At 71.0% G+C, this 115,343-nt stretch carries 63 protein-coding genes (1 of these 63 running past the window's edge); 28 read left to right on the forward strand and 35 right to left on the reverse strand.

Annotated elements, in window-relative coordinates; genetic code table 11:
* The 4 genes from ACZ63D_RS28660 to ACZ63D_RS28675 all read right to left on the reverse strand — a co-directional run.
* Positions 1-1,497, reverse strand: a 1,497-nt coding sequence (locus ACZ63D_RS28660; RefSeq protein ID WP_465357462.1) for a condensation domain-containing protein, incomplete at its 3' end; no start/stop codon positions are given.
* Positions 1,494-7,820, reverse strand: coding sequence for an amino acid adenylation domain-containing protein (locus ACZ63D_RS28665; protein WP_465357463.1), 6,327 nt, complete (start codon positions 7,818-7,820; stop codon positions 1,494-1,496). The genes ACZ63D_RS28660 and ACZ63D_RS28665, both read right to left, overlap by 4 nt.
* Before the next feature lie 493 nt (positions 7,821-8,313).
* Positions 8,314-10,743, reverse strand: coding sequence for a penicillin acylase family protein (locus ACZ63D_RS28670; protein ID WP_465357812.1), 2,430 nt, complete (start codon positions 10,741-10,743; stop codon positions 8,314-8,316).
* Positions 10,744-11,690: 947 nt separating this feature from the next.
* Positions 11,691-12,278, reverse strand: coding sequence for a hypothetical protein (locus ACZ63D_RS28675; protein ID WP_465357464.1), 588 nt, complete (start codon positions 12,276-12,278; stop codon positions 11,691-11,693).
* Between the two features lie 255 nt (positions 12,279-12,533).
* Here ACZ63D_RS28675 and ACZ63D_RS28680 point away from each other — a divergent pair, with 255 nt between their 5' ends.
* Positions 12,534-13,031, forward strand: coding sequence for a GNAT family N-acetyltransferase (locus ACZ63D_RS28680; RefSeq protein ID WP_465357465.1), 498 nt, complete (start codon positions 12,534-12,536; stop codon positions 13,029-13,031).
* A gap of 364 nt (positions 13,032-13,395) precedes the next feature.
* On the opposite strand, the gene ACZ63D_RS28685 is transcribed toward ACZ63D_RS28680, so the two are convergent.
* From ACZ63D_RS28685 to ACZ63D_RS28700, 4 genes are all read right to left on the reverse strand, one after another.
* Positions 13,396-14,781, reverse strand: a complete 1,386-nt coding sequence (locus ACZ63D_RS28685) for a flavin monoamine oxidase family protein (RefSeq protein ID WP_465357466.1) — start codon at positions 14,779-14,781, stop codon at positions 13,396-13,398.
* Positions 14,778-15,893 (reverse strand): alpha/beta hydrolase, encoded by a 1,116-nt coding sequence (locus ACZ63D_RS28690; protein ID WP_465357467.1) that lies wholly within the window; start codon positions 15,891-15,893, stop codon positions 14,778-14,780. Before ACZ63D_RS28690 ends, ACZ63D_RS28685 begins: the two co-directional genes overlap by 4 nt.
* Positions 15,890-17,404, reverse strand: coding sequence for a flavin-containing monooxygenase (locus ACZ63D_RS28695; protein ID WP_465357468.1), 1,515 nt, complete (start codon positions 17,402-17,404; stop codon positions 15,890-15,892). Before ACZ63D_RS28695 ends, ACZ63D_RS28690 begins: the two co-directional genes overlap by 4 nt.
* A gap of 396 nt (positions 17,405-17,800) precedes the next feature.
* Positions 17,801-18,409: a TetR/AcrR family transcriptional regulator gene (locus ACZ63D_RS28700; RefSeq protein ID WP_465357469.1), complete on the reverse strand. Its 609-nt coding sequence runs from the start codon at positions 18,407-18,409 to the stop codon at positions 17,801-17,803.
* A 211-nt stretch (positions 18,410-18,620) separates the two neighbouring features.
* On the opposite strand from ACZ63D_RS28700, the gene ACZ63D_RS28705 reads away from it, so the two are divergent.
* Genes ACZ63D_RS28705 through ACZ63D_RS28715 form a run of 3 tightly spaced genes read left to right on the forward strand, consistent with a single transcriptional unit; the run spans position 18,621 to position 22,184 of the window.
* Complete coding sequence (locus ACZ63D_RS28705; protein ID WP_465357470.1) at positions 18,621-20,075, forward strand: MFS transporter; 1,455 nt, start codon at positions 18,621-18,623, stop codon at positions 20,073-20,075.
* 52 nt (positions 20,076-20,127) lie between these two features.
* Positions 20,128-20,823, forward strand: a complete 696-nt coding sequence (locus ACZ63D_RS28710) for a transporter (protein ID WP_465357471.1) — start codon at positions 20,128-20,130, stop codon at positions 20,821-20,823.
* An 8-nt stretch (positions 20,824-20,831) separates the two neighbouring features.
* Complete coding sequence (locus ACZ63D_RS28715; RefSeq protein ID WP_465357472.1) at positions 20,832-22,184, forward strand: NAD(P)/FAD-dependent oxidoreductase; 1,353 nt, start codon at positions 20,832-20,834, stop codon at positions 22,182-22,184.
* A gap of 27 nt (positions 22,185-22,211) precedes the next feature.
* Here ACZ63D_RS28715 and ACZ63D_RS28720 read toward each other — a convergent pair whose 3' ends face one another.
* Complete coding sequence (locus ACZ63D_RS28720; RefSeq protein WP_465357473.1) at positions 22,212-22,922, reverse strand: TetR/AcrR family transcriptional regulator; 711 nt, start codon at positions 22,920-22,922, stop codon at positions 22,212-22,214.
* 211 nt (positions 22,923-23,133) lie between these two features.
* Between ACZ63D_RS28720 and ACZ63D_RS28725 the strand changes: the two genes are divergently transcribed.
* The 7 genes from ACZ63D_RS28725 to ACZ63D_RS28755 are packed head-to-tail and all read left to right on the forward strand — an operon-like array spanning position 23,134 to position 32,282.
* Positions 23,134-24,561 (forward strand): APC family permease, encoded by a 1,428-nt coding sequence (locus ACZ63D_RS28725; RefSeq protein WP_465357474.1) that lies wholly within the window; start codon positions 23,134-23,136, stop codon positions 24,559-24,561.
* Between the two features lie 55 nt (positions 24,562-24,616).
* Positions 24,617-25,264, forward strand: coding sequence for a hypothetical protein (locus ACZ63D_RS28730; RefSeq protein WP_465357475.1), 648 nt, complete (start codon positions 24,617-24,619; stop codon positions 25,262-25,264).
* The gene (locus ACZ63D_RS28735; protein WP_465357476.1) at positions 25,257-26,603 is read left to right on the forward strand and encodes a glutamine synthetase family protein; all 1,347 of its coding nucleotides are present in this window, start codon (positions 25,257-25,259) and stop codon (positions 26,601-26,603) included. The genes ACZ63D_RS28730 and ACZ63D_RS28735 overlap by 8 nt, the downstream gene beginning before the upstream one ends.
* Positions 26,600-27,388, forward strand: coding sequence for a gamma-glutamyl-gamma-aminobutyrate hydrolase family protein (locus ACZ63D_RS28740; RefSeq protein WP_465357477.1), 789 nt, complete (start codon positions 26,600-26,602; stop codon positions 27,386-27,388). Before ACZ63D_RS28735 ends, ACZ63D_RS28740 begins: the two co-directional genes overlap by 4 nt.
* Positions 27,385-29,685 carry an AMP-binding protein gene (locus tag ACZ63D_RS28745; RefSeq protein WP_465357478.1) on the forward strand — a complete coding sequence of 767 codons (2,301 nt, stop codon included), beginning with the start codon at positions 27,385-27,387 and terminating at the stop codon, positions 29,683-29,685. The genes ACZ63D_RS28740 and ACZ63D_RS28745 overlap by 4 nt, the downstream gene beginning before the upstream one ends.
* 24 nt (positions 29,686-29,709) lie before the next feature.
* Positions 29,710-30,813: a Zn-dependent alcohol dehydrogenase gene (locus tag ACZ63D_RS28750; protein ID WP_465357479.1), complete on the forward strand. Its 1,104-nt coding sequence runs from the start codon at positions 29,710-29,712 to the stop codon at positions 30,811-30,813.
* Positions 30,814-30,818: 5 nt separating this feature from the next.
* Positions 30,819-32,282, forward strand: a complete 1,464-nt coding sequence (locus ACZ63D_RS28755; RefSeq protein WP_465357480.1) for an aldehyde dehydrogenase family protein — start codon at positions 30,819-30,821, stop codon at positions 32,280-32,282.
* 247 nt (positions 32,283-32,529) lie between these two features.
* Here ACZ63D_RS28755 and ACZ63D_RS28760 read toward each other — a convergent pair whose 3' ends face one another.
* The 3 genes from ACZ63D_RS28760 to ACZ63D_RS28770 form a co-directional block, all read right to left on the reverse strand.
* The gene (locus tag ACZ63D_RS28760; protein ID WP_465357481.1) at positions 32,530-34,302 is read right to left on the reverse strand and encodes a serine/threonine-protein kinase; all 1,773 of its coding nucleotides are present in this window, start codon (positions 34,300-34,302) and stop codon (positions 32,530-32,532) included.
* 196 nt (positions 34,303-34,498) lie between these two features.
* On the reverse strand, positions 34,499-34,705 hold the full coding sequence (locus ACZ63D_RS28765; protein WP_465357482.1) for a hypothetical protein: 207 nt from the start codon (positions 34,703-34,705) through the stop codon (positions 34,499-34,501).
* A gap of 503 nt (positions 34,706-35,208) precedes the next feature.
* Positions 35,209-35,643, reverse strand: a complete 435-nt coding sequence (locus ACZ63D_RS28770) for a hypothetical protein (protein WP_465357483.1) — start codon at positions 35,641-35,643, stop codon at positions 35,209-35,211.
* A gap of 225 nt (positions 35,644-35,868) precedes the next feature.
* On the opposite strand from ACZ63D_RS28770, the gene ACZ63D_RS28775 reads away from it, so the two are divergent.
* Positions 35,869-38,850, forward strand: coding sequence for a CHAT domain-containing protein (locus ACZ63D_RS28775; protein ID WP_465357484.1), 2,982 nt, complete (start codon positions 35,869-35,871; stop codon positions 38,848-38,850).
* Between the two features lie 23 nt (positions 38,851-38,873).
* The gene (locus ACZ63D_RS28780; protein ID WP_465357485.1) at positions 38,874-39,572 is read left to right on the forward strand and encodes a hypothetical protein; all 699 of its coding nucleotides are present in this window, start codon (positions 38,874-38,876) and stop codon (positions 39,570-39,572) included.
* Positions 39,573-39,698: 126 nt separating this feature from the next.
* Here ACZ63D_RS28780 and ACZ63D_RS28785 read toward each other — a convergent pair whose 3' ends face one another.
* Positions 39,699-40,235 (reverse strand): ricin-type beta-trefoil lectin domain protein, encoded by a 537-nt coding sequence (locus ACZ63D_RS28785; protein ID WP_465357486.1) that lies wholly within the window; start codon positions 40,233-40,235, stop codon positions 39,699-39,701.
* A 158-nt stretch (positions 40,236-40,393) separates the two neighbouring features.
* Between ACZ63D_RS28785 and ACZ63D_RS28790 the strand changes: the two genes are divergently transcribed.
* From ACZ63D_RS28790 to ACZ63D_RS28800, 3 genes are read left to right on the forward strand one after another with little or no spacing between them, the layout of a single operon-like run.
* Positions 40,394-40,789, forward strand: a complete 396-nt coding sequence (locus tag ACZ63D_RS28790) for an XRE family transcriptional regulator (protein WP_465357487.1) — start codon at positions 40,394-40,396, stop codon at positions 40,787-40,789.
* A gap of 19 nt (positions 40,790-40,808) precedes the next feature.
* Positions 40,809-41,306 (forward strand): hypothetical protein, encoded by a 498-nt coding sequence (locus tag ACZ63D_RS28795; RefSeq protein ID WP_465357488.1) that lies wholly within the window; start codon positions 40,809-40,811, stop codon positions 41,304-41,306.
* Complete coding sequence (locus ACZ63D_RS28800; protein WP_465357489.1) at positions 41,303-42,415, forward strand: MAB_1171c family putative transporter; 1,113 nt, start codon at positions 41,303-41,305, stop codon at positions 42,413-42,415. Before ACZ63D_RS28795 ends, ACZ63D_RS28800 begins: the two co-directional genes overlap by 4 nt.
* Before the next feature lie 58 nt (positions 42,416-42,473).
* Here the strand turns inward: ACZ63D_RS28800 and ACZ63D_RS28805 are convergent, their stop codons facing one another.
* Genes ACZ63D_RS28805 through ACZ63D_RS28815 form a run of 3 tightly spaced genes read right to left on the reverse strand, consistent with a single transcriptional unit; the run spans position 42,474 to position 52,473 of the window.
* Positions 42,474-43,643, reverse strand: a complete 1,170-nt coding sequence (locus tag ACZ63D_RS28805) for a cytochrome P450 (RefSeq protein WP_465357490.1) — start codon at positions 43,641-43,643, stop codon at positions 42,474-42,476.
* Positions 43,640-47,983 (reverse strand): type I polyketide synthase, encoded by a 4,344-nt coding sequence (locus ACZ63D_RS28810; RefSeq protein WP_465357491.1) that lies wholly within the window; start codon positions 47,981-47,983, stop codon positions 43,640-43,642. Before ACZ63D_RS28810 ends, ACZ63D_RS28805 begins: the two co-directional genes overlap by 4 nt.
* Positions 47,980-52,473: an SDR family NAD(P)-dependent oxidoreductase gene (locus tag ACZ63D_RS28815; RefSeq protein WP_465357492.1), complete on the reverse strand. Its 4,494-nt coding sequence runs from the start codon at positions 52,471-52,473 to the stop codon at positions 47,980-47,982. The genes ACZ63D_RS28810 and ACZ63D_RS28815 overlap by 4 nt, the downstream gene beginning before the upstream one ends.
* A 200-nt stretch (positions 52,474-52,673) precedes the next feature.
* Here ACZ63D_RS28815 and ACZ63D_RS28820 point away from each other — a divergent pair, with 200 nt between their 5' ends.
* Together ACZ63D_RS28820 and ACZ63D_RS28825 are read left to right on the forward strand one after the other, a co-directional pair.
* Complete coding sequence (locus tag ACZ63D_RS28820) at positions 52,674-66,059, forward strand: amino acid adenylation domain-containing protein (protein WP_465357493.1); 13,386 nt, start codon at positions 52,674-52,676, stop codon at positions 66,057-66,059.
* Entirely contained in the window at positions 66,059-67,240 is a 1,182-nt protein-coding gene (locus ACZ63D_RS28825) for a macrolide family glycosyltransferase (RefSeq protein WP_465357494.1), read from the forward strand. The genes ACZ63D_RS28820 and ACZ63D_RS28825 overlap by 1 nt, the downstream gene beginning before the upstream one ends.
* A 20-nt stretch (positions 67,241-67,260) precedes the next feature.
* On the opposite strand, the gene ACZ63D_RS28830 is transcribed toward ACZ63D_RS28825, so the two are convergent.
* From ACZ63D_RS28830 to ACZ63D_RS28840, 3 genes are read right to left on the reverse strand one after another with little or no spacing between them, the layout of a single operon-like run.
* The gene (locus tag ACZ63D_RS28830; RefSeq protein ID WP_465357495.1) at positions 67,261-67,923 is read right to left on the reverse strand and encodes a response regulator transcription factor; all 663 of its coding nucleotides are present in this window, start codon (positions 67,921-67,923) and stop codon (positions 67,261-67,263) included.
* A gap of 10 nt (positions 67,924-67,933) precedes the next feature.
* Positions 67,934-69,580, reverse strand: a complete 1,647-nt coding sequence (locus ACZ63D_RS28835; RefSeq protein WP_465357496.1) for a right-handed parallel beta-helix repeat-containing protein — start codon at positions 69,578-69,580, stop codon at positions 67,934-67,936.
* Positions 69,580-70,980, reverse strand: a complete 1,401-nt coding sequence (locus ACZ63D_RS28840; protein WP_465357497.1) for a BTAD domain-containing putative transcriptional regulator — start codon at positions 70,978-70,980, stop codon at positions 69,580-69,582. The genes ACZ63D_RS28835 and ACZ63D_RS28840 overlap by 1 nt, the downstream gene beginning before the upstream one ends.
* 34 nt (positions 70,981-71,014) lie before the next feature.
* On the opposite strand from ACZ63D_RS28840, the gene ACZ63D_RS28845 reads away from it, so the two are divergent.
* Together ACZ63D_RS28845 and ACZ63D_RS28850 are read left to right on the forward strand one after the other, a co-directional pair.
* On the forward strand, positions 71,015-71,689 hold the full coding sequence (locus tag ACZ63D_RS28845) for a response regulator transcription factor (protein WP_465357498.1): 675 nt from the start codon (positions 71,015-71,017) through the stop codon (positions 71,687-71,689).
* A complete protein-coding gene (locus tag ACZ63D_RS28850) occupies positions 71,686-72,936 on the forward strand; it encodes a sensor histidine kinase (RefSeq protein WP_465357499.1) in 1,251 nt (416 codons plus the stop codon). The genes ACZ63D_RS28845 and ACZ63D_RS28850 overlap by 4 nt, the downstream gene beginning before the upstream one ends.
* Before the next feature lie 55 nt (positions 72,937-72,991).
* On the opposite strand, the gene ACZ63D_RS28855 is transcribed toward ACZ63D_RS28850, so the two are convergent.
* The 5 genes from ACZ63D_RS28855 to eccCa are packed head-to-tail and all read right to left on the reverse strand — an operon-like array spanning position 72,992 to position 80,491.
* Positions 72,992-74,200, reverse strand: a complete 1,209-nt coding sequence (locus ACZ63D_RS28855; protein ID WP_465357500.1) for a hypothetical protein — start codon at positions 74,198-74,200, stop codon at positions 72,992-72,994.
* Positions 74,201-74,214: 14 nt separating this feature from the next.
* Positions 74,215-74,673 carry a hypothetical protein gene (locus ACZ63D_RS28860; protein ID WP_465357501.1) on the reverse strand — a complete coding sequence of 153 codons (459 nt, stop codon included), beginning with the start codon at positions 74,671-74,673 and terminating at the stop codon, positions 74,215-74,217.
* 11 nt (positions 74,674-74,684) lie between these two features.
* Entirely contained in the window at positions 74,685-76,052 is a 1,368-nt protein-coding gene (locus ACZ63D_RS28865) for a hypothetical protein (RefSeq protein WP_465357502.1), read from the reverse strand.
* 16 nt (positions 76,053-76,068) lie between these two features.
* Positions 76,069-76,467, reverse strand: a complete 399-nt coding sequence (locus tag ACZ63D_RS28870; protein WP_465357503.1) for a hypothetical protein — start codon at positions 76,465-76,467, stop codon at positions 76,069-76,071.
* 58 nt (positions 76,468-76,525) lie between these two features.
* On the reverse strand, positions 76,526-80,491 hold the full coding sequence (gene eccCa, locus ACZ63D_RS28875) for a type VII secretion protein EccCa (protein WP_465357504.1): 3,966 nt from the start codon (positions 80,489-80,491) through the stop codon (positions 76,526-76,528).
* A gap of 153 nt (positions 80,492-80,644) precedes the next feature.
* Here eccCa and ACZ63D_RS28880 point away from each other — a divergent pair, with 153 nt between their 5' ends.
* The gene (locus ACZ63D_RS28880) at positions 80,645-80,998 is read left to right on the forward strand and encodes a WXG100 family type VII secretion target (protein ID WP_465357505.1); all 354 of its coding nucleotides are present in this window, start codon (positions 80,645-80,647) and stop codon (positions 80,996-80,998) included.
* 29 nt (positions 80,999-81,027) lie between these two features.
* Entirely contained in the window at positions 81,028-81,324 is a 297-nt protein-coding gene (locus tag ACZ63D_RS28885) for a hypothetical protein (protein WP_465357506.1), read from the forward strand.
* A gap of 79 nt (positions 81,325-81,403) precedes the next feature.
* Here the strand turns inward: ACZ63D_RS28885 and mycP are convergent, their stop codons facing one another.
* Positions 81,404-82,690, reverse strand: coding sequence for a type VII secretion-associated serine protease mycosin (mycP, locus tag ACZ63D_RS28890; RefSeq protein WP_465357507.1), 1,287 nt, complete (start codon positions 82,688-82,690; stop codon positions 81,404-81,406).
* Between the two features lie 118 nt (positions 82,691-82,808).
* Here mycP and ACZ63D_RS28895 point away from each other — a divergent pair, with 118 nt between their 5' ends.
* From ACZ63D_RS28895 to ACZ63D_RS28910, 4 genes are read left to right on the forward strand one after another with little or no spacing between them, the layout of a single operon-like run.
* Entirely contained in the window at positions 82,809-83,186 is a 378-nt protein-coding gene (locus tag ACZ63D_RS28895) for a YbaB/EbfC family nucleoid-associated protein (RefSeq protein WP_465357508.1), read from the forward strand.
* Entirely contained in the window at positions 83,186-83,560 is a 375-nt protein-coding gene (locus tag ACZ63D_RS28900; protein ID WP_465357509.1) for a hypothetical protein, read from the forward strand. Before ACZ63D_RS28895 ends, ACZ63D_RS28900 begins: the two co-directional genes overlap by 1 nt.
* Before the next feature lie 7 nt (positions 83,561-83,567).
* Complete coding sequence (locus tag ACZ63D_RS28905) at positions 83,568-96,320, forward strand: WXG100-like domain-containing protein (RefSeq protein ID WP_465357823.1); 12,753 nt, start codon at positions 83,568-83,570, stop codon at positions 96,318-96,320.
* Positions 96,317-98,461, forward strand: coding sequence for a YrhB domain-containing protein (locus tag ACZ63D_RS28910; RefSeq protein ID WP_465357510.1), 2,145 nt, complete (start codon positions 96,317-96,319; stop codon positions 98,459-98,461). Before ACZ63D_RS28905 ends, ACZ63D_RS28910 begins: the two co-directional genes overlap by 4 nt.
* A 249-nt stretch (positions 98,462-98,710) precedes the next feature.
* On the opposite strand, the gene eccB is transcribed toward ACZ63D_RS28910, so the two are convergent.
* From eccB to ACZ63D_RS28930, 4 genes are all read right to left on the reverse strand, one after another.
* Complete coding sequence (gene eccB, locus ACZ63D_RS28915) at positions 98,711-100,147, reverse strand: type VII secretion protein EccB (RefSeq protein WP_465357511.1); 1,437 nt, start codon at positions 100,145-100,147, stop codon at positions 98,711-98,713.
* A 5-nt stretch (positions 100,148-100,152) separates the two neighbouring features.
* Positions 100,153-101,526 carry a type VII secretion integral membrane protein EccD gene (gene eccD / locus ACZ63D_RS28920; RefSeq protein WP_465357512.1) on the reverse strand — a complete coding sequence of 458 codons (1,374 nt, stop codon included), beginning with the start codon at positions 101,524-101,526 and terminating at the stop codon, positions 100,153-100,155.
* A 159-nt stretch (positions 101,527-101,685) separates the two neighbouring features.
* Complete coding sequence (locus tag ACZ63D_RS28925; RefSeq protein ID WP_465357513.1) at positions 101,686-102,360, reverse strand: hypothetical protein; 675 nt, start codon at positions 102,358-102,360, stop codon at positions 101,686-101,688.
* Between the two features lie 28 nt (positions 102,361-102,388).
* A complete protein-coding gene (locus tag ACZ63D_RS28930; protein WP_465357514.1) occupies positions 102,389-102,733 on the reverse strand; it encodes a hypothetical protein in 345 nt (114 codons plus the stop codon).
* A gap of 163 nt (positions 102,734-102,896) precedes the next feature.
* Between ACZ63D_RS28930 and ACZ63D_RS28935 the strand changes: the two genes are divergently transcribed.
* Positions 102,897-104,903 (forward strand): serine/threonine-protein kinase, encoded by a 2,007-nt coding sequence (locus tag ACZ63D_RS28935; RefSeq protein WP_465357515.1) that lies wholly within the window; start codon positions 102,897-102,899, stop codon positions 104,901-104,903.
* Positions 104,904-104,913: 10 nt separating this feature from the next.
* Here ACZ63D_RS28935 and ACZ63D_RS28940 read toward each other — a convergent pair whose 3' ends face one another.
* From ACZ63D_RS28940 to ACZ63D_RS28955, 4 genes are read right to left on the reverse strand one after another with little or no spacing between them, the layout of a single operon-like run.
* Positions 104,914-107,031, reverse strand: a complete 2,118-nt coding sequence (locus ACZ63D_RS28940) for a transglutaminase TgpA family protein (protein WP_465357516.1) — start codon at positions 107,029-107,031, stop codon at positions 104,914-104,916.
* Positions 107,028-108,146, reverse strand: a complete 1,119-nt coding sequence (locus tag ACZ63D_RS28945) for a DUF58 domain-containing protein (RefSeq protein ID WP_465357517.1) — start codon at positions 108,144-108,146, stop codon at positions 107,028-107,030. Before ACZ63D_RS28945 ends, ACZ63D_RS28940 begins: the two co-directional genes overlap by 4 nt.
* 2 nt (positions 108,147-108,148) lie before the next feature.
* The gene (locus ACZ63D_RS28950) at positions 108,149-109,102 is read right to left on the reverse strand and encodes an AAA family ATPase (protein ID WP_465357518.1); all 954 of its coding nucleotides are present in this window, start codon (positions 109,100-109,102) and stop codon (positions 108,149-108,151) included.
* 11 nt (positions 109,103-109,113) lie between these two features.
* A complete protein-coding gene (locus ACZ63D_RS28955) occupies positions 109,114-111,135 on the reverse strand; it encodes a fibronectin type III domain-containing protein (RefSeq protein WP_465357519.1) in 2,022 nt (673 codons plus the stop codon).
* Positions 111,136-111,287: 152 nt separating this feature from the next.
* Here ACZ63D_RS28955 and ACZ63D_RS28960 point away from each other — a divergent pair, with 152 nt between their 5' ends.
* Positions 111,288-112,577 (forward strand): type VII secretion protein EccE, encoded by a 1,290-nt coding sequence (locus tag ACZ63D_RS28960; protein WP_465357520.1) that lies wholly within the window; start codon positions 111,288-111,290, stop codon positions 112,575-112,577.
* Between the two features lie 174 nt (positions 112,578-112,751).
* On the opposite strand, the gene ACZ63D_RS28965 is transcribed toward ACZ63D_RS28960, so the two are convergent.
* Both ACZ63D_RS28965 and ACZ63D_RS28970 read right to left on the reverse strand, forming a co-directional pair.
* Positions 112,752-114,485: an ABC transporter ATP-binding protein gene (locus ACZ63D_RS28965; protein WP_465357521.1), complete on the reverse strand. Its 1,734-nt coding sequence runs from the start codon at positions 114,483-114,485 to the stop codon at positions 112,752-112,754.
* Between the two features lie 490 nt (positions 114,486-114,975).
* Positions 114,976-115,343, reverse strand: the 3' end of a protein-coding gene (locus ACZ63D_RS28970; protein ID WP_465357522.1) for an ABC transporter transmembrane domain-containing protein. The gene runs 1,312 nt beyond the window's last position; 368 of the gene's 1,680 nt are visible here — the last part of the coding sequence; its start codon lies beyond the right edge, outside the window; it ends in the stop codon at positions 114,976-114,978.

Here is a 115,343-nt window from a genome sequence, read left to right on the forward strand (position 1 = left end):
GAAGTCCTGGCCGCACACCCCGGCCGCAATCTGCTCGGCCCAGCCGTCCAGCCGCCGGGAGCTAAACCGGGCAGAACCGTGCGCGACGGCCACCGCGTCGGGCTGCCGCGCGGCACCCGCTTCCACGAGACGGTGCACCAGTTCGCCTTCGCCGGGGTCGAGCGCGGCCGGGGCGCGCAGCGCCCGCCGTTGTTCGGGGGTGGTCAGGTCCAGCTGATCCACCGGCCGGTCCGGTTCGGCGAGCGCGGCGGCGAGCAGGATCCGGAACCGGCGGCAGCATTCGGCGAGGTCCGGCTGCGCGCAGGAACCGCCGTCCGCCTCGAAGATCAGCTCCAGCCCGTCGGCGGTGTCGGCCGCGGTGACCGTCAGTTCGTATTTCGCCGCCGCGGCCGGAAGATCGAGCAGCCGGGCCGCGATACCCGGCAGCTCCGGCGGTTCCGGCGGCCGCTGATAAGCGAAAAGCACCTGGAACAGCGGCGTGCTGTCCAGTTCGCGCGGCGGCTTCAGCTCGTCCACGATCCGTTCGAACGGCAGCCAGCGGTGCTCCAGCGCGTCGAGCAGCGCGTTCCTCGCCCGCCGGAGCACCTCGGCGAAGCCCGGCCCGCCGTCCAGCCGCAACCGCAACGGCAGCATGTTGATCAGCGGGCCCACCGTGCGCGCCGACTGCTCGCTCTCCCGCAGCGCGACCGGCGAGCCGAGCACGACGTCGCGGTGCCCGCTGTACCGGCCGACCCAGCAGCCGAGCGCGGCCAGCAAAGCCATGAACGTGGTGCTGCCGGTACGGCGGCACAGCCTGGCCAGTGCGTCGAGTTCGCCCCGGCCCAGCCGTTCGACCCGCCGGGACACCCGCGGCTGTCCACCGCCCCGGGCCCTGCCGAAGGGAGGACTGCGCGGCGGCGCGGCCGCCAGTCCGGCACGCCAGAAGGCTGCCGAGGCGGTGTCCTGCTCGCTGAGTTCCTCTTGCCGGGCAACGAGATCCCGGTAGTCCGCCGCGGGCGGCGGGAGGTGCGCCGGCACTCCGCCGAGCGCGGCGCGGTACAGCGTTTCCAGTTCCTCCCGGACGACAGCGAGCGAACCGGCGTCGAACACCAAGTGGTGCAAGGAAAGCACGAGGACATGCCGTCGCGGAGCCGTCCGCAGGAGCAGCCAGTCCACTGGCGGCCCGGCGTCGAGGCTGATCGGGCGGGCGGCGACGGCGGTCAGCAAGCGGCGCAGCCCCGGTTCGTCCGCGACGACGTCGACGAGCCGCAATCGCGGTGCTGCGTCGGCGATCCGTTGCCGCGGGCCGGCGCCGTCGTCGGAGAACACCGCGCGCAGCATCCCGTGCCGGCGGCCGATCCGGTCGATCGCACAGCGCAGCGCCGCCAGGCTGAGCGGGCCGGCGAGGTCGATCGCCGTGCAGATGGTGTACGCCGGGTTGTCCGGCGCCAGCCGCTGCAGGAACCACATCCGCTGCTGAGCGGCCGAAAGCGGTCCCGACGCCGTCGGAGGGGTCATGCGCGGCCGCCTCCGAGTCCGGCGCCGGACAGCTCGCCCTCGCTCCGCGCCCCGTCCACCGCGAGCGCGAACTCGGCGATGGTGGGCGCGTCGAACAGCGTCCGCACCGACAACGAGGTCCGGAAAAGCTTGTTCGTCGCCGCGATCATCTGCATCGCGCGCAGGGATTCGCCGCCGACGTCGAGGAAATGGTGGTGCACGCCGACCCGGTCGAGCTTGAGCACGGAGGACCAGATGTCGGCCAGCAGCTGCTCGGTCTCCGTCCGCGGCGCGGCGTAGGGCAGTTCCTCCGCCGGCCCGGGTTCGGGCAGCCGGGCCCGGTCCACCTTCCCGGTGCTGGTCAGCGGGACGGCGTCGAGCACGACGCAGGCGCTGGGCACCAGATACCGCGGCAGCCGGTCCCGCACGTACTGCTGCAGCTCCGCCTGCCGGGGCTGCGCGCCGTTCTCGGGCACCACGTACGCGACGAGCTGCTTGTCCCCCTGCTCGCCGCGGGCGACGACCACCGACCGCTGCACTCCGGGGTGGGCGTCCAGCACGCCCTCGACCTCGGCCGGTTCCACCCGGAAGCCCCGGATCTTGACCTGCTGGTCCGTCCGGCCGAGGAACTCGATGTCGCCGCTCGGCAGGAACCGGCCCAGGTCCCCGGTCGCGTAGCGCCGGGAGCCGGGAGCGGGGCTGTCGGGATCCGGCCGGAACACCGCCGCGGTGGCGGCCGGCTTCCCCAGGTAGCCGCGGGCCACGCCGGCTCCGCCGATGTGCAGTTCGCCCGCCACCGCGAGCGGCGCGACCCGGCCGTGGTGGTCCAGCACCCGGACTCGGGCTCCGGCCACCGGACGGCCGATCGGCAGCTGCGGCTGCCCGGCGTCCTCGGCGCCGCTCCAGACCGTGCTCCACACCGTCGCCTCGGTAGGTCCGTACTCATTGGACAGCAGGCATCCGGGCGCCTTGCCGCGGCACTCGCGCGCCAGCGCCGCCGGGGCCGCCTCCCCGGCGGTGATCAGCCGGACCAGCGAGGCGAGCTCGCCCGGGCCCGCCTGGTCCAGCAGCGGCATGAGCAGCGACGGGATGCCGAGGGTGTGGGTCGGCCGCGACCGGACGACCTCGGCGACCGTGGCCGGCGGGTCGAGCTGGGCGCCCTCCGGCGGCAGGATCAACGTGCCGCCGGTGGTCAGCGGCCAGAAGATCCCGGCGACCGAACTGTCGAAGGCGAACGACGACAGCAGCAGGAACCGGTCGGCGGGCTCCTCGTAGGCTTCGCGCCGGGCCTGGAGCGAGGCCAGCACGTTGCGGTGCTCGACGACGACGCCCTTCGGCTCGCCCGTCGACCCCGAGGTGTAGATGACATACGCGGCGTTCGCCGGGTCCGTGCCCGCGGCGGGTTCCCCGTCCGGCTCGTCGAGAGCCTGTCCGGGCACGAACGGTTCGACGGCCGCGGGAAGCCGGGTTTCGAGATGCCGCTGAGCGAGCACCACCTCGGTCCCGCTGGCCGCCAGCACCGCGGCGATGCGCTCGTCCGGTTGCGCCGGATCGAGCGGCAGGTACGCCGCACCGGCCTTGAGCACGCCTAGCAGGCACGCGATCTGCTCGGGCGAGCGTTCCGCGAAGACGCCCACGAGGTCTTCGCGGCCGATCCCCCTCCGCCGCAGCCCGTGCGCGATCCGGGCGGCCCAGCGGTCCAGCGCCCGGTAGCTCAGCGCCGTGCGGCCGGACTCCACCGCGATCCGGTCCGGGGTCGCCGCCGCTTGCGCCGCGAAGGCCTCGTGCAGGCCGCGCCGCGGCGCCGGCGCGGATCCGCCGTCGGCGAACCGGTCGAGCAGCGCGCGGTCCCGCTCGGGCAGATGGTCGAGCGCTTCGAATCGGCTCCCCGGATCCGCCGCGATCGCCTCCAGCACCCGCACGTAGCAGTCCCGGACGCTTTCCATCACCTCCGCGGAGAACTGGAGGCTGTCGTACTCGATCCGGACCTCCAGCGCGCCGGACTCCCGGTTGAGCCGGAAGATCCCGCAGAACGGGAAGGTCGACTCGCCGTACAGCTCGTTCGCCACGTGCGCGACCCCGCGCTGGATCCATCGGTCCAGCACGCCGAACACGTGGTAGTTGGTGAAGAAGAACAGGGTTTCGGCCAGCGGTTCGTTCCCCTGGTGGCGTTTCAGCTCGGCCATCGGCAGCCGCCGGTAGGGCATCGACTGCCGCTCGGACCGCAGGGTGTCCTCGATCAGCCGCTGCCAGCTGCCGCCGTCCATCCGGACCCGCAAGGCCAGGCTGTTGACGAACAATCCGATCGCGGTGCTGCCGTCGGCGACCTCGGGCCTGCCGTTGGTCACGGTGTAGGTCAACGTGTCGGCATTGCCTCCGTAGGCCGACATCACGGCGAGGTGCGCGGCCAGCAGCACGCTCTTCAGCGGCACCGCGAGCGCGGTCGCCACGCGCTTGAGGCCGTCGGACAGCTCGCCGGACACCGGCACGACGATCCGGACGATCTCGCGGGCGCCCTTGTCCGCTTTCGGCCCCGAACCGATCCGGGGCAGCCGCATCAGCGTGGCGTCGGCGAGGTAGGCGTTCCAGAAGTCGTAGTTCTCCTGCCGCGCCAGCGCTTCCAGCTCGAGCGCGACGGCGTCGCGCATCCCGGATTTCGGCGGCTTGATCGCGATCGGCTCGTCGAACACGAGCGAGAAGTAGTGGCTGAACAGCTCGGTGATCATCAAGGCCTCGCTCCAGCCGTCGACGATCTCGTGGTGGAAGCCGTAGGTGAACTGGAAGTCCCCGTCGCCGCGGAGGTGCACCATGAACCGGATCAGCGGATAGTCGTGCAGTTCGAAGCCGCGCAGCTTCTCCCTCTCGATCCACCCGGCGACCTTGTCCTCCTGCTCCGGTTCGGGCAGCCCGCGCAGGTCTTCGAAGAACAGCGGCGTCTCGAAATCGCTGTGCACGAGCTGCAGGGGCCGGCTGTAGGTGGTCATGTCGAACGACGTGCGCAGCATCGGATGCCGCTCGACCAGCTGTCGGACGACGGTGCGCAGGACGTCCAGGTCGAACGGGGCGCGCAGCCGGACCGACGCGATGGCGTGGTACACCGCCGATTTCGCGGCGAAATCCCGGTGGAAGATCATCCCTTCCTGCAGCAGGTTGAGCGGGAAGGCGTCCTCCACCTCGACGGGCAGCGCGTCCCGGTCCTCGGTGCCGATCAGCGCGAACGGGCTGGTGACCGGCGGATCCTCGACCGGCTGCCCGCGGTCCAGCTCGGCGGCGCAGTCCCCGATGACCGGGTTGTCGTGCAGGGCCGCGACCGTGACGTCGAGCCCGCTGGCCTGCGCCCGGCTGGCGACCATCACGCTGCGGATGGAATCGCCGCCGAGCACGAAGTAGTTGTCCGCCATGCCGACCCGGTCCACGCCGAGCACCGTGGCGACCGCCCCGGCGAGGATCTCCTCGGTCTCCGTGCGCGGGGCCACGTACTCGACGGCCGACCCGCTTTCCTTGGCGGGCTTGGGCAGCGCGGCCCGGTCGAGCTTGCCGTTCGCCGTCGTCGGGAGCGCGTCGAGCACCACGAAAGCGGCCGGCACCACCGGTTCGGGCAGCCGTTCGCGGCAGTGCCCGGCCAGCTCCGCCGCGGTCGGGGCCGCGCCGTTCTCCGAGCCGTTCTCCGCGCCGGGAACCACGTAGGCCACCAGGCGGAGTTCCCCCGCGAGCGGAGACGAGCCGCCGGGGTCCTCGTCCTGCCGGGCGAGCGCCACCGCCTGCGCGACCGCGGGATGCTCGCGGAGCACTGCCTCGATCTCCGCGAGTTCCACGCGCACGCCGCGGATCTTGACCTGGTCGTCCGCCCGGCCGAGGAACTCGAGGGCGCCGCTTTCGAGGCGGCGGGCCAGATCCCCGGTCCGGTACATCCGGTCGCCCGGCGTGCCGAAGGGATCCGCGACGAACCGCTCCCGGGTCAGCCGGGGCTGGGCGAGGTAGCCGTCGGCCACGTCCGTGCCGCCGATGGAGATCTCGCCGATCGCCCCGTCCGGAACCGGCTGCCGGCGCGGATCCAGGAGGTAGACCCGCGTGTTGGCGATCGGCGTCCCGATCGGCGCCATGCCGTGTCCCGGGGCCGGCGCGGCGATCCGGTGCGCGGTCGCGCCCACCACGGTTTCGGTCGGGCCGTACTCGTTGACGACCTCCGCGCCCGCGTCGAGGAACAATGCCGCGCTCTCCGCGCGAAGCGCCTCCCCGCCGACCACCACAGTCCTTACGCTCCCGGCGATCTCGCCGGAGGCGACCAGCTGGCCGAGCACGTCCAGATGGGTCGGCGTCAGCTTGACCATGGTGAGGTCCCGCCGGGTGCGCAGCGCCGCCGCGAGCCCGGTGATCCCGGCGTTTTCCGGCACGAGGACCACGCGCTGGCCGACGAGCAACGGGCCGAGCAGCCCGGTCAGCGTGAGGTCGAAACTGACCGACGTGTGCACCAGCGCGCCTTCGCCCTCGTCGAGCCGGTAGGCGCCCGCCGCCCAGGTCAGGTAGTTGACCAGGCCGCGATGCGGTACGACGACCCCGTTGGGCCTGCCGGTGGTGCCCGACGTGTAGAGCACGTACGCCGGGTCGCCGGGGGCGACCGGCGCGTCGACCGGCGTCTCCGGCCGCTCAGCCACCTCGGCGGACTCCTCGTCCAGTGCCAGCGTGAGCGCCGCGCAGCCGCCGAGCCGGTCGAGGACCGCCCTCTCGGCCAGCACGGCCTTCGGTTCCGTCTGCTCGATCGCGAAAGCCAGCCGGGCGCGGGGATAGCCGATGTCGACCGGGACGAACGCCGCCCCAGCCTTCAGCACCCCGAGCAGCGCGACGAGGAGTTCGGGAGACCTCCCGGCCGAGACGACGACCTTGTCCCCGCGAGCCGTTCCGGCCGCTCGCAGGCAATGCGCGAGCTGGTTGGCCCGGGCGTCGAGTTCGCCGTAGCTGAGTTCGGCGTCCTCGCAGGCGACCGCGACCCGGGCGGGATGCAGTGCCGCCCGCTCCGCGATGAGTTCGTGCACGGCCCGCTCCGGCACCGCCGCCACCGGGCCGCGTGCGGCGTCGAGCACGGATTCCCGTTGCGCCGCCGCGAGAATCTCGATGGCGCCGATGTGCGTGGTGCCGTCGGCCAGTGCCGCGCGAAGCACGGCCGCGAAGGCGTCGGCGAGAGCCCGCGCGGTGGCCGGGTCGAGCAGACCGGAGTCGTACCGCACCGCGGTCTGGAGAAACTCGCCGGACCGCACGCACGTCAGCGCCGGCCCGGCAGCGTCCGGCCGCTCCAGCCCGACCACTGTCCACTTTGGATAATCGGGACCTGGAAGCTCGCCCGTTTCGCGGAAGTCGAACCGGGGCAGCACCTCCGCGCGGGCCGGGTCCGCCAAGGCCGGGTCCAGGTGATCGACCCGTTGCTCCGCCGAGCGAAGCCATTCGGACGCCGCTCGCGCGACCGTCAGGAACTCCTGTTCCGCGGTGAACTCACAGCGGTACGGGACTTCGCGTTCGTAGGCGCCGACCGCGTCCTCGAGCCCGGGGTAGCTCCGGCCGGGGGTCGTCAGCAGGACGAGACGGCCGCTTTCGCCGCCCACGCGCCACACCGCTACCTCGAACGCGGCCGCCAGCACGGATTCCAGGCCGAGCCCGTGCTCGGCGGCGAACGCGGCCGCCGCGGCGGCCACCGGCTCCGGCTCCGACAGGTGCGTCCGCTGACGTCCGGGCCGCTCGCCGGCCCCGGTGCGCAGCGCGGCGCCGTCGTCGATTCCGCCGAGACACGCGGCCCAGGCGGCTCGTTCTGTCAGATTCTCGGCCGCGACGAGGAGATCGTTGTGCCAGGCGGAGAAATCCGCGTACTGAAGCACCTCTCCGGTTCGCGGGGGCTCCTCCCCTGACTGGTATCCGGCGGCCAGCTCCATCGCGACTTGGCACAGCGACCGCGGATCCGCGTTGAGCGGATGCGCGGTCAGCAAAAGCACCGTCCCACCGGGAGTTTCCGCCAGCACGGCACGGAATCCCTCGCCGGGTCCCGTGCCGATTTCGCTCCGCTCCGTCCTCGCGAGCTCGGCCGGGTCCCGGACTTCCGCCGTGCGCAGCTCGATCGCCGCGGGGTCGCCGACGACCTGCGCGGGCTCGGGCCAGCCGACCCTGGCGAGGAAACTCGTGCGCAGCGCCTCGTGCCTGCGGACCACCGCGCGCAGCACGGAAGCCAGCCTCGCCGGGTCGATTCCGCCGGGCAGCGAAATCCGGGCCTGCACGGAGTTTCCGGGCGCGGACGCGCGCGGCCACAATCCGCGTTGCAGGGGCGAAACCGCGAACTCCGAAATTTCCTGCGCTACCACCAGTCACCTCCGCTGTACGCGGCATCGACGGCGCGGCGGATCTCCGCCGGAAGGCGTCCCGTCGATGCTCCGGAGGTTTTCCGGAGCATCAACGACTCCGGCGTTCCCGCGAGCTCGTCGCGGGACGCCGGAGGAGGCCGCCGTCCGCCGGTAGCCGCCAGCGCCAGCATCTCGGCGCCGCGATTCCCCGGAATACCGCATGGAATATTCTGCGAACAACAACGAATTGCACAAGAATTCATTCGGGGTAATGTCGGACAACCGCTCGCCGACACTTCCCGAAAGCTGCCTTAGGCCGCGTAGATCTCCACCGTACCAGGCACCGCAAGCCTTTCGCGCACAATTGAGCGGGCTTCGCGAAAAAGCGGCCGTCTGAGTGAAGGACCGGCAGCGGCGCCACGTTCCGTCGACGGAATGCAGAAAGGGCGCGCCGCCAATGCACCCTGGCGGAACGCGTTCGGGCACATCGGCCGCGGCCGGTTCGGCACGGGCGCTACGCCCCGGAGACAACAGAGGTCCGCAGGTTCGGGTCGGCCAGAATCGCCGGCTGCGCGAACAGGCAGTCCCGGACCTCCCCGCGAGCGAACAGCGCCTGCTGGTCGGCGAAATGCGGGGAGGCCGGGTCGCTCGACTCGGAAAACGACAGCAGCCCCTTGGCGATCGGACCGCGTCCGGTGAACTGGACGGCGAGGAGCATGCTCGTGCCGGTGTTCACCGGATAACCGGCCTTGGTCAGGCCGCCGCCAGCGGCCGGCGGGACGACCGGCTCCGTCGTCGTTCCGGGTTCCGGGGTGTATTCGACCACGTCCAGCGCGCCCAGCGCGTCGGGCGCCCCGGGCATCGGAAAGGTCCGGCCGCCCTTCTCGCTGTGCTGCACCGCGCCGAGCGGGACATCGAGCGGGAACCCGGCTGTTTCCAGCGTCCGCCGCGCTTGGTCCAGTGCCTGCCCGAGCACTTCCGGGTCGGGTTCCGGCGCGCCCGGAGTATGCACGGGATCGCGCGGATCGAACGCGGACGTCAGCAACGGCCCGGGCGCGTCCAGCGCGTCCGGATCCGCGGCCAGCACCTGCGACATCGTTTCCCGCCACAGGACAGAACCCCTGCTGTGCACGGAGAACCCGCCGTCCCAGCCGTCCAGCACCGCGCACGCCTTGGCCGCGTCGCGCCAGCCGCCGGACGATCCGGCGTGCTCGCGGCACAGCCGGCGAACCGGCCCCAGCAGCAGCCGTGAACTCAGCGTTTCGTTGGAAAGAACCGCTGACACCAGGTCGCCGAGGCCGAATCGGCGATGCGGCCCGGGGTCGGCGAGCAGCATGGCGTTGAACCGGGCGCGCGCTGGCAGTGCCGCCCGTTCTTCGCCCAGTTGCGCGGGAAAACCTTCGATCGGCTGCTGCGGATTCGCGATCCACGGACTGTTGTTCGCGTTGAAGACGTAATCCGGCCGGGCGAGCCGGGGCCAGCGGGAGGCGGGCAGCAGGCCCGGCGCCGCCGCCCCTGGTTCGACGAGCCAGTCCTGGCGCGGATCGCTGCCGTCGAGCAGGCCGATCGGGCTCGCCAGCCACGCCTCGGTCGCCTGGGGCGTGAGATCCGGAGTGCTGGCGGCGTCGCCGTACCAGGTCGCGCCCGAGCGGTCCGCGGCCACGGTGTTCAGCCACGGGGTGCCGTATCTGGCGTTCTGGGCTGCGATGTCGGCGACGCTGCCGGATTTCGCGACAGCGAGCCAGAAGTCGAGCTGCCGGACGTTCCCGGCGTTCGCGTCGCGGTACTCGACGGCGCTGCCCGGGCTCCAGCCGTAAGCGGGATCCAGCGAGGACAGGTCCACGATCGGCCCATGCGAGCCTGACCACATCGTCCGGGTCAGCCCGACGATGCGTCCATCCGGCTCCTTGACCCGCACGGATATCGTTTTCGCGCGCATGTGCAGCACCCGGTTTCCAACGCGGTAGCTCGTGGCGTCTCCCGGCGTCAACGCGAGCTTGGCGAAGGTGTACCTGGCACCGGGGGCGACAGTGTGGGTCCAGGCCACTCGTTCGGTGAAGCCGATCTGAATCCCGGGCAGGCCGCCGACGCCCGCTCCGTAAACGTCCAGCACTCCGGGCACCGTGAGCTGGCTTTCCCAGAGCCGCAACTCGCCCTGCCAGGGAAAGTGCGGATTGGCAAGCAGCGCACCGCGACCGGCCGTCGACCGCTCGCCGCCGATCGCCCAGCCGTTGCTGCCCAAACCCGTGTTGACGCCTTTCGTCGTGACCAGTTTCCTGGCCGTATCCGCCACCACTCGCGGCGGCACCCGCAAGTCACCTGCGGCTCCAGCGCCCGGCGGCTGCGCCACAGCGATCGCGGGAAGCAGTTGGCGCCCGCTCGACATCAAAGCCAGATCCTGCTGGTAGGCAAGGAGATCCGTAGCCTGGACAGGACCGATCCACGGCGCTCCCGCGCACCACCCGCGGACCGCCGCTGGCCCGACGGTCATCAGGTAGCGGTTGTATCCGGCGGCGTAACCCGCGAGCATGGCGCGCGCGTCGGGCGACAGCTTGGGCAACTCCTGCCGGGCCCTGTCTGTCAGACCCAGAGTCCGGTACGCGATGTCCGACGACAAATACTGGTCGCCTGGACCACGCCCCAGCCATCGAGAGCGCTCTCCGCGCACCTTGACCACCTGATCGGCCAGATCGCAGAGCCGGTCCTCGGCATAGGCCCAGCCTTGCCCGAACGCCACGCTGCCCAGATCCGCGGCCAGAATGTGCGGCACGCCGTAACTCGTTCGGCGGATCTCCGCGTGGTAGCCGATTTCGGAAACAGCCGCAGACCGATTCAACGGAATTGCGGTAAGTGCAGCCGGTTCCGCTGCGAAAACCGCGGCCGAAGACGCAGAACCTTGCGCTCCGATCAACAACGACACGAGGGCGAGCGCGACGACTTTCATCTCTGGCAACACCTGGTCCTTTGCCCCGAACCGGAACGTCTTGCGCACAGGCGACGACCGCCCGTGCGCTTTACACGCACGCGATCGCCCGAGAAATCTTCAACAATGCGCGGTTTGCCGAGAACTGGTGTCCGCCGCAGCCGAACCGAAGGAGAAGTCCGACGACCCGCCAGTCGCACCCTAGAAGTGCCCGGCGTTCCGCAGCAAGGCTCAGCGCCACGACTCCGCCAGGTCAGCGCCATGGACGGTTACCCGCCGCGCTCACCAAGGGAAAAGCGCTCGCGTCCGCGAACGGCCAGCCTCCCGCGCCGCTCTTGTGCAGTAACGACCGGCCTGTTTCGCCCATCAAATCGTGACCGCTCACGCCCGCATTGCCGCCGATCGGGCTAATTCATCTCAAGAACAGTCTAAATTCCGGCGGCCGCACATCGCTGACGCCTCGTTCGGAAAGCGCCAAGAACCATTGCCGAAGAAGGCCGATTCGACCCCGGCCAGGCAGCTTGATCATCGAGACGCTGCTCTGCCGCGGATATCCAGAACCCATCACATGACTTCGGCTGTCCCGCGAGGTTTCGGGAGGACCGCTTCCACAACGGCCTCAGCGTCCCCTCCCAGAGCGATCATCCGCGCCTCAGTTCGATCCAGAGCAGGCTGCGGTCGCGAGCTTCGTCCGCCCGCCGTCCTGGCCCGTCGATCCCCGTCAGGCCATTCGCCGACATCCTTGGGAGGAAACCTCTTCGGTAGCTTTTATGGCCTCTTCTTCTCCATTTGAAGCCGCTTTGCGTAAATCTTTCACTTGCTTGCGCGATGGCTCAATGGCCGGGAGCCCACCTGCCACGCCCGCTATCGGTGATGGCCGGTCATCCACGTCCACAGAAGAGTCAGCACGCGCATCCGGGATGGGTTGGCCTGCGGCGATGATGGGCATCGTTGAGCGCTCGGGTTCTCTACCGGGCGTCCTGGGCAGGCTCGCGGGTTGTTGCCCGGTGGAGGCGGCGTCGGATGCCGCGGAGCCATATTCGGCGAATGACGCCGCTGCCTGCCCGAATGACGAGCCAGTAGGCGGCGAATATGCACCGTGTCCGGATGTCGGTGCAGCGGACGCGGGTCTCGGTGGCCAGTTCGCCGTTCGCGTAACGAAAGTCGAATGCCACCAGGAAATGGCCGGGCTCGGAGAAGCCGCGGAACTTCCGGGCCGGATCGTCTCCCAGGGCGGCGATCGGCCGCTTGCGGGACGTTCGTTCGATGCCGCCGATCACCAGCTGATGATCGGATCGGTGCAGTATCCGGAATCCGTTGCCCAGGAACATCGACAGCACCCGCGTGTCGTCCGGCAGCGGGACACGGTCCAGACTGGCGGCCACCATGACGCGGCGAAACGCGGGCACTTCGCCCCAGGTGAGTTCCTCAGCGGCGCGGATGACGGCCGCGGGCGGTGCCTGGACGGCGAGGCGGTGCCGTTCCCGGCGGTGCCACGTGGGCATGACGCTGTCCAGCGCCGTGGTCGTGCCGGGTGCTTGGCGGGCGTCCTCCATGACGTTTCCCCTGTTTCCGTGGTTCCCGATAGCTACTGGTGCCGGGTCAGTGCCTGGTCCGCCGCCCGCCGCGGGTCAGTGATCATGTCGACGGCTTCGCCCGCCACACCGGCAGAACGCCCATCGGAGCGAGCGCGATCGGATGCCGCACCCCGAACAGCCTCGTGAACGCCGTCGACAACCCCACCAACCCATCATCCACCCGGACACCGTCCAAACCCAGCCCGCACCGGCCGTGAAGGAGAATGCGTGGCCATGGCCGCTGCGACCCCCATGCACGTTCCCGGGCGAACCGACGTGATCATCCGCGACGCCACGACCTCGGACGCCGACGACGTCTATCGGTTGCTCAGCGGATTCGCGACGAGCTACCAACTCGATCGTGCGATCTTCGACGACAGCACGTTTCCCCGCGTCATCGAGACCGCCATGCGAGGCCGGGCCGAATTCCTCGTCGCCGAGCAGGACTCACACCTCCTCGGCTATGTCCTCGGACTGCGGCTGCCCACCCTGTTCGCCGGGGGAACGATCCTCGAACTCCTGGAACTCGCTGTCGACGCGCCCCAGCGCGGGCGCGGTACGGGATCGGCGCTGATCCACGCCGTTCAGGCCAGGTCCCGTGAGGCCAAGGACGTCGAGGTGACCGTGCCGACCCGCCGAGCGGCCGGCTTCTACCGCACTCTCGGGTTCCACGAGACCGCCACCTACCTCAAGTGGCCCACTAGCCACCCGATCCGCGCCCGCACACCCTGATGAGCCAGCTCTCGAAACACCTCAAGCAGCCGGTGGCCTCGTCTGCCTTCGCCCATGCTGCGTATTGGTCATGAAGACAGGGTTCTCGCGCGAATCAAGCGTCGCGGGCCAGGTGAAGGACACGATGTCGGCTGGCGGCTGCACGCGAACTTGCCGAAGACGACGACCTAGCCGAGATCTTCCGCAATCCCGACGGGTGACGGACGCTTGAACCGCTGTCCGAAGAGAAGCAGATCGACGACGTTCCCGCAGAGCGGAGGAAAGGGTTGCCGCACACCGTCGGGTGTCTCCGGTATCCGCGCTCGACGCACCGCCGTACCGCTCGCATCGACGACGGCCACGTCGTTCAGGTGCAGAAGTCCCATTACCCGAGCGACCCGGCCAAGACCTCCCCCACCGCTCGATCCGCCGCGCGGACCGCGCCCTCCATGTAGGACTCGAACTCCGCGGACGTCTCCGCTCCGGCCCAGTGGACGCGGCCCACCGACGCCGTCGTCGCGTCCTTGTAGTTCGTGATGACGCCCGGCGTCCGCAGCCCCGCCACGCCGCTGATCCACGGCTCGGCGATCCAGGACTTTTCCAAATACCGCTCGTAATCCCGCGCCTGGGGCCCGAAAAGCTCGACAACGTCCTTCACGAACGCCTCCCGGCGGGCGGTCTCGTCGTCGAGAATCGCGTCGTCCCAATGGAACTCGCCTGAAGCAGCGGTGCCGACGAACGCCAGGAGGATGCCCTTGCTGCCGTCGGGCGGAGAGTTGTCCACGACGAAATGCGCGATCGGGAGATCGGTGACGGCGGAGCCGTTCAAGCCCTGCTCGCGCCAGAACGGGCGCCGGTAGACCAGGCAGACCTTGCGTTCTCCGCCGTTGCGCCAGACGCGCTGCAGTTTCGCGCGGCGGGTCGGGAGCGGCGGGAGGAAGTCGATCCGGTCCGCGTCGGCCGGGGTCATCGCGACGATGGTCCGGCCGCATCGGACCTCAGCGCCGGGCGAGCGCACAAGCACGCCGTGGGCGTCTTGTTCGATCGAGGTCACCGGGGAGCCCAGCCGGATCCGGTCGCCGAGTTCGGCTGCGATGGCGTCGGTGATGGCTTGGGTGCCGCCGGCCACGCGCGTCTCTTGTGCGCCGTTCGCGGTGTTCATCATGAACTCGACGCCGCCTGAGGTGCCGATCTGGTGCAGGGCCTTGAGCAGGGAGACCTGGCTCGAGCTTTCGGCGAAGACCAGCGAGAGCCCGAGTTCGAACAGGTGCCGTGCCTCGGCGCTGCGGCAGTTCTTGCCGAGCCAGTGGCCGAGGGTCGTGCTGTCCCATTCGGCTGCTTTCCGGGCGCGCCAAGGAGCTTCGGCGGGAACGGTCGCCGCCATCCGTTCGAGGCGGAACTGCGTTTGGGCGAAGTCCACCAAGGCCAGCGGACCCAGTGGCGGGATGGTGCCGCCGAACGTCCGCCGTTTGCCGTGCCGGAGGTAGATCGTTTTGCCCTCGGTGTGCGTGGGGAAGGTTTTGAGTCCCAGTTCCCCGAGCAACTCGAACATCCGAGTGTGCAGCTTGCCGACCCACTGGCCGCCGCCTTCGCTGATCACGCCGTCGCCGGTGTCGAGGTTGTACAGGCGTCCGCCCGCGCGGTCGTCGGCCTCCAGTACGACCACCGAGTGTCCGCGTCGTACGAGCTGGCGGGCGGCGACGAGGCCGGAGAGCCCCGCGCCGACCACTGCCACGTCCGCGGTGAGCTGTGCTGGCATTGTTGTGGTCACCTGGTGCTCCGCTCCGCATTGGGCTGCCGGGGTTTCGCTTTTGCCGTCCGATCGACAAGGCGCAGTGGCCGCGCCTCGCGCTCTCGCAGAGCCGCGTTGACAGCCGCGACGAGCCGAGTCGTCGCCTCTTTGCTGCTGCGGCTGACCGCGGTGAAAGAGATATAGCCGTGCACAAGTCCTTCTTCGCGGATCAGGTCGACGCGCACTCCGCTCTCGAGCAACGCAGCCGCATAGGCGAGCGCGTCGTCGCGCAGTGGGTCGAACCCGGCGACCGCCACGATGGCGTCCGGAAGACCGCTCAGGTCGTCGGCCAGCAGGGGGCAGAGCAGCGGGTCGCGCTCGTCCGTTCCGGCGGGCACGTAGTGGCCCATGAACCAGTCGATCTGCTTGGCCGACAAGGCGGGAGAGCCGGCGAACTCGTCTTGAGAAGGCCGCCGCACCGAGATGTCGGTGGCCGGCTGGATGAGCACCTGGAGCAGCGGTTGCACCGACTGGCCGCGCACCTGCTGGCAGAGCACGGCGGCGATGTTGCCTCCGGCGCTTTCGCCCGCTACGACGATCCGGTTCGGGTCCAGGCCCCAGCTTTCCGCGTGCTCGACGGCGTACTGCCAGGCCGCGAGAGCGTCTTCGTGCGCCGCGGGGAAAGGATCCTCAGGCGCCAGCCGGTACTCGACCGACAGCACGTCGGCTCCCGTTCCGTGCGCGAACATCCGCGCCGGGGCGGCGTAGCTGGCCCGGCTTCCGAGAACGAAGCCGCCGCCGTGGAAGAAGAGAATCAAGCCCCGGCCAGGTTTTCCCGAACTGTACCGGGTCGCCAGCAGTCCACTGTGGATTTCAACTTCCTGTTCGACAGCACAGGGAGCGACCCGGTCGGCGAACGCGGCCGCGTCGGTCTCGATGACCTTCCGCGCCTCGGCGGCGGGCAGATCGCTGTAGTCGTTCCCGGCGGCGGTCAGTTTCATCAGCATGGCGACGTCCGGGGCCATGCGCTCCCCCGCGCGGTTGACCGGCGGGCGCGCGAGCACCCGCGCGATCGGTGCCGGAAGACCGCACAGGGCAACGACAAACGCCCGTTGCAGACGCTGGCTCAGCGTCAGGCGCGGCGCGGTCACGACCCGGCTCCGACGCTGGCGAGGGCGCTGGTCCGGGTCGAGAACCGGAGGTTCTCGTCGATCAGCTGCCCCTTGAACAGCCGGTTGTCCGGCACGAAGGTGGTACGCATCCGCCACGGCAGTTCGGTGCCCTGCTTCGGAAGTTCGTGCAGCGACCGCCGCATGTACCCGGCGCTGAGGTCGACGACGTCGTCCTTGTCCAGGTTTTCCGGCGCGACCGGCACCACGATGTCCTGTCCGGTCGCGTCCATCCGGCGGAGCACATCAGTGACCAGACGGCACACGTTGCTCAGGCGCAGCGTCCAGGACGCCTTCGTGTAGCCGAACATCATGGCCCAGTTCGGCACCCCGGAGATCAGGCAGCCGCGGTACAGCACGGTGTCCGGCAGCTTCGCCGGAACGCCGTCCACCGTCGGCTGGATGCCGCCCAGCAGTTGCAGGACCAGGCCGGTCGCCGTGACGACGAGGTCGGCCTCCAGCGTCTTGCCCGACTTCAGCAGGATGCCCTTCTCGGTGAAGCGGTCGATGTGATCGGTGACCACGTCGGCCTTCCCGTCGCGCAGCGCGTGGAAGAACTCGCCGTCCGGGGTGACGCAGAGCCGCTGGTCCCACGGGTCGTACGGCGGGTTGAAGTGGGTGTCCACGTCGAAACCGGGCGGCAGGTCCTTGAGCGCGAGCTTGCGGAGCAGTTTCCGGCCGAAATTCGGGAACTTGGACAGGACCGAGACGAGCAGGAAGTCCTGCCAAATGTTCTTTCGGCGGGTAGCCGCGTAGCCAGCCTTCGCCCCGAACACCTTGCTGAGAGCGAGCGCGATCTTGTCGACCCGGGGGGCCGAAGCGACGTAGCTCGGCGTGCGCTGCAGCATCGTCACGTGCGCCGCGGCGCCCTCGCCCATCAGCATGGCCGGCAGCATCGTCACCGCCGTCGCGCCGCTTCCGATGATCACGACGCGTTTGCCGCGGTAGTCGTAATTCTCCGGCCATTCCTGCGGATGCAGGATGTCGCCCCGGAAATCCTCGCGCCCCTCAAAGTGCGGCGTGTATCCCTTGTCGTAGCGGTAATAGCCAGTCGCGCTGAACACGAAGCCCGCCTTGACGGTCTTCTCGCTCTCCGCCCCGTCGGCGCCGGTCACCCGAACCCGCAGCGTCCATTGCGCTTCGGCGCTGGACCAGTCCGCCGCCGTCACCCGGTGTCCGAGCCGGAGGATCTTGTCCAGACCGAATTCGGACACCGTTTCGTCAAGGTATTCGCGGATCAGCGGGCCTTCGGCGATCGCCGAACGGTGCCGCCACGGCTTGAAATCGTAGGCGTAGGTGTGCAGGTCGGAATCGGAGCGGACGCCCGGGTAACGGAACAGATCCCACGTGCCGCCGATCGCCGCGCGCGATTCGAGGACGAGGATCTTCTTGTCCGGGAACTCGGCCGCCAGCTGCCGGCTCGCGCCGATGCCGGAGACTCCCGCGCCGATGACGACGATATCGGCGCGCTCCGTCGCGCTCCGTTCCTTCATGCTCCACACCTTTCCGATTGCGCTGCCGGTGCCGGGACACCGCGGGCCGCTGACCAGCGGCAACGACCAGGACCGAAGTTGGTCATTTGATAAAGTCGTTTGACAGAGTGTGTGGCACGAGCCATCGGACGTCAAGACCCGAAGTCCGGTCAGCGTGCTTCGGTCACCCGGACGAGCGGAGCCGGAACGGTTGCGAGCACGGCGTTTCGGGCACGGGAACACTGGGCGCGGCGGTCTTCGGGCAGCGCGATTTCCCGGCAGGGACCAAGATCAGGTCCGCCGTGGGCGAGACGACAGCGCGAAGCTCGCTGACCTCAGCGCAAAACGTTGGGAGACAACAGGAATCGGCTCGGCGGGATCAGGCCGTTCTCCCGCGGCGACCGCACTAGGGCCGGTTCAGCGCGCGGCCGCCTCTTGGTCGAGCCGGGTCGCGAGCCAGCTGTCCAGCACCGCCGTGACGAGCTCGAGCTTGTCTTCGGCGAGAGAATCGTCGCCGCGCGTCAGCCAATTCAAGGCGAAACCGTCGGCGAGGGACGAGATGACGTTGACGATGTCTTCGATGGCTTCGGAGCTGAGCTGATCCCCCGGCGCCGCTTTCCGCAGTATGCCGCGCATCGTCTCGGCCGCGCGCTCGTAGACGCCCATTCCGCGGTTCTCGGACTGCCGCTGGGCCCAGCTGAACAGCTCCAGCGTCGCCGCCGCGAACGTGTGCGACTCGAAGTAGCAGCTGATCACTCCGCGAAGGAGTTCGCGGGCGGTCTCCGCGAGGCCGCTGTGCGGATCGCTGCCGTCCAGGACCGCCTGGAACTGGGAACCGACGAATTCGTAGACGTCGGCGAACAGGTCTTCCTTGGAGTTGTAGCAATAGTGCAGCGTCGCCAGCGGAGCCTGCGCCTGTTCGGCGATCCGTCGCGTCGTCGCGCCGTCGATGCCGTGGGAGGCGATGACCTCCATCGCCGCGTTGACGAAGTCCTGCCGCCGTTCGGCAGCCGAGACGCGTGGCATGCGGCCCTCCCCCAGTGATCCCGGTACGACTAGGACATTTGACCCAGTCCAGCCCAGACTACCAGCGCGGCCGGGAAGCCGGTCGCCCCGCCGTCCGGAAAACTCTTGGTCAAACAACTTGATCGGACGACCAAGAAGGGTTAGCTTATGGGCCCTGACCACCGGGGATCGCTTTCCTCCAGCAGGCTCGCCCACGACATCGGAGTCGACCATGGCAGAACTGCACCGGCCTGACCTCGTCCGCCCCGCTCCGCCTCTCCGGGCGGCGCGAAGAGTCCCGCTCCTCAGCATCGGCGCGGTACTGGTCGTCTTGACCAACGCAGTCCTCTTCGTGGTGCCGCCGCTTCTGCCGGTCATCGCGACGCACTACCACCTCGTCACGCTCGCCCAGACCACCTGGGTCTACACCGCGCTCACCTTGGGGGGAGGAGCCGGATTCATCCTTCTCCCCCGGCTCGCCGACCTTTACGGGGATCGCAACGCCTCAGTGCTCGCTTCCGCTTTTCTTACGCTGGGTGCGCTCATTCCCGCAGTGGGCAACTCGTATCCAGCGCTGCTGGCTGGCTGTCTCGTAATGGGTTTCGGCGGTGCCGCGCAATTGCTGCCGCTCGGATTTCTCCGCCGGAACCTCGGCGAGCGCGGAATCACCGCGGGCGTGGCCGTTCTCGTGATCGCCACCGGGGTCGGCATCGTCGTCGGCATGATCGGCGGCGGCTTGATCGTGCAGAATCTGTCGCTGCGAAGTTTTTTCTTCGTGCTGACCGCGGCATTCGCCCTGACGACGGTCATGTCCTGGGCGACCATTCCGCACACTCCGCCCGCCGAGCCTTCCGGCCGGGTCGGCGTGCTCGGCACCGTCTGGATGATCGGCTGGGTGGCGGCGATCCTCCTGACGCTGACGCAGGGTTTGGTGTGGGGTGCCGGGGCGTTGATTCCGTTGACGCTCGGCGTCGCGGGCGGGATTCTCTGGCTGCGCGTCGAACGGAAATCGGCTTCCGCGGTCTTCGACGTCTCCTTCATGAAAACCCCGCTGGTGACCGCGGCGTGCGTGTGCATCGCCTTGTTCGCGGCGGTGAATTCGGCCTATCTGCTCCTGGTCAGCGATTACGCCCAGGTCGTCCCCGCGACGCTCCGCCCGGCCGACGCTTACGGGTTAGGGCTCAGCGCGCTGCAGACGGGCTGGCTCATGGTGCCGTTCGCGGCGACCTTCCTGCTCGGCGGCGCCATCGCGGACCGGCCGGCGGCGAACGGGCGCGGCGCGTCGATGTTCGCGGCCGGAGCGCTGGTCAGTGCCGCCGGTCTGGCCTGGCTCGCGCTGGCGCACGACCGGCAGTGGCAGTACCTCGTCGGCGCCGCCGTCATGGGCCTCGGCTGCAGCATCGGCTACGCGGCCGGGTTCGCGATCGCGCAACGAGCCGTGCCCGAAGAAAAGGCCGGCATGGCCGCTGGTGTCGCCGGGACTTTCATGGCCGTGGGCTTCGCCGTCGGCACCGCGCTGATCAGCGCCGACCTCAGCGTTTCGCTGACCCCGGTACGCGGCACCGGCGAAGAAGTCGCGACCGCGGATCTCTACGGCTCCGGCTACTGGATCGCTGCCGTCGTGGCCCTGCTCGTGCTGGCGACCTTGGCCGTCTCCCGCGCACGCGCCCGGCGCCGCGCCGCCTGACCATCGCTGCCTTCGCCGGAAGCGAAGGCCCGAACCCCAAGGAATACAGGAAATGAAAGAAGCCCTCTTCGCTCTGGCCGACGTCTGGATGATTTTCGCCGGGTTCACTTACGGCGTGAAGTTCATCCGGCACTATCGAAACTATTTGCTGGGCCTGGAATGGATCGTCGTCGCCACGTCCGGCACGAACTTCCTGCTCTGGTCCCTGCTCGGCGGCGACGAGCACAGCGCCATGTACTTCGTGGCGTATTTCCTCGACGCTTTCTCGCGCTCGGTGGGCATCACGCTGATCCTCGTACTGGGCCTCATGCGCGTGACGCACCTCTACAAGCCCTCGGTGGCAACCGATGTCGGCGCGTTCGCGCTGGCCGGGGTGGCCGGACTGTACTTCCAGCAGTTCCATTGGGAATTCCACGCTGGCTCGGCGATTTTCTACGTCGCGGTCAACGCGGTCACGGCGATCTTCCTCGCCTATTTCACCGTGCGGCTCTGGCGGGCGCGCGCCAAGGCTTCCGCCGTCGCCTCCGCTCTGGCCACCGCGGCGGGGCTGGCGATCGCGGTGATGTACGACTTCTTCCCGATTCCGGACGACCAGTACCGCACGACGTTCTACACGCTCGCCCTCGCCACCTGGGGCACCCAGATGTACGTGATTTTCCGGGCCTACCGCGCCCTGCACAACCACAACGTCGCGACCGGAATCGAGCCCGCGACCCGGTCCGGACGCACCAAGCTCGCGAGCGCCTAGGAGATCCCGTGGACACCGCCAACGTCGACTACCGCAGCTTCACCGGGTGGATCGACCCGCCGTCCGACATCCAGCCTCCGCTGGACGGCGACCTCAACTGTGCCGTCGCGGTCGTCGGCGGCGGGCTCGGCGGCATGTCGACCGCCCTGCGCCTCGCCGAGCGCGGACAGGACGTCGTGGTGCTGGAAGCCCAGTTCTGCGGCCATGGTTCCAGCTCCCGCAACGCTGGCCAGCTCGCGAGCGCGCCCGGCGGCGACATCCAGCTGCTGAATCTGTTCTTCCGCAAGAGAATGCCCGGCATGGCCCGGTTGACCGAGCACGCGGCGCTGCATGTCGAAGACCTGATCAAGCGGTTCGACATCGACTGCGACTACGAACCGACCGGCAACACTTTCGCCGCGGTGTCCCGAGGGCAGCTCGGACGGGTGCGGCGCGTGGCCAAGATCCTCCGCAAGGCGGGCACGAAGGTCGAGCTCGGCACGAGCGAGGAACTCGGGATCCCGCGCGGTTTCCTCGGCGGCATGCGCGAAGTAGCGGGCGGGATCATGAACCCCGGCAAGTTCACCCGCGGCGTGCGCCGGGAACTCCTGGCGTCGTCCGCGCGGGTCTTCGAGCAGACCAAGGTCACGGACGTCACCCGCGACGGCGCTCAGGTGGTGGTCTCAACGCCTCGCGGCATAGTGCGTGCGGACAAGGTCGTGCTCGCGACGAACGCCTTCTCCGGCGAATGGAAGATCACGCCCAAGCACCTTTCGGTGCCGCTGTGGGTGATCGAGGCGGAGACCGAGCCGATCGATCCCGCCCGCTTGAAGGCGCTGGGCTGGACCAGCCGTTCCGGGCTGATCACCCAGCACAACATCATGGAAAACTACCGGCTGACCCCGCGGGATACGATCGTCTTCGGGGTCCGCCGGATCGAGCGGGGCAGGCGTTTTCCGCTCCCGGCAGCGGAAAAGCGCCCAGACCCGGGACTGGTCCGGGAACTCGCGGACGCGTTCGCGACGCGGTTCCCGAGCCTGGCCGACGTGGCGGTGGAGCGGGCTTGGGGCGGCTGGATCGCCATCACCTCGTCCTGGCTTCCGGTCGCCGGGCAGCTCGGCGGCAACGTCTTCTATTCGATCGCCTGCAACGGCCACGGCCTCGCGCAAGCACCGTATGTCGGCTCGCTCCTCGCGGATCTCGTCGTCGACGGCGAACGGCCCGAAGACCTGGGTGTCCTGTGGGCCGAGAAACCCCGCTTCCCCCGTCCACTCATGATGAGCCCGCTCGGACTGCGCACGATCTGGGCGGTCGACCGCTTCAACGACCGGATCAACGGCAGCAGGCGGAACGCGCGGAAAGGGGCTCCGCCCGCTGCCTGAACACTCCCGCGAGTCCACATCGGACGGTCAAGCCGGACCGGCGGCCCCCTTGACCCTCGGCTCCCAGCTCACGCGCAAAACGCTGCCGGGATCGAACGGGGCGACGTCGTCCGGCCCGACCGCCGTCCCGTCCCGGCGCGCCCGCACCGCGGCCAAGCCGATTCCGACGAACTCCCGGCAGATCACCGGCAACGGCGTCGTGCCGGAGGGGTCGTACCAATCGCTCACGCCGGTGCACATGGACAACAGGGCGAGCCGGGTCAGCCGCTGGTCGGCGATCCGGAAGAGGCCTTCGTCGACGCCGTCTCGCAGCGCGGCGCTCCAGTGCGCTTCGTACGTGTCGCGCATGGCCACGATCTCCTGGTGCCCGTCGCTTCCGGGCGTCAGGGCCCGGATTTCCCCGTCGGTGACGCCGCTGCTCATCCGGTTCACCGCGTGCGCGCCGACGAGCCCGCTGATCAGGATGGCCAGTCGGTCTTCCGGCCGGGTGAGGGGCGCGAGCTGAGCCTCGGTGGCGGAGTTCAGCCGCTGCTGCATTTCCCGCATGATGTCGAGAAGCAGGCTCTCCTTGTTGGTCGCGAAGTGGTACACGCCCGCGTTGGAGAGGTTGGCCCGGCTCGCGATCTGGCGGATGCTGGTCGCCGCGTAGCCCTGGGTGGCGAACAGGAACACCGCGGCCGCCCTGAGCCGCGTGGCGGTGTCCGCGTTCGGATCGGCGTCGAGCACCTGGTCGTTCATCGCAGTCCTTCCGTGAGCCGCATTCGCCGAGCGTATCCAGGCCCGGCGCGCGGGGCGCAGGTCCTCCGCGCCGAACCGGCTGTTGACAGGTTACCGGACGTTCGGTAACCATAGCTCTCGTCGCTGGGCGCACCGCGCGAACCTTCGTCCGAGAAGCGCGAAACCTCCGATGCCCGCGGCCTTCCCCACTCGACTGTGATTCGAGGACCCCATGACCCGTGACCTCCCGCCGGACCGGCAGACCGAAGCACTGGCGCGCACGCTCGGCGTGCCGCAGATCGTGTTCATGGTCGTGGCCATGGCCGCCCCGCTCACCGTCGTCGCCGGGCTCATCCCGCTCATGATCGCGACCGGCAACGGGACCGGCGCACCGCTGAACTTCGTCGTCATGGGACTCGTGCTCGTCCTGTTCACCGTCGGGTTCTCCGCGATGACACCCGAGGTCGCCGATGCCGGAGCGTTCTACTCCTACGTGCAAAAAGGCTTGGGCAGAGTGGTCGGCCTCGGTGCCGCGACACTGGCGATCGCGACGTACGCGGTGCTTCTCGTGTCGGTCGCGGCCTACCTCGGCGCTGCCGTGCACAACGTGTTCGTGACCCTCGCCGGGGTTTCCGTCCCCTGGTGGTCGCTCTCGGCGGCGTGCCTGCTCGCCATCGCCGTTCTCGGCTACCGCAACATCGAAATGAGCGCGCGAGTCCTCGGCGCCCTGCTCGTCGCGGAGGTCTTGATCGTCGCTGTGCTGGACCTGGCGATCGTCGTGCACGGAGGCGACCGCGGCTTGTCCGGCGAACCGTTCACGTGGAGCGCGTTCAGCCAGGGAGCCGTCGGAACCGGCGTCATGTATGCGATCTTCGGGTTCGTCGGCTTCGAGGCGACCGCGGTATTCCGTTCGGAGGCAAAGGATCCGGACACCACCGTTCCGCGCGCCACCTATACCGCGGTGCTCGTCATCGCCGTGGTGTACGCGGTCTCCGCGTGGGCCGTCATCGTCGGTGCGGGAACCGGCAAGGTCGTGGACCTGGCGACCAGCCACCCGGAGGCCCTCACCGCCGACCTGGCCACGAGATACGTGTCGGCCTTCGCGCACGACGTGCTGCAATGCCTGCTCGCGACGAGCTTCTTCGCGTGCGTGCTGACCGTGCACAACGTCGTGTCCCGCTACACGTTCACGTTGGGCCGCAAGGGCGCACTCCCGGCGAGGTTCGGCGCGGCCCATCCGAAGCACCGTTCGCCGCACATCGCTTCCCTCGTCACGTCCGGTGTCGTCACGCTCGCGTTGGCAGTCATGGCCGTATGCCGCCTCGATCCCGTGACGCAGATCTACGCCTGGTTCGGCGGCGCGGGCACGCTCGGGCTGATCTTCCTGCTCGCGTTGACTTCCGTCGCCGTCGTCGTGCACTTTCGCCGAAACCCCGGCGGCGTATCGAAATGGAAGGGCGCCGTCGCGCCGGGGATCGCCTCGGCGAGCCTGCTCGGCGCCCTTTTCCTGGTGGTCAGCAACTTCGAGCTGCTGATCGGCTCGGCCGGCATCGCCCGCGCCTTCCTCGCTTTCCTGGTGCTCGCCTACGTCGCCGGACTGGTGTGGGCGCTGCGCCTGCGGGCGAAGAAGCCGACGGTCTACACAGCTCTGGTCAATTGACCAAGTCATATGACAAACTACAACTCCGCCGCGTTCAGGGCGAAAGGAACCCAGCATGACCGAGACGACGACGCTTCCCGCGCTACAGCACGCGACCGCCCTGGCGATCGAGCCGGACGCGACTCCGGTGGTCCGCTTGATCGCGCGCGCCTTGCGCGAATCTGTCCGAACAGGACACGAAGGCGACACCTTGGCCCGTATCCAGGGAACCGTCGCGCTCCGCTCCCATGACACCCCGCAAGCCGCCACCATCGTTGTGCAGCGCGGCGAAATCGCGGTCAGCAGCGGCGTTTTCACCGAACCTGACGCGACCGTCGTCGTCGATCTGCGGGCCCGGTTCTCCCCGACTCAGAAACCGGCCGGGAACACGGAACTGGCCGAGGCCGTGCTGCGCGCTTTGACACCGCCGCTTCCCCCTTGGCGGGAGGCGGCCCGGCGGTTCTGGGACCTCACCCGCGACCTCGCCGGCATGCCGGACGTCCTTGTCGTCGTGGCAGAAAGCGAGGACGGCCGGACCGAGGAAAGGTTCGGCGAAGGCTCTTCCGAGTATCTGCTCGCGGGCTCCCCCGACGTCCTGGCTGGAGTGCTCACCGGTGCCGACGATTTCCTGCTCGCCTTGTCGTCCGGCCTGCGCGTCAAAGGCACCTGGGCGCAGTTGTCCGTCCTGACCGGCGCTTCGTGGAAGGTGCGTTTCGATGTCTGATCTCCCGAAAACGGCGGGCAAGACCGTCCGCCTCGAAGCGACGAACCACGACGGCAGCTTCCTGGGCAAGACCGTCTCCGCAGCCAAGTTCGCTTCCGGCAAGGAAACCGGCTTCGCTTTCGCCGACGTGCTCTTCGCCATCGACCTCGGCGACGAATTCGTCCTCGGCGACGCTTACGCGGACTGGCGCGGCAACCTCTACGACATCCAGATGGTTCCCGATCTGTCCACTTTGGTCGAATGGAAGCCGGGACTGGACTCGGTGATCGGCGACTACCGCAAGAAAGACGGCACGCCGGTGCCGATCTGCCCGCGGAACCTGGCACGCGCCATGGTGGACCGGCTCGCCGCGTTGGGTCTCACCGCCACCGTCGCGGTGGAGATCGAGGCGACTCTCTTCGAGGAATCCGTCCAGGAAGCGCGCATCCGCGGATACCGCGACCTGACTCCGCTCGGCGGCAGCGCGGGTGCCACCTACCACCTGGCGCGGTCGAAGGACTGGGTCGACTACATGGAGGCGGTCGCGGCCCGGCTCGACGACCTGGGCATCGCCTGGGAAGCGTGGACCGACGAGGCCGCCGCGGGGCAGACCGAGCTGAATCTCGCGCCCACGGACCCCATCGCGCTCGCCGACGCCTGGGCCCGCACTCGCCAGGCCATGCGGGAAGTGGCATTCGAGCAAGGCCGCACGGTCACTTTCATGGCCAAGCCGACGGCCGGGTGGGGACAGGGCGCGCACATCAATCTCTCGCTGCAGCGCGAGGGCGTGAACCAGTTCTTCGCCAAAGACGGCCTGACCGACCTCATGCGCCACGCGATCGGCGGATTGATGGCGACGATGGCGGGCAACGCCGCGATCGTGCTTCCGCAAATCACCTCGTACCGGCGGCTGGAAGAATTCAGCGGACCGCCGACGACGATCAGCTGGGGAGTCAACAACAAGACGGCCGCCGTGCGCGCCATCACCGACCATCCGCGGTATTCGCGGCTCGAGTACCGGGTTCCCGGCTCCGACGTCAATCCGTACCTCGCGCTGGCCGGGGTGCTCGCCGGAGTGGCGGCCGGAATCGAGCGGGAGATCGAACCTCCGGACGAGGTCGCCGACATGGCTTGGTGCCTTCCCGAGGACTGCGGCGTGCCCCGGATTCCCGACACGATGTCGAAGGCGTTCGCCGCCCTGGACGCGGACCCGATCCTGCGCGAATACCTCGGCGACGAATTCGTCGACTTCTGGGTCGTGTCCCGCCGGTGGGAATGGATGGAATTCCACACCAAGGGCGGCGATCCGTACTCCCCGCTCTCGGAGTGGGAGTCCCGGCGCTACTTCGAGCTGCCGTGACCAAGCCGCTCATCGGCGTCACCGGCCGCCGCTTCCGCATGGGACTGGTCGACGGCTCGGACAGCCGCTACGCAGACATGCACACCGACAGCTACATGGCCGCCTTCGCGACCAGGATCGCGCGGGCCGGCGGCGTACCGGTCCATCTGCCCTACGACGCTCCCCCGGAAGACGCCGCGGAATGGCTGTCCGGCGTCGTCGTCACCGGAGGACAGGACGTGCACCCGGCCCGCTGGGGCGGAGACACCGCAGTGGTGCGCGAAATCGACCCGCGCGCCGACCCGGCGGTGCACGACGCCGAGCGCGACGCGTACGAGATCGCACTCGTGCATGCGGCGCTGAAACGGGAAATCCCCGTCCTCGGCGTGTGCCGGGGCATGCAGGTCCTCAATGTCGCGCTCGGCGGCACGCTCGTCGCCGACCTCTCCCCCGGCTCGGTGCGGCATCTCTCCCTCGAATCCGCGCCGACCGACGGCACGCCGGATCACGTCGTCGCCTTCGAGCCCGGCTCGATCGCCGCGGGGCTGTTCGGCGACCGCGCGGTCACCAACTCGTGGCATCACCAAGCGGTGGACCGGTGCGGCGCCGGGCTCGCCGTGACCGGCCGGACCGAGGACGGGGTGGCCGAGGCGATGGAACTCCCCGGCTCGCCCGTGCTGGCCGTGCAATGGCATCCGGAGTGGATGGCGAGCACGGATCCCGCGCTGGTGTGGATCGTCGAACAGTCGGCCCAGCGCCGGTGCGCCCCAGGACTATCGAACAACGCAGGAACGGTGAAAGCATGACAATCGCGGCTGACCGCCTCGGCGAGGATCCGCCGACCCCGACCTTGACCGCGCTGCTGGCGGAACGCGCGGTCCAATCGCCGGACAAGGAATTCCTCCGCTTCGGCGACCGTTCGTGGACCTTCGGCGAGATCGACGCCTGGACCTCTCGGCTGGCGCACCGCCTGATCGAGGCGGACGGCGTCCAACCCGGCGACCGGGTCGCGGTCATGCTGCCGAACGTCGTGCAGTGGCCGGTCGCCTGGCTCGCCGCGCTCAAAGCGGGTGCGGTGGCCGTGCCGATCAATGCGAAGTATCAGCAAGCAGACCTCGCGTTTGTGCTGAAGGATTCCGGCACCCGGCTGGTTTTCACCGACCACGACCACCTGCCGCTCGTGCACGACGTCGCGGGCACGGATGCGGTGCGGGTGGTAGACGACGGGTCTGCGCAGTTCTCAGCCAGCGCACCCGACGTCGCCGTCACCGCCGACACCTTGGCGAACCTCCAATACACCTCGGGAACCACCGGATTTCCCAAGGCCTGCATGCTGACGCACGACTACTGGGTCCGCAACGGCTGGCTGTGCGCGGCCGCGACCGGCTTGGGATCCGACGACGTTTTGCTTACCGCGCAACCCTTCTCGTACATGGATCCACAGTGGAACGTGGCGCTCGCGCTCACCATTGGGGCTCCGCTGGTCGTACTCCCGCGATTCTCCGCCTCCGGCTTCTTCGCGGACGTTCGCCGCCACGGCGCGACCTTCTTCTACGTCCTCGGGTCCATGCCGACCCTGCTGCTCAAACAGTCGCCGGATCCGCGCGACCGCGACAATTCCGTCCGGATGGTGCTGTGCTCCGGGATTCCCGCGGACCTGCACTCCGCGTTGGAGGAACGATGGGGCGCTCCGTGGCGTGAGGTCTACGGGATGACCGAGTCGGGGTTCGACCTGGTTTCGAGTTTCGCCGATCCCGCCGCGGTGGGCAGCGGAAGCCTCGGCCGTCCGGTGCCGACCAAGCAGGTGCGCGTGGTCGGCCCGGACGGCGCGGAGGTCCCGGACGGCGAACGCGGAGAACTCACCGTCAAGGGCAAGCCGATGATGGAGGGCTACTGGAACCGGCCCGAGGACACCGCGCGAATCCTGCGCGACGGCTGGCTTCACACGGGCGACATCGTCGTTCGCGGCGAGGACGGTGACATCAGGATTGTCGGACGCATCAAGGACATGGTCCGGCGAGGCGGCGAAAACATCGCGAGCGCCGAGGTGGAGGCGGTGCTCGAACGCGATCCCGCCGTGGTCGGCGCGGCGGTCGTGGCCGAGCCGGACGACCTGATGGGCGAAGAAGTCAAAGCCTTTGTCCAGCTTGCCGACGGCGTCGCGGCCGACCGTTCGACCGCGGAATCGATCGTCCAGCGAGCCGGGCATCAGCTCGCGCGCTTCAAGGTGCCTCGGTATGTCGAGTTCGTGGCCGATTTCCCGCGCACTCCGTCCGAGCGGGTGTCCAAGCCCGCGCTCAAGGAACGGGCCGCAGCCGATCCGGGCCTGGTCTACGACTTCAGCCCGGCCCGGCCCGATCTGCGCGTCGACATCACCCGGGACGTCGCGGTCCTCACCCTGTCCCGGCCCAAAAAGCTCAACGCGCTGACCGTCGCCACCCGTCGCCGCCTCGCGAGCGTCATCCGCGAGTTCGGCACCGGGCAGAAAGTGCGCGGCATCATCCTCACCGGCGAGGGCCGGGCGTTCTCCGCCGGCGAGGACCTCGCGGCCGCTCCCACCTGCTACGACGAGGTCAAGACCGCGTTCGAGACTTTTCACGACATCACCCGGGCCATCCTGGAGACCCGCATCCCGGTGGTCGCCGCGGTCAACGGCTTGGCAGTCGGCGGGGCGTCCGAAATCACGCTGTGCTGCGACACCCGGATCGGCACCCCGGCGACCGAGTACTACCAGCCGGAGAACCGGCGCGGCCTCACGATCTCCAACGCCACGAGCGTCCTGCTGCCCCGGCTGGTCCGCGGCCACGCGATCCGGATGGTGCTGGGCGCGCACCGGATGGACGCCGCGGAAGCCCTGCGGATCGGTCTCCTGGACGAAATCGTCGAACCGGACCAGCTCGTCGAGCGCGCGGTCGAAACCGTCCTCGACTGGACCCCGGCGGCCAATACGACGGCGATGCACCTTGCCCTTTTGCGACCGCAGCCGTCCGAAATCGAGGAAGCCTTCGCCCGGGAGGACGTCGCCGCTCGGGAAGCGTGGGAAAGCGGCGTGTACAGCGCGGGAATCCAGAGCTTCTGGACCGAAAAGGGCGCACGCGCGTGAACCCGACGACTGAGGAGAACTGACGTGATCACCACCCAGGCCGCCGTGCTGAGCGCCGTGAACGAACCGCTCGCCCTGACCGAGATCCAGGTTGACGACCCCGAACCGCACGAGGCCCGGATCGCGGTCTCGCACGTCGGGCTGTGCCACAGCGACCTGCACTACAAAACCGGGACCGTGCCGATCGGCCTGCCCGCCGTCCTCGGCCACGAAGTAGCGGGCGTGGTCGAATCGGTCGGCTCGGCGGTGACCGGTCTCCAGCCCGGGGACCGAGTGGTCGGCGCGCTGACACCGTCGTGCGGCCGCTGTCCCAACTGCGAAACCGGGCGTCCGACGCAGTGCCAGCGGGTCGCGGAGGTCCGCCGCCGTCTGAGGCCCGCGTTCCAGCACCTGGACAGCCGCCCGATCGAGCGGCTCGGCGATCTGGGTGCGTTCTCGCAGCACACGCTGATGCGGGAGAACGCGCTCGTCAAGCTTCCCGACGACGTCCCGTCGCACGTGGGTTGCCTGCTCTCGTGCTGCGTCATCACTGGAGTGGGCGCGGTTTTCCGCGGTGCCGAGGTCCGCCCGGGAAGCACCGTCGCGGTGGTCGGCTGCGGCGGGGTAGGCTCCGCCATCGTCCAAGGCGCTCGCCTCGCCGGAGCGTCAGCGATCATCGCCGTCGACCTCGATGACGCACGGCTGCGGGCCGCACGCAAGTACGGGGCCACGCACACCGTCAACGGCGGTAGCGAAGATGTCGTCGCCGCGATCCGCGAACACCTCGGCGACGGCGTCGACTACTCGTTCGAAGCCGTCGGTTCGGCACGCACCGCAGCGACCGCCCTGGCCGTCCTGCGCCCGGCCGGAACCGCCTGCCTGGTCGGCATCGCGCCGGATGGGACCGACTTGAGCCTTCCCGCGTCGGACTTCTTCTTCCAGGAGAAACGGCTCATCGGCTCCTACATGGGCTCCGGGCAGGCGCGCGAGGACATCCTCCAGCTCGCGCGCCTGTACCAGCAGGGCCGGCTGCTGCTCGACGAAATGGTCACCGCCGTGATCCCGTTCCGCGACATCGACGACGGGTTCGCCGCCATGCGATCCGGCGACGTGACCCGCATCGTCGTCGACCTCCACTCCCGAAGGTGAGCCCGATGTCCCCGAGCGACCGCACAGTGCCCGTCCCGCTGAACTACATCGCCGACGAATGGAGCGAATGCGAAACGCTCCCCGACGCCTGGAATCTCGACCCCAACACGCGCCAGCCCGTGCATCAGATGGCGACGACCGCCCCAAGCGACGTCGAACGCGCCTTGCAGCACGCCGAGCGGGTCTACGACATCGGCGCTTGGGACGACGACGCCCGGCGCGAGCGAGCCAGCATGCTCGAGCGAGTCGCGGCGAACCTGGCGGAACGCATCGAAGACATCGCCCGCGCGGACTCGCTGACGAGCGGCGTGCCGATCAGCGTCACGAGGACAGTCGCGTCATTCCTGCCCGCACGAGTCCGTTCGGCAGCAACGGATCTGGTCGCAATTCCCCGGATCACCGCACTCGAAGCGGGCGGCCGCGACGTCCGCCTCTACCGGCTGCCGTTGGGACCGGCCGCGATCCTCACGCCCTGGAACGGACCCAGCTTCATCCCGGCGGCGAAGGTCGTGAGCGCCGTGGCCGCCGGATGCCCGGTCATCCTGAAACCTTCGGAACACGCGCCGAGCAGCGCCCAGATCGTTGTGGAGTGCTTCGTCGCGGCCGGACTGCCCTCCGGTGCCCTGCAACTCGTCCACGGCACCGGAGCCGTCGGGGCCGCGCTGACCGCCGACCCGCGCGTCAAGGTGGTCTCTTTCACCGGCGGCCCGGGCGCGGGCCGCGCCATCGCCCGGTCCGCTGCGGAGGATTTCAAAGTCCTCCAATTGGAACTCGGCGGCAACAACCCGGTTCTCGTCCTTGAGGACGCGGACGTCGACGTCGCCGCGGACGGCATCGTCGAGGGGTTGACCAAGTTGAATGGGCAATGGTGCGAAGGCCCCGGCAAGGTCCTCGCGCCCCGGCGCATGACCGCCGCGCTGCTCGATGCCTTGAACCAGCGCATCTCCGCGCTCGAGATCGGCCACTCGCTCGACGAGAACGCCGACTTGGGCCCGATTTCCAATGCACCGCACTACGAAACCCTCGTGCGCCGGATCGCGGACCTGCGCGCTTCGGGAGCCGAAATCTCCCAGCCCGCACGGCTTCCCGCCCTCGACGGTTTCTTCCTCTCCCCCACGATCGCCTCCGGAGCCGACCCCGCGCAGGCGAACTCCGAACTCTTCGGCCCGGTCGTCTCCGTCCACGCGGTCGACTCCGACGAGGAGGCGCTGCGGATCGCCAACGCGAACCCCTCCGGGCTCGACGCGTATGTCTTCGGCACTGACACCGACCACGCGATGGAAATCGGCTCGCGCGTCGTCGCCGGGGAAGTGCGCATCAACGGCGCGAAACTCGCCGACCTTGCTGACGGTTCGGCCCAGACCTTCTGGGGGCCAGCGGGCATCGGCGGACACGGTCCCGCCGAGTCGGTCCGGGTGTTCTGCGGGGACCGGGTCGTGGGCGTGGACTCGGCCGATCTTCCGATTTGAGGGGCGCGTTCGGGGACGGGGTCGTGCGGAGCCGACCATGCTTGAGACCAGGACACGCTGGGACCGGCTTCGATTGACGGTCAGCGGCGCCCGCAGGGGAATCCATGAGCACCTAAGTCAGTGTCAACAGCATCCGCATGTTGCTCGAACCAGAGCCGCGTGCTGTGGTGGCGCGTCCGCTGTGCGGCCGAACGCAGCCGTAACGCACCTGACAGACCATCGCCCTGCGGATGCAGTTCGGGATTGTCTAGGTCGGCGGGAGGCCGGAAGCCGCAGGTCCGGCAATAGCGGCAACCAGCTGACATCGTTGCGCAGACGGTAAATCGCCGATAACTGCGACTACGACCGTTTCATAGCTTGATTTCGCCCCGAGTTCCTTGTCCTCGCGGTACACGATCCGGGCTACGCAAGACTGGGCGCCGTAACCGCCGGCTTTGAGGAAAGCTTCCCGGCCGCCAAAGCGGACGGGCTGCCCGTCCTCAGCAGTCAGCGGCGGGCGTCGCTCAAAGGTCACCAAAAGCTTCACCGGAATAGTGGTGCTGCGCCATCGGCACTCCCAGCCACCGAAACCCACCTCGGGCCGTAGCGCGTCAACGCCGGGAAATCGGCCGAGAGCAGTCGCGTCCAGCAGCGTGCAGGCGTTCACCCACGCCAGCGACGCCGCGGGCGCGGGCGCTGTGCGGCGAGGGACGACCCCTTGGGCCAGTACCTCCAGTGCCCCGGTCGTCGCCGCGTCAGCCAAGGTGCACAAGTCCGCCTTCTCCTGATGGGCGTCTCGCGCTCGGAGCACGACGTGCGTCCGGTCCGCGAGCAAGATCGTCCGGCTGCATTCGACGTTGGTGGGCCGATGACGGATGACCGTCAGCGGGCCGTGTTTCTCGTGTTCTCCGGGGAAATTGCGACTGGTGTCAGACGGATCCAACTGCACTATGACATCGACGTCGGCTCCTTCCCGGATGTGCAGGAGCACGCGACACTGATTGAAGTTTCCGTAGCCGGTGTCGAGTTCGGTCTCGCCGAAGCGGGTCAGCTCGTCCGGGCGGGCAAGCCCGCACGGATCAGCGGCACGAGGGTCTCCGACCGTGAACAACTCCTCTGCCGCAGCCTGTCGCCGAGGGGAGGTGGAGACGACGGGAACTGAACCTCCCAGGCTGCCCAGCACAACCGCGATGACCGCCCACGCTGCGGCCCGGAAGACCGACGTCCGATGGCTGACCCGCCGCGGGCGGCTGAGCGCATCCGCAAGCATCTGCACGGCTTGCGCCGCATCGGGTCGTCTCCGTGGTTTGCGGGACAGCAATGCGGACAGCACCGGCTCCAGCTCCCCGGCCCGACGCGAAACAGCGATCTCGCCGCGTGCCGCTCGGCGCACCAGAGCCAGCGGATTTCCCACGCCGACCGGGGACACTCCCTCGATCGCGGCGAACAATGTCGCACCCAGCGAAAAGACGTCCGAGGCCGAGGTAGCTTCCGCCCCGTCCGCGACTTCGGGTGCGAGATAGCCCGGTGTTCCGATGATCGCAAAACTCTGCGCCAACGTCGTGTCGCCGAAATTCACACGCGAGATGCCGAAATCGCTCAGCTTCGCCAAGCCGTCCCCGGTGACCAGCACATTGCTCGGCTTGACATCGCGATGCACCACGCCCGCGGCATGCACCGCCGCCAGCGCACTGGCCAGCTGCACGCCGATACGGCCGACCTCGCGCGGAGAACGCGGCGGCGTGTCCGCCAAGCTGCGGGCGGGCACGTATTCCATCACCAGCCACAAATCGCCGTCGTGCTCCACCAAATCGTACAAGGTCACCACGTTCGGATGATTCACCCGCGCGACGATTCTCGCTTCGCGCCGCACTTGCTCCGCACGCCCTGGATCCCGAACAGTGTCCGCGGGCAGTGCGCGCTTGAGAGCGACCACACGATCCAGCTTCTCGTCCGAAGCGCGCCAGACCATTCCCATCCCGCCCGAACCGATCCTGCGTTCCAGGCGATAACGACCATCGACCAGTTCGCCAGGGCGCATGCTCGACCCCCTCAGACGCTTCGCTCAGCTCAGGCGAGACACCGAGCTACCGTAGCCCTGGATACCTACTGTGAGGCTGTCCGGCGCGGCTGCCCAAGCACGCAAGCGACTTACGCGCACACGCTACGAACGCCAGAAGCCGACCGTCTGTTCGCCGACCGGATCGACGCGCAATCCGTGCGCTCCGCCCGTGCCGTCAGCTCCACGGCTGGCTGATGAACAGGTAGCCCCCTTGCTCACCGGCCTTCCGCTCCGGGCAGGCGTTCCCCCGCCCGGCCCGGCCGGGGATGTCCCGCCGAGCGCCCGGCTGAGCCTTGCGGCCGATGTCCTTCGAGTCCACGACCAGCCCCACCGCGAGCAGAACCACGACGATCCCACCCACGACGACGAATGCCTCCAGCATGACTGCCCCCTCGCGGTCAGCGGTTCATCTTTTTGTCTCGGTGCCTCACATTACGACGACACCGCGCCGACGACGGGAAACTTGACGAGCATTTAGGTTGCCCGCCGAGCTTTGGGAATATTCCTTCTCATTCGCAGGCAACCGGAGTGGCCACTGCACCGACGGGGCCTGGCTGCCAGCAGCAACGCGGGAACGGCTGCGGTTCGGCACGGAAAATTGCGCCTTCAACCGGCGGCCTACCGCATCCGGAAAGGGAATCGAACACGCCAACCCCTGTGGGGCATGCCCTTACCGACCACCTCGGCCTCCTACCAGCCGACCGGCCTTGACGCGGTGCGGTATAGCTCGATCAAGGCTGCACGATGGCGGCAAGCCGAGCGGGTTTCAGCGAGGGCGACAGTCCGCGCACGGGATGCCCGCCGTCGACGCTGTTGAGCACTCGCCAATCGCTACCGGCAAGCTGGTACGCGCCGAATTCATCCGGGCACCCCGCCCCCGGACCGTTATCCGCAGCGAAGTTCTCCCGCGAACTGAACGACGCCGACGCTGTGCTGGACCAAACCCGCGTCGCCAGGCGGGGTCCGCAGCCAGCCACGGCTGCGGAAGGTTCCGCGGCAGCCTTCGAACCGGCCCGTCGCCTCCACGACGGTGTACTCCACTTCCAGTGTCGACGGCTCGCCGGGAGCGCCTGGGCTCAGGGCGGCTCGATCGTTCGTGTAAAGCCTGGAACCATCATTGTCGAGGAACTGGTGGAACATGGTGTAGGTAAAACGTCCGTCACCGGCTTCCGCCAGTTCGCTCGTCTGCTCGCCGTACGCAGCACCGTCCACAGTGCCTGTCACGGCACCGATTCCGGTCGTCTTCGTCAGGGTGAAGAGCGTGGCCGAACCCGTCATGCTGAGGCGGTCGCCGACCACCGCGGCAGTCTGATCGGTCATGGCTTTCCTTCCGTTGTGTCGAGGTCGCCTGTCGATTCAGGATCGGTCTGTCTCCCGGGATCGAGCAAAGAACCTTGCCGAATTAGCAAATTTCGTTCCTTGTACCGGGCGAGCGCCTCGCAAACGACCCCCGGTGACCACGCCGACCACCATCACGGAGTGACTCGAGGTGAATCGCGCCGCCTCCGCCTCTAGTCTGGGCTTGGGGTTGCCGAGGGAGGGCCGATGGCGGATGCCACGACGGAAGTTCTCATCGCCGCATTGGTCCAGGACCGGAATCTCCGGTTGATCTCGGAAGCCGAAGCAGTCCGGAGAGTGCGCGAACTGCCGGGAATCAGCCACCAGGCCGCCGAGCGGCTCAGTGGCCTTCCGTTCCGCGAACCTCGGCAGTTCTCCCGGCTCGAGCATCGCCGCAATTTCTTCCTTCTCCTGCACGAGAACGTCCGGCCACGGGACAGGAACTCGCTCGGGCCGCGGTGGGCGGCGCTGCACGTCGTCAACGCGACCATCGACATTCTCGCCGAGCGGCACGATCCCCGGCTCATGGCGGACGCCATCCGTCTGGCCTCCGAGTTGCTGGCGGAACATCCGTTTCCGGAGTCGCTGATCGCCGCCGGGCGCGTGCGCTTCGAGCCGTTTTCGATCGGGGTCGGATTCCGGAGCATTGGCGAGTCTCTCGCGGTTCGCGAACTCTCCCAGGCGTGGACCGACGGATTCCCGATGCCGCTCTCCTGGGCACGTCAGGTTTCCTCACCCTCGTTCTCCGGGTTGGAAAGGTTTCCCGAGCTGGAGGATTCGCTCGATCAGGCCACCGCGCTGTTCCAGCGGGCCGCGGAAACCGGCGAAGGCCGGGATCGCGGCCGGGCGCTGGCCTACCTGGCTCTCGTCGGCCTGACGCGGAAGTCCATCGGCCAGCCTGCCGACCTGAGGCGCATCTCGGACCTGCTCGCGGAGGCCGGAACTTTGATGTCCGCCAAGGACGATCCGGTCGTGTGGGCGCGGATCTTCGAGTTCGCCGGAATCTTCGACGATTCCTCGGTGGTCCTGCGCTGGCCCCGCCTCTACCAAAGCAGCAAGCCTGGGCCGATGGTCGCCGAGTTCGGCCTGTACGGCGCCGCGTGGGCCTACACGTCCGGAATAGAGTGGGCGATCGCGACCGACGAGAACGGCGTCGCGGCACGGCTCGCCGGGGTTTTCCTGCCGTATCTGCCGTCGGCGGGCATGGAACAGGCCCGCATGCGCATCGTCCGGGCGGGAGCGCATTGCCTCCCTGGCGACCGGACGTCGTGCGAAGACCATTCGGGGGCCACTGCGCCCGGCGCGTTCCTGGCCCGGGGCGACATCGCGGCAGCAGTGCACAACGTCTACCACAACGACTGCGACCTGGATGTACTCCAGGAACTCCACAACGCTGTCGGCTCCGAGGGCCCGGTCGGGGCCGCACTCTCCCTTGCCGCCGCGCAGCGCGAATTCGACCTGCCTTCCGCCCTTCGCGACCCCAGCACGGGAGACGCGCTCTTGACCGCCGATGCGATCTCGCGCTATCTGGTCATGGGATACCCGCAGACGGCGACACTGGGCATTTTCGCACTCGCCGAGCAAATAGAACACTACCCAGCCACTTCGGCAGCCGATATCGCCTTGCTGCTGACGAGAGCGCACTTCATTTCTTCCGGATCCGGTCACTTCCTGGAATTTTCCGGGCGAGTGCTGTGGCAAAAGGTGCTGAGCACTCTCGCCATCGTCGCCGCGGACCGGAATTTTCCCGAAGTCGACCAAGTCTGGCTTCTCCTGCACCAGATCGCGAAAGGCACGACGCTGGCCGGGGCGATGCGCGCCGACCGCCACGAGCAGGACCGCCAGCTCACCTCCGGCCTGCTCGGGGCTTTGACCGGGCTTACGGTCGAATCGCTGGTCAGCGAGAAAGCACCGCAGCGTTGGCGGGTGACCGGCGACCTTTCCCCGCACTTCTCCGCGGCAGTCTCCACCCTGGAAACAAGCGCGGGGGCGACGCCCGAAGAGCGCGCCGCGAACGGGCGCCGCCGCTATCACGAAACACTGCAAACACACCTCAGCCGTTCCGCGCTGGCCGGGCCGCGGCCCCGCACTGTCGCGGACGTTCAGCGCGTTCTTTCCCCGGGCTCATGTCTGGTCTCTCTGCTCGTCGGCGACTTCCGCCGCGACCGCGGCATCGGAGTCATGGCCCAACTGGTGGCCAAGAGAACCACCCGTCCCCTCGCAGTCTGGAATACGGAGCAGTTCGCCGTCGGTATCCGCCTCGGCGACGCGGATACCGGTGTGCTGACCATGTCGACCGTCTTCGACGGCGCGTCTCTCTTGAATACTGTGCAAGACGACCCGCTCCACCGGGACGTCTCGCGCACCGCCGCTGCCCACCTCGCGAGCCAGGCAATGACGATCGAACCGATCCTGGCGCTGCTCGCGCGTGTGCGGCACACTGCCGCCATCACCGAACTGTGCCTCTGGGGGCACGAAGCCAGCCACGTCCTGCCGTTCTGGCTGCTCCCGTTCGAAGACGGGATAGTCGCCGACTACTTCTCCGTGTGCCTGCTCCCCTGTCTCGAGCCGCTCTTCTGGCGACCGGCTACGGCGTCCCGCGACGGAGTGTTTTCGATCGCCTCGGCCAGCGGCGGTGTCGAGCACGGCCTGCCCCGCGAGGAGTCGGTAGAGCGCAGCGCGGCCGAGATAGCCGCGGCATTCGGCTGCTCGCCGGTGCTCGGCGAGCGGGCCACTCCCCAGGAATTCCTCCGGCACGCCGGTGAGACCCCTTACCTCCACCTGGCCGCGCACGGCGCCCAGGATCCCGACGCGCCCATGTTCCACTGCCTTTTCCTGAACGGCGAAAACGGCCGCCTGTTCGCCCACCAGATCCTCCAGCGCGATCTGAGGGCAGTCCGGCTGGTGACGATCGAAGCGTGCGAATCACTGCTCGTCCGGTACGACTGCGACGACAACCTGACCGGTTTGCCTTCGCTTTTCCTGCGCGCCGGCGCAGGCGCGGTGATCGGCGCGTTGTGGCCCGTGCAACCAGCGGTGTCAGCGGTGTTCTTCCGCTGCCTGTATCAGAGCGTTCGCCGTTCCGGAACGGTTTCCGGCGCTTTTCGCTATGCTCAGCAACGGACCCGGCAAGAATTTCCGCAGTACCGGGATTGGGGCACGTTCTGCATGGTGGGCCACCCGGGATAGCACCGAACCGGACAGGGAGCAGCATGGACGAGCCGCCGTTCGCGATCACGATCCGGCCCGTACGGGAACACGACGTGGTGCTGCGCCCGCGCGACACCCTCGGCGGCGACCCGTGCGGCGCGGTCGCCAAGCGCATGTCCCTCGGCGAGCCGGTCCTCGCCCCCGTGACGCGACCGGAGGCGGACCGGGAGGCTCTGCGGGAGCACCTCGAACGCGAGCGCGAACGATTCGATTTCTTCGAACTCCACCTGGTGATGACACTGCGCCCGGACCTCGCCGAACCGTTCGTCGAAGCCGGGCTCGGAGTCAGGCTGACCACGCCGGACCGAACTGCCGCCCAGCCTGTCGCCTGGTCGTTGTACCCGCTGCAGGAGACGTCGCCGGTGAAGGTGACCAGCCAGATCGGGCTGAACGCCAACCTCGGCTTCCTCAAGTCCGCGGCCTCGCAGAACACCGAACGGAACCGGAACGAATGTTTCGCGCTCGGCCTGGGCGAACGGGAAAGCGATTTCGAGTGGCGCTTCCGCCGGACGGCGAATTGCGAGCTGGCCGGGGTTCTCCGGATGTTCGCGGTGCTCAAAGCGCCGAAAGAAGTGCCATTCGAAGCGCTGCTGACGGTGTCCGCGACAGTACGCCGCCCGAGGGGTGGCCAGGTGCGGTTTCGCGCTGAACTTCCGGAAGCAGTACGGCGGGCGACCAGCCACAGCGAGCTGCCTTCGTGAAGAGCGCGGCCGCTGCTCCGGACCGGCGGAACTTGCCTGGTCCGGGCGCGGCGGAGAACCGCGTTTCGGCGCCGTCGCCGAGCACCCGGGCGGAGCCCCTCCAGAGGCTCCGCCCGGGCGGTCCGGTCAGCTGTGCAGGTAGTGCGCGTCCCAGCCCTGCAGCGGGGCGAGGTTGTTGCACTGGGCGACGAACGTGTAGACGCCCTTCTTGTTGACCTGGTCCAAGCCGAACTGGATGCAGGTGCCCAGGAGGCGGTTGCGGATGGTGCCGTCGTCGTAGAAGACCCACTGCTGTTCGGCGCGGCCGTTGCAGCCCCAGCCCTCCAGGCGCGGGGCGGGGTCGCCGAGGCCGGTCGCGGAGGGAGACAGGCAGCGGCCGTCGTTGGTGCTGTGGATGGAGCCGTCGGGGGCGATCGCCCACTGCTGGTTGTAGCTGCCGTTGCAGTTGTAGGTCCAGACCTTGCGGCCGTCGCCTCTGCTGTCGTCGGAGTCCTCGTCGATGCACTTCGTGCCGTTGAAGTAGTACGACCCGAAGGCGTAGTAGCCGACCGGCTGCACCGGTTTGGGCGCGGCGGCGGGAGCCGCGACCGCGGGAGTCGCGGTGAACAGCGCGCCGGCGAGCGCGAGCGCGCTGGCCGACCAGGCGAGGAACTTCTTCTTCATGGCGTCTCTCCTTGATTTCGGGGTATCAGCTGACATGAGTTCGAGTTATCGACTCATTCATCTCAGCTCATGGACGATCGTGGATGACGCATCGGCCGCTGTCAACTAAGATGAATCCAGAAGCCGGAGATGTTCACCCCAGCAGAGGAAGACCCGCGATGGCCTCGCTCGCCGAGAAGATCGACAAGCTGTTCGACGTCGTGCGCAAGGCAGGCCGCGAGCAGTACTCCAACGAGGAGGTCGCGAGCGCCTGCCGGGAGGCGACGGGGGAAACCTTCTCGGCCACCTACCTGTGGCAGCTGCGCACCGGCCGCCGGGACAATCCCACCAAGCGGCATCTCGAGGCGCTGGCCGGGTTTTTCCAGGTCCCGCCCGCCTATTTCTTCGACGACGAGCAGAGCGGCAAGATCGCCGAGGAGCTGGAGCTGCTGGGCGCGCTGCGCGACGCGGGGGTGCGGGACGTGGCGCTGCGCGCGGTGACCCTGTCCCGGGCCGGGCTGGGGACCATCAGCGACATGATCGACGCGATCGCGCGAAGAGAAGCGGGCGAGTAAAGCGGGGACTGGGGGGTTCGTGGATCGCAAGCTGTGGCGAAGATGCCGGAAGCTGGCCGACGGCCTGGCGCTGCCGGAGCCCTTCGACCCGGACGAGTTCGTGCGGGCGGTGGCCGCCGGCCGGAACCGCCCGATCGAACTGCTGCCGGCCCGGGCGATCGTCGGGGGCCTGTGCGGGCTGGTGATGTCCACCGAGCGCACCGACTACATCCTGCTGCCCGCCAACACTTCCCCGCTGCACCGCCAGCACATCCTGCTGCACGAGATCGGGCACCTCGTGTGCGGGCACGCCGGGACCGGCGCCGTGGACGTCGGCGCGCTGCTGCCCACCCTCTCCCCCGGGCTGGTGCAGCGGGTGCTCGGCCGTTCGGTCTACACCGACGTGCAGGAGCAGGAGGCGGAATTGCTGGCCACCTTCGTCGCGCACCGCGCGGCCCGCGGCGGCGATCCGGCCCCGCCCGCCGGGGACGCTCGCGTCTCGCGCGGGCTGGCTCTGGTGGAGCGGTGGTTCGGGTGATCGAGGCGATCGGCTACTCCGGTTGTCTGGGCGCTTTGCTCGCCGTGGCCGCGAAGGTGGAGTCCCGCCGCCCGGCTCCCCCGCCCGGGATCAGGTATTTATGCCTGTTCATCGGCTGCCTGGCCGCCGGGATCACCCTGCTCGCCGTCCGGGGCGGCAACGCGGCGGGCTTCCTGGGAGACGAGCTGAAACTCGCCTCGCTCGCGTTTCTCGTCCTGTTCGCGCGCTCGCTGTCGCCGGGCCAGCCGACTCCGCGGCAGGTTCGTTGCGCCCTGCTCGCCACCGGCGAGGTGCTCGCGGTCAACGCCATCCTGTTCATCGTCGCCGACGCTGGCGAAGTCGACGGGCACACCGTGGTGAGCGGGACTGGCGTGCGGGCGCTGGTGGTCTACTACGTGGTCTACGCCTTGGCCGCCGGGGCGGCGCTGTCGCTGTTCATATTCCTGATCTGGCGGTACGCCAAGCGCTTGGCCCCGGGCTCGCTGCGGCGCGGGCTGCAGTTGGTCATCGCCGGGGCCTCGGCCGGTCTGCTGTGGACCGCGTGGGCGTTCGACGACGTGCGGAGCCTGCTGGCCGCCGGGCAGGTCAGTGCCGCCGAGGACACCCCTTCGGTGCTGCTCGGCGCGGTGGCCGTGACCCTCGCCGCCGCCGGCGCGACGCTTTCGGCTTGGGGGCCGCGGCTCGGCGCGCCCGTGCGGTGGCTGCGAGCCTATCTGGGCTACCGCCGGCTCGGTCCTTTGTGGACAGTGATGCGGGAGGCGGTGCCGGGCATCGTGCTGAACACCGGCGGTGGCGTGCACCTCGCTCTCTACCGCCGGATCATCGAGATCCGGGACGGGCACATGGCGCTGCGCGAGCACTTCGATCCCGCGGTGGCCGAACAGGCCGCGTATGCCGCCCGGCGCACCGGCATCGCTCCCGACCGGATACCCGCCGCGGTCGAAGCCGCCTCCATCGTGGCCGCGGTGGCCGCCCATCGCGCGGGCCGCCGGTTCAGCACCGCGGAGGACTGCCGCCCCACTGGGCTCGCCCCGACTATCGCGGCCGAAACCGCCTGGCTCACCGCGGTGTCCCGGGAACTCCGGCGGCCCCGGGCGGTCTCGCGCTGACATCGGAAGACCCGGCCGTTCGTCCGGAGGTCCCCGTCGCGATGTGCGATGACCCCGCTCAGTAAAGCTCGGCGGTGTCGGGGACGAACCGGACCGGCAGGGTGCTGCAGCCGGTCAGGAAGTTGGAGTGGATGCGCTTCGGTTCGCCGACGACCTCGAATCCGGTCGTGTAAGTGCGAAGCGCCGAGAGCAGTTCGGCGATCTCGATCCGCGCCAGCTGGGCGCCGACGCAGTAGTGCGGGCCGTAGCCGAAGGCCAGGTGTTTGTTCGGGGTTCGGCGGAGGTCGAAGCGGTCCGGATCGGGGAAGACCGTCTCGTCCCGGTTCGCTGAGCTGTGCCACAGGGTGACGATCTCGCCGGCGGCGATGGGGCGACCGGCGATTTCGGCGTCGGTCACCGCGGTGCGGCCGAAGTGCATCGCGGGGGTCGACCAGCGCAGGATCTCATCGGTGGCGGTGGGCAGGATGGCTTCTTCGGTGCGCAGCAGATGCCATTGCGCCGGGTGCGCGGCGAGGGCGCGGACGGCCTCGATCATGGACAGGCGGCTGGTTTCGTCACCGCCGATGAGGAGGCTGTAGCAGTTGAAGACGATTTCTTCGGCCGACAGGTCAGTGGCGGCGAGGGCGGTGAGGACGTCGTCGGCGGGGGTGGCGCGCCGGTGGGCCAGCAGGTCGGTGAAGTAGGCCAGGATTTCGTTGCGGGACAGGGAGGATTCCAGCTCGTCGAGGTCCTGGTCGTCGGAGCTGAGGGCGCGTTTCGTGTGGGTCAGCAGGAAATCGTGGTCGGTTTCGGGGACGCCCAGGAGGTAGCCGACCGTCGCGATCGGGATCCGGCTCGCCACGTCGGCGGCGAAATCGCAGTCGCCGCGGGTGACGGCGTCGATGACCAGGGTGCGGGTGTTGCGGCGGACTTGGCGCGCGAGACGGTCGAGTGCCGAAGCGGTGAAGGCGCGTTGCAAGATCTGGCGCAGTTCCCGGTGGCGCGGGCCGTCGGTGACGGCGAGCATGCGGCCAGCCGCGGAGTCTCCTCCGGCCAGCAAGGTGACCAGGACGTTGCCGCGTTCGGAGGTGTAGCGGGCGGCGTCGCGGTAGACCGCTAGGACGTCGGCGTGGCGTGACACTACCCAGAAGCCGTGCGGTTCGTGGCGGTAGACGGGGCGGTGCTCGCGGGTGGTGCGCCAGAACTCGGTGAGGTCGGCTTCGAAGGTGCGGGGGTCGGCCAGGTTCATCGCAGCGCGGCGAGTTCGTCGGCGAGGGCGCGGATGGTGGAGTGGTCGAAGAGCGTGGCGGCGGGCAGGTCGACGTCCAGGTGCTCGCGGAGCCGGGTGAGCAACTGGGTGGCCTGCAGCGAGTTGCCGCCGAGTTCGAAGAAATCGCTGTCGAGTTCCAGGCCGGGGACGCCGAGGGTCTCTTCCCACAGTTGCAGCAGGGTTCGCTGCAGGTCGGTCGCATCGTCCAGGTCCTCGCGGACCACGGGCGCGAGGTGCTGGGCGGGGGCCGGTGCGGGCGGGGTTTCCATCCGCTGGGCGGCTTCGCGGCCGACTTCGGCGAGGCCGCGCGGCGCGGCGATCACCTGCGGGCCGAGGCGGGCGGCGAGGATCCCCCAGAGCAGGTCCAGTCCTTCGCTGGTGCGGAGGTACTTGCTGTGCGGATCACCGGACGCGAGCATGCCGGTCTCGCTCCAGGCGTCCCAGTTGACCGACACGGTGTGCCGCGGGCCGGGCGGGCTGGCGTGGGCGAAGGCGTCGAGGTAGGCGTTGGCGGCGAGGTAATCGGCTTGGCCGTAGTAGGTGGGGACGAGTGCGGTGACCGACGAGAACAGCACAAGGAAGTCTGGGTCCTGGCCGAAGACGCGGTCCAGGACCTGGGTGCCGGTGATCTTCGGGGCGAGCACGGTTTCGACGTCCTCGCGGCGGCGGACCGCCATCATGCCGCCGCCGGGGCTGCCCGCGGCGTGGAAAATGCCGTCGATGCGGCCGCAGGTGTCGCGGATTTGGCGCATGGCGGTTTCGTCGGTGACGTCGGCGACCTGGACGAGGACGGAGCCGCCCAGGTCTTCGATCTCCTTGAAGCGCCGGATGGTTTGCTTGCGGATCGGGCACGGGCCTTCGGCGAGGTAAGTGTCCCAGTCGGGCCGGTCCGGGAAGCTGGAGCGGCCGACCAGGACGAGCCGGGCGCGGACCAGCCGGGCGAGGTCCTCGGCGAGGGCCAGGCCGATGCCGCCGAGGCCGCCGGTGATCAGGTAGGTGCCGCGTTCGCGTAGCAGCGCGGGCAGGGAGTGCGGCGGGGCGCTCGGCAAGGGGCGGATGTCGCGGACCCAGCGGCGGCGTCCGCGCAGGGCGACCTGGTCGTCGGTGGCGGCGAGTTCGGCGAGCAGCTGCCGTGCGTCCGCGGACGGCGCGAGGTCGACGACACGGCTGGAGAGGTTCGGGATTTCCTTGCCGAACATGTGGTGCGGGCCGAGGACGGTCGCTTTCGCCGGAGCGACCGGGTCGGTGCCGGTGACCTCGTACAGGCCCGTGGCGAGGATGGTCAGCGTGATGGGGACCGAGATCTGCCGCCGGGCCAGGGTCCGGCCGAGGGCGAGCAGGCTGTACATGCCGTGTTCGAGGCTGTCCTCGTCCAGCAGCCAGGCGTGCACGATGCGGCGAGGGGCTAGTCCGGTGGCGGCGAGGTCGGTCAGCAGGGCTTCGTAGTCGGCTGGGTCGGACGGGCGCAGCGTGTACCGGCCTGGGGCGCGGCGCGCGAATTCCGTGCCGGGCTCGGCGCGGACTACGGTGGCTCCAGCTCGGCGCAGGTCGTCCAAGACTAGGTCGACGACCGGTGCGCCCGCGGTGAAGACGAGCCAGGATTCGCCGGGGACGACGCCGACGCTGGTCTGGTCGAGGGGTTGTTCGGCCCAGGTCGGCAGTTCGAGCGGAGTGGTGTCGGCCGGTGGTCCGGCGGTGGCCAGGGGGACGCCGTACATCCCGGCTAATGGGGGGCGTTCGGGATCCGGGTCGACCCAGGCGTGGACGCGCTGGTAGGGGTAACCGGGCAGGGGCAGGCGGCGGCGCTTCTCCCCCGCCCAGAACGCGTCCCAGTCCGGTTCGGCTCCGGCGGACCAGAGGGTGCCGAGTGCGCGCAGCAGCAGGTCGGCGTCGGTGCGTTTGTCGGCTCGGTGCCGCATGGAGGACACGATCACGGGTGCGGTGCCGGTGCGGGTTTCCCTCCAGTGCAGGCGCGCGATGGTGGACAGCGCACCGCCGGGGCCGACTTCGAGCAGGGCGTGTTCTTTGTTGTGCCACAAGGTGTTCAGCGCGTCGGCGAACCGCACCGGCTGGCGCAGTTGCCGGACCCAGTACTCCGGGTCGCGGGCCTGGTCGGCGGTCAGCCATTCGCCGGTGACGCTGGAAACGACGGGGATTTCCGGGGCGTTGAGGTCGACGTTCGTGAGCGCGTCGCGGAATTTCGGGAGAACCGGATCCATCAGGGCGGAATGGAAGGCGTGGTCGACCGGGAGCGGGACGCAGCGGATTCCCTTGTCCGTCAACTGGTTTCGGAGCCTCTCCACGAGCGGTTCCGGTCCGGAAGCGACGGTGTTGCGGGCGCTGTTGACCGCGGCGATCGACAGGCCTTCCGGGAGTTCGGCGCGGAGTTCGTCCTCGGAGAGCGGGACGGCGAGCATCGCGCCGGGGGCGGTACTCGCCATGAGTTCGCCGCGCAGGGTGACCAGCTTCGCGGCGTCTTCGAGGCTGAAACACCCAGCGACGCAGGCTGCGGCGTATTCGCCGACGCTGTGCCCGGCGAGCGCTCGGGGCCGCACGCCCCAGGCCAGCCAGAGCTGGGCGAGGGCGTACTCGACAGCGAACAGCGCGGCTTGGGCGAGGCTGGTGCCGCGCAGGGTGTCCTGCTGCAGGTCGATGTTGAGAAGGTCGGTGCAGCGGTCGAGTTCGCGGCGGAACACCGGTTCTTGTTCGTAGAGTTCCCGGCCCATTCCGGCGTATTGCTCGCCCTGTCCGGGGAACAGGAAGGCGAGCGCGGGTGGGCGGCGCGGAGCTGGTGGGCGGCCGTCGGCGGCCAGTTCTTCCAGTCGTTGAGCCAGATTCTCGCCGGGTGCGGCGACCAGGGTGCGGCGGTGCGCGTGGGCGGTTCGGCCGCGGTGGAGGGTGTGGGCCAGGTCGGCGAGGTCGAGGTCCGGGTGCGCGCGCACGGAGTCGGCGAGCGTGCGGACGGCGGCGTTTGCGGCGGCTTCGGTCCGGCCGGAGACGGTGATCAGCTGCCGGGGCCGGGCGCTGGCTTCGGCGGGGACAGCCGGGGCTTGGGTGAGGACGACGTGGGCGTTGGTGCCGCCGATGCCGAAAGAACTGACGCCCGCCACCCGGTGGGTCTGCGTCCAATCGCGGAGTTCGGCGTTGACGAAACAGGGGCTCGATGCGAAACCGACGTCCGGGTTCGGTTCGGCGAAACCGGCGCTCGCGGGGATTTGTCCATAGTGGACCGCCAGCGCGGTCTTGATCAGGCCCGCGATCCCGGCCGCGGAGCCGAGGTGGCCGATGTTGCCCTTGACCGAGCCGATCGGGACGCGCCCGCGGCCGGACAGCACCGTAGTCAGCGCCTCGACCTCGATCGGGTCGCCGACCGGGGTGCCGGTGCCGTGGCATTCGACGTAGCCGAGGTCGGCGGCGGCGAGCCCGGCGCGGGCGAGCGCGGTCCGGACGAGCTCGACCTGGCCGGCGATGCCGGGCGAGGTGAAGGTGAACCGGCGGGATCCGTCGTTGTTGACCGCGGATCCGCCGATCACCGCGTAGATGTGGTCGCGGTCGGCGACGGCGTCGGCGAGGCGTTTCAGCGCGACGACGCCCGCGCCGGAGCCGAAGACGGTTCCGTCCGCGGCGGCGTCGAACGGGCGGCACCGGCCGGTGCGGGACACGATGGCACCCTCGTGCCAGAGATAGCCGTGGCCGTACGGCAGCTGGACGTCGGCGGCTCCGGCGAGGGCGAGGTCGCAGTCGTCTTGCCGCAGGGCTTGCGCGGCCAAGTGCACCGCGACGAGGGCCGACGAACACGCGGTCGACACCGCCAGGCTGGGACCGTCGAGACCGAGGCGGTGCGAGACATTCGTGGCGAGGTAGTCGTTTTCGTTGCCGACGCTCCACTCCAGGGACGCGAGTGCGGCGCGGGCGGCCGGGTCGCGGCTGACGTGCAGGGCGCCGTAGAGGTTCGGGGCAGCGGAGCCGAACACTCCAGCCCGCCCGGGGACGCGGCCGGTGTCGAAGCCCGCGTTCTGGAGCGCGGCGTGCGCGCATTCGAGGAACAGCCGGTGCTGCGGGTCGGTGGCCCGGGCCAGTTCCGGCCGGTAGCCGAAGAGGTCGGCGTCGAACCCGGCCAGGTCGTCGACGAGCGCCGCGGCCCGGACGTAGTCCGGGTCGGCTATCCGGGTCGGCGGGACTCCGGCTGCGCGGAGTTCCTCTTCGGTGCGGAGCGCGATCGACGTGACGCCGCCGCGGAGGTTCTCCCAGAACCGGGCGGTCCCGTCCGCGCCGGGGAAACGGCAGGCCATGCCGACGATCGCGATCTGGCCGTTCATCGTGCTCCTCGGTCGGTCAAAGTGGCCGAGATGGTGCGCACGGTCGCGGATTCGAACAACGCGCCGGAACTCAGGGCGATGCCGTAGCGCTGTTCGATCTGGTCCACGATGTGCACGGCGGCGAGCGAACTGCCGCCCACGTCGAAGAAATCGTCGTCGAGGCCGATGTCGGGGTTGCCGAGCAGGTCCGTCCACAGCTGCCGGACGACCTCGACGACCGGCTGCCCGGCCGGGGGCGGGGTGGGCTCGGCGGGTTCTGGTGCGGGCGGGGCGCCCAGGTAGTCGACGATCACCGTTGGGGGCAGGTCCCGGCCGAGAGCGTCGAGGAAGATCCGCGCGCCTTCCGCCGGGTCCAGCTGCGGGTCGCTCGATGCTGGTGCGGCGGGTGCGGCGGGGCGGGTGAAGTCGGTGCGGGGCACGGCCCGGAAGGTCAGCGAGCGGATCGCGACGAGGTGTTTGCCGGTCTCGGTGTCGTGGAGGTCCACATCGACCACGCGGGTGGTGCTGGTCTGCTCGCGCAACCAGGACCGGGCGGTGATATGGGCGGTGAGCCGGTCGAAGACGGCCACCGTGCGGTAGCGGAACGGCACGAAAACGGCTTCGGCGGTGGTGTCGATGAGCGTGGCGGCCGCGACGTCGAGCAGAGCCGGGTGCAGGAGGTGCTCGCGCAGATCGGCGTGGAACTTCTCGGGCAGCTCCAGTTCCGCGACCGCCGAGTGAGCGTCGCGCCAGCCGCGGACTTCGCTTTCCCAGCGCGGACCGAAACCGAAGCCGGGTCCGGCCGCTGTCGTGGGCTCGTGCGGGGCCGCACTGGGCCGCGTCTGGTCGGCGAGCCGGGGTTCGAGGTCGGGGACTTCGATCAGGCCCTCGGCGTGCTCGGCCCAGTCTCCTTGCTGCTGCACGGGTTTCGACCGCAGACGGAAGCGGTGACCGCCGGGGGCGGCGGAGACGGCGACCTCCACGAAGTGGGGCTCGGCGGCGGGCAGGGACCGCAGGATGAGCACGTCGCGCAGACCGATCGGCGACGTCTCCGGCAGGAGGGCGAGTTCGCGCGCGGCGGTGACGGCGAATTCCAGCATCGCCGTGGCGGGCAGCACCGGGACGCCGCCGAACCGGTGCTCGTCGAGCTGCCAGGTCTGTCCCGGCGCGATGACCACGCGGTGTCCGCGGGCGTCGGTCATGCCGGTGCGTTCCCAGGCGGGCCAGGCGATCGACAGGGTCCGGGGGTGGCGGAGGCGGTGCCGGGCGGCGTGGGCGTTGAGGAAGGCGTTGGCGGCGGCGTAGTCGGCGCTGCCGCGCAGGCCGGACACCCCTGCGTGGCTGGAGAAGTAGACCAGGAAGTCGAGGTCCGCGTCGGCCAGGGCGTCTTCGAGGGCGAGTGTGCCGTGCACCTTCGGCCGCAGCACTCTGTCCACATCGGACCGGGAGCGGCGTTCGATCAGGCCGCCGCCCGGGATTCCGGCCGCGTGGACGACTCCGTGCGGGCCGCGGCCGAACGTACGCTCAACCTCGGCCAGAGCGTCGCGCAGGGAGTCGGTTACGTCGGCTTTGAGCACTGCGACGGTGGCACCCGCCGCTTCGAGCCGCTTGACCTCCGCGGTGCGAGTGGCGGAGCGGCCGAGCAAGGCCAGCCGGGGACGGAGCCCGGTGTCGGCCAGGGCTTGCGCGATGACCAGGCCTACTCCCCCGAGACCGCCGGTGATCAGGTAGATCCCGTTCTCCCGCAACGGACATGGCTCGGCTGCGACGTCCTCGACCGGGACGATTTGGGGCAGCCAGCGGGTCCGCCCGCGCAGGGCCACGTGCGGCGCGGCGAGGGTGGCAAGTTCGGCGGCCAGCACCGACGGCACGGCGGCGGAGCCGATGTCGATCAGTACGCAGCGGAGACCGGGGATTTCCCGTTCGGCCGTGCGGGCGAAGGCGGGCAGCATCGCGCGTGCCGGGTTGAGCGGTTCGGCTCCGGTCAGGTCGACGGAGTTCCGGTGCAGGATCGCGAGGGTGGCCGGGGCGGGCCGGTCGCGGAGTTGCTTCGCCATGGCCTGGACGCAGGCGAGCACGCTGTAGAGGCCGGTTTCCAGGTCTGGTTCGGTGGTGTCCTCGACTCCGAGGGCGTGGACGATCAGGTCGGGTACGGCGGTCTCGCGCAGGGCGTCGACGGCGGGCAGGTCGGCGGCGTGGTACCCGGCGGCGGCTACCGAATCCGTTACCCACTTGGCATTTTCGGGCCGGAGGACCAGCGCTCGCGCGCCTCGCACGGGGGTCGCCGGGGCCTCGCCGCCGGGCTGCCAGCGCTCGTGCAGCAACGTCCACCCGGCCGGTTTCGGCTGGTCTGCCGAAGCGGCTGGGCCGTGGTAGCCGACCCAGTGCCGCTGCCGCTGGTAGGGATAGCCCGGGACGGGGATCCGGCGGGCGGAGCGTGGGGTGCGGGCGCGCCAGTCGAGGTTCTGGCCGTGGACCCACAGCGTGGCCAGGGCGTGGTTGAGACCGTGGCCGGAAAGCACCGGCAGCACGCTGGCGGACGCGGTGCCGGGGCCGATCAGCACTGTCAGGTCGGATATTTCGGTCCTTTGTGGACTCACTGCGGCGCCGGTGGTCACTAGTTCGGCGAGGGGTCGCGAGATCTCGCCCTCGGTGAAGGCTTGCGCCGCGAGGATTCCGACACCGTCTCCGGACACGCGCTCCGGCCGGACTCCCCAGCGAGTCAGGCAGGTGGCCATCGCGTACTGCAGGACGAACAAGATCGAGCGGGCGTGCGCAAGGGGGCAGTCCTCTCCGGCGAGCCAGCGGGAACGCAGCTGCCCGGCGAAGGGCTCCAGCACGGCGAAACCGGCGTCGCAGGCCTCGCGGAAGGCGGGCTCGGCGGCATAAAGCTCGCTGGCCAGGCCGGGGTGCCACACCGATTCGTCCGGAAAGTGCAGGCCCACGCTGCGGGAGCGTTCGTCCGAGCAGAGCACGCCCGACGCCAGCTGGTCGAGGAGATCGGCACGGTCGCGCGCCACGGCCGCCGAGCGCACCGGACGCGCGGTCCGGCCGACCTGGAGCGTGTGGGCCGCAGCGGTGAACAGGGCCGGGTCGAGGTCGGCGAAGTAGCCGCGGAGACGCTCGCGGAGCTGAGTCTCGGCGGTGCGGTCGTCGGCGGACCAGACGACGATCTGCTCCCCGCGCTCCGGCGGGCTTGGCTCGGCTGGCGGGGCTTCTTCCAGGATGACGTGGGCGTTCGTGCCGCCGATGCCGAAGGAATTCACGCACGCGCGCCGGACGGAGCCCGGCTGGCGGGGCCACGGCCGGGACTCGGTGAGCACTTCGAAGGGCGAGTCGGCGAGGCCGAGTTCGGGATTCACCGCGTCCACGTTGATGCTCGCGGGCAGCCGCTCGTGGTGCAGCGCGAGAACGGTCTTGATCACGCCCGCGACCCCGGCGGCGGCGCCGAGGTGGCCGACGTTGGACTTCACCGAGCCGAGCAGGCAGGAGCCCGGCGGCAGGGATTCCCCGGCGAGCGCGCGGAACGCCTGGGTCATCGCGGCGACCTCAGTGCGGTCGCCGATGGCTGTCCCGGTGCCGTGTGCTTCGAAGTAGGAGACCGTGCGCGGGTCGAGGTCCGCCGCGGTGAACGCGCCGGTGATGCAGTCGGCCTGACCGTCGGCGCTCGGCGCGGTGAATCCGGTGCCGCGTCCGCCGTCGTTGTTGACCATCGAACCGCGCACCACCGCGTGGACGGTGTCGCCGTCGTACAAGGCGTCCGAGAGTCGTTTGAGGACTATCGCGCCGACGCCGTCGCCGAAGTTCGTGCCGGTGGCCGTGCTGGAGAAGGGGCGGCACGAGCCGTCCGCCGAGTTGACCCCGCCGGGGACGTGCAGGAAGCCGCGTTCGCTCTGCGGGTCGATCATCGAACCGCCGGCCAGCGCGAGTTCGCAGTCGCCCGCGAGCAGCGCTTGGCGGGCGAGGTGCAGGGCGACGAGCGAGGTGGAGCAGGCAGTGCGCACGGTCAGGCTCGGCCCGGTCAGCCCGAGGCGCTGCGCGACGCTGGCCGCGAAGTAATCGGGGTCGTTGTTGAAGCCCACGGCGAGCCGGCCGACCGAGCGCAGCAGGCGGGCGTCGGGTTCGACGTGCTCGCTCGCGTACCGGTTGCTGCCCGCTCCGGCGAAAACGCCGATCCGGCCGGGGAACTCGGCGGGCACCTGCCCGGCGTGCTCCAGCGCGGAGTGGGCGACCTCGAGGAACACCCGGAACTGCGGGTCGCGGATCTCGGCTTCCCTCGGGGTGAGACCGAAGAACGCGGCGTCGAAGTCGTAGGGCGCGTCGATGCGGGGACGCCTGCGCACGTAGCCGGGCATGGCCAGCCGTTTCGGGTCTTCTCCGGCGCGCAGGATTTGGTCGTCGGAAAGCGCGGAAATGCAATCCCGGCCGTCGAGAAGATTCCGCCAGAATTCGCTGAGGTCACTCGCCCCCGGAAACCGGACCGCCATTCCCACTACGGCGATCGGCTCCATCTCCACCCCTCACCGCGTCCGCTTCCGACCTGCGCAGTGCAGCACACTTCACCGCGCCCCGGCCAGCGTTTCGGACAGGGCCGAAGCGAACCGCGCGGGCGGCGAAGAAGCTGGCCGGAGCTTGACCAGGCCGGGTCGCGGCCGAAAGAATGCGGGCACATCTCGGCCCCGCTCGGGCTCGCTGGCTTCGGGAGTTGCTCATGGCCGAACGGATCTGTCCCGCCTCGCACGAACAGGAACGGATCTGGTTCGCCGGCCAATTCGAGCCGAATTCCCCCGCTTATCACATCTCCGCGGCAATGCCGTTGCCGCCGGTCGCCTTGCCGCCGGAAAAAATCGAAGAACTGCTCGCGGCCGTCGCCGCCCGGCACGAAGCCCTGCGCACTTCGCTGTCCGCCGACGAGCACGGCGTGCTGCACCAGACGGTCCACGACGAGGTCGTGCTCGACATCGAGCACGTCGATCTGCGCGGGCACGACGAGGCCGAGGCCACGGCTCGCGAGCTGCTGCGCGAGCTGAGCCTGCGACCGCTCCCCCTGCATCGTGCGCCGCTGTGGCGCGCGGTCTGCGCGCGGCTGACCGACGAGAACTACTGGCTGCTGTTCGTGGTGCATCACGCGGTGTTCGACGCGACGTCGAGTGTGCTGCTGCAGTCCGAATTGGACGAACTGTGCGCGGCGTCGGCGGCCGGGCGACCGGCGGAGCTGCCCGAACTGGCCGAGCAGTACGCCGATTATTCGGCGCGCCAGCGGTCCGCCGGCGGCGACCGGGAGCGTCGGCTGGCCTACTGGCGCGAACAGCTCGCCGAGCTGCCGCCGGAGAATCTGTCCACGGATCTGCCCCGGCCCGCGGCGCCTGGTCACGAGGCCGCGGCGGTGCCGTTCCGCTTGCCGGAGGGGTTCCTCGACCGCGTGACGGCGGTCGGGCGCGAGTTGCGCGCGACGGCGTTCATGGTGCTGCTGGCCGCGCATCACGTCCTGCTGGCGCGGATGTCCGGCACGGCGGACGTGGCCGTCGCGGTGCCGGTCTCCAGTCGTGACCGGCGGACGCAGTCGGTGATCGGGATGTTCATCGACACGGTGATCGTGCGAGTCGCGCTTCCCGCCGGATCGACCTTCGCCGAAGCGGTCGCGCGAGTGCGGGACGCGTTGTTCGACGGGTTGCGGCACACGGGAATCTCGTTCCGGGAGATCGCCGAGGAGTTCAGCGCCGACGGGGCGGCCCAGTTCGGAAGACTGTCCCGGATCGCGTTCAACTTCGTGCCGTCGTCCGGGCACGAGTCGATCCACAACGGGTGGGCCCGCGCCGATCTGGCCCTTGAGCTGTCCACTGTGGACGGCTGGCTGCTGTACCGGACGGATCTGTTCCGCCGGAGCAGTGCCGAGGCGCTGACCCGGCGGTATCTCGGTTTGCTCGCCGCCGCGCTGGACGCGCCGGGCACCCGGCTGCGCGACCTTCCGCTGCACACCGACGCGGAGCTGAAGGAAGTGCTGGCCTGGAGCACGGGCGAACCGACGACCGCGCCGGAATCGCTGTCCGATCTGCTCGCCCGCCACGCCGAGAACGCGCCGCACCGCACGGCGGTGGAGGCCGCGGACGCCACGTTGACCTACGCCGAACTGCACGAACGGGTCGAGCACCTGGCCGGGGTGCTGACCGCGCGCGGGATCGGCCCGGAGCGGGTCGTCGGGATCGTCGCGCCGCGCTCGGCCGCCTACCTGACCGCCGTGCTGGCCGTGTTCCGGGCCGGAGCGGCGTTCGCGCCGATAGACGCCGCCACGCCGCCCGAGCGGATCGCGACCTTGCTGGCGAATACCACGGCGACCTTGGCCACGTCGTCCACAGTGGACCTGCTGCCACCGGGCAGCGACCCCGTCGTGCTGGACGCGCTGGACGATCTGCCGACCGCGCCAGTGGACTGTCCGGCGTTTCCGGACAACGCCGCCTACCTGCTGCACACCTCGGGGTCGACCGGCGAGCCGAAGGGCGTGGTGGTCGCGCGCGGGTCGTGGGCGCGGCTGGCGGCCACCTGGGCCGGGCGGCTGGGGCTGACCGGCGAATCCCGGGTCGCGCAGCTCGCCTCGGCGGCCTTCGACGCTTCCGTGGCCGAGATCGGGGCCGCGGTGGTCGCGGGCGCGACGCTGGTAATTCCCGAGGCGCCGACGGCCGGTGAAGACCTGGCGCGCTGGCTCGACGATCGGGCGGTCACCGAGCTTCTGCTCACCCCGACGGTCCTCGGCAGTCTCCCAGAAGGATCGCTGCGCAGCGTCCGGACGGTCTTCGTCGGCAGCGAGGCGTGCCCGACCGACCTTGCGGCGCGGTGGCACGCGGACGGCCGCCGGGTGGTCAACGCCTACGGGCCGACCGAGGCGACAGTCAGCGCGACGCTCTGGGATTTCCAGCCCGGCGCCGAGACACCGTCCGCGCCGATCGGCCGCCCGCACCGGGGCGCCCAGGCGTATGTGCTGGACGCGGCGCTGAAACCGGTGCCGCCGGGCGTGACCGGGGAGCTGTACCTCGCGGGATCCGGCGTCGCCCGGGGGTATCTGGGCCGCGCGGGGTTGTCGGCGGAGCGGTTCGTGGCCTGTCCGTTCGGGCCTGCGGGCGCGCGGATGTACCGCAGCGGCGATCTCGCGCGATGGGGCCGCGACGGGCTGCTGGAATTTCGGGGCCGCGCCGACGACCAGGTCAAGGTCAACGGGATCCGGGTCGAGCCCGGCGAGATCGAGGCCGCACTGACGGCGCGGCCGGATGTCGGGCACGCCGTCGTCGTGCTCCGCGAGGGACGGCTTGTCGGGTACGTGACGGGGTCCATTGTAGACACTGATGCGGTGCTCGCGGACCTCGCGCGCCGCCTGCCGAGCGCTCTGGTGCCGGGTGCGCTGGTCGTGGTGGAGTCGATTCCGTTCACGCGCAACGGAAAACTCGACCGGAGCGCGTTGCCCGCGCCCGTCGTTCGCACCGCTTCCCGCGCAGGCGCGGTGTCCGGCACGGTCGGGGTGATCTGCCGGTTGTTCGCCGACGTGCTCGGGGTGGCCGAGGCCGGGCCGGAGGACAGCTTTTTCGCGCTGGGCGGGGACAGCATGTCCTCGATCCGGCTAGTGAATCGCGCCCGGGAAGCGGGACTGGCGTTCACGCCGCGGGACGTGTTCCGTCGGCGGACCCCGGCCCGGATCGCCGCCGCGATGGCCGAGACACCCCAACAAGGACCGTCCCGTACCAGTTCCCGGCCGGAGGAACGGACGCTCGCCACCGTGTTCGCCGAAACTGCCCGGCGGCATCCGGAGGCCGCGGCACTCGACGACGGGACCACGATGCTGACCTACGCCGCGCTGGCCGAGCAGGCCGCGGCGCTGGCCGAGCGTCTGCGCGGCCACAGAGTCGGTGCGGGCGACCGGGTCGGCGTGCGGGTTCCGTCTGGCACGGCTGAGCTGTACGTGGCGATCCTCGGCGTGCTCACCGCCGGGGCGGCCTACGTGCCGGTGGACGCCGACGATCCGGACGAGCGGGTCGAACAGGTCTTCGCCGAGTCCTCGGTCAGCGCGGTGGTGCGGCGGGGAGGCCGGATCGAGCCGCGCACCGCGGCCGGGGGCCAGGCGGACGGCGAAGCGTGGGTGATTTTCACGTCGGGCTCCACCGGGCGGCCGAAGGGCGTCGCGGTTCCGCACGCCGCCGCGGTGTCCTTTGTGGACAGCGAGGCGCGGTTGTTCTGCGCCGGCCAGCCGCTCGGGCCGGGCGACCGGGTGCTCGCCGGGCTGTCGGTCGCCTTCGACGGGTCCTGCGAGGAGATCTGGCTGGCCTGGCGCAGCGGTGCCTGCCTGGTCCCGGCGGCCCGGGAAGCGGTCGAGGGGCCATGGCTGCGCGAGCGCCGGATCAGCGCGGTTTCGACCGTGCCCGCACTCGCCGCAGCCTGGACGGCCCAAGACCTGGAGTCGGTGCGGCTGCTGATCTTCGGCGGCGAGTCGTGCCCGGCGGAGTTGCTCGACCGGCTGTCCGGGCCGGGCCGCGAGATCTGGAACACCTATGGCCCGACGGAAACCACGGTGGTCGCGACGCTGTGGCGGCACCGGCCCGGGCGTGCGACGACCGCGACGGCTCCGATCGGCCGTCCCCTGCCGGGGTTCGCCGCGCACGTGCTCGACGCGCGATTGCGTCCGGTGGAGCCGGGCGAGACCGGCGAGCTGTACCTGACCGGGCCGGGGCTCGCCCGGGGCTACCTCGGCCGTCCGGGGATGTCGGCGGAGCGTTTCCTGGCCTGCCCGTCCGGCGGGCGGATGTACCGGACCGGGGACCTGGTCCGCGAGGACGACGACGGCATTCTGCACTTCTGCGGGCGTGCCGACGAGCAGGTCAAGATCCACGGGGTGCGGATCGAGCCGGGCGAGGTCGAGGCGGCCCTGCGCGCCGATCCGGCGATCGCTCGCGCGGTGGTGGCCGTGCGGGAGGACGAGCCCGGCAGGCGGCGTCTCGTCGGCTACGTCGTGCCCGCGTCCACTGTGGACGTCGAGGCCGTCCTGGCCAGGCTCGCGGCAACGCTGCCCGGTGCGTTCGTCCCGGCCGACCTCGTTGTCCTGGACGAGATCCCGACCACCCGCAACGGCAAAACCGACCTCGCCGCCTTACCAGCTCCAACCCGATCCGCGACGGCGACCACGCGCGCGACGACCCCGGCCGAGCAGGTGCTCTGCCAGGTGTTCGCCGACGTGCTCGGGCTCAACACGGTCGGGGTCGACGACAGCTTCTTCGCACTCGGCGGGGACAGCCTGCTGGCGATCACCCTGGTCGGCCGGGCGCAGGCGAAGGGCATTCGCTTCACGCCGCACGAACTGTTCCTGCGCCGCACCCCAGCCCGGCTCGCGCGGCTGGCCGGCGACCGCCGTACACCCGCCGATTTCCCGCTGGCGCAACTGAACCAGGCCGAGGTGGACGGCCTGCTCCGCGACTACCCGGGCCTGACCGACATTGTGGCGCTGACCCCGCTGCAAGAGGGCCTGGTCTTCCACGGCAGTTACACCGACGAGAACTACCGCGTGCAATTGGCGCTCGACCTGGACGGAGACCTCGATCCGGACCGGCTGCACGCCGCGCTCGACACGCTGGTCCGCCGCTACCCGAACCTCGGCGCGGCGTTCCCGGCCACCCGCGACGGCCGCCTCGTGCAGGTGCTCCCGGAGCACTGCCCGCCGCAATGGCGCGTGGTGGAGGTTTCCGAGGCGGAAAGGATCTCTGCCGAGGAACTGCGGGCCCCGCTGGACCTTGCCCGGCCACCGCTGCTGCGCGCCGCGCTGCTGAGGCTCGGCGAAGGACGGTCGCGGCTGCTCCTGACTCTGCACCACGTGCTGCTGGACGGCTGGTCGACGCCGATCGTCATCCGCGAACTGCTCGCGCTCGCCCAAGGCGCGCAGCTGCCGCCCGCCGCCGACCATCGCGATTACCTGCGCTGGCTGGCGGAACAGGATCACGCGGTCTCGGCCAAAGCGTGGGCGCAGGCGTTGCGGGATCTCGACGGCCCGACTCTCCTCGCCCCGGAACGGCTGCGGGCGAGTACTGCTCAGCCGGAACAGGTCACCGCCCGGCTGCGAGCGGACGTCTTCGACGCTCTCCGGGAGCGGCTGCGCGGGCTCGACCAGACGCTCAACGCCGCGGTGCAGTCGGCGTGGGCGGTGCTGCTCGGCAGGCTCACCGGCAAGACCGACGTCGTGTTCGGCACGACGGTTTCCGGGCGCCCGCCGGAGCTGGAGCACGCGGACCGCATGGTCGGCCTGCTGATCAACACGATCCCGGTGCGGGTCCGGTGTTCGCCGCACGAGCCGCTGGCCGGGCTGCTGCGCCAGGTCCAGGACCAGCAGGCGGACCTGCTGGAGCACCAGCATCTCGGTCTCGCCGACATCCAGCGCGCGGCCGGGCACGGGGTGCTGTTCGACACCGCGACCGTCGTCGAAACCTATCCGGACATGGGCGGACTCGGCCGCAGCGGCGAGCTGGCGGTCACCGGGTTCGGCAGGCAGGAGTCGACGCATTACTCGCTCTACCTCTACGTGATTCCCGGCCGGGAGCTGACCGTCGAACTCGCTTACCGGCCGGACGTGCTCAGCGCGGACACCGCGGCGGAGATCGCCGAGAGCTTCGTCCGCCTCCTGACCGCGATCGCCGAGCAGCCCGCGCGACCGGCCGGGACGATCCGGCTGCTGACCGACGACCGTGCCCAGGCCTTGCTCGCCACGGGCATTGGAAATCCCTCGCCCGGGCCGTCGTTCGACCCGATCTTGGTCCCGGACACCGACCGGATCGCCGTGCGCGACGCGCGGGGGAACCTCACTTACCGCGAACTCGATGCGGCGGCGAACCGGTTGGCGCACCTGCTGATCGAGCACGACGCAGGTCCAGAAAGGACAGTGGCGGTCGCGATCCCGCCGTCCGCGGAATACCTGACCGCGCTGCTCGCGATCACTCGCGCAGGCGCGGCCGCACTCCCCCTCGACCTGAACCATCCGCCGCAGCGCCGCCAGTTCATGGTGGAAGACGCCCGCCCGCTGCTAACCCTCGGAACCGCCACGACGCTCGCCGGAATACCCGGCCCGCACCTCGTTCTGCCGGACACGATCGAACATCCCGACACGCGCCCGGTCGAGCGCGCGACGCCGCAACATCCGGCGTTCCTCTTCTACACCTCAGGCTCTACCGGCACGCCGAAGGCAGTCGTCACCACCCGGGCCGCGGTGGCGAATGCCGTCGCCGCCTTCGTGACCGGCTACCGCCTCGACGCGGACGCCCGGATGGCGCACACCACCTCGGCCGCGTTTGACATCTCGGTCGCGGAACTGTTCGCGCCGCTGGCCGCGGGAGCGACCGTCGTGATCCCGGACCCCAGCGTCCCGCGCGCCGGGGCCGGGCTCGGCGATTGGCTGCGCGAAGCGGAGGTCAGCCACGCCCAGCTGGTGCCGACGGTGCTGGGCACGATCCCGCCCGAGGCGGCGGACGGGCTGACCACGGTGATCGTTGGCGGCGAGGCGTGCCCCGGCGAACTGGTGCAGCGATGGAGCGAAGGCCGCGCGATGGTCAACGCCTACGGTCCGACCGAGGCGACGATCTGGGCGACGCTCTGGGATTGCGAACCCGGCCCAGCCGTCGCCGCGATCGGGCGGCCGATGCCGGGGGTGCGCGTCCTCGTCCTGGATTCGGCGCTGCGTCCACTTCCGCCGGGCATCACCGGCGAGCTGTACCTGGCCGGAGACTGCCTGGCCCGCGGTTACGGCGGCCAGCCAGCGCTGACCGCCGAGCGCTTCACGGCTTGTCCTTACGGCCCGCCGGGCGCGCGGATGTACCGGACCGGCGACCTGGCACATTGGGATTCCGGCGGCACGCTGCACTACGACGGCCGCACGGACGGCCAGTTGAAGGTCAACGGCGTGCGGGTGGAGCCCGGCGAGATCGAAGCGGCCCTCCTGGCGCATCCCGGCGTCGACCAGGCTGTGGTGGTTGCCGTCGAGAAGCGCCTGATCGCTTATGTGGTGCCCGAAATCGACACCGCGGACGTTCGGGAGCAACTCGCCCGGGTGTTGCCGCAGGCCGTCGTACCAGGGGCGATCGTCTCGCTCGCCGAGTTGCCCCGGCTGGCCAACGGAAAGGTCGACCGCGCCGCGCTCCCTCGCCCGGCCCGGGCGGAGTCTCGTCGCCCGGCCGATGCCCGCGAGGCGACGCTGTGCCGGATCTTCGGAGAGGTGCTCGGCACGACCGGCGTCGGCGCGGACGACGGATTCCTGGACCTCGGCGGCGACAGCATTTCCGCGATCCAGCTGGTGACCCGGGCACAGGCCGCCGGTCTCGGGTTCACGCTGCGCGACGTGTTCCGGCACGGCAGTCCCGCTGGACTCGCCGCGGTGGCGGAAGTCCAGGCCGGTGCAGAGCCGGGCGGCGCTTCCGTGCCGCTGACGCCGGTGATGCACTGGCTGGCCGAGACCGGCGGCGACATCGACCGGTTCAGCCAGTCCGCGTTCGTGCACACCCCGGCCGGGCTGACCGAGGCCCGGCTGGCGCAGGCGCTCGACCAGGTCCTCGCGCGGCACGACATGTTGCGGATGCGGTGGACGCGAGGGGCCATCGACCTCCAGCCGAGCGCGGAGAACTGCCTGCGCCGGGTCGACGTCACCGGCCCGGACGCCGAAGCACTGGTGCGGGCGGAGGCCGCGGCGGCCGGGGCTTCGCTCGCACCGGAGCGGGGCGTGATCGTCCGCGCGGTCTGGTTCGACGCCGGGCTCGCCCGCCGCGGCCAGCTGCTGCTCGTCGTGCACCACCTGGCGGTCGACATTGTGTCCTGGCCGATCCTGCTGTCGGATCTCGCCGCTGCCTGCGAAGCCCCGGGTACGCCGTTGCCGCCCGTGCCGACCTCGTTCCAGACCTGGGCCATGCGGCTGCGGGAGGAAGCCCGGTCCTCGCGCCGGGTCGCGGAACTGCCGTATTGGACCTCGGTCGTGACGGGGACCGGCCCGGCGATCATCACCGGGAGCCTCGACCGGGACCGCGACACCTTCGGCACGGCGACGCATCACACCGTGTCGCTCTCGGCGGACACCACCCGTGCCGTGCTCGGCCCGGTGTGCGCGGCTTTCCACGCCTCGGCGGAGGACGTCCTGCTCACCGCGCTGGCGGTCGCGGTCGCCGACTGGCGGGAACGGAAAGGCCTGCCGCGCACCGCCTTCCGGGTCGACGTGGAGGGTCACGGCCGGGCGGACCTCGACGCCGCGATCGACCTGACGCGCACGGTCGGCTGGTTCACCAGCATGCGCCCGGTGCGGCTGGACCCCGGCCCGCTCCAGTGGGACGACCTCTGGTCCGGCGGCGCGGACGCGGGCGCGTGCCTGCGGCGGGTCAAGGAGCAGGTTCGCTCCGCGCCCGGCCAAGGCCTCGGCTACGGGCTGCTGCGCTACCTCAACCCGGACACCGCGGCCGCGCTCGCCGCCGCCCCGGCGGCCCAGATCGCGTTCAACTACCTGGGCCGGTTCACGCCGTCCGCCGAGGCGGATTGGGCCCCGGTGACCGGCTACAGCGCGCTGACCGCCGAGGTGATCACCGGCGGATCCGGCAACCGGCAGCCGCTCGGGCATCCGCTGCTCGTCGACGCCCACGTGACCGAAGGCCCGGACGGCCCCGTGCTCGGCGCCACCTGGACCTGCGCCCCGGCCCTGCTGTCCGAAAAGGACGTTCAGGACCTCGCGGCGAGCTGGACCCGGGCGGTGACCGCGTTGGCGGACCACGCCCGGATTCCCGGCGCGGGCGGGCACACGCCGTCGGACTTCCCGCTGACTCCGCTGCGGCAGTCCGATGTGGACCGGATCGCCGCGGAATACCCGGGATTCGCCGACATTCTCCCGCTGACGCCTCTGCAACGGGGTTTCGTCTTCCGCGCCAAGCTGGACGGCACCGATCTTTACCGCATGCAGCTCAGCCTCGATCTCACCGGCGAAGTTGACGCATCCCGGCTGCGGGCGGCGCTGACCTCGGTGCTGGAACGGCAACCCCAGCTGCGCGCCGCGTTCCCGACGGTCAGCTCGGGCGAGCCGGTCGCGGTGATTCCCGCCTTGACCGGGCCAGAGTGGGCCGAGGCGGAGGTGCCCGACGAGCGCGCGGCAGAAGCACTCGCCGAGGCGGAGGCGGCCCGGCCGTTCGACCTGGCCACACCGCCGTTGATGCGGGCTTTGCTGGTGCGGTTCCCCGGACGGAACCGGCTGGTTCTGACCTATCACCACGTCCTGCTGGACGGCTGGTCGATCCCGCTGCTGCTGGACGAACTTCGCCGCGGGTACGCCGGAAACCCCCGGGTCTCGGTGGCGGAGCTGCGCGACTACTTCGACTGGCTCGGCGAACGGGACCGCGAGGCGGCGGTCCGGGCGTGGCAAGCTTCCCTCGACGGCCTCACCGGGCCGACGCTGGTCGCCGACCGGCGTGCTGCCGCCGATCCGGTCGAGATCACGACTTCACTGTCCACTGAGGACTATGCCAGGTTGTCGGCGCGGCTGCGGCAGCTCGGCGTCACGCTCAACACGGCCGTCCAGGGTGCGTGGGCGATCCTGCTGAGCGAGCACACCGGCCGCACGGACGTCGTGTTCGGCACCACTGTGTCCGGACGGCCGCCGACGCTTCCCGCGGCGAACGAGCTGATCGGCCTGTTGATCAACACGCTCCCGGTGCGCGTGCGGCTGGCCGCGGACGAGCCGCTCGCCGAGTTTTTGCGACGGCTCCAGCGCGAGCAGGCGGATCTCTTCGAGCACCAGTACCTCGACCTCGCGGAGATCCAGCGCCTGGCCGGGCACGGCGAGCTGTTCGACACCGCCACGGTGGTGGAGAACTACGCCGGTGCCCGGGAACTCCGCGACGCTGACGCCCTTTTCACCGCAGTGCACGGCCGGGAATCGACGCACTATCCGCTCGACCTGACCGTCCGTCCCGGCGCGGAACTCGGTGTCCGGCTGGCTTACCGGCCCGACGTCGTCACCGCCGAGACGGCGAACGAGCTGGCCGCGCGCTTCCGTCAACTTCTGCTGACGGTGGCGGCCGACCCCGAGCGCATCCTGCGGCCGACGCCGACCCTCGCGGAGTGGTTCGGCCGGATCGCCGCCCGGCACGCGGACCGGCTCGCGGTCTCGGACGCACAGACCTCCTACACCTACGCGGAGTTCGACGCGGCGGCCAACCGGCTCGCGCACCTGCTGATCGCCCGCGGCGCGGGACCGGAGCGGACCGTCGCGGTCGCGGTGCCGCGCGGAGCCGAGCACGCGCTGGCGATCCTGGCGGTGCTCAAGTCCGGGGCCGCCGTGCTGCCAGTGGACACGGCCTACCCGGCCGAGCGGATCCGGTTCATGCTCGCCGATTCCCGGCCGGTGCTGACCCTCGCGCACCAGGAACGGGACACTCCGCACCTCAACCTCGCCGATCCCCGGACCGCCGGAATCCTTGCCGCGCAGCCGGATACACCGCCGCAAGCCGGGGTACGGCCGCTGAATCCCGCGTTCGTGCTCTACACCTCGGGTTCGACCGGAACCCCGAAGGCGGTGTCCGTCCCGCACGCGGCGGTCGTGAGCATGGCCGCTGCGCAGATCGAGGCGTTCGCGGTCGACGCGGACTCCACGGTTTCCCAGCTGTCGTCACCGAGCTTCGACGCGGCGATTTCCGAACTGTGCACGGCGTTGCTGTCCGGAGCGCATCTGGTGCTGCCCGGCCCGGACGTCATCCTGGAAGGCCCTTCGCTGGCCGAGTGGATCACCGAACACGACGTCACACACGTCCAGCTCGCTCCGGCCGTGCTCGCGACCGTCCCGGCGGACAGTCTTCCACGAGTGCGCACCCTGGTGGTCGGAGGCGAAGCCTGCCCGGGCTCGCTGATCGAAACCTGGTCGCGGAACCGCCGGATGGTGAACACCTACGGCCCGGCCGAGGCTGCCGACACCGTGACGCTGTGGCCCTGCTCCCCCGGTTCCGATCACGCCGTCGCACCGATCGGCCGCCCGATCCGCGACACCGAAGTGTTCGTGCTGGACTCGCGGCTGGCTCCGGTCGCTCCCGGCGCGGTCGGCGAGATCTACGTCGCCGGTCCCGGCCTCGCCCGGGGCTACCTCGGGCGTCCCGGGCTGACCGCGCAGCGGTTCACCGCTTGCCCGTTCGGCCCGCCCGGCACGCGGATGTACCGCACCGGCGACCTGGGCCGCTGGGACGCGGACGGCCTGCTGCACTACGAGGGACGGGTCGACGACCAGGTCAAGGTCAACGGGATCCGGATCGAACCGGGCGAGGTCGAGGCGGCGCTGACCGGGCACCCGGACGTCGGGCAGGCCGTGGTCGTGCCGGACGGCGGGCGGCTGATCGGCTACCTCGTGCCCGCGCCCGGAACCGCGGTCGATCCAGCCGCCGTACGGGCCGGGCTGGCGGCGCGGCTGCCGGCCCACCTGGTGCCGTCCGCGCTGCTGGTGATGGCGCAGATTCCTCGTACCGCCAACGGGAAAATCGACCGTTCGGCACTGCCCAAGCCCGCCGTCGCCCGGCAGGCACCGGCCCCGGTGAGCCGGGCTCCGCGCACCCCGCACGAGCGGATGCTGTGCGAGGTCTTCGCCGACACTCTCGACCGGCCGGCAGTCGGCGTCGACGAGGATTTCCTCGCCCTGGGCGGGCATTCCCTGCTGGCGATGCGGGCGGTTTCCCGGATCCGGGATCTGCTCGGCGTCGAACTGGCCGTCCGCGAACTGTTCGACCACCCGACCGCGGCCGGGCTCGCCGCGCGGGTCGAGCAGGCCCGGCCCGCCATGACAGCACCGCTGGTACGGCAACCGCTTCCGGCGCGAATCCCGTTGTCGCACAGTCAGTTCCGGTTCTGGGCCCGAGACCAGCTGCACGGGCCGACAGCCACCACCGTGCTCCCGCTGGCCCTGCGGCTGCCGGAACTGGACGAGAATGCGATGACCGCCGCACTGACCGACCTCGTCGCGCGCCACGAATCGCTGCGGACGGTCTACGACGTGCACGAAGGCCAGCCGTACCAACGCATCCTGGCCCCTGCTCCGCCGCGAGTCCGGCGGCGCACCGCGACCGCTGCCGACCTCGACCGGGTGCTGTCGGAGGCGGCGGCCGAACCGTTCGACCTCACGCGGGAACCGCCGCTGCACGCGTACCTGGTCACCGGCGCGGAGCCGGTTCTGCTGCTGGTGCTTCCGCATGTCGCCGCGGACGGCTGGTCGCTCGACGTGCTGTCCCGCGACTTCCGGCAGGCCTACTCCGCCCGGTGCGCCGGGACCGCGCCCGCGTGGCCGCCGCTTCCGGTGCGGTACGCGGATTACGTGGTCTGGCAACGCGATCTGCTCCCGGAGGCCCAGCTCGCCCACTGGCGGTCCACGCTCGCCGGACTGCCCGCCGGGATCCCGCTTCCCGCCGACCGGCCGCGCCCGGCCGTCCGGACCGGCCGGGGCGGGACCGTGCTCGGCCGGTTCGACGCGCGCCTGCGCGAGGGCCTGACCGCGGTGGCCAGAGAATGCCGGGCAAGCCTGTTCATGGTGCTGCACGCGGGCCTCGCCGCCCTGCTCACCGGCCTCAGCGGGGCCACGGACCTCCCGCTGGGCACGCCGATCGCCGGACGCCCGCGTCCCGAACTGGACGACCTCGTCGGATGTTTCGCCGACTGCCTGGTGCTGCGCACGAGCACCGCCGGCGACCCGTCGTTCCGGGAGCTGGTGGCCCGGGTGCGCGAGGTCGACCTGACCGCTTACGCCAACCAGGACGTCCCGTTCGACCGGCTGGTGGCCGAGCTTGGCGCGCGGACGCCGGACCGGCATCCGCTGTTCCAGATCCAGCTGGCGCTGCAGGACCTTCCCGTCGGCGCGGACCGGGACGGCGAGCGGCCGGTCGCCGTCGGCACCGATTCCCACGACCACGACCTGTACCTGGAATTTCAGGAGGCCCGGAACGAACTGGACGCCTACCTGCACTACTCGGGCGACCTGTTCGACCGCGCCACCGCCGCCAGGCTGCTCGACCAGCTGCGGGCGCTGCTCGCCGCGGCCGTCGACGCTCCCGACGCGCCGCTGTCCCGGCTGGGGTCGTGATGGCGCATCTGTGCATGGTGAACCTCCCGTCCTACGGCCACGTGCTGCCGAGCCTGGAGGTGATCCGGGAACTCGTCGCCCGCGGTCACCGGGTGAGCTATGCCAACGATTCCGCCTTCGCCGACGTGATCACCGGCACGGGCGCGGACTTCGTGCCGTACCGGTCCGCCCTGGTGTCCTATTTGGACGGACGCGAGGAGTGGCCGTCCGACGAGATCGCGCACCGTGACCTGTTCCTCGACGACGCCATCGCGATGACCCCGCAACTGCGGGAGGCGTTCGAGCGGGACCGTCCCGATCTCGTCCTCTACGACCAGGGCGTCGGCGCCGTGCGCGTGCTGGCCGAGCACTGGCGCGTGCCGCACGTGATGTTCTCGCCGAACACCGTTCCTGACCGCAGCGACGAGGAACTCCTCCGCGAATTCGAGGAACGACGGCGCGATCCACGCTTCTCCGGCCACTACGAGCGATGGGCGGAATGGTTGTGCGCCAACGGAATCCCCTCCGGCTACCTGGGCCGTCCGGCGCGCGAGCTGGCACTGATCCCGCGGATGCTGCAACCGAACCCCGACCGGGTGGATCCCCGCCGGACCACGTTCGTCGGCCCCTGCTTCGGTTCCCGCTCGACAGGTCCCGGATGGCAGCCTCCCGCCGGGACGGAGCGAGTACTGCTCGTTTCGCTGGGATCGACGTTCACCGGCAAACCGGACGTCTACCGCGAGTGCGTCGCGGCGTTCGGCGACTTGCCGGGGTGGCATGTGGTGCTCCAGATCGGCAAACACGTCGATCCGGCCGCGCTCGGCGCCGTGCCGGGCAGCATCGAGGTGCGGGACTGGGTGCCGCAGCTGGCGGTGCTGGAGAAGGCCGCCGCGTTCGTCACCCACGGCGGGATGGGCGGATGCGTCGAGGGGTTGTTCCACGGCGTGCCGATGATCGCCGTCCCGCAGGATCCGCATACTGACCAGCCGGACAACGCCGACGCACTGGTCCGGCTGGGCGTCGGGAAGAGGATCGACCCGGACGAGGCGAGCGCGGAGGTGCTGCGGGAGAGCTTGCTGGAGCTGACCGGGACACCGGAGGTCATGGCCCGGCTTAAGGCGGTCCGCACGGAACTGCTGGCGGAGGGCGGGACTGGGCGGGCCGCGGACCTGATCGAGGCGGAGCTGGCGGGTTCAGGCTGACGGCACGCGCCGCCGCTGCGCTACCCCGCGAACCGGTAACCCACTCCGCGAACCGTCTCGATCAAGGTCTGTTCCCGCAGTTTGCGCCGCAGCTGACGGACCACGACCTCCAAAACGTTGGAGTCCGGATCCGCCATCTTGTCCCACGCGTGCTCGATCAGCTCGCGGCGCGGCACCGGAGCCCCGGCCGCGGCCATCAGCCGTTCCAGGACCAGGAATTCCTTGGGAGCCAAGGTGAGCAGCACGCCCGCGCGGCGCACCTCGCGCGTGCCCGCGTCGAGTTCCACGTCGCCGCGGCGCAGCACGGCCGGGCGGATCCGCGGCGCCGGGCTCAGCCGGCACAGGCTGCGGACGCGCGCGACCAGTTCCGCCATCTCGAACGGTTTGACGAGGTAGTCGGCCCCTAGGCGCAGGCCTTCGACCCGGTCGGCGGTGCTGTCGCGCGCGGTGAGGAACAGCACCGGAGCCAGCCAGCCGGACTGGCGCCGTCCCCACACGTAGCGAAGGGAGTCACCCGAGGGAAGCATGCGGTCGAAGACCACGCAGTCGTAGGCGTTGACGAAGAGCGCTTCGTCGGCGAACGGCAGATCGGGCGCCGTGTCCACGGCGAATCCGGCGCCGCGCAGCGAAACGTCGAGAGCTGTCCGCACATTGTCATCGTCTTCGACCACCAGCACCCGCACGAAGCCCAGGTTAGCGGGCCACCGCCGCCTCGACGTCGGCGATGCTCAGGCTCCGCAGCTCGTCTCGCGTCGGCACCCGGCCGAGCAGCCGCAACCGCTGGGACTGCGACTTCCGCACGCTCTCGAACAAGCGCCGCGCGTCACGGGCGTTGCCGAAATTCTCGTCGCTCGCGATCCGCGCGAAGTGCTCCACCAGCACCGGTTCCGCGGCGCGGTCGAGTTCGTAGTCCTGGCTCCCGGCCATCCGCCCGATGATGCCGAGCAGTTCGCCGGGCGTGTAGTTCTCGAACTCGATCGTCTTGCCGAACCGCGACGCGAGGCCGGGGTTGGCGGCCAGGAACCCGGTCATCTCCTTCGTGTACCCGGCCACGATCACCGCGACCTCGTCCCGGTGGTCCTCCATCAGCTTGACCAGGGTGTCGATCGCCTCCTGGCCGAAGTCGCCGCCCGCCGAACCCGCCCGCGAGAGCGTGTAGGCCTCGTCGATGAACAGCACCCCGCCCCGCGCCTCTTCGAAGATCATCGCGGTCTTTTCCGCGGTGTGCCCGATGTACTGGCCCACGAGATCGCGCCGCGCCACCTCCCGGAACTGGCCGTGCGGCAGCACCCCCAGCGCTTTCAGCAGCCGCCCGTACAGCCGGGCCACGGTCGTTTTCCCGGTGCCGGGCGCGCCGGCGAAGATCAGGTGGTGGCTCGCGCCGCCGACCGGCAGTCCCGCGTTCCGCCGCCATTCGTTGACCTGCAGCTCGTCCACCAGCGAACGCACCTCGGCCTTGACCCGAGGCAGCCCGACCATCGTGTCGAGTTCGGTCAGCAGCTCGTCCGGTGCCCCGCCGCCGGGACCGGCTGGCCCGGTCGCCTCGACTACGACCGGATTCGCCCCTTCGGCAACGGAAATGCCCGGCTCCGCGGTGTTGTCCACCCGGCACTCTTCGACCGTACCGCCGCATCCAGCCGCGAACGCGATGCCGACGCCGCGCGCATCGCGGACGGTGCACTGCCGCAGCACCGGCGCGCTGTGCTGGGCGACCGCGACACCGTCCGAGCCGGTCCGCGAGATCTCGCAGTTTTCCAGCACCGGGCGGCCGTATTGGTAGACGTACACCCCGCGCAGCCCGCAGCCGGTCACGGTGCAGCCGCGCAGCACCGGCGCGGCCCCCATGCCGATCACGACGCCGTCGCCGGTCACTTCCTCGACCACGGTGTCCACGAGCCGTCCCGGGCTGCCTTCGATCACCACGCCCTGCTCGACCGCTTTGAGCGAGCAGCCGGTCAGCTCGAACTCCGCAGTCCCCTCGATCCGCACCGCGGGCCCGCGCCCGCCGGTGATCGTGCAACGGCGCACGACCAGCTCCACGTTCTCCGCCGACAGCGCGGACGACTCTCCGGCGTGCAGCTCGATCCCGCGCAGCGTCAGGGATCCGCCGACCGCGCGCAGCACCGGATGATCCGCTCCGGCGCCGTCGACGATCACCCGCGCCCCGGACTCCGCCGCCAGCGTCACGTGCAGGCCGGACAGGGCGAGCACTTCGCGGTACCGGCCCTCGGCGACGGTGATCTCGGCGTGGTCCGGGGCGGCGGCGAGCGCGTCGCCGATCGTCGGGTACGCGCCGGGCCGGTCGGCGACCAGGAGGCGGCGCGCGTTCGCGGTCGCCATCAGCCCGCCTCGGCCATCAACCAGCCGCGGCCGGCGGCCTTCGCCCCGGCCTGGAACCGGCTGCGCGCGCCGAGCCGGTTCATGATGTCGGCGACCATCCGCCGGACCGTGCGCACGGAGACGTCCAGCCGGGCCGCGGCGGATTCGTCGGTGCTGCCGGAGCACAGCAGGGTCAGCAGATCGCGTTCGCGGCGGGTGAGTCCCGCACCGGCGTCCCGGTCGTCGAGGCCGGTCGGGATCAGCGGCACGGCCTCGGGCCAGATCCGGTCGAACAGCCCCGCCGTCGCGGCGACGACGCCGGGCAGCCGGAACACCGCGACCGACGAGGTGCCTTGCCCAGTCCGGTCGTCCGGCAGCACTGCCGCCGCCCGGTCGACGATCAGCGCGTCGGTCGGCACGCTGTCCACGGTCCGCACGTCCGCACCGGCGAGCGCCAGGCCGCCGAGCGCACCGGACAGCCGCGCCGAATCGGGGCACAGCACGCGGTAGCGCACACCGGGCCGCAGCGTGGCCTGGCCGAGCCGGCGCACCGCGTCCGCCGGACCTGTCCCGGCGGTGGCGCACATGATCAGCACCTCGTTCGCGGCGGACGCCAGCAGCCCGTCGATCCCGGCCGGCCGCGGCGCGGAACCGCCGCCCGCGACCAGGCTGAGCTTCGCGCCCGGGCCCGGCTGCCGTTCCCGCAGCACCTTCCGCTGCGCGGCGACGAGCTCCGGTCCCGGTTCCCAGCCGAGTTCGCGGGCCAGGAGCTTCCGCGCATGCTCGAACGCAGCCAGCGCCTCGGCCGGACGACCGGCCTGCTGTAGGGCGAGCACGAGCCGCGCCCACCCGCTTTCGCAGAGCGGATCGCGGTCGGCGACCTCGCGCAGCAGCGCGACCGCGTCCGTCGCGCGATCCGAGGCGAGGTACGCGTCGGCGAGCAGGCATTGGAGCTCGGTGCGGCGTTCTTCCCATTTCGCCGCGGCGGCCCGCGCGCCGTCGAACTCGAGCCCCTCGAACGGCTCTCCCCGCCACTGCCCCAGCGCGGCCGACAGCTGCTCCGCCGCGGCGTCGTACTCCGCGCCGGCCAGCGCCGCACGCCCGGATTCCGCCAGCGTTTCGACCAGTTCGGTGTCGAGTTCGCCCGGCAGCACGGTGATCCGGTAGCCGCCCGGCCGGCTTTCCAGCCGCTCCCCCACGCTTTGCCGCAGCTGCCACACGTAGCTGCGCAGGTTGCGCAGCGCGGAGGCGGGCGCGGCCTGTTCATGCCAGATTCCGCCGATCAGCTGATCGACTCGGACCCAGGCGTTAGCGTGCAGGAGCAACAGAGCCAGCAGCGCGCCCGGCTTCGTCGCCCTCAGCTCGATGCGGGTGCCGCTCGACGGGCGGGCCTCGAGCGGACCGAGTAGTTGGAACTGCATGCGCTAACTTTCCATCGGGACACCTGAGGTTTGGATGACAACGGTGATGGTCGTCGAAGACGACGAGAACATGCGGGTCGCGGTCGCCGCGCAGCTGCGCGCGGCCGGGCTCGGCGTGCACGTCTGCGGGGACCTCGCCGGCGCCGGGAGAGCGCTCGGCGCGCACGGGTACGACTGCGCGGTGTTCGACCGGATGCTGCCCGACGGCGATTCCCTCGGCTACGTCGACGCGCTCCGCCGCCAGGGCTGGCACACGCCGGTGCTGTTCCTCACCGCGCGCGACTCGCCCGCCGACCGCGTCGCCGGGTTCGAGCACGGCGCGGACGACTACCTGGTGAAGCCGTTCGCGATGGCCGAGCTGACCCAGCGGGTGCTGAACCTGTGCCGGCGCAGCGGTTCCGACCGGCCCTCGGTGCTGCGCCACGCCGACCTCGTGATGGACTGCGCGCGCCGCGAGGTCCGCCGGGCCGACGTGCTGCTCACTTTGTCGAACAAGGAGTTCGCCGTGCTCGAGTACCTGCTCGTCCGGTCCGGGCAGGCGGTGAGCCGGGCCGAGCTGCTCGACCACTGCTGGGACGCGGCGGCGGAGGAGATGGGGGACAAGTCCAATCCGGTCGACGCGGTCGTGAAGCGGCTGCGGCGGAAGCTGCGGGAGCCGGAGCTGATCCACGCCGTGCGCGGTCTCGGCTACCGGTTCGGCTCCCGGTGAACGGCTCGGCCGCCGACCGGCTGCGCCGGCTCCGCTGGGTCCTCACCGCCCTGTTCACCACGATGAACGCGGTCGGGCTGATCGTGCTCGCCTGGATCGTCGTCAACGAGGACGCCGACCGGGGCACCGCCGAGGTCACCGCGAGCCTCGACCGCGTCACGTCGTCGGTCAGCAGGCTGGTCGGCTACGACGGCGGCGTGGTCAGCTTCGCGCTCGTCACCAGCGACGAGCTGAACAACCGCTGCCCCCAGTTCGCGATCCTGCCCGGCGGAGCCCAGACCTTCCGGCCGCACGTTTCCGGCCACGCCTGCGTGCCGATGGACCTCGGCGTGCTCAACGGGCTCGCCGCCGACGCGATCGGCACCGGCGGCACCGTCGAGGGCCGCCAGCAGAGCACCGACGGCCGGCCGGTCCTGGTGCGCGCGCAGCCGTTGCTGAACCCGTCCGGGAAGTACCTCGGGGCCGTCGTCGCGGTCGCCGACCTGAGCGGCACGCAGTCGGCGCACACCCGGTTCGTGCTGCTCGTGGTCGGCGGCTGCGTGCTGCTGATCGCCGTGCTCGGCTTCGCCGGGCACCTGCTGTCCGGCCGGTCGATCCGGCCCGCCGCGGCGGCGTTGCAGGAACAGGAAGTGCTGCTCGCGGAGACCGCGCACGACCTGCGCAGCCCGGTCGCCGCGCTGCGCGCGCTGGCCGAAACCGCCCAGGCGCACCCGGAACAGCGCGCCGCGCTGCTGCCGAGGACGGTGCAGCTGGCGTCCGACATGGGCAGCATCATCGACAGCCTGCTGGTCCGGGCCCGGCTCGCGGCGGGCGTCGAACAGCTGAACCTGCAACCGGTGTGGCTGGACCAGCTGGTCACCGACATCGCCGAGAGCGCGCACACCGGAGGCGCGCAGGTCACCGTGACCGCGGCCCCGACGAAAGTGAACGCCGACCCGACCCTGATCCGCCGCGCGGTCGGCAACCTGCTGGACAACGCCGTCCGCTACGGCAGACAGCCGGGCGCGGAAGCGATCGTGCACATCACCGTCTACGGCGGCACGGTCACCGTCGCCGACCACGGCCCCGGCATCGACCCTTCGACCGCCGCGGACGCGTTCGACCGGTTCAGCAGCACTGGCGGCTCCTCCGGCCTCGGGCTTTCGATCGTCCGGTGGGTGGCGCAGGCCCACGGGGGCGTGCTCTCGGTGTACAACGCCGACGAGGGCGGGGCGATCTTCGAACTCCGCTTCCCGCAGGCGGCCTAACAGCCCGAACAGCGCGACGGCCGGGCCGAGTCTTTCGATCCGGCCGTCGCGCCGCTCAGCGTTCGTCCGTGCTGGTGATCAGTTCCACGGTGCCGGTCCCCGATTCGCCGAACCGGTTCGGGCGCGACGCGAATCCGTCCGGGGTGCCGCTGGCCCGGCCCCGAAGCGCGACCGCCACGCCGTCGTTGGCGGTGGAACGGCGACGTCCGTTGGCTGATTGGCCATCGGCGTTCTCGGCGGCGCCGGGCCGCAGGGTCCCGGCGGTTCCGGTGCTCATGCCGTGCGGCGTCATCGGCGGCACCATCCCGCCCGCACCGCCCCGTGCCGAACCGCTCGACGCGCCCTCGGGTTCCACACTGCCCCGCCTTGCCGCCGTAGAACGCAAGGCGGGCATCGCACCGAGTCCCGCGCCCGCCGCGCCGAGCGCGCCGAACGGCAACCCCGAGGCCACCGGCGCGGAGCCAGCCGGAGAAAGTCCCGGTGCCCCGCCGAGCGCACCACCCAGGTCTCCCGGCGACAGCGAGCCCGGACCCAGTCCGGCGAGCGAAAGCCCTTGTCCCGACTGCCAATCCTGCGGGTTCAAACTCAGGCCGTGCGCGTTCGCGGCTCCGGTCAGACCGCTGGTGAGCTTCGACAGATCCGGCGAAGTGCCGCCGCTCCCGCCGCCGATTCCCGCTGCCTGGGCGAGACTCTGCACCTCGGTCAGCAAGTTCACCGCCGCGTCCGCCGTCTTCACCGCGTCCGCCGAAGAGATGTTGAAGTTGGGAATCAGGTCCGCCGGGTTCGTCACGCCCGCGGCCCCGCACACCGCGAGCATCGCGCCGTCGTACTGCGCGCCGAGTTCGTTCATCGCCGTCGCGGAGCTTTGCCAGGCCTGCAAAGCGAGTTCCCACGTGAGCGGGTTCATTCGGGTCGCCGCGTACTCGGCGTAGAAGCCTTCGACCAGGCCCTGGGTCACCGGCAGGGTGTCCGCCAGCGCGTTGAGGTGGGTGGAGACCTGCGACGCGGCGATCCGGTCGCTCCACGTCGTCAGGTCCGCGATGGACCGGCCGACTTTGGCCTCGAAGGAATCCGCGGCCTTGTCCTGCCAGCCGGCCAAGGTCACGGTCCCAGCGTTGCGCCGCAGTTCCGCGGCGGCGGTCTGGCTCCAGGCATGCACCTCTGACCACATCGTCGCCGCGGAGCGCAGAGTCGGGATGTGCGCCTGTTCGGCGTCGATCATCGCCTTGTGGAAATCGGGAAGCAGCAGGTTGTAGGGGATCACCGGTCAACTCCTCTTCAGACGGATTCCGGGGCGGACGGATGCGCGGGCGAGGCTCCGCCGGTGCCAGTGCCAGTGCCGGTGCTGGTTCCGGTTCCGGTTCCGGTGCCCGGCGTTTTCCCGTTGCCGGAGCCGGAGAACTGCTTGAGGACGCCGATCCCCTTGTCCGCCAGCTTCATCGTGGACGTCGCCAGGTCGATGCTGTTGATCAGGTCGGTCGCCTTGTACTGCGCGGCGGCGGCCTTGACCTTCGCCGAAATGGTCGTCATGTCCTCGCTGGTGTTGCCGATGTAGGCGCTGACCACGCCGGTCGCGGCCTTGTCCAGCACGGCCATCAGGATTCCCTCGACCGTGCCGAACGGGCTGACCCCTTCCCCCAGCCGGGCCAGCGACGCGGGCGGGGCCGGGGCGCGGGTCTGCGCGGAGAACGCCGCCATCGCCTCGGGGTCCCCCTTGATGAAGGATGCGTCGGACATCTTTCCCCTCCTCAGGTTCGGTAACTGCGTGCCGGGCCGGCGCCGCCGACCTGCCACAACTCTTCGTCGAGCACTTCGACCGGCTCCGCGCGCTCGACCGGCGGCGGTTTCTTCGGAGCCTTCGCCGGGGCGGGTTTGCGGCGGCGCTTGCCCTCGGTCTCCCGTCCGGACAGCACCACCCCGGTTTTGCCGTCGGTCTTGCGCGAGCGGACCGCGTTGACGTGTTCAGCCGCCCCCGGCCGGATGCCGCCGGAGCCGGAACTTCCCCGCCCGGCCCCGGATTGCGGCGGATACATCGGCGGCATGCCGCTGCTGCCGGTGGTTCCGGCACCGGCCGCCGTCGCCGTCCCGGCGGGTGCGGCTCCGGCGGAAAGCCCGGACTGCGCGCCGACCGGCGAGACAGTGCCGCTCAGCCCCGCGGCTGCCCCGGCCGGACCGACGCCGCCCCCTCCGGTTCCGGTCCCCGCTCCCCCGCCGACCGCGCCAGCGAGCCCGGGCAAACCGGAATCCGGTTGCGGCACCGAGGAAAGGTCCGCGGGCTGGTACAGGTCGGCCGGGTCGAACGCGGTGCTCAGCGGATCGGGCACCTGCGCGGGATGTCCCCCGGCGCCTCCCGCGTTCTTCGCCAGGTCGAGCAGCTTGCTCGCCACGTCCTCCGCGTTCTTCGCGGTGACCAGCGGCGATTCGGGCGAGTTCTCGGCCGGGTCCTTCGCCGGGTCGGTCGCCGGGTCTTCGGGACCGGGCGCGTCCTGCGGGGAAGGGCTTTCCTGCGGGTTCGCCGCCGGATCGCCGCCGCCGTTGCCCGGCACGGCCGGTCCCGGCTGGTCCGAAGGGGAGAGCAAAGCCGCCTTCGGGTCGTCGCCCGCCATCTGCCTGCCGGGAGCGGCGAGCAGTTGCGAGTTCACCTTCTGGTAGAAGGGAACCAGTGCGTCCAGTTTGTCGGCGACCTCATTGCGCGCCCGCTCCACGTCGTCCTTGGACGCGTCAGCGGGCAAGTTGGCCACCTTGCCGTCCGCGAAGTCCCGCGCGTTGCGGATCTCTTTGATCAGGTCGGAGATCGCCCCGGTGATCTGAGTGGTGGTCGTGCTGGTCGTGAGCGGGCCGCCCGATTCGGGGCCGCCGGCCATCTTGTCGGTCCAGGACAGCGCCACCTGCACCACTTTGAGCGCCTCGGCGTCGAAGACGCTGCCCGCGAAGTCCTTCCAGCCAGCGCCGAGATCGAGGCGCATTCCGTCCAATTCGGACGCTCGGGCCGCCAGCCAAGGCCGGATCTTGTCCCACATCGCCGAAGCTGCGTCGAGCAAAGGCACGTGCTGCTCGCACTCCGCCACGATCAGGGCGCGGAGGTCGCCGAGCTGCATGCTGCGGTAGTCGGTCATGCCGGTCGCCCGCTTCCTACTGCTGGTGCCCGGACGTGAGCGAGGGCAGCACCGCGGGCAGGCCCTCGCCGGTCATCTTGCCGAACGCCGTACGGGTGTAGTCGTCGAAAGCGGCTCTCGCGAGTTCGTTCTTGGCGGTTTCGTCGGTGAACTGGTAGTTCTGCGCCGCGCGGTGGGCGAAAATCGCCAGCGCGTTGACGGTCTCCTTGAACTGGGTGATGAACCGGTATAGCCGATCGGTGGTCGTGCTGTCGGCGTCCAGCACGGACTCGTGGCCGTTGATCATGCTGGCGCACCCGCCGCCGCCCCGTCCGGTCACCTCGTCCGGGACCGCCATGCGCGCCAGGTTCGCCGCGTTCTCGGCGAACCGCTCCATGGCGGCCGGGACGCCCGCCATTCTGTCCGGTGGTGCCATCGCGCTCTCCCGCTTCCGCTCGTCTGTCCACAGTGGTCTTTCCGGCCGGTCTTCCCGGTCACGCCCGGGGCGGCGACCAGGCCAGCTGCACCAATCCCTTGTTCCCGCGCCGGTCGACCAGCCAGCCCCGGCCGGGAGGCAGCACCTGCGCGCGCATCCCGCCGAGCAGCGGGCCCTCGTCCCGGTCGCCGGACATCAGCACGCCGGCCGCGCCGACCTCGCGCATGCGGTTGAGGACCGGTTCGTAGAGGCCCTTGCCCGCGCCGCCGGTGCGGCGGGCGAGCACGATCCGCAGGCCGATGTCGCCCGCCTGCGCGGCCAGCGGCAGCAACGGCATGAGCGGGTGGTCCTTGTGCGTGGCGACCATGTCGTAGTCGTCGACGAGCACGAAGATCTCCGCGCCCTGCCACCAGTTCTTCGCCCGCAGCTGCTCGGGCGTGACGTCCGGACCGGGCAGCCGCCGCGACAGCCGGGTGACCACCTCGTTCATCAGCGCGATGCTGTGCGCGTCGTTGGTGCCGGTGCCGAGCAGGTACTCGTCGGGGATTTCGCCGAGCAGCCCGCGCCGGTGGTCGATCAGCACGATCCGCGCCTGCTCCGGCGTATACGCCGCGCAGATGCGGCGGGCCACCGTGCGCAGGAACGAGGTCTTGCCGGACTGGGTGTCGGCCAGCACGAAGAAATGCGGATCGTTGGCGAAATCCAGCCGCAGCGGCGAAAGGTCGTGCTCGTGGACGCCGATCGCGAGCCCGGCGTCGTCTCCGCTCAGCTCGTCGGCGGCGGGAAGTTCGTCGTAGGCCAGCACGCCGGGCAGCAGCCGAACCGGCGGGGCCGCCGCGCCGGGCCACGCGTCCGCGATCGCCGCGACCAGCCCGGCGATCCCCTCGGGCAGGTCGTCGGAGCCGTGCCCGCCGTCGATGCGCGGCAGCGCGATCAGCATCTGGTGCTTGCTCGCCGACAGTCCCCGGCCGGGCCGGTCGGCGGGCACGCCCATCGCCGCGCGCCGGTCGATGATCGAATCGATCGGGTCGCTGATCTTCAGCTCCAGCCTGCTGGCGAACAGGTCGCGCACGTTCATCCGCAGGTCGAACGACCGGGAGCACGCGGCGACTACGTGCACCCCGTAGGCGAGACCGCGCGCGGCGATGTCGCTGACCAGATCCTCCTGCTGGTCGAAGTCGTTGCGCAGGGTCAGCCAGCCGTCGATCACGAGGAACACGTCGCCGTGCGGGTCGTCCGGGAACTCGCCCGCGGCCTTGCGCTTGCGGAACGTCGCGACGCTGTCGATCTTGTGCTCGGCGAACAACCTCTCCCGCTGGGCGAGCAACGAGGCGACCTCGGAAACCGTGCGGCGGACCGCACCGGCGTCCAGCCGCCCGGCCACCCCGGCCAGATGCGGCAGCCCTTCCAGCGACGAGAGCGTCCCGCCGCCGAAGTCGAGACAGTAGAACTGCGTTTCGCGGGGCGTGTGCGTGAGCGCGAGGCTGAGGATCAGGGTGCGCAGGGCGGTGCTCTTGCCGGTCCGCGGGCCGCCGACGACCACGACGTGTCCCGCAGCGCCGGACAGGTCCAGGCTCAGCGGATCGCGCCGCTGCTCGTAGGGCCGGTCCACCAGGCCGAGAACCGGGCGCAGGGCGCCGGCCAATTCGGTCGAGTTGGCGGTCAGCCCGCGTTCGCGGTGCGCGACCAGGTCCGGCAGCAGTTCGTCCAGCGACGGCGATTCGTCCAGCGGCGGCAGCCACACCTGGTGCGCGGGCGTGCCGCGGCCGACCAGCCGGTCGACCATGATGTCCAGCAGCGTCTCCCCGACCGCGGCCTCGGGCTCCGGCTCGGGTTCGGCGGCGTCCCCGGCGTCGATCGCGGGCGCGTGGTAGGCGGTGGTGTATTCGTGCAGCACCAGGTCCTCCGGCGGGCTGACCGGGCCGCCGGACGGGCTGACCCGGCGGTGCACGCCGGAGACGTAGGCCGAGCGGAACCGGACCATCGATTCCGTGCCCACCTTGAGGAATCCGTTGCCCGGCGCGCGCGGCAGCTTGAACGCGTCCGGCACGCCGAGCACCGCCCGGCTCTCCATCTCGGAGAAGGTCCGCAGGCCGATCCGGTAGGACAGATGGCCCTCCAGCCCGCGCAGCCGTCCCTCGTCCAGCCGCTGCGAGGCGAGCAGCAGGTGCACGCCGAGCGACCGGCCCAACCGTCCGATTTGGACGAACATGTCGATGAAATCCGGCTTGGCGGACAGGAGTTCGGAGAATTCGTCGCAGATGACCAGCAGCGTGGGCACCTCCGGCAGCGGGGCTCCGGCCTGGCGGGCCTTCTCGTAGTCGCGCAGCGAGGAGAAGTTCCCGGCCGCGCGCAGCAGTTCCTGGCGCCGGATCAGCTCGCCGTTGATCGCGTCGGTCATCCGGTCGACCAGGTGCAGTTCCTCGGCGAGGTTGGTGATCACCGCGCTGGTGTGCGGGAGCTTGTCGAGCCGGGTGAAGGTCGCGCCGCCCTTGAAGTCGATCAGCGCGAAGTTCAGCGAACTCGGCGGATGCGTGATCGCCAGTGCCAGCACGAGCGTCCGCAGCAGCTCGGACTTGCCGGAGCCGGTCGCCCCGATCAGCAGCCCGTGCGGGCCCATGCCCTCCTGCGCCGACTCTTTCAGGTCGAGGTCGATCGGGGCGCCGTCCTCCTGGATCCCGAACCGGATCCGCAGCCGGTCGCGGTTCGGACGTGGCACCCAAGTGTCCTCCGGCGAAAGGTCGTAGGGATCGCCCAGTCCCAGCAGTTCGGCGAGACCGAGTTCGGAACTCAGCGGCGCGTCGCGGATCCCCGAGCTGAGCCGCAGGGGCGCGAGCTGGCGCGCGAGTCCTTCGGCCGCGGCTGCGTCCAGGAAATCCGCCTCGCCGAGCGGTGCTTCGCCGTCCGCGGTCCGGCTGGAGAGCGCGCCGTCGGCCCCGACCGACAGCACCACGGCGGTCCGCGCGGGAACCCGCGGCGGCGGAGTCGTCAGGTCGAACACCGTGACGCCTTCCACGCCGCCGCCGGTCATCAGGTGGTCCGACCCGGCGACCTCGCCGCCGTCCAGCACCACGACCAGGTACGGCCCGGGCACGCTGACCTGCTGGTCGGGATCGAACCGCGGCCGGGAGCCGAGCTCCTCCTCCAGCATCGACTCCAGCGCCGACACCGCCGGGACGACCAGCCGCAGCGGGCCGAGCGCGTCGGAACGGGCCGGATGCAGCGCGTGCGGAAGCCATTTCAGCCATTCCCAGTCGGCGCGGCGGTCCTCGCTCGCGCACACCGCGACGCGCAGATCGTCGGGCGACTGCAATGCGGCGAGCTGGGCCAGCACGGCACGCAGCATGCCGAGCGCCGCGACGCGGTCCCCGCGCACGTGGATCCGGCTGAATCCGTTGACCGCGATCGCCAGCGGCAGCCCGTCGACCGTGCGATGGGCGGCGAGGAACCGGCGCAACGCCAGCGCGGACAGCGGTTCGAGCTCTTCGAGCGGCAGGGTGTCCGGTGCGACGAGTGCGAGCGCCGGGCTCTGCCTGCCGCGGCCGATCCGGGCCACGGCGAAATCCTCGTCGTCCTTGCGCCGCTCCCACAGCCGGTAGCTCGCCGCGAGCGACCACAGCGCCGCCGGCTCCGGGTGGAGGTAGTCCATGGCCGTGCGCTGGCGGCGCACCGCCCGGCGCAGCCGCACCCGGTGCTGTGCCAGGTGCCGCAGGTATTTCCGCCGGGCCTGGCCCATTTCCCGTTTGCTCGGGCCGCCGCTCTGCAGCAGGCCGGTGAAGATCATCCCGAGCATGCCGACGCCCATCAGCCCGTACACCGCGAAGCGGAGCGAGCCGCCGAGGTTGCCCGAGTACAGCAGCAGCGTCGACGCCATCATGGCCAGCATCGGCAGCACGGTGAACACCTGCGCCCACTGCCGTCCCGGCGGGGCCGGGATCGCCGGAGGCGGCTGCAGCATCAGCTCGCCGGCCGGCATCTCCGGGGCCGGTTTCCGCGCGGGCCGCTTGACCAGGACTGTCGCCATGGCCCCGATCTTGCGCGCCCGGAGGGCTTTCCGGGCGGCCGTGGCAGGAACGTGCCGCGGGGCCGGTATCGCCCGCCGGAAGAACTAGCGTCGGAAAAGCCGGGAGGGGCCGGGAAACCTGGGCGCTCCCGCCAAAAGAGAACGGAGGGACTCGTGACCGGGTTCAATTTCATGAACGGCGATCCCACGCAGATGCGCGGGATCGCGGACAACTGGCGCAGCCTCTACGAGGAGGTAGCGAACCGCAACACCAGCCTCAACGCCGGGAACACCGGGCTGGAAGGCGTCTGGAAGGGCGCGGGCGGGCGGATGTTCCAGGGGATCGAGCCGGACCGGTACGGCCAGAACCAGCGGCTGACCGCCACCGGCCACGGACTCGCCGACACCATGACGACGTCGGCGAACAAGTATTTCGAGAACGACGCGGACAACGGCCGCGCGCTGAGCGCGACCGGCGATTTCCAGATCGACTCCGGGTCGTTCGGTTCCGCCTTCGGCGCCGTCTGAGCCGCCGCAGAAGCAGAAGGGAGACCACAGTGACCGACCAGATCCTGATGTATTTCGACCAGGTCCAGGGCCAGGCGCAGGAGATTTTCAAGACCGCGGGCCAGGACTCGACCTCGTTCGGCGACGTCTACCAGCGCGCGAAGGACGCGTTCTCGAGCATCCTGACCGACGGCAACGGGCACGAGATGGACGCCGCGATGGGCCAGAAGTTCAAGCTGGACAACGAGTACAACGACCGGGCTCAGCTGATGGGCCGCGCCACCGCCGACTCGGTGGACCGGTCGCGCGACTGCGTGCAAGGCTGCGCCGCCTCGTGGCAGGCGTGATCCGCACCGAGCCGAACCGGAAAGCGCGCCCCGTCCGTGAACGGGGCGCGCTTTCTTGTGTCCGGAAAGGACTGTCCGATCAGGACGGTCCGAGCAGCGAGACCTGATCCGGCAGCTCCGCGGCGAGCGGCTCGGCGGGCAAAGCCGCGGCTCGTCCCGCGCGCCATCCCCGGCGGCCGCCCCGGCGCACGACGACCACGGTCAGTACCACCAGCGCCAACGCCCCGGCGCCGCCGAAGGCCAGCCAGGTCGCGGCCGTGGCCGTGTCCCGCTCCCACTCGGCGTGCGCGACCGCGGCCTGATCCACCGGAGCCGGGTGGTACGCCGGGACCCGCGCCGGCGACGCGAGGTTCATCCCGTCGGTGACCGCGCGATACGGGTTGACCAGACCGGCCCCGTAGGCGTCGCTGGATTGCCCGCCCCTGGCCGGGCTGGCGGTGGCTTGCAGCCGCCGGATCACCTCCGGCGCGGACAGATTCGGCCAGGCCGCGCGCACCAGGGCCGCGGTCCCGGCGACGAACGGAGTGGCGAAGCTGGTCCCGTCGTCATAAGCGTGTCCGTCCACTCTGGTCGCGGCCAGCACCTTCACCCCCGGCGCGACGATTCCGACGTACGGCCCGATCTGCGAACTGGACGCCCGCGCCCCGTCGATGTCCACCGCGCCCACGCCGAGCACCCCGGGATACGCCGCGGGATACGACGGGAGGTCCCCCGACGCGTTCTGCTGCGCGTTGCCCGCCGCGGCGACCACCACGACGTCGCTGGCCACGGCGTAGGCGACCGCTTCGCGGATCGCCGGGAAGTCGGCGGTCCCGGACATCGACAGGTTCAGCACGCGCGCGCCCTGCTCGACCGCGTAGACGATGCCGTTCGCGACGGTTTGCGGATTGATCCGCTGGATCTGGCCCTGGTCGGTGAGGTCCTGGTCGCTGACCCGCACCGGCAGCACCGCCGCGTCCGGGGCGACGCCGCGGAAACCGACGCCGGGCAGCGCGTCCGCCGCGACGATGCTCGCCACGGCGGTGCCGTGCGAATCGCAGTCGAAGGAGCCGGAAAGGCCCTGTCCCGCCACGAAATCCCGGCCCGGCAGCACCTTTCCGGCACGGCGCAGCTGCGGGTGGTCGGCGTCCACACCGGAATCCACCACCGCCACCACCACTCCGCCCCCGCGCGTGTACCGCCACGCCGACTCCGGCGCGAGCATCTGCTGTGCCCAGGGCTGAGCGGTGATCTCGGGGTGTGCTGGCTGCGCATTGGCACAGGCCGCCGCGGGCGGGGCGGCCCGCGCCGCTCCCCCGCCGAGCACGAACTGGAACGACGCCACGGCGAGCACGGCGGCGACGGAAGCCTTGCGGTGTCGGGTCACCCTCGCGATAGTGCGGCACTTCTCGCCCTTTCCCGGCTCCGTGGCCGCTACCGGTCACCGCCCGCCACAACCGCGCGCGCGACCCCAAACTGGCTTCCGGAAGCGAAGGAGGACCGGCATGGACACGCCACTGCACCTGAACATGTACGAGGAATACCGGCGCCTGGCCGCCGACATCCGGGCCGCCCAGGCGCAGGCGGCCGAAGTCCGCGCCGAAGCCTCTTCCGACGACGACCTCGTCACCGCGGTCGCGAACGGTTCCGGCGAACTCGTTGAACTGCGCCTGGACTCCCGGATCTACCGGACCCCGGATTCCGCCCAGCTGGCCGCCGACATCACCGCGGTCGTGCACCGGGCCGCGGAACTCGCCCGGCAGGAGGCGTTCTCGATCCTGTCCGCGTTCCTGTCCCCCGACGCCAGCCCGGAGACGGCGGACTTGCGCGCCGATCCGATGCTGCACGAACTCGACCGCCAGCTCGCCGGGAGGGACCGCTGATGGCCCCGCCGGAGAAACCCGCCCCCGGCGAGCACCTTGTCGATCGCACCAGCCCCGGCGGGTACGCCGGGATGTACCCGGACGCCACCGAACAGGTGTTCCGCGCGCTGGCGCAGCTGCGGCAGACCTATCACGACACCCTCACCGGCATCCGGAGCGACCTGCAACAGGAGTACCGCGTCGGCAACGGGGCGACCGGCGAGGCGTTCATGGCTTCCTACCGCGACTGGGCCAAGGGCCTGGACCGGAACGCGCAGCTGGCCTCGCTCGGCCTCGCGCATCTCACCGACCAGGCGGTCGGGCAGATCGCCGACTACCGCGCCGCGGACGCGAAGAACGCCGCCGCGCTGCGTTCCTCCCAGACCGGGCAGTAGGCGAGCGATGGCCGACGGCGACGTCCAGGAACCCACTGAGGAACTGTGGATCCGGGTCAAATCCGACTGGCTTTCGCGGCACGCCGGGTGGATCGACGCGATCTGGCCGCTGGACAGCGAATCCGACGCGCGGAAACTGGCCGACGTCTGGGACCGTTTGCGGGACGCGCTCACCGCACTGCACGACCAAGCGGCCCCGCACGCCGAGAGCCTGCACGACACCTGGACCGACCTCGCGGGCGTTTCCGCGTATGTCGCGTTGCACCAGTTCTTCGACGGTTCCACCGACAGCGAGGGATTGCTTCAGCTCGCCGGGCATTGCCACGAACTGGCCGAAGCCTGCCGCGAGTACGCGAAGGACCTCGCGGACATCAAAGGCGAGATCGTCGCGGAAATCGCGATCAACGTCGCGCTTTTCGCCCTGTCCACGGCGATCGCCGGACCGGCGGGCGAGGCGGCTTTCGTCGCGAGGCTCACCGCCCAGATCGTGGCCAGGGTCGCCGCGTTCGCCGAAAAGATCGCCGCCGCCAGCCGGGCGGCGAGGCTGGGCGTGGGCGCACTCAAGTTCGCCGGCGAGGCGGCGCTGAACGCCGGGCGCGGGGCCGTCGGCGGCGGGGTGGGCAACGCGCTGGGCCAGGAGCTGAGCTCGTTGCGCGGGTACGGCGACTTCGACAAGGACAAGTTCGACCACGCGTGGCAGGCGGGCCTGATCGGCGGGGCGCTGGGGCACGCGGCGAACCGCACGCTGGGGAAGGCCGTCACCGACACCTCGGCCAAGGCACTCGCGAAACTGCCGAAGATGTCCGAGGACGCCGCCAAGCAGCTCGGTTCGGTCGCTGGCGCGAGCGTATCCGGAGCCGTCACCGGCGCGGGCACGAACTACATCCTCGATCGCCCCATGGACCAAGGCGCGATCGCAGGCGCCGCGCGGGGCGGAATGCACGCGCTCGACGCCAACGGGATGAAGAACGTCTACGAGCGGGTGACCGGGAACCAGCATCCGACCATCCGCGATCTGATCCGGCCTCACCAGCCGACGCCGCCCGACGGCGGTCCGCCGAACACCCCGATGCCACCGCCGGGCGACGGCTTCCCCGCGCCGCACTCCCCGTCCGCCGGGGAAGCACGCGGCGCGGCCGAACAGTCCTCCGGCACGGCCCAGCACACTGAGGCGCACAGCTCCGCCGAACAGCAGGCCGCGGCCCAGCGCGCCGAAGTACCCCTCGCCGAACGGGCCACTGGTACAACCGGCATTCATCCCGGCGCGGGCCTGGCCCCGAGAGTCGACGCGGGCGGAACGCCGGGCGCGGAGGTGACGAACCTTGTCCGGTCGCCGTCGTCGGCACCGGCACAGCTGCCGCCGTCGACGCGATCCTCGCCCCTCGCCCCGCACTCGCCCGCCAGCCCGGCCCGGTCCGACACGCCTGCCTCAACACCGGCCAGGGAGGCTGCCGCGGGCGGCGGGACCAAGGAAGCCCCTCCGGCGAAGGACAGTGCGCCCGCACCGGAGAAGGCTGCTCCGGCGCGCACGGACGAGTCTGTTTCCGAGGCCGCGAAGAAGTCGTCCGATGCTGCGGAGTCCGAAGCGGGAAAGGTAGTCGACCTGAACGCGCGGCGGAATGCCGACGCCGCCGTGGGAGCGAAGGCAGTCGAGGCCGCTGGGACGAAGAAGGCTCCGGAGAATCCGCCTCCGGACGAGCCACCCGGGACGGTTCAGCGGCCGGACGGACCAGCCGGTCCGGTGCGGGATTCAGGAGGGTCCGGCGCGGCTCGTCGGGCAGCCGAGCCGGTGGAAGCCCCCACGCCCGCGCAGAGCCAGAAAGACGCGCCGCGAACGGCAGGATCGGCGGATGAGGGTGCCCGAACGACGCGCACTTCTGCCGCAGCACGCCACAGCGAGCCCATGCCGCTCCGGACCGCCCGCTCGGCGGGCGACGGCGCCCAGCCGACGAAAACCGCAGCGGCCCACGACGAACCGGTGCCGCAACGAACGGCAGGATCGCCGGAAAGCGGTGCCCGGCCGACGAAAACCACCACCGCGACTCACAGCGAACCCTCCCCCCTCCGAACCGTCCGGTCCGCAGACAACAGTGCTCAGCCCGCAAAAACCGCTGCGACCCCCGGCGAGCCCGCGCCCCAGCGAACCGAGGCCGCGGGTCGCGACAAGACCGCACCGGCCGAGCTCAAGGACTTCCGGCCCAAAGAGACATTCGCCGGGCGGGCCAAGAGGCTCCTGCTGTCCGAGCCCGAAGCGAAACTCGCGGAACTGTCCGAGCGCGCCGCCTACGCGCGCGACCGCGGCATCGGCTGGCTCGGCGACTACCTGCTCGGTTCGCTCGGCGGCCACCCCGCCGGGCCGCGGCCGGGCGATCGGTGGTTCGACGTCGAGACCCGGCGGAACGAAGCCGAGCTCGCCGAAGTCCTCGGGCGATTGCGCGAGCTCGGGTACTCGCTGCCGGATCTGGCGGAGCTGGGCGTCGCGTCCCGCCATCTCGCGCTGGCCGACCGAATGGTGCACCAGGAGCTCACCGACGCGGAACTCAAACAGGCACTCGTGGCTCGGAGCAATCTGTCCGCCGCCGAAGGGCGTCCCGCTCGCACGGCGTTCGAAGAAGTGTTCTCGAGGACCGGCGATCTGCTGGCCGAGGCCAACGGGCTGGAAGCCAGAGCACACGAAGCAATAGCCCGCGAAGCGACAGCGAAGGCCGAGACTCCCGAGCCGCCGCCTGAGCCGGTTGTCTTCACGTTGCTGCACGGCGAGGGCGTCTCGGGCGGAGAAGCGAATGCCCGGGCGGTGTTGAGCCTGGTTCCCGTCAACGCCGGGGAGAGCGAAGCTTTGGCGGTCGGGAACCGGCCCGCCAGTGCTGAGCCGGAGACCGCCGGAGCGCATTTGCCAGAAGGTGCGGGCACGATCTCTCCGGACCGGGTCCGGGCGCTCCCCGATCTGTGGGACAACTACCGCGTGCAGGCCCGTTCCGGCGGGCTGTCCGCGCACCTGCAATTCCTGCACGACGCCCAAACCGGGAACCTGGACGCCGCCGCGAGCCGTGACTTCCGGCTGGCGTTGCGCGACTGGCTGGCCGAGGTGCCGACCCCGGAGGAAAGCGGGCTGCGCACCCGGTTCCGCGCCGCCTTCGACGAGTTGAGCGCGGTCCCGGAGCACCCCCGCACCGAACCGCGAGAACCAGTCCGGACCGAGCCGACGCTTCCCCGGGCGAGGCTCGGACTGCCGGTGAGTTTCGCCGAAAGCCTGCTCGGCCCGGTCGTCGGCCCGGTGCCCGCGGTCATCACGGATCCGGTGAGGCCGCGGATCGGGTTCCCCGCGCGACCGCCGATCCGGACCGAGCCGGTCCCGGGTCCCGGCGATCCTCGTCAGAACCGGGTGGGCGACCCGGTGCCGGTTCGCGTGGGGGATCCGCGACACCAACCGGCGCCAAGCGACCCGCGTCCCGCCGCACCGGTGCCGAGCAGCCCGTTCCGCGAGGGTGACGTCACCGTCCCGTACCTGCCGCCGGACTTCCCCGGCCGCAGCGACCAACCCGGATTCGTGCCGGATGTGCGTTACCCACTGGCCGACGCACCGGAAGTGCCGCCTGTCGTTCCCGCCGCTTTCCCTTACCCCGCCGACAAAACCAAGGCGCGACCGGTCCGCGAGTACACCGAGGTCGTACCGCTGCGGCACGGCTACCCCGGCGAGGCGAAGCCGTTGCCGCCGGTTCCGGACGAAGACGCCGACGAGCGCTTCGACCTGCCGCGCGAGGTCCGCGAGCAGCTCACCGAGCAAGAACTGGCCGACCTGTGGGCGCTGGTCCGCGCCACCGGCGCCCGCCCGGGCGACATTCTCCGCTGGATCGTCGACAAGGTGCTCTACGACCGGGTGCGCAAGGCGGGCCGCGGGCTGCCGCATCAGGACGCGAGTCTCGCGGACAAACTCCGGTTCCTCGCCACGGAACGGGAAGCGGACCGGCACCTCGTCGGCGACCGGCTCGCGGAACTCGCTGGCAGGCCGCGGGCACGCGTTCAGGTCGCCGAAGAAGAGGAAACCACCGGCGACGGCGCAGCGAGCATCTATCTGCGTCACGGCGTCCTCACCACGTTGTCGTTCGCCTACGCCGAATTCGCCAAGCGCCGCGAACTGCTGGACCGCATCGAGGCGCTGCTCGAGCTGGCGAGGTCCGCCGCGGCCGACAGTCCGGAGCTCGCCGAACACGCTTACGAACTGGCGTTGAAGCTGATCCAGGAGTACCTGGACCTGGTCAGCCCGGATCTGGGTTTCCTCCACGCGCTGAGCCTGTCCGACGACGCGGAGCGGGCCGCGCTCGGCTTCGGCGGCGCCACGGATTTCCAGCCTCGCGGACAGGTCTACGACCACGGCGAAACCATCGGGCTGGCCGAGTTCTCCTTCGCGCACGCCGACGGCGGACGGCGGAACGTCGTCGTGGCCCGGCTGCGCGGCCTCGGCTCCGCCGACCGGGAACGGCTGATCAAGAACGCGCGACGGTATCTGCGGAGCCAGCGACCCGGGGAGAACAAGCCTTACCTCGTCCTCAGCGGGAACTGGCGCGACGCCAGCGAGGCAGACCTCGCCGATCTCACCGGCAATTTGCGGGACATGGGCTTCGCCGCCGTCCTGCACAGCGACCGCACCCGGCCCGCCGGAGAACCGCGGATCACCGCGCTGCACCTCGACGACACAGTGCGCGCCGCACCCGAGCGCGCGGAGAAACCCTGGCTGGGCAAGGTCTTCGCGGAGCTGTGGGAAGCCGCGGGGCCGGGCGGACAGCCTGGTTTGCGGCAGATCGCGCAGCTTCCCGCGAGCGACGCCGTGGCCGCCCTGGCCGTGCTGCTTCGGCACGGGAGCGCACCTGCCGCGAGGAACACTCATTTCGCCGCGCTGGGACGGGAACTGGCGCGGTTGCCGGAAGACCAGCTTGACGTACTGCGGAACAAGCTGCGCTGGCTCGGCGAATGGATCGACGGGCGGCCGCCCTGGAAACAGGCTTTCGAAGACGCCCAAGGACTGTGGACCGCCTCCGTGCTGCTCGCCGCGATGAACGCCGGAATGTCCGTTGCGGACACCCGGGCCTTCGCCCCGGATTTCACGCCGCTGCACGCGAGCCCTGACGAGGAGGTCGCAGCCGCGGCGGTGCTCACCGAACTGGCCCTGCACGAGACCGGTTTGGGCAACCTGTGGCAGCCCGGCGTCTTCGGCGCGCCACTCCGGCCGGACGGCGATGCGGCCTTCCCCGCGTTCCCGGTGCGGGACGCGACTTCCACCGGATCGGACTATCACGTGGTCGTCGCGAGAGCAGCGAACCTCGACGAGCGCGAGACGGTGCTGACCCGGTTGCGCCGAAACCTGGCCGCGAGCGGCGCGCACAGCCAGTTCGTCGTGCTTACCGGTGAGCTGACGGCCGCGGACCCGGCAGCGCTGGGCGCGCTGTCCCAGCAGTTGCTCGCCGAGGGCTTCGACGCGGTCGCGGTGCACCGCTCCGGCGCGCCGTTCAAAGTCCTTGCCGCGCGGACGAACCTCCTCACCAGCCTGACCGCGCACGCCGTCGGCCCGCTCCGGCCGACGATCGCCCCGGGGCTCGCCGAATGGCTGTCCGGGAAGGCGGCGGCCAGGCACCAGGAGCACGTCGACCTCGCCGAGCAGGCACGGCGCGCGACGGAAGCGACCGAACCGAACGTCCCTGCCGCGCCGCAGCCGCCTGCGAACGTCACCCCATCCCCCGTCGCGCCCCAGGCCTCCGCGAACGTCGCAGCCAACTCCCCCACCGCGCCTCAGCTACCAGCGAACCCCGCAGCCAACTCCCCCACCGCGTCCCAGCCACCAGCGAACCCCGCAGCCAACTCCCCCACCGCGTCCCAGCCACCAGCGAACCCCGCAGCCAACTCCCCCACCGCGTCCCAGCCACCAGCGAACCCCGCCGCCCAGTCCCCCACCAGACCCCAACCACCGTCCACCGTCGTCCAGCCCGGCGCGGAGGAAGCGGCGCCACCGCTCACCGCCGCCATCGAGATCCACACCCCGCTGAGCACGATCGCCGCGGCCCGGCAGCGTCCGGCCGCCGAGGAAATCGCCCGGCGCATGCTCCCCGCCGCGGCAGTCGCGGCCGGGGCACGCGTTGTCGAGAACGGCCCGTTTCCCCCGCCGTCGGACGACACCGTGTTCCTCGACCAGTCCGGGACCGTGTTCGCCTTCCAGGTCATCCCCACCCCGAACCTCGGGTACTCGCCGCGCAACCCGATCACCTTCCAGGTTTTCCGGGAGCCCGGGGCCGGGCATCCGCTGCCGCTGGTCGTCCTCCGGCTGCCCGACTGGCTGCCCGCGAACGTGGCCGTCCTTCCGATGGCCCACGCGATGGCAACCGGGGCGGCGCAGATCGCGGCCCATCGGCGCGGCGAGCCGGATTCCCCGCCGGAGCAACAGTTCTGGCACGACCGGTTCCCGGGCCCCGCCCCGACGCCCACGCCGACCGACCTCGGCTACCTCGCCCAGGTCGCCGCGCTCGGCGCGGAACTCGAGCGGGACGGGACGGGGTGGCGCGACCGGCGACGGATGCGCGCGCACCTGGCGCGGCTGCTGTCCTACCTCGGCATGGCCAGCGACGACCCTTACTCCATCGTGCGGCTGTCCGCGCTCGCTGCCTATCGGGCGCGCGCGGAAGGCATCGACCGCGCGCTGGCGGTGGCTGACCGGTACCGTCCGGCCAAGGCAGTCGAGGGCTACCGCGTCACCCAATGGCCGGTCGCGGACCCCGCCGTCGAAATCGGCCACCGCCTTCCCTCGGACGCCAAAGCGCGCCGCTTCGACCATGCGCAGGCGGTCGAAGCGGCGATCCGCGAGCAGATCGGAAAAGCCGCCGAACGGACCGGGGTCCTGCTGGTGCCCGCCGGACCGGACCTCCGCTACGACGTGTTCCACGACGGGCGGCAGCTCTTCACCGCGACGTTCCACGTGCTGCCCGGCACCACGCTCGAATCGACCGGGGTTTCCGTGCACCCGGGCGCCCGACAGCTGTCCGGTTACCTCCCGGCCCGGCTGCGGCCAAGCGACGTCGAAGAGATCGTCGGCGCGGCACTCGCTTTCGGCACGCGTTACTTCCGCACCGCGACCTGCGAACCGGGAACGCTGCGCCCGGACACCGACAAGGACCGGCTGCCCGAAGGCCCCGCGGACCGCGCGCTGGAAGCCCGGCTCGAAGTGCTCAGCGACCGGATCGCCGCGGCTCCGCGCTGGCGTCCGAGGCACCGGAACCAGTTGATCGCCCAGCTGCGCAAGCTGCTCGAAAACGCGGGGCTGGAAAAGCAATTGCCGGACTACTCCTACCGCGTCGAGGCGCTCGGGGCCAAAGCGCGTGCCGTCGTGGACACCTTCGCCGTGGAGCGGAAAGACACCGCTTACCCGACCAAGGCGTTCACCATCGCGACCACCGTCGTGTTCGAGCAGCCCGCCACCGCGGCGATGACTGTCGCGCTTTCGATGTCCGGCTTCGCGAGCGGGCACCCCGGAAACGGCATCGGCTATCTCGTGTTCGGCGCGACGTCGGCGGTGCTGGGCGCGGCGATGACCCGGCGTTACGACATCGCCAGCGACAAACAGGCCGCGTTGAAGAAGAAGTACGACGAGATCCGCGCGAACGCCGACCATGGCCGGAATCAGCACGAACTGGTCAGCAGCTGGCACGAAGCGAGCTTCGGCGCCGAGCTGCCGAGCACTGGCGTGCCGGCCCCGGCGCAGCTCGAAAGCGACGCACCGGACATCGCCCTGCCGCTGCGCACCCGGATCGTCCGGTTCAGCACCCCGCCGGCGGTCGCGCTGGGAGCCGCCGCCGCGGTCGGGTTCCCGCTGGACATCGCGACCGGTTCGTTCTTCGCGCTCGTCACGACCGGGCTGGGCACCGCGGTGTTCCGGCCGCTCGCGGAGGGATACAGCCGGCGGCGGCGCAAGGGCGCCGAGCTGGCGGCGCACGACGCGATCCGGCGCCTGCTGCACGAGTACACCCTCGAAGACGCCAAAGAGCTGTACCGGCAGCTGGCTCACGCCCGCTCCGCGATCGAAAACCTGCTGGCCGAAGGCGTCATCCCGGACGACTCGCTCGCCGAGCTGAGCCCGCCGCCCACCCGGCGCGCGGAGGTGGATTTCGCCGAGCACGTCAGCGGGCTGAACCTGATGGACGCCGTCGCGAGCTTCCTGCCCTATCTGCCCGACCTGTACAAGATCACCCACCCGAGCCTCCAGCCGCTCAAGGCCCTGCTCGACCACTTCACCCCGCAGCAGGTCCTGGCCGCCGTGGACCTCGCCAAGCTGGGGGTCGCCGGCTGGATCTCCGCCTTGGCGGACAACCACCTCGCGGCGGGCGAGGTGCGCAACAAGCTCACCCGGATCGCGATGCGCATGCGCGCCGAACGCGAAATCCAGCTGCCGGTGCGGATCCGCGACCGGGATCTGCTGCTGCGGGCGCTGGTGGGCGACGCGCTCGCCGCGGTGGGAACCGGGAACGCGCGGCCGGGCATCGGCCCGGCGCGCGCCGCCGAGCTGGAGCGGGCGCTCGCCAAGATCCGTTCGAAGCCCCCGTTGCTGCCGACGCCGGTATCCCGCAAGGCGGCGGTTTCCCGGCTGCGGTACGCGGCCGTCATCACCACGAAATCGGTCACCGCGGGAGGGTTCACGGTCGGTTTGAGCGTGCTCGCCGGGGTGCCCGCGACGTCCGTGTGGGGCGCGGTGGCGGCCGCTGTCGCCGGTCTGCTCGCGGTCGTCGGCAAGCCCTACTACCGGATCCGCGAAATCCTGACCGACGACCGGGCGGGCACTCCGGTCGAGCAGCAGAGCGATCGCGACGCGGCGGCCAACGGCCACGTGATCCGGCTCTTGTTCGAGATCGCCGGGAAACAGCAAGGCGAACAGCCGGTGCTGCCCGCGGTGACGCCGCTTTCCGAATTCGAGCCGCTGACCTTCACCGAGGAAAGCCTGCGATCCGGGAAGTGGTCGACGGAACTGCGGGAGAAGCTGGACGCCCTCGACCGCGCGGTCGAGAACGAGCTGGGGCACTGGGGTTTCCGCCCGACGCTGGAACGCCGCCAGGCCTTGCTGCGCGACGAACTGCCCCGGCTGTCCGCCCGGGCGAGGGCGCAGCTGACGGCGTACGAAGGCAGCGAGCACGGCTTCCTCGCCAACCACCTGGACGCGACGCTGCGAGAGTATCTGCGCACCGGAGAGGGAGATTTCGCCGCGCACGTGGCAGAAGTGGTGCGGCAGCACGAAACCGCGGACGCGGCCCTGCTTCGCGGCCTGATTTCCGCTGTGCGGCAGCACGAAGGCACGGGAAACCTCGCCGCGCGGCTCGGCGAGCTGGTGCGGGAGCACGCCCGCAGCCGCCAGCTCGCCGACCGGATGACCGGGCTGCTCGATTCGCGTCCCCGGGAAGAGGAAATCGCCGCGTACGTGAAGCTTCTGGCGCACTGGCACGAAAACGACGGCGACGGACGGCTCGCCCGCCAGGTGCGCGAGGTGCTGCGCCAACCGCCCGAGCGGCTCCCCGGCGAGCTGCTCCGGTTGCTGCTCCCGTTCGAGCACGAACGCACCCGGGCCGCCCGGTTCGCCGTGGCCGCGATCCGGGAGCTCAACGGGCTCCTCGACGAATACCAGGCCGCGAGCGACCCGATGCGGTTCGCCCGCCTCGAACCCCCGGCCGCCGAGCTGCCCGAACCGGAGTACCGAAGCCCCGGCCAGGTGCTCGCGGGCGATCTCGACGGCCGCCCGGCCCCCGCCCGGACCGTGCTCGGGCTGCGCTTCCTCGCCGACGTCCTGCCCGAAGGCTGGGCGAAGCGCGCGTGGACCTGGAGCTCCGGGCAGCTCGGCGAGGCCAGGAAGGCGGTGGAACTGGAGCTGTGGTTCAGGAAGAAGAACGGGAAGTACACGCTGCCCGCCGTCACCGCCGACACCGCGCCCGCCTCCGTGCTCACCCCGTTGCTGCGCGAAGAAGTGCCGCTGCTGCGGGAAGTCAACCCGCACTACCGCTCCGTCCGCCTCGACCGCTACCGGTACCGGTCCAACTGCGTGTCCGCCACGAGCGCTTTCTTCCACCGGATGGCGGGCTGGGACACCACCGCCGTGCCCGCCGGGGCGGAGCCGGAGACGCTGGCCGCGCTCTGGGAGCGGCTCGGCGGAACGTGGGAGGCTTACGGCAGCGAGTACGACCGGCTCATCGCCGCGCTCTCCGGCCGCAAAGGATTCGTCGGCGCGGTCGCGGTCCGCTCGCTCAGCGACGACGGCACGATCGCGCGGCACGTGAGCGCGGTGGTCGTCAGCGAACGCACCGGCGTGCCGATCTTCGCCGACCCGATGACCGGGTACGCCACGAAGCTGCCGCTGCGGGCGCTGGAGATCCATCTGCTCCCGGTCGACCTCGCCGCGCTGCGGTCGACGGACCCGGTCGTCCTGCCGCCCGCCGGGCTCCATCCGGTCCGGCCGGCCGAGCGCACCGAGGGCTATTACGGGAAACGGCTGCGTGCGGTCTACGACGTGCTGCGGCAGTCGCCCCAGTTCGCCGGGAAGAACCTTCCGCCGCTGCCCGCCGAACAGCAGAGCCCGCCGGTGCACGTCCTCACGCATCCGGTGTTCCACCTATGGCGGCGATCGCCGTACGCGCGGGCGAGCCGGACGCACGCACTCCCCGCGATCGAGGCCGGGACCGTGTCGAAGGCGCAGGAGGCCCGTTTCGTGCGGGAGGCGCAACCCGGCTACGACCGGCCGGACCCGAATGCCTACGGCGTCGCCTGGAACCCCGACGGGACCGTGAACCAGAGCTACCTCGCGTACTGGTTCGGCGGATTCTGGTTCCACAGCCACGATTCCTATGACAGCGTCATCATCGCGATGGCAGAACGGCCGCTCGGTGCCAGGGCGCTGCTGCAGATCGTGACGGCCGACGCTTACGACAACGAATACCACCAGCTCTGCTGGGTCGCGCACGGTCCCTACGGCATCGCGTTCTTCGACCGGCTGGAAGGGAGACTCCTGCGCCTGCCCGAATATCCGGCCCGCCTGGCCCTGCTTCCGTTCACCGACGCCTTCCTGCCCTGGCCCGACGCGCCGCCGGAGTACCAGCCCGCGGCGGGCAAGCTTTACGTGCCGGACCCACCGGCTCCGGGCGTCGACCTGCGCCGCCCGTACCGCGAACCGCGAGCGACCCCCGCGCCCGGTCCGATGTGGACACCGGGGCACCGGGACCTCGCCCGGGATCCGCTGTCGGCCGGGGTGGACGAGGGACGCGGGGTCAAGTTCTCGACGCCCGGCCCGCGCCGCCCGCTCCGGCCGCCGACGCGCCAGGCCCCGCATCCGGCCGGACCGGCACCGGAACCGGCGCAGCTGCCCGAGGTCTTCGACAGAGCGCCCCGGCCCGAGGCCGAACCGGCGGAGAACGTCATCCTGGCCGAGGCGGTGGCGGAGGTCGAAGCCCGCGGTCCGGAGGCGGTCCTGCGCGAGGACGCGCTCGCTCCGCCGCCCCGGCCGCTCGAACCGACTCCCGCCCAAGCCCAGACGCTCGAGTTGATCCAGGAAAACGCCAGTGATCCCCCGCCAGCTGGGCCGCCCGGCGAGGTCGCCGGAGTCGTCGAATGGCTGGCCCGGGAAACCTGCGGCACCGCCGGGCCCGGCTCGGTCCGGTTCGACCGCGTCTCCTGGCTTTACCAGGCTTTGGAGGTGCTGCGGCGGGACGGACCGACCCGGATCACCGGCCTCGAGGACGGATTCGCCGCGCCCGAACCCACCGGGCACCGCGAGATCCGGGTTTCCCTCCGCCTGCCCGACGGCCGCCCGGCCGAGCTCCGGCTCGGGCTGACCGCGATCGACGAGGTCGCCGGGACCGCGCGAGCGCTGGGCAATTTCGCCCGTGCCGTCGAGGAAGCCACGCCGAGCACCCCGCGCGACGAAGCAGTCGCGGCCGTCCTGCGGCGACGGCAGCGCGAACTCTTCGAGCAAGCCTTGCGTCGCGGACTGCCCGCACCGCCGCCCGCGGAACCGGAGTCCTTCGCGGACCCGGACGAAGCGGCGCTGGCCGCCGCCGAGATCGTGAGCCACGTCGAGTTCGGCGACAACCTCGCCAGCGCCAACGAAACCCATTGGCTGACCTACGCCGACGGTTCGCAAGCCATCTACAAGCCCGCGTCGGGCGAATCCCGCTCGCTCGCCGTGCCAATTCCCGTTGGCGGGCAGGGCCTGCGGGAGAACGCGATGTACCGGCTGGCGCGAGCTGCCGGGTCGGACGTCGTGCCGGTCACCGCGTATATCGATGGCCCGCGCGGCCCCGGTTCCGCGCAGCGCCGGATCGAAGGCCTCTCCCCCGCGCTCGACGACGTCTCGGCCTATCCTCGCGCGCAGCAGCAGGAAATGGCGTACCTGGGCTATGTCGGGGCCAGCTCCGACTGCAAGGCCCTGTCCAAGGACGGGAACGTCGTCGCGATCGACAACGGGCAGAATTTCCCGGACTACGCCGACGATCTCATCGGGATCAACTCGCCGTTCGTGGCGGCCTGGCTGGACCGGCCGCTCGACGCCGACGTGCTGGAGCGCATCCGCGCGATCGATCCCGGGTGGCTGGTGCGGATGCTGCGTGCGAGCGGGATGAGCGAGCACGCCGCCGACGAGGCGCGCGAACGACACGAAGAAGTCCAGCGGCTCGGCCGGATCGGCGGGCAGCAGTGGTCCGGCCGGATCTGGAACGGCCGCAACGGATTGGCGAGGGATTACCGGTGACCAGCGAAGGAACGACAGTGCGCAGCTCAGACGCCGAGGCCGCGGCAGCGAAGGTCGAGCAATGGCTGCGCACCGGCACCCCGGTCGACCTGACTGCGGGCGAGCACGCCGTGCGCGTCGACCGCGAGCACGTGCTGCGCGTCCCCGAAGGCTGGTACGTGCCCTACGACTCGGCCCGCGCGCTGGACACCGGCGACTGGCTCGCGGCCCTGGTCCCGCAGCCCGCGCTCGTGGTCCGCGAAGACGGCTCCCTGCGGCGGCCCGACCTCAGCCCGGACGGGCGGCTGCCGAGTTCGCCGGTCCCGGCGGCCGGGGAGGCCGACTGGCGCGAGGTCCTGGAGCCCGAGTTCGAACACAGCGGCGTCGCCTACCTCGGCGTGCCGGCGGAAGCAGTCCTCGCCTGGCGCGAGTACGCCGACGGCGTGCCGACCGGCGAGATCCGGCTCAACCCCGGCTACCGGCAGGGACCGGAACGGCTCGGGTACCCGCCCGCGGAAACGCCGCTGGAATACCTGCTCGGCTGCGCGGAAACCGGCCGCTACGACCGGTCCCGCTACCTCGCCGGGCTGCTCAGCGCCGAGGTGCTCGTGCCGCTCGACCCCGGCCGCGGGCTGCCGCTGGAGCAGCAGTGGGAGGACGACCGGACGATCCTGCGGGTGTACAGCTCACGGCGCAGGCTGCCGGTCGGCACGGCGCAGTGGCTCCGCGCCGACGTGCTGTCGGTCCTCGAAGACTTCCCCGGCGCCGGTCTGCGGATCAACCCCGGATCGTTCCCGGCCGACCGGCTCACCGCCGCGGAATTGGCCCAGGCTCGCCGCGACTGGCCGGACTTGCGCCCGGCTCCGCGCGTCGTCGAGGTCTCGCCCGAGCACTCGGCGCGGGCGGTCGGCGAGCGGTTCGGCTTGACGCAGCCGTTGGCCGGACTGCCGGAGGCGGTGGCGAAAGCCCGGGCGGCCGGATTCGAACTGTCCGAAGAGGAATGCGAACGGTTCGTCGTCGGCCGGGCTTGGGAGCGGCACAACGGCGCGCGTCCCGGCGACCTCGACGCGGCACCGGGGCAGGACTGGCCCGAAGACCTCGCCGCCCACGGGCTGACCGCAGGTTACGACGCGCAAGGCCGTATCCGGCCGCACGCCACGGGTTCGGGCAAGTTCTTCCGGCAGGACGCGGACGGCGTGCGCTTCCAATGGCACCGGATCGCGGGCGCGTTCCTCGGGTTCGCCCTCGGGGAATCCCTCGGGCTGGCCGTGGACCGGTCACCGGTCGCCGAGATCGACGGCGAACCGGCGCGAATCGGGCCACTCGGGCCGCTGACCGCGCAATTGCTGTTCCATACCGATGGCTTGTTGCGAGCGCTGCCCGGCACCCCGGACCTGCGCGAAACTGGCGCTCGCGCCCAACGCCGTTGGCAGGACACGGAAATCGAGGACGGCTGGCTGACTCGGGTCGAGGCGCTGCGCTCCCGGGTCCCCGTCGCCCCCGCTTCGGCGGACGACGTCAGCTTCCTCGTTCCAGGCCTGGCCGCCGCGCTGTGCGGAGGCGGACCCGACACCGGCCCACACACCGCGGCGGAAGCGGGCCGTCTGCTCGCCGCGGGTGCGGGCGCCGACGAACCCACCGCGGACGCCGCCGCGGCGGTCGCCGAACTGTTCGCCCGGCTGTTCCAGCGCGCCGACCCGGTCTGGCCCCCGCACGTGCACGTCGAGCAAATGCTGGCCGCCGGGTCAGTGTCCGGCCCGGTCGCCGGAGCACTGGCGAGCGCCGCCCGCGCGCGGATCGAGCTGATCCGGGCTGACCACGAGGAACTCGACGCGCTCGGCACCGGGCAGGCCGCCGCGGACGCGGTCGGCCGGAGCATGACCGCGGTCTTCCGCCGCTTCTTCGACCCACGCTGGACTTTGGCGTCGGCGATCCGCCACTCCGGCCGCAGCGCGATCACCGGCGCGCTGGCGGGTGCGGCGCTCGGTGCGCGGTACGGGATGCCCGGGCTGCCCGCCGAGTCGCTGCTCCAGCTCGAATCACGCGATCTCGTGGAAACCGTTGCGGGTGACGCTTTCTGGCACTTCTCCGCGCACCCGCCGCACGCGGATCCCCGGCACGCCGCGCAGTGGGAAGCCCGCTATCCGCGAGAAACCTGCTGATCGATCAGTCCCCGCGGCCAGCAGGCGCAGACTGGCCGCGGGACTGAGCGGTCAGCCGTCCGACGCGTCCCGGAGCCACGTGCCAGCCACGATCGCGGAGCTTCCCGGTGTTTCTCCGCAGTCGGCTCAACGCTGTATTTCCCGGCGCTTCGCTCAAACCCGCGGACTTGATGGCCAAACCGGGCGCAGGGCTGCCGGTCCGGGCAACGCGATCGCGAGCACGGCCGCCGCGACATCCGCCATCTGCCGTCACCCGCCGACGGTCGGCCGCATCGCCGCCGCCGGGTCGAGCCCGGGTCCTTCCGGCAGCCGGGCCACGAGCCCGCCGGGCAGCCGGACCGGCGCGGCCGACGGGTAGCCGAGCGTTTTCGCGACGTCCGGGCGGGACAGCGGATAGCGCCGTCCCAGGTCGGTGACCAGGGTGAGCGTGCCGGATCCGGCCTGGGCGGACGGCATCGCCTCGACCAGCACCGCCGAGCCGGGCGGCACGTAGACGCGGTCGGCCAGCGGGGTTCCCGCGGCCGACCGGCCCGCGGTGGGCAGCAGCTCGGTTTCCGGCGGCAGCTGCGGTCCGACGATCAGCCGCGGCGCGCTCGCGCCCGGTGCGTAGACCGCGCACAGCGTGGCGTCTCGATCGGACAGCCGGGCCAGCCGCGGCCGGGCGAGCGGCGCGGCGTCCGCGGTCGCCGGGAGCGGATCCAGCTGGCGCGCCGCGGCTGCCTCGGCCGGGGCGAGCGGGAGGGCGCGAGGCTGTCCGCCGGAGTAGGCGGCGCGCGCCAGCTGAGCGTCGGCCAGTTCGATTTCGTACTGCAGCTCGGTAATCGGGCGAAGCGCGTCCGGCTCGGCCGCGTAGTACTGCTGCCCGCCGCCCGCGGTGTGCACGACCAGCAGCGAGCCGGTCACCACGTCGGTCCGGCCGGGCACGGCGACCGACGGGCGGCCCGCCTGCGCGGCCGGGAGCGGGCCGATCGGCGCGCCTTCCGGCACGACGTCCAGCCAGGCCTGGCCCGCCCGCGCCCACGACGCGGCGGTCAGCGCGAGCCCGGTGCCGACCGTGCCGTAGTCGGTGATCTTGTGCCGGTAGCCGTGCCAGATCAGGTAGCGGTCCCCGGTGGACACGAGCTGCACCGGCAGCGCCTCGTCTGCCAGCCCGGTCCCGCCGCCCGGATCGGCCCCGGCGAGCAGGACCGACTCCTGGATCGCGCTCCCGGCGGTGTCGCTGGCCGGAACCGAGCACAGCGACCACGACCCGGTCCGCAGCCGGTCCGGGCCGGGCAGCGCGTCCGGGGCGTCCGGGATCCCGATCCGCGGCCCGCGCGGCACGCCGGCCAGCGAATTCCCGGACACCTGCTCGGTCGCGGCGTGCTGCCCGAGCGCCAGCAGGGCGGAGGTGTAGTTCGCGACCGGGTACAGCCTGCCGTTCTGGTAGACGTAGCGCGTGCCGGTCTCCTTCTCCACGATCACCGCGGCCTGGCCGCGCCAGGATTCGTTGCCGCCCGGCACGATCATCCCGTAGACGCCGACGCAGGCCAGCGACACGATCGCCAGCGCGAGACCGGCGAACGCGGCGGCGCCGGAGCGGCGGAACGGGGGCTGCTCCGGGTCGGTCTCCCGGGTGACCAGCGCGGAAATCGCGCGCTGGACGAGGAATTGGTACGCCTGCAGCTGATCGCGTTTCGACGCCACGGCCCTCAGCCTCCCAGCCCGCGCACGGCGGCGTAGAGCCCGAGCACCCAGCACGCGACCGGAACCAGCGAGCAGACCAGAAGGATCTCGGAGTACTCGGCGAACCGGCCGAGATACGGGTTCGGCGCGCGCGTGCTGAACAGGATGCCCGCCCCGGCCGCGACCGCCGCGACCACGAGCAGGATCGCCCCGGCGGAGACGAGCGGCAGCGCGGCGCCCGGCCCGGCCGCCAGCGCCGCGGCCCCGGCCATTCCGGCCGCCAGCAACGGGATCCGCTGCCGCAGCGTCGGATACAGCCGGGCCCGCACCAGGAATCCGGCCGAGACTACCGCCACCATCGTCACCGACGCGGCGCTGCCGTCGCGCACGAGCAGCACGTCGCTGCACACCACCACCGCGGCCGCACCGGCCAGCATGCCGGTGAGCAAGCCGTCCGCGCGGGCCACCGCGGCGTGCACCCGGTCGGCCGGCGGCTGCGGATCGTCCCGGACCAGATCCGCGGTCGACCGCGGCAGCACCGGCATCGGCACCTTGCCGAGCCGCAGCGCCAGCGGAGCGAACACAATGGACAGTGCGAGCAGTCCGGCGGTGAGCGCGGCCGCCGCCTGGTATGCCGCGAAATCGCCGCTGGCGGCGACGAAACCGCCGAGCAGCGCGAAGAATCCGGCGGTGGCCGCGGCCGCGAACCACGGCTGGGCCGCGGCGACCCCGAGGTAGCCCGCCACGGCCGCCAGCGTCAGCGTCACCCCGGCGAGCATCACCTGCCCCGGCGCGAGGTCGGTCAACGCGTGCGTCCCGGCCGGCAGCAATCCGCCGCCGAGGAACGCGAACGGCAACGCGACGGCGGCGAGCACCGCGCCCGCCCCGGCGTCACCGGCCGCACGCGCGAGAACGACCCCCGCCACCAGCAGAATTCCAGCGACCGCGAGTGCCCACACCGCGGGACCGGTCCACGGCGCACCGGCGCGCAACACGGCGATCAATCCTAAGAGGACAGTCGCGCCGCCTGCGGCGAGGCCCGCCGCGCGCGTGTGCCGCGGTCCCCACGCCCGGCCGAGTCCGCTCGCGCCGGTCGCGATCGCGTCGACCACGTCGTCGTACTCCGGTTCCGGCCACTCGGCTCGGGCCGGGAGCAGATGCAGCACCTCGCCGTCGCGCACCCGGTGCCCGGCGAGCGTGCGGCCGAGGTCGAACCGCGCCCCGTCGGGACGGCGCAGCTGCCAGCCGCCGCCCGCCACGCCGTCGTCGGCCAGTCCCTCGCCCGCGCGGGCGAGCAGGCCGGGCAGCAGTTCCGCGACGCTGGCGTGCTCGGGGAGCGCCATGTCGATCCGTCGTTTCGGGGCGGCGATCGTGACTCTGATCAAGCCGGCTGTCTGCATGCGCCCACCTTCTCGCGGGAACCGCCGCCGCGGGGAGCCGAGGCAGGAACCTGCCGCGGCCTCGGGGATCTCCTTGTATGTCCACAAAGGACTTTTATGGCACGGAAAAGCCCTTGCCCCAGAACGTGCTCCGGGGCAAGGGCAGGTCGGGGTCCGCGCTCAGGCAGCCACTCCGCGAAGAGCGGTCTCCAGCCGGGCCGCGAAGTCCAGGACAGTGTCCGCCCGCAACTGCCAGCCGGTCGAGGCGACGCGGTGCAGGGTGCGCACCACCAGAACCGCGCCGTCCGCTCCGGGCGTGATCATCAGCAGCCGGGCGACGTCCCAGCTCTGGTGAGCGGTGCCGCTCGGCAGGTTTTTCGTCTGGCCCGCGCGGGTGCTCGACAGCCGGTTGGCGGCTTCGAGCAGCTCCGCGTCGGCGTTCAGCCGGGCCGCGATCGCCGGGTCGCCCTCGAACGGGGCGAGTCCCCTGCCGGCGGGCGCGCCGAGAGAAACCCGGACCGGGTTCGGCAGGCGCAGCGGCACCGCGTAGATCAGCTCGCCCAAGCCGAGCGCCCGGCGCAGCGCGGTGCGGCCGTTCATGACCGCGGCGCGGAGTTCGAACGGGCGGGGCAGCTGGGCGTCGACGTAGACGAAGCACTCAGTCGGCGCGGGCATGCCGCTGAAGCGTTCGCGCGGCGGCAGAAGACTGCCTGCCGGGACGCCGGTGCTGGTGCCCGGCAGGACCGTCGCCATCGGGGCGGCGGCGAGGCCGAGTTCGTTCCGCACGGTCGCGGCGACCTCGGCGGCGACCGTGGCGGGCTCGGCGCGACGGCCGGTCCACAAAGCGGCGGACATCGGGATTCCTTTCCGGGTTCGAGACGGCTCAGGCCGGGCGCGCGGACCTGCTCAGCTCGTCGAACCGCGCCGAGGCGGCCTGCAGTTCGGACTGGAAGCGGCCCGGCCGCAGCTGCGCGAGTTCCTGCCAGCTGGCGACCGCCGCGCGTGCCTTGGCGACCGCGTCTTCTCCGCGCGCGGCCAGCGCGTCGCGTTCGGCGTCGAACTGCTGCGCCTGCCGGAAGAGGGTTTGCGAGCGGTCCTCGACCGGAGCCGGGGCGGCCGCTTCCGCGCGGGCGACCCGGCGCTTGCGGACGGTCATGCTGAGCCAGCCCACGCCGAAGATGATCAGGCCGGTGAGGAGCGGCTTGGCGATGATGTGCCAGATGTCCATGGCGTGTTCCTGTTCCGTAACCGGCGGCGCGGGCCGCCGAAGCTGTGGTGACGGGATCGAAACTAGCCACGGCGGATGAGGTTTCGATGACACGCGCGCGAGCGAGGCAGGAACCTGCCCGGGCATTGCGCCGGACGCGCCCGCACAGGGGAGAATGGCGGCCATGAGCATCGGGGTGGGCGAGGAGCGGCTGCTCGCCGAAGGACCGGTCGCCAAGGTCTACGCGGGCCGGCTGGCGGGCGCGGACGTGGCGGTCAAGGTGTTCGACGGCGTCCTCGACCGCGACACCGCGGCCCGGTTCGACCGGGAACGCAAAGCGCTCGCCGGCGTGCGCGGCGAACGAGCGATCCTGCCCGTCGACGAGACGGGCGAACTGCCGGGCGGCCGCTTCGGCGTGCGGATGGAGCTGTGCCAGCGGTCGCTGGCCCAGTTGCTCGACGGACAGCTGCCGGTGCGCGACGTCCTCGCTGTCGGCTGGACGGTTTCGGCCGCGCTGGCTGCGGCTCATCAGGTGGGCGTCGTGCACGGCGGGGTCACGCCGCACAACGTGCTGCTGCGCCGGTCCGGCGAACTCGCTCTCGCCGATTTCGGTCTCGCCCTGCGCCGCCGGTTCCCACGCGATCCGCTGCACGCGGTGGACTACGCCGCCCCGGAAACGCTGCGGGACGACACCCTCTCCGAAGCGAGCGACCTGTACGGCCTCGGCGCGGTGCTCTACACCGCGCTCACCGGCTCGTCGCCGTTCCCGCGCCGCACCGGGCAACAACGCGCCGAACGGATCCTGCAGGTGTTCCGCGATCCGGTGCCGCCGATCCGTGTGCCCGCCGCGCCGCCCGCGCTGACCGACCTGATCGAGCGGCTGCTGGCCAAGGACCCCGCCGACCGGCCGCAGGACCCGGCCGCGGTGGCGGAGACGCTGGAGCGGCTGTACCAGGCGAGCGCCGCCCCGGCGGAGGTGGAATTCGACGATTTCGCGGGGCACGGTCAGGCGCCGCCGGATTTCCGCGGGGTGCCGACCGCGGGATTCGGCTGGGCGCCGCAGCATCCCGGCGGCTGGTCCGGTGCCGCACCACAGCCGAGCGGCCTCGGCGGTCCGCGGCAATCCGGCGGGTCCGTCCCGCTCCCCTATCCGCCCGCCGGTCCGGGTGGTGCGGTGCCGCAGCCAGTCGGACTTGACGCCTCGGCACCGGACGGCGGTTTCTCTGGCGCGCCAGGGCAATCCGGCACTATCCCCGCACCCCAGAACCGCGCGGCACAGCACCCGCCCTTCGGCTCAACCGCCGCTGTGCATCCTGGCGATTTCCCCACACCCCAAAACCTCGCCGCTCCGAACGACGCCGCACAGCCCCGACCAGTCGGTTCGAGCGCCGCCCCTCAGCACCCCGGCGACCTCCGCTATTCCCCCACCGGCCCAGGCGGGGCGGTGCCACAACAGCCGGACGGCAGTTTCGCGGGTGTGCCACAGCCATCCGGCAGTTTTCCCGCGCCCCACCCCGGCGACCCGAACGGCGCGGCCCGGCACCAACCCCTCGGTTCACACGCCGCTCCTCTGCACCGCAGCGATTTCCCCGCGCTCACCGACCCGAACGGCCTGCCACAGCACCATCCTCTCGACTCCAACGCCGCCCCTCCCGGCACCTTCCCCTCCACCCCCGAGCCCGCCCGCACCCCCGGGTCCGGCCGGACGCTCCTGGCCACCTTCGACGACGCGAAACAACCCCGCCGTGGCCGGAAGCTGCCAAGGATCGCGTGGTGGCCCGCGCTCGCCGCGGGGGCGGCCGCGGCCGTCGGGGCGGTGATCGTGGTGCCGATGCTCACCTCGCCGCGCGACCCCCGGCCCGCGCTGCCGCTGGCGACCGCGCCGTCGTCGGGTCAGCTGCCGCCCGCCGAGCGTGCCCCAGCCCCGGACGTGCACCTGGCGCTGGCGGCCCCCGCCGACCTCGGCACCCAGATCAAACTGACCTGGACCGCTGAGGGAAACCTGGACTTCGCGGTCGTCGTCGGCGCCGAGCGGCTCGCTCCGATGGTGCTGGTGGCCCACCGGAATCGCACGATGGCGGTCCCGGTGGACCCGGCGCGCAAATACTGTTTCCAGATCCGCGCGACGGACGGCAGCCACGTGTACGAAACCCCGCCGGTCCCGGTCCGCGGCGCGGTCTGCACTTCCTGAGCGCACTGTCCTAACTGGACCGCCGGAACAGCGGCCGGGGATCGAACGCGGCGCGCACCCGGCTCAGCCACGGACGGCCGGCCAGAGCCCGGCGCAGCTCCCGGACCTCCATCCACGCGACCCCGACCGCGCTGTCCGACGGCGGGAACCGGGACCACAGCGCCGTGTCCATCACCCCGGACAGCCGCAGCACCGGATCGCGCACCCGCTCCCCCAGCGCGACGCCCGCCGATTCCGCCAGGTCCCGGGGTGTCATGCCAGCCCGGTACGCCACGCCATGCGCACGCAGCCGGTCCCGCGCGTCGGCCCACGCGCCGAAAATCGCTTCCTTGCCGAGCCGACGACGCCGCCGTCTCGTCCGTATCTTCTTCGCCACCGGCACGCCGAGCAGCCCGCACAGCAGCAGCCCGGGCACCATCGCCGCGGCGATCCACCACGGCCAGTTGCCTGTTCCGGACACGGACGCCGCGGCTTCGGTCTGGCTGCCCGGCGGCGGCACCGGCGGCTGGAGCTTTTCCAGCGGCGGCAACTGAGACTGCGCCCGCCCGGCGGCTCCGGCGAGTCCGGACGACTTGGCGGAGACGGCCGCGGACTTCGTCGGGTCCAGCGGCACCCAGCCGACCCCGGCGACCGCGACCTCCGGCCACGCCAGCGCGTCCCCGGCGTGCACGACGTGCTCCCCGGCGGTGTCCGCGCCGCGGTAGCCGACCACCAGCCGGGCCGGGATGCCGGTGATCCGGGCCAGCGCTACGTACGCGGCGGCGAACTGCTCGCTCGTCCCGCGTTTCGAAACGGTCAGGAACTGCCGCAGCTGCGGCCAGGACGCCCCGGTCGGCAGGTCGTCGCCGACCGCGAGCTGGTAGTTCTGCTGAAGAAACCGCTGCAGCTGCAAGGCGGACTGGAAAGTCGGTCGCAATCCGCCCACCGCTGTCCAGGCGAGCCGGGCGATGTCGTCGGGCACCGCGCCGACGCCGCTGAGGCCGCCGGGTGCCTTCGCGTCCACCGGTGCGGTCGCCAGGTAACGGGCGTCAGCCTCCGGTGCCGACCAAGTCATCCGGTATTCAGCCGTCCCGCCGGGAGAAGCCGAAAGCACCATGCCCGCGCCGGGATCCACGAGCGGCGCGACACCGTTCACGCTGGTCAGGCCCGGCTGGCTCGGCAGCCACGGCCCGGACAGCGGCGGCACGCTCAGCTCCGCCGAGACTTCCGGCGCGCCGGGCACGCCGTCGAGCCTCGTGCCGAGCCGGCGCAGCTTCGGCACGGCCGACCAGCCCGCCCCGTCGAAGCCGGTCAGCACGACCAGCCGCCACCGGTCTACCGGAGCGGTGCTGCGATAGCTGAACACCGGCCGCGCCGGATCGGCCAGCTGCCCGGCGATCTCGTCGAGCGGATTGCTGACCGGGCTTTGCGGCGGCGGCACCGGATGGCCGTCGGCGAGCCGGTACGGCTCCCGTCCGGCCGGATCGAACCCGCCGAAGGCGACCGCCCCGGCGGCGATCGCGACCACCAGCGGCAGCGCCACCCACGCGGCCGAACCGGACGGCCGCCGCAGTCGCAGCGAACCGCCGCCAGGCCGCGCTGCCCACAGCAAAAGCCCGGCGGGTGCGAGATAAGCGACCGCGGCGTACAGCGCCGTGAACCCGGTCAAGGCCTGATACGCCTGCGCCAAACCCGCCACGGCCAGGCTCGGCAGCAGTGCCACGAGCGGCGTTTTCAAGCGCAGCAACACTTCCAATCCGAGCACGACCGCCAGCAGCACCGCCAATGGCACGAACAGCAGCTGACCGGCGTCCGGCCGCGCGGGCCAGGTCGACTGCAGCGTCCGCAGCCAGCTCTCGGTCAGCCCTTGCTGCAATCCTCGCAGCGAGGCACCCGTCGGCAACCCGGCGATCGTGGTCGAGAACAGCGTGGTTTCCACGATTCCGAGCAATCCGAAGACCAGGACGACCAGCGGACGCCACGCGCTCAGCCTCGGCAGGCGGAAGCACAGCTCGGCGGCTCCATAGCCGAGCACCGCGACCACGAGCACCGGCACAAGCAACGCGGGCAGCCCGAACACCGGCGCGAACAGCAGCCCGGCCACCGCGGTGGAGCCGAGCAATCCGGTCACTGCCAGCCGGGCGTTCACCCTTCGCCCCGGGCATTCCACTTCGCGGCCGCGTCCGCGGCGTCCGCCGCGTCGATCGCACCGGCGCGCACGCCCGGCTCGCGAACCCCCAGCCGGATCACGGTGTCCGGTCGCCAGCGCAACGCCGCGCCGAGATCCGCGTCCGGCCCGGTGACCACGACCAGTGCCCCGCCTGGCCGCGCGCCAGCGAGCCGCGCCGCGGGCAGCAGTAGCGTGTCGCGGGCGTCTTGGGCGGCGAGGCAGAGTTCGTCCAACAGCGCACGAGCCGCCGCGATCCCGCTGTTCACCGGGGTTTCGAGCCCGGAGGACGTGAGCAACCGGCAGTGCTGGCCCGCCGTCGCCGACGCGTACAGCAGCGACGCCACGACCTCGACCGCTTCTTCGAACACCTCCGGCCGCATCGCGTCCGGCCGGGTGTCGAGCACCGCGGTGAGCCGGGACTGCGCCGGATCGGCGTAGTCGCGCACCATCAGCCGCCCGGTGCGGGCGCTGGCTTTCCAATGCAGGAGCCGGACTTCGTCGCCGATCACGTACTCGCGCACGGCCAGCAGGTCCGCGGAACCGCGCAGCGGCGGATCGGTGATCGGGCCGTCGTGGTGGTGGCGCGGATGCCCCGCCGCGGCCGGGCGCATCGGGTTCAGCCGCGGGTACACCCACAGGCGGGCGGCCGCGCCCAGCGTCCGGTCGGCGCGGGCGAACCCGAACGGATCCGACCGGTGCAGCACCAGCGGTCCCACGTCAAGCCTGCCGCGCACACTGGTCGGAAGCTCGTAGTGGTAAGTCGCCGCGGCGCCGGGCGCGAGCGCGCGGACCCGGACCTCGCGGACGTCCGCGCCGACGCAGTCCTGCGCGGCGAATCCACCGTGCCGGCGCTCGCTTTCGTTGCGCACGGCCAAAGTCGCCAACGCCGGCCTGCCGCGTTCGATGCGTTCGGGGTGGACCGACCGCGAGACCGCCGCGTTCGGCCGCGCCCGGGTCACGAACACCGCGGCGAGCACCGCGCCGACCACGATCCCGCCGAGCACGCGCAGCAGCGGATACCCGGCCAGTTCGCCGAGCCCGTACGCCAGCACGGCACCGGCCAGCGCCGCGATTCCGCGGCGGGTGAGCCGCATGGTCAGCGCCCGGGCGCGGCCGTCGGAGCGGCGGTGTCGGCGAGCAGTTCGGCCACGACGTCCTCGGGCCGCCGCTGGTTCAGTTCGGCGTCCGGGGTCAGCACGAGCCGGTGGCACAGCACCGGAAGGGCCACGTCCTTCACGTCGTCCGGGGTCACGAAATCGCGGCCGTGCGTGGCCGCGAGTCCTTGCGCGGCGCGGATCAGCGCGATGCTGCCGCGCGGGCTCACGCCGTAGCGCACGGCCGGATGGCTGCGGCTCGCCGCGGCGAGCCGGACCGCGTACGACACCACCTCGGGCGCGAGGTACGCCTGCCGCACTCGCGCGATCACCTGCTGCACGTCTTCGATCCGAAGAACCGGCCGCAGCTCGTCGGCGGTGACGCCCGCGCAGTCGCCCATCACGACCATCACTTCCGCGTCGTGGCCCGGGTAGCCGACCGACAGCCGCATCAGGAACCGGTCCAGCTGCGCCTCGGGCAGCCGGTAGGTCCCCTCCATCTCGATCGGGTTCTGGGTCGCCACCACCAGGAACGGCCGCGGCAGCGGCTGGCTGACCGCGTCGACGGTGACCCGGCGCTCGGCCATCGCCTCCAGCAGCGCCGCCTGCGTCTTCGGGGTGCCGCGGTTGATCTCGTCGGCGAGCACCACGTTGGCGAAGATCCCGCCGGGGTGGAACTGGAACTGCTCGGCGTGCTGGTGGTAGACCATCACGCCGAGGATGTCGCCGGGCAGCAGGTCCGGAGTGAACTGGATGCGGTTCCACCGGCCGCCGACGCTGGCGGCGAGGCACCGCGCCAGCGTCGTCTTCCCGACGCCGGGCACGTCCTCGATCAGCAGATGGCCCTCGGCGAACAGCGCCGCGACCGCCATCCGGACGACGTCCGGATGGCCGCGCAGCACCGTCTGCACGTTGTCGGAGATGAGATCGTAGGCCGCTTTCGGGGTGAAGCTCACTGTCGCCCTTCTCAGGAGGTGGTGGGAACGCCGTTCCAGGTGTCGCTGGCGGATCCCGCGGAATTGCGGATCGTGGCCTTGATCGTGATCGACCCCATCCAGACCACGTTGGAGATGGTGAGCTGGGTGGAACCGGAACAGGGCTTCGCGGGCGAAGACGTGCCCATGAACGAGGCCTGGCAGGTGGCCGCTCCGCCGTTGGGGTCCGCGTCGACCGTCACGATCAGCGCGTTCGTGCTGCGCACGCTCGTGATCTTCACCGACGGCGGGCCGGACGCGAGGGTCGCGCGTGCCGAACCGGGACTGCCGGTGAACTGTCCGCCCGAGCCGTACGAGGTGATCGCCCGGACCGTGAAGGTGATCGTGCCGCTCAAACCCTGGTAACTGGTCGACGTCTCGGACACCGAGCGGTCGGCCTGCCCGGACGCGCTCACGACGTAGTGGTCGAGGTCGGCGCCGTGCAGGTCCGGCGTCGTCCAGCTCACCGTTACCGCGCCGTTCGACCCGACGGCCGTCTTGACCTTCGGCGCTTCGGCGGCTCCGCCGGGCACGACCGAGCGGGAACTGGCCGCCGCGCCGCGGCCCGCGGAGTTTTCCGCCGCCACACTGAACGAGTAGGACTGGCCGTTGGTCAGCCCGGTCACGGTGACCCGCGACCCCGAACCGTCCACTGTGGTCGAACCGCCGGACCAGGACACGACATACCGGGCCACGCGGGAACCGTTGCTGGGCGCGGAAGCCCACATCACCGTGGCCGAACCGGTGCCAGCCGTCGCGCGGACGTTGCGCGGCGAACCCGGCGGAGTCGGCTTCGCGACCGGCGGAGGCAGGTTGTCCCGCTGCGCGGGCGGACCCGGCGGCGCGGGCGGGGCGGGCGGCTGGCTGCTGGGCTGGGATGGCTGCGCCGGCGGGGTGGGCTTGGGCTGCGTTTTCGCGCTGACGTCCACGTCCGCGGCCACGCCGTTGCCGCCGTCCACGACGACCATGTGCGAACCGTCGTGGTTGTCGACGTAGATCCGGTGGTCCTGGCCGAGCGACAGCCGGGCTTCGCCGCCGCCGTCGGGAACCGTCTTGCTGCTCTTCAACGTGCCCTTGCTGTCGTAGGTGCGCACCTCGTGCCGGGCCTGGTCGACCACGGCGACGGTGTGCGACGTCGCGACCGGGCCCGCGTAATGGCGGCCCTTCTCCAGCGGGACCGACACCGGCCGCGCGACCGGGTGGTTCTGCAGCAGGCCGGCGGCGTCGATCAGGTGCAGCTGGCCGTGATCCGGGTCGACGACGGCGAGCCGCCCGTCGACGTCGTCGCTCGCCACCTGGACGGTCGCGGGCAGCGAGAGCCCGATGTCGGCCGGGTCGCCGAGCCCGTTCGCGCCGACCGAGCGGAGCACGCTGGCCGTCGTGTCGAGCACGACGGGGCGGTCGCCGACGATCGAAAGCGACGCGTCGTGCCCTTGGGGCAGCTGCGCGGGACAGGTCAGGAGCGTGGCGCCGCGCGGGAGATCGCAGATCGAGCCGTTGTCGATGCGGTGCACCCAGACCGTGCCGTCGGAGGTCGTCACCGGCGCGGACAACGGACCGCCCGCCGGGGCCGTCGCCGCCGGGTCGCCGAGCCGCGCGATCTGGCCGGCGTTGCGGTACACCAGGTACGGGCCGCCAGCGACCTCCAGCACGTCCGGTTCCTCGGAGGAGGGCGGTGCTTTGCTGCTCTCGACGCCGAGCGTCGATTTGCTGAACTCGGTGATCCGCGTCCGGTCGACGACATAGCCCGAACGTCCGCTCTGCGCGACGGGGCTGCCCGCCTCCGCCCCGGGCACCGCGGCCTGGGCGTCGACCTGGCCGGTCGCGCCGTCGACGTGCACCGCCGACTGCGCCGAAGTGTTGTAGACCCAGTGCCCGGCCTGCACGAACTGCAGTTCCTCGGGCAGCGAGGCGTGCCCGGTGACGGCGATGCCGACGACCGCGAGACCGGCGACGACGACCGCACCGAGCCGGAACAGGGCAGCGCGCTTCGCGCGCGGCGTTTCTGTGGTCACCGGCGGACCGTAACGGGGACGGCTACAGCCGAGATACATCCGGAACCCATGCGCGGACGCTAGCCGCCGCCGTTGAAATCCTGATTAAACGAGCTGTCACCGAAACCTCAGCTTCTCCCCGCGACCCTGACCGGGACCTGAGGAGGGCTGCCGTGACCTATCCCGGCGAGGCACACCCCGGCCAGCGCGCCAGCGCCCCGGCGCGACCTGTCGCGGAAGCGCCGCCGCTCGCCCGGCCGATCGGCCAGCGCGCGCACCTGCCGGTACCGGCGGACGCGCAGGCCGCCGCGCGCACTGCCGCGCTGGCCGCGCTGACCGCGGCGAGAGCGGCCGCTCCTTCCCCGGTCGCGACCCCGATCCAGCCCTGGCGCCCCGTCGTGACGACGCCGCCTGCGGCCCCGACGCGCCCTCCCGCGGCCAAGCAGCGTCGCAAATGGGGAGCACTGCAGATCGTCTGCGGGCAACTGGTGCTGGTGGCAGCTGTCCTGGCGATCGGACGGCCATGGCCGGTAGCGGCCGCCATCGGGCTCGGCGCCGCTGCGACGCTGGCCCTGGCGACCCTGCGATACCGCGGCCGCTGGGGGTACGAGTGGCTGGTCCTTGCCTTGGGCTACGCGCTGCGCGACCGGGACCGCGAACTGGCCGACGCCGACGAAACCGGCCGAGCCCTGCTGCGCGCGCTGTCGCCGGAAGGCTCCGGGCACACCGGACAACTCGGCGACGACCCCGTCTTTCTTTTCAGCCGCACGGACGGAATCTCCGCCGTGCTGCGCCCGAACTCGCTCGCCCCAGCACCGCTTCCCGGCCCTGAAGCGCTGCTGCCGCCAGCCGAACCGGGCACCGGCTTCGCCGCCCAGGTGCTGTACCACGCAGGCGTCGACCGTCAGCAACCACCTCGGATTTGGCTTGCGCTGCAAGCGTTGCGCACCGTCGAGCGGTACGAAGACGATCTGGTGCGCCAAGCGCTGGTCAACGCGCTGCGACGCGTGCAGCGCCGCCTGCGCCGGGACGGCCTGCCGACGACTCCCTTGGGAGAGCCGGAATTCCTCGGCGCGCTCGCGTCGCTCGCCCATGTCACCGCGGGCCGCACCCGGGTCCGGGAGCGATGGCGGCTCTGGCACAGCGGCACGGTGTCCCAGACGGCATTCCAGCTGGAAGGCTGGTCCGACCTCCCGCCCGCGACGACACCGCGGCTGATCAGCGCTGTGCTGGGCGCGACGTCCCAGACCGCGGTGACGCTCTCGCTGACCGCCCGCCGTTCGGACGGCGTGCCCGAGGTGACGGCCGCCGTGCGCGTCGCCTCCCCGCATACCGCGGCGGTCGAACAGGCGGCCCGGGTGCTGACCCGGCTCGCGGCGGAATGGGGCCTCCGGCTGAACCGGCTCGAAGGCCGCCAGCACGAGGGGCTGGGCTCGACTTTGCCGTTGGCGTCCGGTCGCTGAGCTTCACTGCTGGATCTCCCACGTCTCGACGAAATCCGGCGGCCGCGACGGCCTGCGGAACCGGTAACGTCTGGCAGCGCCCGCGTGCGGAGGGGAATCCGGAAACACGGGCAGGAATTCGGCACTGTTACCGAGAGCAGTGACCCACCGATCCCCGGCACGCACGCGGAGCACTCAACTGTGCCACGACCGCCACAACGCGGCATAAGTCCCTTGCGCGGCAAGGAGTTCGTCGTGGCTGCCGAGTTCGGTGAGCCGTCCGTGCTCCAGCACCGCGACACGATCCGCGTCGTAGGCGGTGTGCAGCCGGTGCGCGATGGCGATGACGGTCCGGCCGTGCAGGACCGCAGCGAGGGCTCGTTCGATGCGGCGGGCCGCGTTCGGGTCGAGCATGGCGGTGGTTTCGTCGAGGATCACCGTGTGCGGGTCGGCCAGCAGGACCCGGGCGAGCGCGATCTGCTGCGCCTGGGCGGGATCGAGCGAGTGGTCGCCTCGGATCGGGTCGCCGAGTTCGGTGTCGAGGCCCTCCGGCAGGGTTCGCGCCCAGGTCGCGCCGACCGCCTCCAGCGCCCAGGCGAGCCGGTCATCGGGAGCGGACGGCGCGGCCATGGCCAGGTTGTCGCGGAGGGTTCCGACGAAAACGTGGTGTTCCTGCGTGACAAGCAATGCCCGGCCAGGAGCGAGCCGGTGCACCTCGACGCCTCCGACGGTGACGCTGCCCGTCCTCGGCGTGTCCATCCCGGCCAGCAACCGGCCCAGCGTGGACTTTCCCGCGCCCGACGAGCCGACGATCGCCAGCCGTTCTCCGGGGCGCACGGTCAGGTCGAGATCGTGGAGGACGTCGGCGGTGCCGTGGTAGGCGTAGCGCAAGCCCTTGACCTGGATCTGCCCGTCGACCGGCTCGGCCGCGGCTGGCTCTTCGCCGTTCGCGGCTTCGGCGACGCCTTTGATCCGGGCGAGGGACGCGCCGCTGCTTTGCAGTTGCTCCAGCCAGAACAGGACGTGGTCGAGCGGGTCCACGAGCTGCCACAGATACAGGCCCGCCGCGATCACCGCGCCGAGGCTGAGCAGTCCGGCCTGGTACGCGGCGCCGCCTCCGACGAGGGTCACCGCGACGGGGATCGAGTGGGCGAACACCGTGCCGGGGATGAACACCGTGCGCAGCTTCAACGTCCGCATCCGCGCGGCATATGAGGACTCGATCGCGCGTTCCGTAGCGTCGATGCGCTGCTGTTGCAGGCCGAACACGTCGACGGCGCGGGCGCCTTCGGCGGTGGCGGCCATGGCGTCGGCGAGCGCGGAGTTCGCTTCTCCCTCGGCGAGGTATGCGGCGCGGGACCGGTTGAGATACCACCGCGTCACGCCCCACATCAGCGGAATGCCCGCCAGCGCGCCCAGACCGAGCAGCGGGTGCAGCGCGAACACCGCGCCGAGGATGAACACCGCTTGCACGACCGAGACGAACAGGTCCGGGACGGCGTCGCGCAGGGTGCCGCCGACCTGCGCGACGTCGCTGGAGCCCCGGGTGACCAGATCGCCGACCCCGGCCCGCTCCACCACGGACACCGGCAGGGCGAGGGTGTCGTCGACGAACCGCTCGCGCAGGCTGGCCAGCGACCGTTCCCCGAACCGGAACGCCGCGTACCGCGCGAAGCGGGTGACCAGCAGCTGCGCCAGCGCGAAGGCGACGATCGCCACGGCCAGCAAGTCCACAGTGGACGCTTCCGCACCCGCGGTCACCCGGTTGACGATCTCGCCGACGAGCCACGGGGCGGCCAGGCCGAGTGCCGCTGCCGCGCAGTTCAGGACGACGATCACGGTCACGGCACGCGGATCAGTGCGGAGGAGCCGGAGGGCTTCGCGACGGACGGCGCGTTTGTCGGCCACCGGCAGGGACGAGGGGCTCACGGCTCGCCTCTCGGTGCCACAGAAAGCACACCCCAGGCCGACACGACTGCGGCCATCCCGTTCGTGGCCCCGCCCACCTGCCATGGAGCGGCACGGCGAGGGCGCACGGCCTCACGGCAAACGACGCGAACCTTCGCCACCCGCGGGGATGAAGGGCTCATGCCTCACATCCCGCCACAACAGCAAGCAAGCCCCGAGCCGACCCGCCCACCCGCCACGAATCGACACGACGAGCACGCAAGGACTCACGACACACGGCGCATATCTCCGCCAACGGCAGGAATGAAGTACTCACGCCTCACCTCCCCGCGCCAACCGCAAACAAACCCCAAGCGAACCCGCCCACTCGACACAGCAAGCACGCAAGGCCTTGCGACCGACGGCGCGAACCCCCACCACCGGCAAGCCACACATATCGCCACCGCCCCGCAATCCCGCCGCTCAGCAATCACCGCGCGCAAATCGCCACCGAGCCAGCGCACCCCGCCGCTCATATCTCCCCTCCCCGAGCCACCAGCGCCCGATAGGCAGGCTCACCCTCCAGCAAGTCCGCGTGCGCCCCCGCCCCGATCACCCGGCCCTCGGCCAAGAAAGCAACCCGATCGGCCTTAGCCAGCATCAGCGGCGAAGTGCTCACCACCACCGTCGTCCGCCCGTGCCGGGCGGCGCGGAGGCGGTCGGCGATCAGCGACTCGGTGTGCGCGTCCACCGCCGCCGCGGGATCGACCAGCAGCAGCACGTCCGGATCCGCGAGGACGGCGCGCGCCAGCCGGAGCCGTTGCCGTTGGCCGCCGGACAGGCTCCAGCCCTTGGCGTCCACAGTGGACGAAAGTCCGGCAGGCAGGGCGGCCAGCACGT

This window comes from Amycolatopsis sp. NPDC104775 (assembly GCF_055583325.1).

Excerpts from the sequence above, each read along its gene's own strand:
- ACZ63D_RS28670 (WP_465357812.1), bottom strand. The coding sequence starts at position 10,743 with ATGAAAGTCGTCGCGCTCGCCCTCGTGTCGTTGTTGATCGGAGCGCAA.
- ACZ63D_RS28675 (WP_465357464.1), bottom strand. The coding sequence starts at position 12,278 with ATGGAGGACGCCCGCCAAGCACCCGGCACGACCACGGCGCTGGACAGC.
- ACZ63D_RS28680 (WP_465357465.1), top strand. The coding sequence starts at position 12,534 with ATGGCCGCTGCGACCCCCATGCACGTTCCCGGGCGAACCGACGTGATC.
- ACZ63D_RS28695 (WP_465357468.1), bottom strand. The coding sequence starts at position 17,404 with ATGAAGGAACGGAGCGCGACGGAGCGCGCCGATATCGTCGTCATCGGC.
- ACZ63D_RS28700 (WP_465357469.1), bottom strand. The coding sequence starts at position 18,409 with ATGCCACGCGTCTCGGCTGCCGAACGGCGGCAGGACTTCGTCAACGCG.
- ACZ63D_RS28705 (WP_465357470.1), top strand. The coding sequence starts at position 18,621 with ATGGCAGAACTGCACCGGCCTGACCTCGTCCGCCCCGCTCCGCCTCTC.
- ACZ63D_RS28710 (WP_465357471.1), top strand. The coding sequence starts at position 20,128 with ATGAAAGAAGCCCTCTTCGCTCTGGCCGACGTCTGGATGATTTTCGCC.
- ACZ63D_RS28720 (WP_465357473.1), bottom strand. The coding sequence starts at position 22,922 with ATGAACGACCAGGTGCTCGACGCCGATCCGAACGCGGACACCGCCACG.
- ACZ63D_RS28725 (WP_465357474.1), top strand. The coding sequence starts at position 23,134 with ATGACCCGTGACCTCCCGCCGGACCGGCAGACCGAAGCACTGGCGCGC.
- ACZ63D_RS28730 (WP_465357475.1), top strand. The coding sequence starts at position 24,617 with ATGACCGAGACGACGACGCTTCCCGCGCTACAGCACGCGACCGCCCTG.
- ACZ63D_RS28735 (WP_465357476.1), top strand. The coding sequence starts at position 25,257 with ATGTCTGATCTCCCGAAAACGGCGGGCAAGACCGTCCGCCTCGAAGCG.
- ACZ63D_RS28745 (WP_465357478.1), top strand. The coding sequence starts at position 27,385 with ATGACAATCGCGGCTGACCGCCTCGGCGAGGATCCGCCGACCCCGACC.
- ACZ63D_RS28755 (WP_465357480.1), top strand. The coding sequence starts at position 30,819 with ATGTCCCCGAGCGACCGCACAGTGCCCGTCCCGCTGAACTACATCGCC.
- ACZ63D_RS28760 (WP_465357481.1), bottom strand. The coding sequence starts at position 34,302 with ATGCGCCCTGGCGAACTGGTCGATGGTCGTTATCGCCTGGAACGCAGG.
- ACZ63D_RS28765 (WP_465357482.1), bottom strand. The coding sequence starts at position 34,705 with ATGCTGGAGGCATTCGTCGTCGTGGGTGGGATCGTCGTGGTTCTGCTC.
- ACZ63D_RS28770 (WP_465357483.1), bottom strand. The coding sequence starts at position 35,643 with ATGACCGATCAGACTGCCGCGGTGGTCGGCGACCGCCTCAGCATGACG.
- ACZ63D_RS28775 (WP_465357484.1), top strand. The coding sequence starts at position 35,869 with ATGGCGGATGCCACGACGGAAGTTCTCATCGCCGCATTGGTCCAGGAC.
- ACZ63D_RS28780 (WP_465357485.1), top strand. The coding sequence starts at position 38,874 with ATGGACGAGCCGCCGTTCGCGATCACGATCCGGCCCGTACGGGAACAC.
- ACZ63D_RS28785 (WP_465357486.1), bottom strand. The coding sequence starts at position 40,235 with ATGAAGAAGAAGTTCCTCGCCTGGTCGGCCAGCGCGCTCGCGCTCGCC.
- ACZ63D_RS28790 (WP_465357487.1), top strand. The coding sequence starts at position 40,394 with ATGGCCTCGCTCGCCGAGAAGATCGACAAGCTGTTCGACGTCGTGCGC.
- ACZ63D_RS28805 (WP_465357490.1), bottom strand. The coding sequence starts at position 43,643 with ATGAACCTGGCCGACCCCCGCACCTTCGAAGCCGACCTCACCGAGTTC.
- ACZ63D_RS28810 (WP_465357491.1), bottom strand. The coding sequence starts at position 47,983 with ATGAACGGCCAGATCGCGATCGTCGGCATGGCCTGCCGTTTCCCCGGC.
- ACZ63D_RS28815 (WP_465357492.1), bottom strand. The coding sequence starts at position 52,473 with ATGGAGCCGATCGCCGTAGTGGGAATGGCGGTCCGGTTTCCGGGGGCG.
- ACZ63D_RS28820 (WP_465357493.1), top strand. The coding sequence starts at position 52,674 with ATGGCCGAACGGATCTGTCCCGCCTCGCACGAACAGGAACGGATCTGG.
- ACZ63D_RS28825 (WP_465357494.1), top strand. The coding sequence starts at position 66,059 with ATGGCGCATCTGTGCATGGTGAACCTCCCGTCCTACGGCCACGTGCTG.
- ACZ63D_RS28835 (WP_465357496.1), bottom strand. The coding sequence starts at position 69,580 with ATGGCGACCGCGAACGCGCGCCGCCTCCTGGTCGCCGACCGGCCCGGC.
- ACZ63D_RS28840 (WP_465357497.1), bottom strand. The coding sequence starts at position 70,980 with ATGCAGTTCCAACTACTCGGTCCGCTCGAGGCCCGCCCGTCGAGCGGC.
- ACZ63D_RS28845 (WP_465357498.1), top strand. The coding sequence starts at position 71,015 with ATGACAACGGTGATGGTCGTCGAAGACGACGAGAACATGCGGGTCGCG.
- ACZ63D_RS28860 (WP_465357501.1), bottom strand. The coding sequence starts at position 74,673 with ATGTCCGACGCATCCTTCATCAAGGGGGACCCCGAGGCGATGGCGGCG.
- ACZ63D_RS28865 (WP_465357502.1), bottom strand. The coding sequence starts at position 76,052 with ATGACCGACTACCGCAGCATGCAGCTCGGCGACCTCCGCGCCCTGATC.
- ACZ63D_RS28870 (WP_465357503.1), bottom strand. The coding sequence starts at position 76,467 with ATGGCACCACCGGACAGAATGGCGGGCGTCCCGGCCGCCATGGAGCGG.
- eccCa (WP_465357504.1), bottom strand. The coding sequence starts at position 80,491 with ATGGCGACAGTCCTGGTCAAGCGGCCCGCGCGGAAACCGGCCCCGGAG.
- ACZ63D_RS28895 (WP_465357508.1), top strand. The coding sequence starts at position 82,809 with ATGGACACGCCACTGCACCTGAACATGTACGAGGAATACCGGCGCCTG.
- ACZ63D_RS28900 (WP_465357509.1), top strand. The coding sequence starts at position 83,186 with ATGGCCCCGCCGGAGAAACCCGCCCCCGGCGAGCACCTTGTCGATCGC.
- ACZ63D_RS28905 (WP_465357823.1), top strand. The coding sequence starts at position 83,568 with ATGGCCGACGGCGACGTCCAGGAACCCACTGAGGAACTGTGGATCCGG.
- eccD (WP_465357512.1), bottom strand. The coding sequence starts at position 101,526 with ATGCAGACAGCCGGCTTGATCAGAGTCACGATCGCCGCCCCGAAACGA.
- ACZ63D_RS28925 (WP_465357513.1), bottom strand. The coding sequence starts at position 102,360 with ATGTCCGCCGCTTTGTGGACCGGCCGTCGCGCCGAGCCCGCCACGGTC.
- ACZ63D_RS28930 (WP_465357514.1), bottom strand. The coding sequence starts at position 102,733 with ATGGACATCTGGCACATCATCGCCAAGCCGCTCCTCACCGGCCTGATC.
- ACZ63D_RS28935 (WP_465357515.1), top strand. The coding sequence starts at position 102,897 with ATGAGCATCGGGGTGGGCGAGGAGCGGCTGCTCGCCGAAGGACCGGTC.
- ACZ63D_RS28945 (WP_465357517.1), bottom strand. The coding sequence starts at position 108,146 with ATGCGGCTCACCCGCCGCGGAATCGCGGCGCTGGCCGGTGCCGTGCTG.